This is a genomic window from Candidatus Baltobacteraceae bacterium, from assembly GCA_036559195.1.
Classification (GTDB): Bacteria; Vulcanimicrobiota; Vulcanimicrobiia; order Vulcanimicrobiales; family Vulcanimicrobiaceae; genus JALYTZ01.
Map to the genome: position 1 here is coordinate 1 of DATBTN010000047.1, position 94,879 is coordinate 94,879.

90 protein-coding genes and 2 tRNA genes are annotated in these 94,879 nt (G+C 63.6%); 20 read left to right on the plus strand and 72 right to left on the minus strand.

The window, feature by feature from the left end; all coding sequences use genetic code 11:
* From VIG32_06415 to purM, 3 genes are all read right to left on the minus strand, one after another.
* Nucleotides 1–2,150 (minus strand): zinc-dependent metalloprotease (locus tag VIG32_06415; protein ID HEY8297640.1); only part of this gene is annotated, 2,150 nt, incomplete at its 3' end.
* A 133-nt stretch (nt 2,151–2,283) separates the two neighbouring features.
* Nucleotides 2,284–3,417: a formyltransferase family protein gene (locus VIG32_06420; GenBank protein HEY8297641.1), complete on the minus strand. Its 1,134-nt coding sequence runs from the start codon at nt 3,415–3,417 to the stop codon at nt 2,284–2,286.
* Between the two features lie 5 nt (nt 3,418–3,422).
* The gene (gene purM / locus VIG32_06425; GenBank protein ID HEY8297642.1) at nt 3,423–4,454 is read right to left on the minus strand and encodes a phosphoribosylformylglycinamidine cyclo-ligase; all 1,032 of its coding nucleotides are present in this window, start codon (nt 4,452–4,454) and stop codon (nt 3,423–3,425) included.
* Between the two features lie 96 nt (nt 4,455–4,550).
* Here purM and VIG32_06430 point away from each other — a divergent pair, with 96 nt between their 5' ends.
* From VIG32_06430 to panB, 3 genes are all read left to right on the plus strand, one after another.
* Complete coding sequence (locus VIG32_06430; protein HEY8297643.1) at nt 4,551–6,077, plus strand: leucyl aminopeptidase; 1,527 nt, start codon at nt 4,551–4,553, stop codon at nt 6,075–6,077.
* A gap of 163 nt (nt 6,078–6,240) precedes the next feature.
* Complete coding sequence (locus VIG32_06435) at nt 6,241–7,074, plus strand: methylated-DNA--[protein]-cysteine S-methyltransferase (GenBank protein HEY8297644.1); 834 nt, start codon at nt 6,241–6,243, stop codon at nt 7,072–7,074.
* 44 nt (nt 7,075–7,118) lie between these two features.
* A complete protein-coding gene (gene panB / locus VIG32_06440) occupies nt 7,119–7,958 on the plus strand; it encodes a 3-methyl-2-oxobutanoate hydroxymethyltransferase (protein ID HEY8297645.1) in 840 nt (279 codons plus the stop codon).
* On the opposite strand, the gene purF is transcribed toward panB, so the two are convergent.
* The 35 genes from purF to VIG32_06615 form a co-directional block, all read right to left on the minus strand.
* Nucleotides 7,955–9,322, minus strand: coding sequence for an amidophosphoribosyltransferase (purF, locus tag VIG32_06445; protein HEY8297646.1), 1,368 nt, complete (start codon nt 9,320–9,322; stop codon nt 7,955–7,957). The genes panB and purF overlap by 4 nt on opposite strands.
* Nucleotides 9,323–9,392: 70 nt before the next feature.
* On the minus strand, nt 9,393–10,067 hold the full coding sequence (locus VIG32_06450; GenBank protein ID HEY8297647.1) for a Bax inhibitor-1 family protein: 675 nt from the start codon (nt 10,065–10,067) through the stop codon (nt 9,393–9,395).
* Nucleotides 10,068–10,155: 88 nt separating this feature from the next.
* A complete protein-coding gene (locus tag VIG32_06455; protein HEY8297648.1) occupies nt 10,156–11,643 on the minus strand; it encodes a catalase in 1,488 nt (495 codons plus the stop codon).
* 103 nt (nt 11,644–11,746) lie between these two features.
* A complete protein-coding gene (locus VIG32_06460; GenBank protein ID HEY8297649.1) occupies nt 11,747–14,488 on the minus strand; it encodes a BTAD domain-containing putative transcriptional regulator in 2,742 nt (913 codons plus the stop codon).
* 91 nt (nt 14,489–14,579) lie between these two features.
* The gene (locus VIG32_06465) at nt 14,580–15,041 is read right to left on the minus strand and encodes an energy transducer TonB (protein HEY8297650.1); all 462 of its coding nucleotides are present in this window, start codon (nt 15,039–15,041) and stop codon (nt 14,580–14,582) included.
* A 232-nt stretch (nt 15,042–15,273) separates the two neighbouring features.
* Nucleotides 15,274–16,551, minus strand: coding sequence for a phosphoribosylamine--glycine ligase (gene purD, locus VIG32_06470; protein ID HEY8297651.1), 1,278 nt, complete (start codon nt 16,549–16,551; stop codon nt 15,274–15,276).
* Entirely contained in the window at nt 16,548–18,128 is a 1,581-nt protein-coding gene (gene guaA / locus VIG32_06475; protein ID HEY8297652.1) for a glutamine-hydrolyzing GMP synthase, read from the minus strand. Before guaA ends, purD begins: the two co-directional genes overlap by 4 nt.
* A 36-nt stretch (nt 18,129–18,164) precedes the next feature.
* Nucleotides 18,165–19,298 (minus strand): DUF1297 domain-containing protein, encoded by a 1,134-nt coding sequence (locus VIG32_06480; GenBank protein ID HEY8297653.1) that lies wholly within the window; start codon nt 19,296–19,298, stop codon nt 18,165–18,167.
* Nucleotides 19,299–19,334: 36 nt separating this feature from the next.
* Nucleotides 19,335–20,450, minus strand: coding sequence for a hypothetical protein (locus VIG32_06485; protein ID HEY8297654.1), 1,116 nt, complete (start codon nt 20,448–20,450; stop codon nt 19,335–19,337).
* Nucleotides 20,431–21,459 carry a formate--phosphoribosylaminoimidazolecarboxamide ligase gene (locus tag VIG32_06490; GenBank protein HEY8297655.1) on the minus strand — a complete coding sequence of 343 codons (1,029 nt, stop codon included), beginning with the start codon at nt 21,457–21,459 and terminating at the stop codon, nt 20,431–20,433. The genes VIG32_06485 and VIG32_06490 overlap by 20 nt, the downstream gene beginning before the upstream one ends.
* The gene (locus VIG32_06495) at nt 21,456–21,860 is read right to left on the minus strand and encodes a hypothetical protein (GenBank protein HEY8297656.1); all 405 of its coding nucleotides are present in this window, start codon (nt 21,858–21,860) and stop codon (nt 21,456–21,458) included. The genes VIG32_06490 and VIG32_06495 overlap by 4 nt, the downstream gene beginning before the upstream one ends.
* On the minus strand, nt 21,857–22,621 hold the full coding sequence (gene purQ, locus VIG32_06500; GenBank protein ID HEY8297657.1) for a phosphoribosylformylglycinamidine synthase I: 765 nt from the start codon (nt 22,619–22,621) through the stop codon (nt 21,857–21,859). Before purQ ends, VIG32_06495 begins: the two co-directional genes overlap by 4 nt.
* Entirely contained in the window at nt 22,618–24,924 is a 2,307-nt protein-coding gene (gene purL / locus VIG32_06505; protein ID HEY8297658.1) for a phosphoribosylformylglycinamidine synthase subunit PurL, read from the minus strand. The genes purQ and purL overlap by 4 nt, the downstream gene beginning before the upstream one ends.
* The gene (locus tag VIG32_06510) at nt 24,917–26,122 is read right to left on the minus strand and encodes a phosphoribosylaminoimidazolesuccinocarboxamide synthase (protein ID HEY8297659.1); all 1,206 of its coding nucleotides are present in this window, start codon (nt 26,120–26,122) and stop codon (nt 24,917–24,919) included. Before VIG32_06510 ends, purL begins: the two co-directional genes overlap by 8 nt.
* A 127-nt stretch (nt 26,123–26,249) precedes the next feature.
* Nucleotides 26,250–27,668 (minus strand): adenylosuccinate lyase, encoded by a 1,419-nt coding sequence (purB, locus tag VIG32_06515; GenBank protein ID HEY8297660.1) that lies wholly within the window; start codon nt 27,666–27,668, stop codon nt 26,250–26,252.
* Nucleotides 27,669–27,724: 56 nt separating this feature from the next.
* Complete coding sequence (locus tag VIG32_06520) at nt 27,725–28,711, minus strand: hypothetical protein (GenBank protein ID HEY8297661.1); 987 nt, start codon at nt 28,709–28,711, stop codon at nt 27,725–27,727.
* The gene (gene mtnA / locus VIG32_06525; GenBank protein ID HEY8297662.1) at nt 28,708–29,745 is read right to left on the minus strand and encodes an S-methyl-5-thioribose-1-phosphate isomerase; all 1,038 of its coding nucleotides are present in this window, start codon (nt 29,743–29,745) and stop codon (nt 28,708–28,710) included. Before mtnA ends, VIG32_06520 begins: the two co-directional genes overlap by 4 nt.
* Before the next feature lie 28 nt (nt 29,746–29,773).
* A complete protein-coding gene (locus tag VIG32_06530) occupies nt 29,774–30,055 on the minus strand; it encodes a zinc-ribbon domain containing protein (GenBank protein ID HEY8297663.1) in 282 nt (93 codons plus the stop codon).
* A 168-nt stretch (nt 30,056–30,223) separates the two neighbouring features.
* A complete protein-coding gene (ribH, locus tag VIG32_06535; protein ID HEY8297664.1) occupies nt 30,224–30,733 on the minus strand; it encodes a 6,7-dimethyl-8-ribityllumazine synthase in 510 nt (169 codons plus the stop codon).
* Nucleotides 30,730–32,169 (minus strand): bifunctional 3,4-dihydroxy-2-butanone-4-phosphate synthase/GTP cyclohydrolase II, encoded by a 1,440-nt coding sequence (locus tag VIG32_06540; GenBank protein ID HEY8297665.1) that lies wholly within the window; start codon nt 32,167–32,169, stop codon nt 30,730–30,732. The genes ribH and VIG32_06540 overlap by 4 nt, the downstream gene beginning before the upstream one ends.
* 161 nt (nt 32,170–32,330) lie before the next feature.
* Nucleotides 32,331–32,810, minus strand: coding sequence for a thioesterase family protein (locus tag VIG32_06545; protein HEY8297666.1), 480 nt, complete (start codon nt 32,808–32,810; stop codon nt 32,331–32,333).
* A complete protein-coding gene (locus tag VIG32_06550; GenBank protein HEY8297667.1) occupies nt 32,807–33,430 on the minus strand; it encodes a riboflavin synthase in 624 nt (207 codons plus the stop codon). Before VIG32_06550 ends, VIG32_06545 begins: the two co-directional genes overlap by 4 nt.
* Entirely contained in the window at nt 33,423–34,544 is a 1,122-nt protein-coding gene (ribD, locus tag VIG32_06555; protein ID HEY8297668.1) for a bifunctional diaminohydroxyphosphoribosylaminopyrimidine deaminase/5-amino-6-(5-phosphoribosylamino)uracil reductase RibD, read from the minus strand. Before ribD ends, VIG32_06550 begins: the two co-directional genes overlap by 8 nt.
* A complete protein-coding gene (locus VIG32_06560) occupies nt 34,520–34,798 on the minus strand; it encodes a DUF427 domain-containing protein (protein ID HEY8297669.1) in 279 nt (92 codons plus the stop codon). The genes ribD and VIG32_06560 overlap by 25 nt, the downstream gene beginning before the upstream one ends.
* 35 nt (nt 34,799–34,833) lie before the next feature.
* A complete protein-coding gene (locus VIG32_06565; GenBank protein ID HEY8297670.1) occupies nt 34,834–35,421 on the minus strand; it encodes a hypothetical protein in 588 nt (195 codons plus the stop codon).
* Nucleotides 35,422–35,445: 24 nt separating this feature from the next.
* Nucleotides 35,446–36,465 carry an NDP-sugar synthase gene (locus VIG32_06570; GenBank protein HEY8297671.1) on the minus strand — a complete coding sequence of 340 codons (1,020 nt, stop codon included), beginning with the start codon at nt 36,463–36,465 and terminating at the stop codon, nt 35,446–35,448.
* Between the two features lie 11 nt (nt 36,466–36,476).
* Nucleotides 36,477–37,220 carry a WecB/TagA/CpsF family glycosyltransferase gene (locus tag VIG32_06575; protein ID HEY8297672.1) on the minus strand — a complete coding sequence of 248 codons (744 nt, stop codon included), beginning with the start codon at nt 37,218–37,220 and terminating at the stop codon, nt 36,477–36,479.
* Complete coding sequence (gene dapA / locus VIG32_06580) at nt 37,220–38,098, minus strand: 4-hydroxy-tetrahydrodipicolinate synthase (GenBank protein ID HEY8297673.1); 879 nt, start codon at nt 38,096–38,098, stop codon at nt 37,220–37,222. Before dapA ends, VIG32_06575 begins: the two co-directional genes overlap by 1 nt.
* Nucleotides 38,091–39,311 carry an aspartate kinase gene (locus VIG32_06585; GenBank protein ID HEY8297674.1) on the minus strand — a complete coding sequence of 407 codons (1,221 nt, stop codon included), beginning with the start codon at nt 39,309–39,311 and terminating at the stop codon, nt 38,091–38,093. Before VIG32_06585 ends, dapA begins: the two co-directional genes overlap by 8 nt.
* On the minus strand, nt 39,308–40,273 hold the full coding sequence (locus VIG32_06590; protein HEY8297675.1) for an Asd/ArgC dimerization domain-containing protein: 966 nt from the start codon (nt 40,271–40,273) through the stop codon (nt 39,308–39,310). Before VIG32_06590 ends, VIG32_06585 begins: the two co-directional genes overlap by 4 nt.
* On the minus strand, nt 40,270–40,980 hold the full coding sequence (locus VIG32_06595; protein HEY8297676.1) for a dihydrodipicolinate reductase C-terminal domain-containing protein: 711 nt from the start codon (nt 40,978–40,980) through the stop codon (nt 40,270–40,272). The genes VIG32_06590 and VIG32_06595 overlap by 4 nt, the downstream gene beginning before the upstream one ends.
* Nucleotides 40,981–40,989: 9 nt before the next feature.
* A complete protein-coding gene (locus VIG32_06600) occupies nt 40,990–43,149 on the minus strand; it encodes a DUF3553 domain-containing protein (GenBank protein HEY8297677.1) in 2,160 nt (719 codons plus the stop codon).
* A 41-nt stretch (nt 43,150–43,190) separates the two neighbouring features.
* A complete protein-coding gene (locus VIG32_06605; GenBank protein HEY8297678.1) occupies nt 43,191–44,240 on the minus strand; it encodes a hypothetical protein in 1,050 nt (349 codons plus the stop codon).
* Nucleotides 44,241–44,259: 19 nt separating this feature from the next.
* The gene (locus tag VIG32_06610) at nt 44,260–45,462 is read right to left on the minus strand and encodes a glycosyltransferase family 4 protein (GenBank protein ID HEY8297679.1); all 1,203 of its coding nucleotides are present in this window, start codon (nt 45,460–45,462) and stop codon (nt 44,260–44,262) included.
* Between the two features lie 162 nt (nt 45,463–45,624).
* On the minus strand, nt 45,625–46,704 hold the full coding sequence (locus VIG32_06615; GenBank protein ID HEY8297680.1) for an NDP-sugar synthase: 1,080 nt from the start codon (nt 46,702–46,704) through the stop codon (nt 45,625–45,627).
* Nucleotides 46,705–47,196: 492 nt separating this feature from the next.
* Between VIG32_06615 and VIG32_06620 the strand changes: the two genes are divergently transcribed.
* The 4 genes from VIG32_06620 (at nt 47,197) to VIG32_06635 (ending at nt 48,939) form a co-directional block, all read left to right on the plus strand.
* Nucleotides 47,197–47,267: transfer RNA gene (locus VIG32_06620), tRNA-Gln, on the plus strand.
* Between the two features lie 3 nt (nt 47,268–47,270).
* A tRNA-Glu gene (locus VIG32_06625) sits at nt 47,271–47,346 on the plus strand.
* A 491-nt stretch (nt 47,347–47,837) separates the two neighbouring features.
* Entirely contained in the window at nt 47,838–48,242 is a 405-nt protein-coding gene (locus VIG32_06630; protein HEY8297681.1) for a hypothetical protein, read from the plus strand.
* A 127-nt stretch (nt 48,243–48,369) separates the two neighbouring features.
* A complete protein-coding gene (locus VIG32_06635; protein ID HEY8297682.1) occupies nt 48,370–48,939 on the plus strand; it encodes a carbonic anhydrase in 570 nt (189 codons plus the stop codon).
* Nucleotides 48,940–48,948: 9 nt separating this feature from the next.
* Here VIG32_06635 and VIG32_06640 read toward each other — a convergent pair whose 3' ends face one another.
* From VIG32_06640 to VIG32_06675, 8 genes are all read right to left on the minus strand, one after another.
* Nucleotides 48,949–49,479 (minus strand): hypothetical protein, encoded by a 531-nt coding sequence (locus tag VIG32_06640; protein HEY8297683.1) that lies wholly within the window; start codon nt 49,477–49,479, stop codon nt 48,949–48,951.
* An 8-nt stretch (nt 49,480–49,487) separates the two neighbouring features.
* A complete protein-coding gene (locus VIG32_06645) occupies nt 49,488–50,318 on the minus strand; it encodes an alpha/beta hydrolase (protein ID HEY8297684.1) in 831 nt (276 codons plus the stop codon).
* A gap of 56 nt (nt 50,319–50,374) precedes the next feature.
* The gene (locus tag VIG32_06650) at nt 50,375–51,664 is read right to left on the minus strand and encodes a winged helix-turn-helix domain-containing protein (GenBank protein HEY8297685.1); all 1,290 of its coding nucleotides are present in this window, start codon (nt 51,662–51,664) and stop codon (nt 50,375–50,377) included.
* Nucleotides 51,665–51,737: 73 nt separating this feature from the next.
* Nucleotides 51,738–52,076, minus strand: a complete 339-nt coding sequence (locus VIG32_06655) for a hypothetical protein (protein HEY8297686.1) — start codon at nt 52,074–52,076, stop codon at nt 51,738–51,740.
* Nucleotides 52,077–52,153: 77 nt separating this feature from the next.
* Nucleotides 52,154–53,347 (minus strand): hypothetical protein, encoded by a 1,194-nt coding sequence (locus VIG32_06660; protein HEY8297687.1) that lies wholly within the window; start codon nt 53,345–53,347, stop codon nt 52,154–52,156.
* A 673-nt stretch (nt 53,348–54,020) separates the two neighbouring features.
* A complete protein-coding gene (locus tag VIG32_06665; protein ID HEY8297688.1) occupies nt 54,021–54,299 on the minus strand; it encodes a YciI family protein in 279 nt (92 codons plus the stop codon).
* A 9-nt stretch (nt 54,300–54,308) separates the two neighbouring features.
* Nucleotides 54,309–55,907: a catalase gene (locus tag VIG32_06670; GenBank protein HEY8297689.1), complete on the minus strand. Its 1,599-nt coding sequence runs from the start codon at nt 55,905–55,907 to the stop codon at nt 54,309–54,311.
* A 110-nt stretch (nt 55,908–56,017) separates the two neighbouring features.
* Nucleotides 56,018–57,946, minus strand: a complete 1,929-nt coding sequence (locus VIG32_06675) for an alpha/beta hydrolase domain-containing protein (GenBank protein HEY8297690.1) — start codon at nt 57,944–57,946, stop codon at nt 56,018–56,020.
* A gap of 50 nt (nt 57,947–57,996) precedes the next feature.
* Here VIG32_06675 and VIG32_06680 point away from each other — a divergent pair, with 50 nt between their 5' ends.
* Nucleotides 57,997–58,440 (plus strand): Fur family transcriptional regulator, encoded by a 444-nt coding sequence (locus tag VIG32_06680; GenBank protein ID HEY8297691.1) that lies wholly within the window; start codon nt 57,997–57,999, stop codon nt 58,438–58,440.
* Here VIG32_06680 and VIG32_06685 read toward each other — a convergent pair.
* Complete coding sequence (locus VIG32_06685; GenBank protein HEY8297692.1) at nt 58,428–59,714, minus strand: cyclopropane-fatty-acyl-phospholipid synthase family protein; 1,287 nt, start codon at nt 59,712–59,714, stop codon at nt 58,428–58,430. The two genes, VIG32_06680 and VIG32_06685, sit on opposite strands and share 13 nt — an antisense overlap.
* A 109-nt stretch (nt 59,715–59,823) precedes the next feature.
* Here VIG32_06685 and VIG32_06690 point away from each other — a divergent pair, with 109 nt between their 5' ends.
* Nucleotides 59,824–60,417 carry a hypothetical protein gene (locus tag VIG32_06690; protein ID HEY8297693.1) on the plus strand — a complete coding sequence of 198 codons (594 nt, stop codon included), beginning with the start codon at nt 59,824–59,826 and terminating at the stop codon, nt 60,415–60,417.
* Here the strand turns inward: VIG32_06690 and VIG32_06695 are convergent.
* The 12 genes from VIG32_06695 to topA form a co-directional block, all read right to left on the minus strand.
* Entirely contained in the window at nt 60,407–60,874 is a 468-nt protein-coding gene (locus VIG32_06695; GenBank protein HEY8297694.1) for a cytochrome c, read from the minus strand. The genes VIG32_06690 and VIG32_06695 overlap by 11 nt on opposite strands.
* Nucleotides 60,875–60,989: 115 nt before the next feature.
* Complete coding sequence (locus VIG32_06700; GenBank protein ID HEY8297695.1) at nt 60,990–62,273, minus strand: FtsW/RodA/SpoVE family cell cycle protein; 1,284 nt, start codon at nt 62,271–62,273, stop codon at nt 60,990–60,992.
* A complete protein-coding gene (locus VIG32_06705) occupies nt 62,261–62,998 on the minus strand; it encodes a hypothetical protein (GenBank protein ID HEY8297696.1) in 738 nt (245 codons plus the stop codon). The genes VIG32_06700 and VIG32_06705 overlap by 13 nt, the downstream gene beginning before the upstream one ends.
* The gene (locus VIG32_06710; GenBank protein ID HEY8297697.1) at nt 62,989–63,414 is read right to left on the minus strand and encodes an FHA domain-containing protein; all 426 of its coding nucleotides are present in this window, start codon (nt 63,412–63,414) and stop codon (nt 62,989–62,991) included. The genes VIG32_06705 and VIG32_06710 overlap by 10 nt, the downstream gene beginning before the upstream one ends.
* A complete protein-coding gene (locus VIG32_06715; protein ID HEY8297698.1) occupies nt 63,411–64,109 on the minus strand; it encodes an FhaA domain-containing protein in 699 nt (232 codons plus the stop codon). Before VIG32_06715 ends, VIG32_06710 begins: the two co-directional genes overlap by 4 nt.
* Nucleotides 64,106–65,437, minus strand: coding sequence for a transcription antitermination factor NusB (locus VIG32_06720; GenBank protein ID HEY8297699.1), 1,332 nt, complete (start codon nt 65,435–65,437; stop codon nt 64,106–64,108). The genes VIG32_06715 and VIG32_06720 overlap by 4 nt, the downstream gene beginning before the upstream one ends.
* A 45-nt stretch (nt 65,438–65,482) precedes the next feature.
* Nucleotides 65,483–66,502, minus strand: a complete 1,020-nt coding sequence (gene fmt / locus VIG32_06725) for a methionyl-tRNA formyltransferase (protein HEY8297700.1) — start codon at nt 66,500–66,502, stop codon at nt 65,483–65,485.
* On the minus strand, nt 66,387–66,923 hold the full coding sequence (gene def, locus VIG32_06730; protein HEY8297701.1) for a peptide deformylase: 537 nt from the start codon (nt 66,921–66,923) through the stop codon (nt 66,387–66,389). The genes fmt and def overlap by 116 nt, the downstream gene beginning before the upstream one ends.
* A 20-nt stretch (nt 66,924–66,943) precedes the next feature.
* Nucleotides 66,944–68,383 (minus strand): ATP-dependent protease ATPase subunit HslU, encoded by a 1,440-nt coding sequence (hslU, locus tag VIG32_06735; protein HEY8297702.1) that lies wholly within the window; start codon nt 68,381–68,383, stop codon nt 66,944–66,946.
* On the minus strand, nt 68,380–68,907 hold the full coding sequence (gene hslV / locus VIG32_06740; GenBank protein HEY8297703.1) for an ATP-dependent protease subunit HslV: 528 nt from the start codon (nt 68,905–68,907) through the stop codon (nt 68,380–68,382). Before hslV ends, hslU begins: the two co-directional genes overlap by 4 nt.
* Nucleotides 68,904–70,265 (minus strand): methylenetetrahydrofolate--tRNA-(uracil(54)-C(5))-methyltransferase (FADH(2)-oxidizing) TrmFO, encoded by a 1,362-nt coding sequence (gene trmFO, locus VIG32_06745; GenBank protein HEY8297704.1) that lies wholly within the window; start codon nt 70,263–70,265, stop codon nt 68,904–68,906. Before trmFO ends, hslV begins: the two co-directional genes overlap by 4 nt.
* Nucleotides 70,262–72,424 carry a type I DNA topoisomerase gene (topA, locus tag VIG32_06750; GenBank protein ID HEY8297705.1) on the minus strand — a complete coding sequence of 721 codons (2,163 nt, stop codon included), beginning with the start codon at nt 72,422–72,424 and terminating at the stop codon, nt 70,262–70,264. The genes trmFO and topA overlap by 4 nt, the downstream gene beginning before the upstream one ends.
* A 302-nt stretch (nt 72,425–72,726) precedes the next feature.
* On the opposite strand from topA, the gene VIG32_06755 reads away from it, so the two are divergent.
* From VIG32_06755 to VIG32_06765, 3 genes are all read left to right on the plus strand, one after another.
* Nucleotides 72,727–73,212: a hypothetical protein gene (locus VIG32_06755; GenBank protein HEY8297706.1), complete on the plus strand. Its 486-nt coding sequence runs from the start codon at nt 72,727–72,729 to the stop codon at nt 73,210–73,212.
* A gap of 441 nt (nt 73,213–73,653) precedes the next feature.
* Nucleotides 73,654–74,241, plus strand: a complete 588-nt coding sequence (locus tag VIG32_06760) for a hypothetical protein (protein ID HEY8297707.1) — start codon at nt 73,654–73,656, stop codon at nt 74,239–74,241.
* A 28-nt stretch (nt 74,242–74,269) separates the two neighbouring features.
* Nucleotides 74,270–75,787 carry a sialidase family protein gene (locus tag VIG32_06765; GenBank protein ID HEY8297708.1) on the plus strand — a complete coding sequence of 506 codons (1,518 nt, stop codon included), beginning with the start codon at nt 74,270–74,272 and terminating at the stop codon, nt 75,785–75,787.
* Here the strand turns inward: VIG32_06765 and VIG32_06770 are convergent.
* From VIG32_06770 to dxs, 4 genes are read right to left on the minus strand one after another with little or no spacing between them, the layout of a single operon-like run.
* A complete protein-coding gene (locus tag VIG32_06770) occupies nt 75,773–76,834 on the minus strand; it encodes a dipeptide ABC transporter ATP-binding protein (protein HEY8297709.1) in 1,062 nt (353 codons plus the stop codon). The two genes, VIG32_06765 and VIG32_06770, sit on opposite strands and share 15 nt — an antisense overlap.
* Nucleotides 76,835–76,846: 12 nt before the next feature.
* Nucleotides 76,847–77,854 carry an ABC transporter ATP-binding protein gene (locus VIG32_06775; protein HEY8297710.1) on the minus strand — a complete coding sequence of 336 codons (1,008 nt, stop codon included), beginning with the start codon at nt 77,852–77,854 and terminating at the stop codon, nt 76,847–76,849.
* Between the two features lie 8 nt (nt 77,855–77,862).
* Nucleotides 77,863–78,234: a preprotein translocase subunit SecG gene (gene secG, locus VIG32_06780; GenBank protein ID HEY8297711.1), complete on the minus strand. Its 372-nt coding sequence runs from the start codon at nt 78,232–78,234 to the stop codon at nt 77,863–77,865.
* Nucleotides 78,235–78,265: 31 nt separating this feature from the next.
* Nucleotides 78,266–80,164 carry a 1-deoxy-D-xylulose-5-phosphate synthase gene (dxs, locus tag VIG32_06785; GenBank protein HEY8297712.1) on the minus strand — a complete coding sequence of 633 codons (1,899 nt, stop codon included), beginning with the start codon at nt 80,162–80,164 and terminating at the stop codon, nt 78,266–78,268.
* A gap of 226 nt (nt 80,165–80,390) precedes the next feature.
* On the opposite strand from dxs, the gene VIG32_06790 reads away from it, so the two are divergent.
* Both VIG32_06790 and VIG32_06795 read left to right on the plus strand, forming a co-directional pair.
* Nucleotides 80,391–81,914, plus strand: coding sequence for an AAA family ATPase (locus VIG32_06790; GenBank protein ID HEY8297713.1), 1,524 nt, complete (start codon nt 80,391–80,393; stop codon nt 81,912–81,914).
* A gap of 3 nt (nt 81,915–81,917) precedes the next feature.
* Nucleotides 81,918–83,330 (plus strand): glycosyltransferase 87 family protein, encoded by a 1,413-nt coding sequence (locus VIG32_06795; protein ID HEY8297714.1) that lies wholly within the window; start codon nt 81,918–81,920, stop codon nt 83,328–83,330.
* Here VIG32_06795 and VIG32_06800 read toward each other — a convergent pair.
* Genes VIG32_06800 through VIG32_06840 form a run of 9 tightly spaced genes read right to left on the minus strand, consistent with a single transcriptional unit; the run spans nt 83,318 to nt 90,338 of the window.
* Entirely contained in the window at nt 83,318–83,755 is a 438-nt protein-coding gene (locus tag VIG32_06800; protein HEY8297715.1) for a DUF192 domain-containing protein, read from the minus strand. The genes VIG32_06795 and VIG32_06800 overlap by 13 nt on opposite strands.
* Nucleotides 83,755–84,366, minus strand: coding sequence for a prepilin peptidase (locus VIG32_06805; protein ID HEY8297716.1), 612 nt, complete (start codon nt 84,364–84,366; stop codon nt 83,755–83,757). Before VIG32_06805 ends, VIG32_06800 begins: the two co-directional genes overlap by 1 nt.
* A gap of 2 nt (nt 84,367–84,368) precedes the next feature.
* Nucleotides 84,369–85,232 carry a type II secretion system F family protein gene (locus VIG32_06810; GenBank protein HEY8297717.1) on the minus strand — a complete coding sequence of 288 codons (864 nt, stop codon included), beginning with the start codon at nt 85,230–85,232 and terminating at the stop codon, nt 84,369–84,371.
* Entirely contained in the window at nt 85,229–86,095 is an 867-nt protein-coding gene (locus VIG32_06815; GenBank protein ID HEY8297718.1) for a type II secretion system F family protein, read from the minus strand. The genes VIG32_06810 and VIG32_06815 overlap by 4 nt, the downstream gene beginning before the upstream one ends.
* Nucleotides 86,089–88,179 carry an ATPase, T2SS/T4P/T4SS family gene (locus VIG32_06820; GenBank protein ID HEY8297719.1) on the minus strand — a complete coding sequence of 697 codons (2,091 nt, stop codon included), beginning with the start codon at nt 88,177–88,179 and terminating at the stop codon, nt 86,089–86,091. Before VIG32_06820 ends, VIG32_06815 begins: the two co-directional genes overlap by 7 nt.
* Nucleotides 88,176–89,042 (minus strand): Flp pilus assembly protein CpaB, encoded by an 867-nt coding sequence (cpaB, locus tag VIG32_06825; protein HEY8297720.1) that lies wholly within the window; start codon nt 89,040–89,042, stop codon nt 88,176–88,178. Before cpaB ends, VIG32_06820 begins: the two co-directional genes overlap by 4 nt.
* Before the next feature lie 9 nt (nt 89,043–89,051).
* A complete protein-coding gene (locus VIG32_06830; GenBank protein HEY8297721.1) occupies nt 89,052–89,579 on the minus strand; it encodes a prepilin peptidase in 528 nt (175 codons plus the stop codon).
* Between the two features lie 42 nt (nt 89,580–89,621).
* Complete coding sequence (locus VIG32_06835) at nt 89,622–89,783, minus strand: Flp family type IVb pilin (GenBank protein HEY8297722.1); 162 nt, start codon at nt 89,781–89,783, stop codon at nt 89,622–89,624.
* 12 nt (nt 89,784–89,795) lie between these two features.
* Nucleotides 89,796–90,338 (minus strand): hypothetical protein, encoded by a 543-nt coding sequence (locus VIG32_06840; GenBank protein HEY8297723.1) that lies wholly within the window; start codon nt 90,336–90,338, stop codon nt 89,796–89,798.
* Between the two features lie 67 nt (nt 90,339–90,405).
* Here VIG32_06840 and VIG32_06845 point away from each other — a divergent pair, with 67 nt between their 5' ends.
* The 6 genes from VIG32_06845 to VIG32_06870 form a co-directional block, all read left to right on the plus strand.
* Entirely contained in the window at nt 90,406–91,833 is a 1,428-nt protein-coding gene (locus VIG32_06845; protein HEY8297724.1) for a pilus assembly protein N-terminal domain-containing protein, read from the plus strand.
* 5 nt (nt 91,834–91,838) lie between these two features.
* Nucleotides 91,839–92,024 (plus strand): hypothetical protein, encoded by a 186-nt coding sequence (locus tag VIG32_06850; protein HEY8297725.1) that lies wholly within the window; start codon nt 91,839–91,841, stop codon nt 92,022–92,024.
* On the plus strand, nt 92,021–92,692 hold the full coding sequence (locus VIG32_06855; protein HEY8297726.1) for a hypothetical protein: 672 nt from the start codon (nt 92,021–92,023) through the stop codon (nt 92,690–92,692). The genes VIG32_06850 and VIG32_06855 overlap by 4 nt, the downstream gene beginning before the upstream one ends.
* Nucleotides 92,686–93,561 carry a pilus assembly protein TadG-related protein gene (locus VIG32_06860; GenBank protein HEY8297727.1) on the plus strand — a complete coding sequence of 292 codons (876 nt, stop codon included), beginning with the start codon at nt 92,686–92,688 and terminating at the stop codon, nt 93,559–93,561. Before VIG32_06855 ends, VIG32_06860 begins: the two co-directional genes overlap by 7 nt.
* Nucleotides 93,552–94,217, plus strand: a complete 666-nt coding sequence (locus tag VIG32_06865) for a hypothetical protein (protein ID HEY8297728.1) — start codon at nt 93,552–93,554, stop codon at nt 94,215–94,217. The genes VIG32_06860 and VIG32_06865 overlap by 10 nt, the downstream gene beginning before the upstream one ends.
* 11 nt (nt 94,218–94,228) lie before the next feature.
* The coding region (locus tag VIG32_06870) for a carboxypeptidase-like regulatory domain-containing protein (GenBank protein ID HEY8297729.1) at nt 94,229–94,879 on the plus strand (651 nt) is incomplete at its 3' end.

The window sequence follows — 94,879 nt, forward strand, 5'->3', positions numbered from 1 at the left end:
ACCATGTGCTGCAGAAGCGCGGGCGAGTAGTTCCATGCCTCCGGCCCATAAACGTATTGTTCGAGGAGCTTGTACGCGCGACGCTGCGTCGCGATGGGGATCGCCTGCAGCGGCGGAGCCGCGTGCGGGTCGCCTCGGCGCGCGCGCGAGACGTACTCGCCGCCGAGATAGCGCGAAACGATCACGCCGCAGAGCCCGTAGTGGCGGGCGAGCGTGCCGAACGCGACTTGCAGGTCTTGATACGACGTGCCGGCACGCGGGAAATGCCGGCCGACGTTGCCGATGAGATCGTGTGACATCTTCATTTGCGTCTGGCACCAGCCGATATTGTCCGACGTAAGATCCCACTGTTGGTTGCGCGGATCGATACCGCGCCCGCCGCCCCACGCGACGTCTTCGTCCGACGACCACGAATCGCGCGGATTGCTCCATGCGGAGGCCCAGCCCCGCAAGGTCGGCACCTCGGCCGCAGGCGTCTTCGCGCCGGGGATGCGCGCGTAGCCCCAATGGATGACGTAATAATCGTACGGTCCGAGGACCGTTTGGAAATAGGTGCCCGCCGGCGTGCCCTTCGGCCAAATATTGATCGGCGCGTACTCCATCACCGAAGTCGCGTTGCCGTACTTGGAGGTAAAGGCGAGACTTTGCAGTTGTTTGGCCGTATAGGCCTGCGAACCGATAAAATTATGCCGCAGCCCGAAATCGTGGCCCGATTCGTGCAGGACGATCGACTTCAGAAAATCGTTCGAGAACTTCGCCGGTACCGTGTAACCGTCGCCGGTCAGAATCGAGAGTGCCGTCGCACCGTACTGATATTGCTCGTGCTCCCCGGTGAGAAATTCGCGCATGTCGTTGCGTCGCGCGGCGTACCGCGCGGCCGCGGGATCGGCGGCGGCCGTCGCAACTTGGGGCTGCACGAGGACCGGGTAGTCGAACTTTCCGCCCCGCATAAGATCGGAGTCGACGACGACGCCGCTCTTGATCATCTCGCCCGTGTACGGGTTGTAGAGCAGCTGCGCCTCCGCGAATCCGCCCTGACGCTCCGCCAACCAGCGAATGACGTTATAGCGAATATCGTCCGGATCGAAATTCGGATCGTTCGGCTGGTCCTTGACCACGACCGCGTTCGAGATGCCGATCTTTTCAAAGGCTCGATTCCACGTCAACAGCGCGTCGCGAACCGGTTGGCGATACTGCATGGGAATCGTGTCGCTCAGATACCACACGATCGGATTCTTCGCGGGCGACAGCGCCTTCGCGGGATCCGACGGCTGCAGGTTCCAGCGAACGATGTAGTTGAGATCCTTGTTATACGAGTTGTCGCTGCTGAAATCAGCGTGCGCGTTGACGAAGTAGCCGACGCGATCGTCGTAGATGCGAGGCCTATACGAATCGTCGCGCGGCAGCTCGGCGATGTTGTATTGCATCGCGATCTGCAAGTTGCGCGCGTCAGGGGTTACGTCGATGTACTGGCCGTTCTGCGTTGAAAACGTTTGGTTCGCAACGAGCACGACGTTATCGGGGAACGCTTTGGTTTTTCCGAAGTACGTCGACTGCGAGTCGAGCCGATACGTTCCCGTGGGGTTAAGGGCGTGCCCGCCGTTGAGATCGGTCAAGGCGTCGGCGACGTCGGTGACGTCTTGTAGAAACGGTGCGGCATCGATGACGATATCGCCGGTCGCCTTATCCTCACTCAGAATTTTGGCCACGCCGACGACCGTTGGGGCCGTCCCGGCATCGACCGCGCGTTGTTCGGGCGTTCCGGGGTTGGCCAAAAAGCGCGTGCTGGGGAAGAGAATCGCAACCTTGTCGTCCTGACGCGTAAAGCGCATGATCCGGCAGTTCTGCAGATCGGTGATCCCCGAGAACAGCCCTTCACCGATCCCATTAATCGGGACGCCGAGTTCCACGAAATCGCGATCGAGCTGGGCCGGCTTTAACTCGATGCCTACCTCCCCGTCCTTGCGCCAAATCGTAAAGAGGCCGTGCTGAGCCGTTCGCCCCTCGATCCAGGTATCGAAGGCCGCCGGGGCTCCGGCCGCACTAGCCGCCGGTTTGGCCGGCGTCGCCGGCTTCGGCGCCGCCGAAGCGGCACCAGCCGCAGCCAGCGCCAAGATGCCGCAGAACGCAACGTGTCCGATCCTCAACAAAACAGCCCCCACAATGATGAATATCCGCCGGTGGCCTAAGGCGCCGACTGGAATGATACTTTTCCTACAGTATGCCAGTAGCGACGGGCGGTCGCCTTCAACGATTCATCAAAACTGTCGCGATAACGGCCGCTCAGCCCTCGGGACGCTCGTAGACCCAGCGCATGATGCCGCTCGTGAGGACGCGGTGCTCGATGGGATGCAGACGTTCGAGAATCGCGGCGGCATCCTCGCCGGGGACGATGGCCAGCGGCTTGCGTACGAGCACCGGGCCGCAATCGGCGTCGAGCGTGACCCGATGCGAGCTGGCGCCGACCCAGCGGCTTTCGTCGCGGAGCGCGTCGCGAATGGCGTGTGCGCCGCGGTAGGCGCGAATCTGCGAGCCGTCGGGCATGCCGACAACGTCGCGCGACTGGTCGAGCGGGAGAAACGCCGGATGAATGTTGATCATCTCGGGAAATGACGCGACGAACGATGCGTCGAGCAGATGCATCCAGCCGAGAAGCAGCACGAGTTCCGGAGCGCTCGCTTCAACCTCACGCCGTAACAGGTCATCGTAGTCCGCGCGCGTCGTGGTGGCGCGGTGCCACGGCAAAATCAGCAGACTGCGAACGTGCGCCGCGCGTGCGCGCTCGATCGCGTAGGCGCGTTCGTTATTGGTCACGAGCGTCGTGATCTCAAGCGGGAGGCGTCCGCCCCCGACCGCATCGAGAACGGTTTGAAAATTGCTGCCGTTTCCGCTGGCGAGAACGGTCGTGCGCCATTTGCGTTGTTGCCACCGGTCTTTTTCAAAGCGCTCGACGATTCGCGCGCCGGTGTGCCGCGCGTAGTATGCGATCAGCTTCTCCTCGCCGACAGCCGGAATCAACGCGTGCGCATACCCATTTTCCCGTAGGGATGCAAGCGCGGCAATTAGCAGATTCGGTCCCGCGGGCGAGCCGCGAAATGCGGGGTCGACGCCAAACGGCCCGAAGATGCCGACGTCCGGCCGCGCGCCATATCCGCGCAGCCACGAGAATTTCAAACCTTGAGCCGCGTACGCGGCAAAACCCACGTGCCGGTCGCGCGACGTTGCGACGACGTTGTTGGCGGCGAAGGCTTCGGAGCTCCACGTTCCGCCAAATGCGTCGTCGAGCCACGCGAGCAAACGATCGTCCGCGCGCCCGCGTTCGAATGAAAAGCCGCCGGACTCGATCGCCCCGCGCGCCCGCGCCAACGCGTCGGGTGCGAATCGCTCGTCGCTCAGGTCGACGAGCAGGTTGACCATCTCGTTCAAGCGCGAGCGGGATGAACGACGACTTGCGCTTCGGTCTCGCGACGCGCCTCGATCCAGCCGATCACGTTGGCACCCGGCACCGCTGCGACCGCCTTTGCGGCGTCGGCGAGCGGAACGATCAGTGTATATCCGATGCCCATGTTAAACGTGCGGTAGCGATCCTCGTGCGCGAGATTGCCGCGCCGGCACAACTCGCCAAAGAGCGGCGGAATCTGCCAGCGCGATTGCTCGAAGACGGCCTTCGCCGCCGGCGGAAGCGTCCGCGGAACGTTCTCGAGCAGGCCGCCGCCGGTAATGTGCGCCATCGTCTTCACGGTAGCGACGCGCTGAATCGCGCGCACTTCCGGCAGGTACGATGGGTGCTCGGCCAACAGCGCATCGCCGAAGGTTCGGCCGTCAAACGCGTCCGGCCACTCGGCCGCGGGAATCAGCTTGCGCGCGAGCGTGTAGCCGTTGGTGTGTAGCCCCACCGACGGCAACCCCACGATCGCATCGCCCGGCTCAACAGTCGCTGCGTTCGGAACGTCGGCGATATCGACGACGCCCACGATCGTTCCCGCGAGATCGAAGTGACCGGGAGCATAGAGACCGGGCATCTCGGCCGTTTCGCCGCCCAGCAACGCGCAATTGTTCCGGCGGCAAGCCTCGTAGCACCCTTTAACGACGTCGGCGGCAACCTGCGGATCGAGTTTGCCGACCGCAAAGTAGTCGAGAAAAAACAACGGCGTCGCGTTCACGACCAAGATATCGTTGACGCAATGATTCACGAGATCCGCGCCGACCGAGTCGTAACGGCCCATCTCGGCGGCGATCAGGATTTTGGTGCCGACGCCGTCGGCCGAGGCCACGAGCGCGCGTCCGTCGTCGCCCGGCATCTTGAACAGCCCGCCAAAGCCGCCGAGCGCGTCGAGCTGATCCGGGTGCCGCCATCCCGCCGTGACGCCCTTATAGCGGGCGACCGCCTCGTTTCCGGCGGCGATATCGACTCCGGCCTGCGCGTAGGCGTCGGTGGAGCGAGGGGTGGTCATAGGAAAGCCTCCAGCGCAGGGCCATTGGTCGAGTGGATACAAAACAGTAATTCCGCCATTGCGGCCTTAGACGTTCACCCAAGCGAAAGGTTCACCATGCAAGTTCGTATCGCAAATGATGCGCCGGGTTCGGTACGTGCCGGAGCACTCGTCGTTCCCGTCTTCTCCGACAACGCACTCGACGGCGCTGCCAAGGCCATCGACGCCGACCTCGGCGGCGCGATTGCCGAGATCCTCAAGTGCGGGGAGATCAAAGGCAAGCTTTGCGAACTGAGCCTGGTCCACGCCCGCGACAAAAGTTATAGCCGCGTGCTCGTGATCGGCCTTGGCGAGAGCGCGAAGTTCGAGCCGTGGATGCTCGCGCGCTATGCCGGCACCGCCGTTCGTTATCTCGGCCGCCGCAACGTGTCGGAGATCGCGTTTGCGCTTCCGTCCCAAGCGGCCGGCAGCGAAACCGCGGCCGCATCGTTCGTTGCCGAAGGCGCGATCGCGGGCAGCTTCGATACGACCTCCTATCAGAAGGAGCCGGACAAACGCAGCGACACCGTGCAGCGCGTTGCGATTCTCTCGAACGGACTCGACGCGACGGCGCTCCAGGCCGGGATCGATCGCGGCACGATCGTCGGCGAATCGGTCAACGTCGCGCGCCGCCTCGCACTGACGCCGGCGAACGACATGACGCCGACGCACCTGGCGGATGAAGCGACGAAGGTTGCCAAAGAGACCGGGCTCGAGCTGGATATTCTCGACGAAGCGCGCGCGCGTGCCGAAGGCATGGGCTCGTTTCTCTCCGTCGCGCAAGGCAGCGCGCAGCCGCCGAAGTTCATCGTACTGACCTACAAAGGCGACCCGTCGAGCAAAGAGATTCTGGCACTCGTCGGCAAGGGCATCACATTCGATACCGGCGGTATCTCGCTCAAACCGCCCGACCGCATGGAAGAGATGAAATACGACATGTCCGGCGGCGCCGGCGTGATCGCGGCGATGCGTGCGATCGGTAAACTCAAACCGAAGCTCAACGTGATCGGTATCGTTCCGGCGACCGAGAATATGCCCGGCGGCAAGGCGACGAAGCCCGGCGACGTCTTTACCGCCATGAACGGCAAGACGATCGAAGTGATCAACACCGACGCCGAGGGCCGGCTGGTTCTCTGCGACGCGCTCTGTTACGCCTCCAAACTCGGCGCGACGAAGATCGTCGACGTCGCCACGCTCACGGGCGCGTGCGTCATCGCTCTCGGTCACGCAGCGAGCGCCGCCGTCAGCAACAACGACGAGTTCGCGAACGCATTCCTCGCCGCGGCCAAGCCGACCGGCGAACGTTATTGGCAGATGCCGCTCTACGACGACTACACGACCGCAATGAAGAGCGACATCGCCGATCTCAAAAACACCGGCGGACGCCCTGCCGGCACGTTGACCGCCGCCGCATTTCTGCGCGCGTTCGTCGGCGAGACGCCGTGGGTGCACCTCGATATCGCCGGCACCGCATATCTCGACGGCGAGTCGGCCTGGCAAGCCAAGGGCCCAACTGGAACGCCGGTTCGCGCCTTCGTAGCCCTCGTCGAACAACTCGCAGGCACCCCCGTCCACAACAACGGCGCCACCAAAGTCCCCGCCTAACCCGCTCAAACGACAACAAGCCAATGCTTCGACAGGCTCAGCATGACAAAAGCAAACCTTTGTCATCCTGAGCTTGTCGAAGGACGGAGCTTGTCGAAGGACGGCAAAGCTCGCAACATCCGGGTGGCACGAGCGACGATGCGCGGGCTACACTGACGAGGTCATGAGTACCGAGTACGACCGGATCGCCGAAGCGATCGACTATCTTAGCCGGCACGTCGCCGAACAGCCGCAGCTCGACGATATCGCGACCACCGTCGGCGTGAGTCCGTTTCATCTGCAGCGAATGTTTCGCCGCTGGGCCGGCATCACGCCGAAGCAGTTTCTGCAATTCCTCACGCTCGAACGCGCGAAAGAACTCCTCGACGAACGCCGCAGCGTACTCGAGGTCGCGCTCGAGAGCGGACTCTCGAGCCCGGCGCGCGTGCACGATCACTTCGTTACGCTCGAGGCCGTAACGCCCGGAGAATACAAAGGGCGCGGCGCCGGCCTCGCGATTCGCTACGGCGTCGCTCCGACGATCTTCGGCACCGCGTTCGTCGCGCAGACCGAACGCGGCATCTGCGCCTTCGCGTTCGTCGATAACGATCTCGCGCAGCAGGTCGACGATTTACGCGAACGATGGAACGCGGCCGAACTCACGCGCGACGACGCGACGGCGGCCGACGCCGTGACGCGCATCTTCGACGGCAACCCCGATGCTTCCGAACCCCTGCGGCTCGTCGCCCGCGGTACCAACTTCCAGGTGCGCGTCTGGCGCGCGCTGCTCGATATTCCGTTTGGTGAAGTGCGGTCGTACGAACAGCTCGCGCGGGCGATCGGTTCGCCCAAGGCCGCGCGCGCCGTCGGGAACGCGCTCGCGCGCAACACCGTCGGATTTCTCATCCCGTGCCATCGCGTCATTCTCAGTACCGGCGCCGTCGGCAGCTATCGCTGGTCGCCGCATCGCAAACGCGCGCTGCTCGCGTGGGAGGCCGCGCGAAGCACTCCGGCGTGATGCTTCGGCGGGGCGGCGAGCCGGCGGTGCAGAAGGCCGCTAGAGTGACAACTCCGCCAAGCACCGTTCCCGAGCCGGCCGAGTCCCGGCCGTACGTCCCCGCAACCGGCGCCGCCGTAAGACGCCTGACCGCCGGCGCGATCGCGCGACGCAAAGGCAAAGCGATCTTTCCGGTCGTTACCGCGTACGACGCTCCGTTCGGCCACTTCGCGGAGGACGCGGGGATCGACGTCATTCTCGTTGGCGATAGCCTCGGCAACGTCGTGTTGGGATACGACGAGACGACGCCGGTCACGCTCGAGGATATGATCCATCATTCGCAAGCGGTCGTTCGTGGAACGGCCCGCGCTCACGTGATGGTCGATCTTCCCTTCGGCTCCTATCAGGTTAGCGACGAAGATGCCGTGCGTAGTTCGATTCGCCTAGTTAAAGAGGGCGGCGCCTGTTCGGTCAAAATGGAAGGCGGCGAGCACGTCGCCGAACGCATCGCCGCGATCGTCGGAGCGGGCATTCCGGTCGTCGGCCACATCGGCGTCACGCCGCAAACCGCCGGTTTGGGACCGGGATACAAACAGCGCAACAATCGCGAGCAGTTACTGGCCGACGCGCGCGCGGTCGAAGCCGCGGGCGCGTACGCGATCGTCCTCGAAGTCATCGATCACGAGATCGCGCGCGAGATCACGCAGACGACCAAAATTCCGACCATCGGCATCGGCGCGGGCCCGCACTGCGATTCCCAGGTGCTCGTTATCTACGATCTGCTCGGTTTGTACGAGCACGCGCCGAGTTTCGTCAAACGCTATGCGGATATCGGAACGGCCGCCACCGAGGCACTCCGTACGTACGCGCACGAAGTGCGCGCCGGAGCGTTTCCCGAAGGTTAAGCCAACACGCGCGGTAAGAACGCGGCCGGAAGATTCGGATAGGTACCGTTGAGACAGCCCAGGCACATCTCGTCGCGTTTGCGCTCGGTCGCGGCGATCAACCCGTCGATGCTTAAGTAGCCCAGCGAATCCGCGCCGATTTTTTGGCGAATCTCTTCGACCGAGTAGTTCGCGCCGATCAGTTCGTCGTAGGTGGCCATGTCGACGCCGTGGTAGCACGGGTGCTTGATCGGCGGCGAGGTGATGCGAACGTGGACCTCGAGCGCCCCCGCTTCGCGCAAGAGCTGCACGATGCGCGGCGTGGTCGTTCCGCGAACGATCGAGTCGTCGACCACGATAACCCGGCGGCCCCTTAAATTCTCCACGATCGGATTGAACTTCATGTGCACGCCGCGGCTGCGGATCTTTTGATCGGGGTTGATGAACGTGCGCCCGATGTAGCGATTTTTGATCAAGCCCTCGACGTACGGCAGCCCGCTTTCGTCCGCGAAGCCGATGCCGCCGGGAATGGCGGAGTCCGGAACGGCCATCACGACGTCGGCCTCAACGGGATGCTCTTTGGCGAGTTGCCGCCCCATCCGATGACGCGCCATGTAGATCGACTGTCCGTTGAGCTGCGAATCCGGCCGCGCGAAATAAATGTATTCGAACATGCAGAGCGCGGGCGTTTCGTTGGTCTCGACGCGATGCGAATACAACGTGCCGTCTTTACTCACGCGCACGATCTCGCCGGCGCCGACTTCGCGCACGAACTCCGCACCGATGGTCGAGAGCGCGCACGTTTCGGATGCCACCGCATAACCGCCGTCGGGAAACTTGCCCAAGGAAAGCGGCCGAACGCCCCACGGATCGCGAAAAGCGTAGAGTTCGTCGTCGGTACAGAGCACGATCGAATACGCGCCGCGCGCCCGACGGATCACGGCATCGATCCGCTCGAGCATGGTGCCTGGCGTTTCGACCAGCAGTTTCGCCATGACTTCGGAATCGGAGGTGGCCCGCAGTACGATCGTGGGCGAAAGCGTCGCGCGCAATTCGTCGGTGTTCGTGAGATTGCCGTTATGCGCGAAGGCGAAGTCGCCGATATCGCTGCGCTCGAGCAGCGGCTGCGCGTTGACCACGACCGAGGAGCCGCTCGTCGAGTAGCGCGTGTGGCCGACCGCGATGTGCCCGGTGAGCGGCGCGAGCACGTCTTCATCGAAGATTTGGCCGATCAGGCCCATATCTTTGTGGGAGCGCAGCGTGGTTCCGTCGGCGGCGGCGATCCCGGCCGACTCCTGGCCGCGATGCTGTAGCGCGAAGAGCGCAAAGAACGCGAGCCGCGAGGCTTCACGACCGGGCGCGAAGACTCCGGCGATGCCGCACATTAGCTAGGGGATCCCACAACGACCACGATAGGTCAATTCTATCCGAAGGCTCGATCCTCCGGCACCTTCTTCAGTCGTTGCTGCGGCGTCCACCGCCGAAGATTTGGAGCAGGGCGAGAAAAATGTTGATCGCGTCCAGATAGATCGAGACTGCAAGCTGCACCGGAGTCAGCCCATCGCCGCCCGCGCGGATGCGAGCGAAATCGATGAGCACGAGGAACGAAAAGATCGCGAGCGTGAGCCAAGAGTAGACCGTCGGGTGGATCCAGTGCGTGAAAACGCTCACCACGCCGACGAGCACTAAGGCAATCAGGGCGCCGAATGCTATGCCTGAGAAACGCCGCAGGTCCAAACCGGTCGCATAAACGACCGCAGCGAACCCGAACATGCCAATGCCCGTAGTCGCCGCGGCTTGGGTTACCACCTCCGGGCCGATCGCGCGCAGATAATGCCCGATGACCGGCGCGATGCCGATTCCCTCGAGAAAGGTGAACGCGTAAAACAGCATCAGCGAGAGCGCGCCGTTCGCGCGCGTGCCGTTGATCGCGAAGAGCAGGCCGAAGCCGATCAGCATCGCGATCAGACCGAGACCGAAGTTGCCGTACCCTTGAAAAAGATAGGCCGCAACCGCGGTCACCACTAGCCCGAGTCCGGTGATCCCCAGCACTTGGCCGAGGAGCGTTTGGACCGGAATCGCCGGGGCGCCGAGCGCGTATTGCGGCTGGGGTTGAATTCGATAAGCCATTACGGTGGTTACTAGTCTCCTTGCGGCCCAAAGTTTCGCCGAGACCGTGGCGAACCTTGCGACCGGCCGGTCGGCGCCGTCTGGAGGACTAGGTCCGGGCAGGCTGGCCTAATCCCAACCCTTGCCCCACGCGTTCGCCGAGCGAGGCGTCGACTTTGCGCCAGTGCTCAACCTGACGCTGCTGCACTTCTTTACGCACCGGCTTCATGCCGGTAACCACTGCGTCGACTAGGCGATCCTGCGCACCGGCATCCATCAAGCGATAGAGATCTCCCGGTTGCGTGTAATTATCGTTGCGAACGGCGTGCTGCTCGAAGCGTCCCGTTTCGCCGGCGACGGCTTGGCTGGGTTCCATGAACTGCTTCGCCTCGACCGGCCCGTTGCGGCTGTTCGGCTCGTAATTGATCGCCTTGCCGCCGTTTTCGCCGGCGTTCATATTGCCGTCGCGGCCATAGTTGTGCACCGGCGCGTTCTTGGCTTGATTGACCGGCAGTTGGTGATAGTTGGGTCCGATGCGATAACGGTGCGCGTCGGCGTAGGCGAATATTCGGCCCTGCAGCATCTTGTCGGGCGAAAACCAAATACCCGGCACGACGTTCGAGGGCTCGAACGCCGCTTGTTCGATCTGCGCGAAGTAGTTATCGGGGTTTTTGTCGAGCACGATGCGTCCGACTTCGAGGAGCGGGTAGTCCTTGTGCGACCACACCTTCGTTACATCGAACGGATCGAAACGGTAGCTCGCGGCATCCTCCAGCGGCATGATCTGCACGTACATCTTCCAGCACGCGGGCTCGCCTTTCTCGATTTGGTCGAATAGCGTGCGCGTAGCGTAATCGGGATCTGCGGCCACGACCGCCGCGGCTTCCTGACGCGTAAAGTTACGGATGCCCTGCTCGGTCTTCATGTGGTACTTCACCCAGACCATCTTGCCGTCCGCGTTGATCCACGAATACGTGTGGCTGCCGTAACCGTTCATGAATTGATGCGACTGGGGAATGCCGCGATCGCCCATGAGATAGGTCACCTGGTGTAAGGACTCGGGAGAGAGCGACCAAAAATCCCATTGCATATCGTTGTCGCGCAGGTTCGTCTGCGGATGCCGTTTCTGCGAGTGGATGAAATCGGGAAACTTTAGCGGGTCGCGAATAAAGAAAATTGGCGTGTTGTTGCCGACGAGATCGTAGTTGCCTTCTTCGGTGTAAAACTTGAGAGCGAATCCGCGCGGATCCCGTTCGGTATCGGCCGCGCCCCGCTCGCCGGCAACGGTCGAAAACCGCGCGAGCATCTCGGTGCGCTTGCCTTTCGAAGCAAAAAGCGCGGCTTTCGTGTACGGCGTCACGTCATTCGTGACCTCGAAGTATCCGAAGGCGCCCGCACCCTTCGCGTGAACGACGCGCTCGGGTACGCGCTCGCGATTGAAGTGCGCGTTTTTCTCAAGCAGATGATAGTCCGCGATCAAGAGCGGGCCGGGGTTTCCGGCCGACATCGAATTCTGATTGTCGCTGACCGGAGCGCCGAAATTGGTCGTCAGAATCTCGGGTGTAGCGTTCCCGTTGGTCGAGGTTGGATCGCTCATCGGTTCTCCTTTTCAACGGCCTTCAAGCCCGCGGGCGAGGCTAAGAAACTGAATATCATTTTCATACGTTACGCTAGCACCATGGTCCACGCTTGTCAATCGGTCACTCCGGCGGTCCCCCTTCGAGCAATTCGAAAAGCTCGGGCGACGGCTCGGCACGCAACTCGCGCAGCGTCAGTTCCCGGTAGCGCCGGAACTCTCGGCGAGCGCCCGCCAGATCGCCCGCCGCCGCGTACGCGCGAATGGCAATCTCGCGTGCGGGCTCGTCTAACTCGTCTCGGTCGATGATGCTGTGGGCTAAAAAGAGCGCCCGGTCCGCGCGGCCGCCGGCCAAGGCGTCCTCGGCGAGCCGCTGTTTGGCCGCCCGCGACCACTCCTCGATGCGTCGCTCGATCGGCCCGAACCATTCCCAGTTGGCCATGAATGCCGGTCGCGAAGCGTCCAGTCGTGCGGCAATCGCCGCCAAACGCAGCGCGTCGAACGCGTCGAGCGGCCGATCGCCGCGCGTCGCGCGCACGAAGCGCTCGATCTCGCCGAGGTCGGTTTCGACATCGGCTCGCAGCGAGTATCCCCGCGCGGTACTTCGGATGGCTTTGGAATCTTGCAGCCGCTGGCGAAGGCGATGGACCGTGGTCTGCACGGCCCGAAGCGCGGCCGATTCATCGAGTTCGGGCCAAATAAGTTCCGCCAGTTCCGCAGCCGGCGTCGGCTGTTCGCTGCGGGCGAGCGCCACCGCGATGGCGAGTTCGCGCTCCGATAGCGCAACCGGGACTCGCCCGCGCCGCACCCTGCCCGCCGCAATTTCTACGGTGAGCGGAGCGCCCGTGCCCTCGCGCGGTCTGCGCAGACGGGATACAAACGCCGTCAGCATGCCGCACTCCTCGCTGCCGGCGATCGCGGCTCGCATGGCCTCGTAGAGTTCCGGGGAATCGACGGCGTCGGCGAGTTCGAAAGCGCGCCGCAAGTTTTCGTCGCCCTCGCCGCCGGTCGCAAACGCGTGACATGCGAGACACGCGAGCATTTGAAGGAACGGTTCGTGACTTCGCACCGCTTGACCGAGCGTCTTTTTGGCAAATGCCGAGGCGGTGTCCCAATCGTACGCGTCGCAACACTCAGCGAGATGCGCCCAGGCAAGGCAACGCGGAGATTCCGTTCCGGATGCGGGGTACGAGCGTCCGTCGAAGGCGGCGGAAAAATGTTCGAGCGTCTTGGCATCGTAGCGCTCGACGGCCCGTTTTAGCGATGCGAGATAACGCTGTCGATCGCCCGCATTTCCCGAGAGCCACGCACCGGCGACCGCTTCGCTCAAGGCCGTCAGGACAAAGCGCGACCCCTGCATCTCCAGCGAGTCGATGGCGAGATCCAGCTGCGCCCGTTCCTCGTCCCACCGGCCTCGCATTCGCTCGACGCCGAACGCGCGAACGAGCGCGCGCAGTGCGACGTTGGCCGCGGGCGTCGGAAACTCGCCGCGATCGACCGACTGCAGCATCCGTTCGCACTCGCCCACGCGGCCCAAGCGTCCCGCAATGGCGCATTCGAGCGTTTGCGCGCGCGCCAGCGTAAAAGCCGTGAGGTCGCTGCAGCCGGGCAAACTTTGCAAGAGCGTTCTCGACGTCTCCCAATCCCCGGCTTCCGAATGAAGAAAGGCGAACCACTGGGTCAAGAATGCCGGCAGCGCGGCGCCATCGGCGGACTGCGCGAGCAGATTCGCCTCGTCGAGCAACGCGCGCACGTCGTCGCGGAAAAGCCGCTGAACGCACGAGCGGATCCAGAGATGCGGGCGATGCACGAGTTCTTCGAACGTCAGCCGCGTTACCAATCCAGAGTTCGATTCGCCCATTCCAACCGTTGCGGAACTTTGGTCGGCGAGCGCCGCCTCCAACTGATCCATCGCCGCTTCGCGCATGTCGGCGAGCATGTAGAGTTCGGCGGCGCGATGATATCGGCCCGATTCGCCGGCGAGGCTCGCGCAGCGAAGGATCGTCGAGTGACGCAGGTCCGGAAAACGGCGAGCGACGACGTGTGCGAGCGACGGATGCACGAAGTACGTTTCGGAGCTTTCCATACGAATCAGAGGCGAGACGAGACCGAACTCGTCCAGGCGGGCCGCACACGACTCGTCGCCCGTAACGGCGACGATTTCGGCCGCACCCGCATCGGGCACGAGCGCGCACGCCACGATCGCCGTGCGAGTCTGTTCGGGAACCGATTCGAGAATCTGATCGACGAGATAGCCTTGCAGCCGATCGCGATTTTCCGCTGCGTCGGCGTGTTGGAGAAACTCCGAAAGCTTGCGCACGCTTTCCAAGCGGGCGGCGTGCGCGGCGTAGGCGCGCTCGGCCGGGGCAACGAGTCCCCGCAGTGCCGCCCGCTCGTCGAGATCGAGATCGGCGCCGGTTCGATGCGGACCGTAACAAACGATCGCGTAGAGTTCGTCGCGCAGCACTATCGGCCAAGCTACGCTCGCGCTCTCGGCCACCTCGCGGCGCGTAGCGCGCAAGCGCACGAGCAGCGGGTCCTCCGGGAGCAGCCGGCGCGCGGCGGGCGGCGACGGCCCGGCCGTCGCGACACATTCGAACGCCCCGCCGGCCGTCGAGCGGTACAGCACCGCGAACGTCAACTTCATTGCGAGCGCCGGTTCGACGGTTACGAGCGTTTCGAGTGCTTGCATGGATTGGGCACTCGCTAGCGCCGAAGCGATGCGCGCGAGGTGCGCTCCGGCTCGATCGCGCTCTCGCCGGACCTTGCGCGCGCGATACCACCAGAGAACGAACGAAACGAGTGCGAGCGCAACGAGGATAGCGAGGAATGCGGCGGCGCCGCTGCGCGGATACGATAAACCCATCGGGTACTCCGTTCCGCTAACAATAGCCCCGCTCGCCGCAAAGCACAATATTCGGGAGAGGGCACGGCGCCATCTCCCGAATAGTTAGTCCTTAATCGTCGGTGAACGCAACGTCGAGCGCGTATGCGCCCGCAATCGCCCGGCAGTCGCGGACCTCGGGTTTGAACTGCACCCGATGCGCGGCCGCGAGCGCTTCACGATCGAGCCATTGGTTGCTGCTGCTCTCCATCACCTCGGCATTTGACAGCACACCGTTAGCCGCGACGTCAACTCGCAGCATGGTCGTTCCTTCGATTCCCATTTGGGCAGCAATCGAGGGTGTATCGTAGAGCGGCGGTTCCTCAATGGCCGCGTCCGCGTTCCGAACCGCGCAGGCCGTCGAGCCGCCGATGACGGGAAACCCGTCGCCGCCAATGGTTTGCGCGCTCGCGAGCAGATTCGGACCCAGCGTGAGGGTCGTCGACGCACTCGCTTGCGCCGACATCGCGCCGACCAGCGCGACAGCAAACGCCGCGAATAGGCCGCGGCGAAGAACAAAAATCAAACGTGTCATCAGATAGAGTCTCCTAGCAAGAGTGGCGGAAGCCGCAAGGGCGTTCCACCAGTCCACGCTACGAGATGCGCCTCTCAGATCGCTGACGGACACCTGCGACGAGGGGTTCCATCGAATCGTTGGAGCCTCTCAAGCGGCTTACAAAAAATCGGCGCGCGACATCGGGACTAATTCACGAGTGCCGGTGCGGAAAAAAGTCCTAGCCGCGCCCGATCGCGAACGCCGCGTGCGACTATACTAGCGACGCCGCGATGTCGGTTCGGTACGTCAAGTCGGCCGATCCGAGCCGGACCGCGAGCGAGGTGACGGCCGAATAGGCGTTGGCGCGCGCCTGCGCGACGTCGTCGCCGAGCGCCGTGACGGTGAGCACGCGGCCGCCGCCCGAATGGACCGCACCGTTCCGCAGCGTCGAGCCGCCCCAAAACGCAGCTTGGCCCTCTCCGGCGAGAGAAATATCTTCGGTCAACCCCTCGAGCGGCGTGCTCGTGCGCGGGTAATCGCTCGTCGCCAGCACGACGCCGACGCACGTTTTATCGACGAACGAGGCGGCGCTGAGATCGAGTGCGCCGTCGGCCGCCGATTTCAACAACGCGGCGAAGTCGCCGGCGACGCGGGGCATCAGCACCTGCGTTTCGGGATCGCCGAACCGCACGTTGAACTCGATGACGTACGGACCGCGCTTGGTCCACATCAGACCGCAATACAACACACCGATATAGGTCTCGCCCTCGGCGAGCAAGCCGCGTAACACCGGTGACAAAATGCGCTCGCGGACGAGATCGTCGGTATTTTCCGGAAAACCGACTGGCGGCGAGTAGGCGCCCATGCCGCCGGTGTTCGGGCCCGTATCGCCGTCGCCGGCGCGTTTGTAGTCGCAGGCAGCTGCGATGGGGTACATCGCCCGGCCATCGCAGAGAGCGAACACGCTGATCTCGCGGCCCTCAAGCTTCTCCTCGAGCAGCACGTCGGTGCCGCCGCCGGGAATGCGGCCCGCGCCGTACCACTCGTCGAGTACGCCGCGCGCCTGGGCGACGCCGTCGGCGACCACGACGCCCTTACCCGATGCCAAACCGTCCGCTTTGATAACGACCGCGCCCCATTGCCAATCGTCGAGCGCCTTACGCGCGCCGTCGAGCGAATGAACGACCACCGCCCGGGCGGTCGGCACGCCGTGACGCTCCATGAAGCGTTTTGAAAACACCTTGCTCGATTCGAGGCGGCCGCCCGACCGGTTCGGTCCGAAGGTAGCGATGCCGGCCTCGCGCAAGCGGTCCGCAACGCCCGCCGCGATAGCAACCTCCGGGCCGATGACGACGAGATCGATGCCCTCAGCGCGAGCCTTCGCGACCAATTTCTTCCCTTGGGTCGGGGCGATCTCCCAATTTTCACCGCGCGATGCGGTGCCGGCGTTGCCGGGCGCCGCAAAGATCGCGTCGCAGGAGGCAGAAGCCGCCAAGCGCCACGAGAGCGCGTCTTCACGCGCTCCGCTGCCGACGACGAGAATTTTCATTCCCATTCCACCGTGGACGGCGGCTTCGACGTGATATCGTACGCGACCCGATTGACGCCCGGCACCTCGTTAACGATGCGCGTGCTGATGCGCGCGAGCAGCTCGTGCGGCAGACGCGCCCAATCGGCGGTCATTCCGTCCTCGCTCGTGATCGCGCGAACCGCCACCAGATTCGCATACGTGCGCCCGTCTCCCATGACGCCGACGCTCTTGACCGGCGTGAGCACGGCGAAATACTGCCAGGGCTTGGGATTCAAATGCGCGGCGTCGATTTCGTCGCAGACGATCGCATCGGCTTCGCGCACGAGCGCCAGACGTTCGTCGGTGATCTCGCCGATGATGCGCACCGCGAGGCCGGGCCCCGGAAAGGGCTGGCGCTGCACGATGTGGTCGGGGAGACCCAGCACGCGTCCGACCGTGCGAACCTCGTCCTTGAAGAGCGAGCGCAACGGCTCGATCAGCGAGAAGTTCATCTCTTCGGGCAGACCGCCGACGTTGTGATGCGACTTAATCTTGTGGCCCGCTTTGCTGCCGGGAGTCTTCGATTCGATCACGTCGGGATAGAGCGTGCCTTGCACGAGATACTTGACGCCCGGAATCTTAGCCGCTTCCTCTTCGAAGACTCGAATGAACTCGTGCCCGATGAGGATGCGCTTCTGTTCGGGATCCTCGATACCGTCGAGCTTGCGCAGAAAGCGTTCGCGAGCGTCGATCGCAATGACGTTGAGGTGCAGCACGTCGCGAAAGGCCGTTATGACGCGCGCCGCTTCGTCTTTACGCAGTAGTCCATGATCGACGAACACGCAGGTCAGCTGCTCGCCGATGGCGCGCGACACGAGCGTCGCGGCCACGGCCGAGTCGACGCCGCCGGAGAGCGCGCAGATGACCTTGTCGTTGCCGACCGCTGCGCGAATCTCGGCTACCGATCGATCGACGAACGAGTCCATCTGCCAGTCGGACTGGATCCCGGCGATGTGATGCAAAAAATTATCGAGAATCTGCCGGCCGTGTTCGGTGTGAACGACCTCGGGATGGAATTGAACGCCGTAGATCTTGCGCTCGGCGCAGCCCATCGCCGCGATGGCGCATCGCGGCGTCGACGCAAGTTCGGCAAACCCGTCGGGCAGGTTCGTTACCGAATCGCCGTGCGACATCCAAACGCGCGACTCGGCCGGCACGTCGTGCAGCAGCGGGGTGTCGCGCCGATCGACTCGCAGGGTCGCCGGTCCGTACTCCGCGTGATCGAGCTTCGTGAGTTCGGCGCCCACGTCGCGCGCGAGCAGTTGCATGCCGTAGCAGATACCGAGGATCGGCACGCCGCTGCGCGCGATCGCCGGATCCATCTGCGGCGCGCCGGGCACGAGCGTCGATTCGGGACCGCCGCTCAGGATGAGCGCGGCCGGTTTGCGTGCCGCAAGCGTGCTCCAAGGCGTGTCGTACGAAACGATCTCGCAATACACGTTCATTTCGCGCGTCCGGCGCGCGATCAACTGACTGTACTGCGCGCCGAAATCGAGAATAAAGACCGTCGCCGGCTCGCTACCGGCCGGCGTGTGTTCCTGAGCTGGGGAAAGCATCGCCCCTCCCATTCGGCTTGGGTGGGTCAGGCTCTTTTACGTGAGGACTTCCTCCAGGCGATTTTGGTCGCGCGCGAATACCACTTCCATGGCGACGCGCTCGCCGACCGAAACGTCGCGACCCCAGCGGTACGCCGAGTAGGGCGTGTAGCGGGTGCCCGGCGATCCCGGTATACGCAGCGACACGTCGTAGCAGATAAAATCCTTGGGCGGCCCGGCCACGATAATGCACTGCAGCGCGAACGGTCCGATGACGCCCGGCGGATTTGCTTCGCGCGCGGCCGCAACGAAGCGCTCGCCCATCTCGAAGGCTTTTTCCAGCGTCGATTCGGTCAACGTCGTCGCAATATGGCCGGCCTCTTCCATCCGCATCGGTACGTTCTCGACGTATTTGAGCGCGCCGGGCGGAACGTTGCGCAAGCCGTCGATGTTGGTTTGACGGCGCGTATCGGTGCCGGAGAGTTCGAGTTCGCCCAAGATCGGCGAATAAAAGAAGTTCAGGTTGACCGATGGGCCCAGCGCGTATTCCTCGATGACCGCGTTGGCGAGACCACCCTCATCGAGCATCCCCTCGGCGATCAAACGATCGGCCACCGCGCGATATTCGCGCGGCGACGAGCAGAGAAAGAACGCGCGCTCGAAGCTCACCTTGGCGTGCGGCGCCTTGACCATCACGAGGCGGTCGATATCCTCCGGCGATGCGAACTGCCGCGGGTAACGGATCCCGGCGCGCCGCAAGAGCGCGTACTGATTGTCGGCTTCGTCGCGCTCCTCGGCCCGCAGCAACCGGCGATTTCCGAACATCGGCACCTTCATCCCGCGTTCGATCTCGTCGTAGCTAAAGCGCTGATGGAGATACACTTCGAACGAACGATTCGCGAGAAAGATCGCATTGCGCGCGAGCAACTGCGCCTGGACATCCTCGCGCAGAATATCCGCAAACGAGTCGAGCTCGATCGTCGCGTCGACGCAGCCGCGCGGCGGGTCGCTCGCGACGGCGTAGTGTCGCGCGTACGTCTGCTCGCGGCCCTTCGCCGTCACGATGACATTTCGCAAGCCCTGCGCGCGCGCGCCGTAGGCCACGTCGAGCGCCGAGTGGCTACCGATCGAGCAGAGCGCGAGTTCCGAGCGATCGTAGCGCGCGAGCGCGCTTCGTACTAAGTCGTCCACGCGCGACCTGTTAGACGGGTTGCGACGCCGGACCCGCTAACCGCTTAACAGGGTCCGCGCCTGCGGCGAATCCTGATATTCGACGGTGAGGATCGAGCGAATATGCGTCGCGGCGCCGCGAGCGTCGGCGGTGTTCATTCGGCCGAGCGTCTTGTAACATTCCAGCAGCAGTTTTGGGAGGTCGCGGTCCCGCGGATAGACCTTGTGCATATCGTCGATCGAGACCGCAACCTGCAGGCCCTGACCGCTCTCGCGGTCGCCGTAACCGGCGTTCAGATACGTATTGATGCGCTTGAGTTCGTTCTGGATACCGAGCACCGACATTCCAAGCGGGCCGAAGTACTCGTCCGCCGGGGCGAGCGTCGTGAGATACACGTCGTGCGGTACGGCCCGCACGCTCCCGATGATCAGGAGCGGATCGACCTTGTTGATGCGCGCCAGCACGGCGGCCGCGTTGGTTTGGTCGCCCTGGGTGTAGCCGTCGGCTCCGGCGCCCGCGTTGCGCAGCGCGTTGACGAACTCCGGGCCCCACGTCGTCGGCAGGTGCGCGATCGGAAAGTTGGCGTCGTTGGCACGTTGGAACGCGAGGCTGCGCCACGACGTGTCCTTCGTAATGATGTAGCCGCGCCAATCCGCTTCCACTTGCTGCAGGCGCGCGTCGAGATCGCGCGGGTACGTCTGAACGTTCGCGCTCGCATCTCGATCCGCCAACTGCGCGAGCTTCGCGGGATCCTCGAATGCCGTCGCGCGAGCGAGCAGGTCGCGCGCTTTGGTCTGCTCGTTTACATCCGCGTTGTTTTTCTGCACGTAGACGGCGGCCTCGCGCACCCACCACAGCGATGCGTCGTGGTTGGTAAGCGGATCGTAGTGAAGGCCGGTAGCGATGTCCACGGTTAACTGCGCGAGTTCGCCATAGTTCGGATCGTCCGGACGCTGCAGCGAGTAGGCGCGGCCCGCGTTGAAGATCGTCGAGAGGTAGAACTCCTGATCGACGAATCCCCACCCGTGAGCGGTGCCTTTATCGTAGGCCGCCTTCATCTCCGTATAGAGTTTCTGCGGATCGGCCATCAGCGCGGCCTGGGAGGCCGCCGGCAGCAAGAAAGCGACCGCACAAACGGCCAGGGCTAGAAACTTACAATACGCTCGAGTCATCAAGTACCAAACGTAGATTGTTCGTTAAAAGTGCGTTTTTTAATTCGCGCGCGATCCGCCGGCCGGTCGACATCGGCTCCGAGTAGTTCAGATACGAGTACGGCGATCCGTCGATGAAGAGATTCGAGCCGGCGACGATGCGCGCCGATATCTCCATAATGTAGAACTGAATGTCGGGCGTGATGATCGTCTCGATGCAGAATGCGCCGAAGAGCCCCTTGGGTCCGCAGATTTCCTTACTCACGCGAATCACGTCTTCGCCCATGCGATAGGCCTCCGCAAGCATCGACTCGCGTAACGACACCGGCTGATTGCCGACGACGACGTACGAGGGGCTTACGTCCATGCCTTCTTGCGCGGCGGCCGGAATCCGGCCAAGCGAGTCCACGTTCGTTTCGTAGCGGCGATCCATCGACATGATTTCGAGTTTGTCTTCGAGCGGCGAATAGAAATAGTGGATGTAGAGCGGCACCCCGATGATGTATTCCTGGATCATGTATTCTTCTTTGAGGTGGCCGGCGCGCTCTTCAAAATCGTGCGCGTCCTGCAAGAACATGTACCCTTTGCCGCCCTTCGCGCCGTACAGTTTCACGATCACCGGGCGATCGATCTCGGCACCGCTCTTGAATTGGCGCGGTAATTTCAAGCCGGCGCTCGAAAGCCACTGGCGTTGGAGTTCGCGACTGGCTTCCCAATCGAGCACGGCTTTGTTGCCGAAGTACGGAATCGTCATCCTCTTGTGCTCCTCGAGCGAGAGGTATGCAACGAACGAACCGTGCGGCACGATGATGAGCTTGCGCTTCTTTAACTCGTCCAACAGGTCCGGGAAATCTTGGTATCGGTCGATCGTGATCACTTCGTCGACGAAGCGAAACGAACGGTACAGACGCTCGGTCTCGCGATTGGCGATCGCGAGTGTCGGAAACCCCTCGTCGTGCGCGCCCTTGAGGATCTGCAATGCCGAGTGCGAGCCGAGCGTCGCGATCGCGTATTGTCCGTTGAGAGTCATCCGAAGTGCGCCCTTTCGATGGCCGGGTTACAAAGAAGTTTGGTCGCCGCATCGGTCAGGATGGCGGCGTCGACCGGCTCGTTGCCCGCCGAGAACAGACGCCAGGCCACGTAGCGGCGCGGTCGCGAGGGATCGTTGGCGGCGAGTTCCTCGATCCACGTTTCGCCCGTAAGCGGAATCGCGTTCTCGCGAACCTCGAGTACGTGTTTGTTGGAGTTAAAGAGCGTCTCGTTGCGCGCGATGCGGTCGACGAAGTCGCCGTTCCCGGCGGCCGCTTGGGCGTAGATGACGGCGCGCTCCACGCGGGCGACGTCGACGCCGAGCCGGCGCAACGCGGTCAGCGCGGTATACGCCTCGTTGTCGGGGATTTTCAGACGAATCGCGACGGCTGGTCCGGTCATCGCAGCGCTCGCGCAAAGCTCGCGAAGAGTGCGACGCCGCCGGAGGGCGCGAGGATATCGCCCGGGCCGCGCGAGTCGGGGTGGTTGAAGTTCCAGGCGTCGCGTTCGGGATGCGGCATGATGGCGAGCACGTTGCCCGCTCCGTTGGTCAGCGCCGCGCACCCGATCGCCGATCCGTTGGGATTGGCGGCGGCGTCGACGCTGCCGTCCGCGTGTGCGTACACGAACGCCACGTGACCGCCGGCCTCGATCTCTTCCAAATGATCGTCGGTTGCCGCGAGCCGGCCCTGGCCGTGCGCGGCCCACGCCGGAATGACCGCGTCTTTGGCGAGCGACGCGGTGATCGCGCAGCGCGCCGGGTCGATCGCGAGCTTCACGTGCACGTGTTTGCAGACGAACTTCGGCACCGGAGCGTTGTGCGTGAAAGCGGCGGTCGGTTTGCGAATCGGGCCGGTTCCCGGAACGAGACCGGCTTCGAGCAGAATCTGCGCTCCGTTACAAATTCCCAGAACGAGCTTCCCGCGCTGCGCGCCCTCGATCACGGCATCCATCATCGGGTCGTGCGCGGGGACGGCGCCTGCGCGAATGCGGTCTTCGTATGCGAATCCGCCCGGCAGCACGTAGGCATCGAAATTCGCGAGCGCGGCAGAACGGCTCCAATGCACGAGCTGCGCGTCCATTCCAACGTCGCGAGCCAAGCGCAACGATTCTTCCTCGCTGTTGGTGCCTGGAAAGATCAATACCGCAACCTTGCCGCTCATGCGTAGACCTCGGTCAGCGGTTTCGCCCACGCATCGTGAAGCGTTCGAAGGGAGAACGCATCCTCATCGATGGCGAGGACCGGCTGATCGATCGTCACGCCGATCTCGTGCACGAAGGGCAGGTCGGCGCACATCGCCTCGAACGCCGCTTGATCGGCCGCCTCGACGACGAACCCGCCCGCCTCACCAAAGAGGGCTTCCGCATCGCCAACCTCGCCCTGCGTCCACGCGCACGGGTCGTCGAGTTGCGCGCCGATGGCGTTCGAATGGAGCGTGGCAAACGCCATCTCGGCAACGGCTGCAAGGAGGCCACCGCCGCAGACCGCGCGCGCGGCATTGACGGCGCCCGCCTCAATCGCTTTGGAGAGCACGTCGTTCTCTGCGCGCGCCCGAACGAGATCGACCGGCGGCAACGGTGCGTCCCGCACGTCCAAGAGTTCGGCGAGGACCGAGCCGCCGATCGCGTTGGACGCGTCGCCGATATAGTAGAGCACCGAACCCGCACGTTTGAACGGCGCGGTCACGACCTTTGCAACGTCCTGCAAACCGCCCACGCAAGCGACGATCGGCGATGCCGGAATGGCGTTGCCGTTCTTCGATTCGTTGTACAGGCTCACGTTGCCGGAGACGTAGGGCGTCCCGAGCGCGCGCGCCGCTTCGGCGAGCCCGTCGATCGCGACCACGAGCTCCGTATAGTGATCGGGATTTTGCGGATTGCCGAAGTTCAAACAATCGGTGAGTCCGAGCGGGCGCGCGCCGACTGCAACGACTTTGCGAACCGATTCTGCGACCGCGAGCACCGCCGCCGCCCGCGCATCGATTCGTCCGTAACGCGGGTTGCCGCCCACGCTCAAAGCGACGCCTAACGGCGACCCGTGAACCGGCGCGATAACGCCGGCATCGGCCGCGCCGCGCGCGATGACCGTCGTCCCGCGAACGACGGAGTCGTACTGCTTGTAGAGCGGCGCGCGCGAACACACGTCGCGGTGTCCCAACACGCGTTCGAGAAGCTCGCTCGCGGCGCGATCGCCCTCCACGTAGCGCTTCGCTGGATCGAGGTCGGGCGGCACCGCGCGTTCGTGCACGGCGAGTTCGTCGCGGATCGAACCCGTCAGAAAGTCGATCGGAACGTCCATCACGATCTCGTCGCCGTGCCGAAGGACGTAGTGCATCTGCTTTTGCACCGCGCCGATCACGACGGCCCGAGCGCCCCGTGCGATTTCCGGCAGCGAGAACTCCTGATTGTAAATGCTCAACACGGCCGCCGTAGCGTCGGGAGGAAGCACCCAACACAGCCGCTCTTGCGTCTCGCCGATGGCGATCACTTCGGGCGGCATGTTCTCGAGAGCCGTGTTAACGTCGTCGAGATCGATAATCGCGCCGAAGCCGCCGCTGCTGCAGATCTCGGCCGAACATCCCATGATTCCGCCCGCGCCGAGATCTTTGAATCCGGCGGTGATCTTGTGCTCGCGCAAATACGCAAAGACGCGATAGCTCGCGCGCATGATGACGTTTTTGAGAAATGGATCGGGGACTTGCACGGCGCCCCTGTTGGCGTCGGCATCCGCGTCGTCGAGCGTGACCGATGAAAACGCCGCGCCGCCGAATCCGCTCGTGTCGGTCGCCTTGCCGACTAAAACGATGTCCCAGCCTTCGGAGTGCGGCGGCGCCGCCGAATGGATGATCTCCGACTCTTTGATCAAACCGAGCGCCACCACGTTGACCAAGCAATTATCGTCGAAGCGATCGTCGAAATACACGTCGCCCGCGATGTTCGGCACACCGATCGCGTTGCCGTAGGCGCCGATGCCGTCGACCGCACCCTGCGCGACATAGCGCTGGTGCGAGTCGGGATTCTCGACGCGCCCGAAGCGCAGCGGGTCGGCGATCGCGATCACCTCGGCGCCCATACAGAGCACGTCGCGGACGATGCCGCCGACGCCGGTCGCCGCGCCTTCGAACGGCACGACCTGCGAGGGATGATTGTGCGATTCGTGCGCGATCACGACGCCGTAGCGCTCGCCGTTCCACTCGCCCAGATGCAAGATGCCCGCATCCTCCGCGGGCCCCTGCATAACCGTGGGGCCGTCGATCGGAAGCGCGCGCAGCAGATGACGGCTGCTCTTATACGAACAATGCTCGCTCCACTGCGCGTCGAACGCATGTACTTCAACGACGCTCGGATCGCGCCCGAGGCGTTCGGCGATTCGCCGCAGTTCGTCGACGCGTAACGCCAGACCGGCACGGGAGGCCGCGGCGTGCAATGCCTCGTCGGTGAGACCGTTGACGGCGAAGTTACGCAAGGCGGACGTTCGGCGGCATCGACGGTTGCGGCGGATTGAGCGCGGCGTCCGCCTGTAAGATCACCGAACGCGCGTTGGTTTGCACGAGTAAGGTTCGCCCGAAGAGCACGGTGTCGTCTTGAGCGAGCATTTTCGCGCACTGGAGTGCCGCCCCGGCCGGATCCCCCGAGCCTTCGAGTACCGGATTGGTCGTACCGTCCTCGATCATGGCGCGCAGCGCGCCGTCGGTCCCGCCCAGCGTGACGTAGATCAGCCGCGCGAACGTCGCATCGTGTTGCGAGAGAAGCTGTAAAACGAAGCCCGGCGTTCGCGTCGCGCTTGCGACGTGGCGAATCGCCGGCAGGCCGAACTGCGCGAGCGCCTGGCCGACCGCATCGATGGCCGGCGTTTGTTCGGGCGTCTCCGCGAAGATCGCGACCATTCCCGGCCGCATCGTCGGAAACGAGCCGACGAATTCGGCGACTTGCTCGTAGGCGGCCTTAACGCCGGCGAGCCCGCTTTCGTCGACCGTTTCGAGATTGCGATACATCTGCTTATCGAGCATCCGGTCTTCGCGGCCCTGCGGCCAAATGCGCCACGAATCGTTGTCGATCACGTCGGCGATGACCAGTTGGCCCTTGCCGTCGCCGCCGACCAAACGGCCGAATTCGATCTTCAAGTCCACGAGCAGCACGTCGCGTTTGCGCCAGGCGTGCGCGAGAATCTCGAAGGTCAGCCGCGCGAGTTCGGTCATGATTCCGATCTCTTGCGGATTGGCAATGCCCTGCGCGACGATCGCGTCCGGGGAGATCAGCGGATCGTGATTCGCGTCGTCCTTGACGAAGAATTCGACCATGCGCGGCACGAGCAGCGATCCGCGCTGCATTCCGGGATTTCGCCGCGCGAGCGATCCCGCGACGACGCCGCGTACCACCACTTCGAGAGGAATCATGTTCGCGCGGCGCACGAGCATCTCGTTGTCGTCGTCGTCCTCGCCGCCGTTGACGTAATGCGTCGGCAGACCGCACAGATTCAGCAACCGAAAAACACGCGCCGTCGTCTGCGCCGCCAGCCGCCCCTTGCCGGCAATCTCATTACGCCGCGCCCCGTCCCCCGCCGAAATCGAATCCGTCTGCTGCACCACCAACATATCCGGCTGCCCCGGATGCTCAAAGAGCACTTTGGTCTTGCCCCGAGTAATTTCGATGCCCTTATTCATTTGGAAAGGCGCTCCGGCCTGGCCTCCGCGCCCCCCAGCCGAGCTGGGGCCCCCATTTTTCGCATGGCGCCTTGATGTTGCTGCTGATCCGAGCGTTCCCCGAGGGCGCCGCCAAGGTGCGATCGTTTCATGGTGTAGTCACTTCTTTTTGGGTTGGGAAGGGGGCGAGGGATTCGAGTTTTTCGGCGAGTTGGCGGGCGCGTTGGGGGGCGGTGCCGACGTGGGTGGTTGGGTCGAGCATGCGGCGGATTTCGGCGGGGTCTACTCGCGCGGTGAGTTCGGGATCCTCGGCCAGCAGCTGGCCGAGCGGGTTGTCGGCGCCGGCGGCGATCGCGTTCCAGGACTCCATGGCTGCGCCGCGCAGCGATTCGTGCAGTTCCTGGCGGTTGCCGCCGGCGCGCACGGCCTCCATCATCACCGATTCGGTTCCCGCAAACGGACCGTACGTGCGCAGATTCTGCGCGATGCGGCGCGTATCGATGCGCAGTCCGTCGACGACGCGCTGTGCGAGCGAGACGATCTCGTCGACGCAGAGCAGCGCTTCGGGAAGAATCGTCCTACGATTCGCGCTGTCGTCGAGCGTGCGTTCCAAATAGTTGGTCGCGGCATTTTGCCAAGCGACGTCGGCGTATCCCGGGAGCAGGCGCGCGAGCGAATCGATCCGTTCGCACATGATGGGATTGCGCTTGAACGGCATCGCCGAACTGCCGACCTGCGTTTTGCCGAACGGTTCGAAGACCTCGCCGAATTCGGGCGAGCTGAGGATGCGCACGTCGGCCGCAAACTTCGAGAGCGAGGCGCCCACACCGGCCAGCGCCGTGAGCAGCAGGTAATCGAGTTTGCGCGGATAGGTTTGCGTGCTGATCTCGCGCGCTTCCAATCCGAAGTGTTCGAGCACTTCGCGTTCCATCGCCGCCGACGCGCCCGAGCCGTTAAAGAGCTGCTCGTACGACGCCGACGTTCCGACGGCGCCGCGCAGCCCCTTCGCGGTCAAATTCTCAAATGCAAAGCGCAGAGCCGCGTCGTCGATCAGCAGATCTTGCGCGTAGACCGCGAACCGATAGCCGAGGGTCGTTGGTTCGGCCGGCTGCAGATGCGTGAACGCCATGCATACGAGGTCGGCATTCTCGCGAATCTTCACGGCGAAACTCGCGAGCAAATCGTCGAGCGCGCGGCCCACGAGCGCGAGACCGCGCCGCAAGCGATAGGTCTCCACGGTGTCTTCGATATCCATCGAGGTCGAGCCGAAATGGATCTTGCCGCCGCCAAGGGTTGCCTGCGACGCGAAGACCCGAATCTCGGCCATCAGATCGTGATGAATCTCGCGTTCGATCGCGAGCGCCGCTTCGATATCGACCTCACCCGCGTGCGCGCGAATGTCGGCGAGCTCCTCGGCCGAGACCAGCCCCGACGCGGACTGGGCCTGCGCGAGCGCGACCCAAACCTGGCGCCAGAGCTTGCGGCGTTCCAGTTCTGAAAATAACGTGCGAAGTTCTGCGCGGCCGTATCTCCACGAGAACGGCGAAGCGTATGCTTGATAATCCATGGGATACGAGGCCGTTTCGTCGCACATCACGGCGTGCCTGTCGTCCTTCGACAAGCTCAGGATGACGTGGTGCGACTTAAGGCGGAGAGTTCGGCGGTGAGCATCTCCACGAGCAGCTTCGGGTCGTCGGTTTTGCCGGTGACGATGGCCTCGAAGCCGCGGACGGCGCGCTCGTAAGCGATGCGCGCCCGGCGTTCGCCCACGCGAGCGGCGACCGGCCGCAGAAAACGCTCGCGCCACTTCGCACGCGCGGGCAGCGTGCCGCCGGGGCGCGCCAGTTCCCAGAGCAGCCCGCACTCCGTGGCCAACGCGCTCACGAGCGGTATTCCCGCGCCGCGCGGATCGTTGGCGAACATCTCGAGCGCGATCCCCAGGGCGACGTCGACCCGCCCTTCAACGAGGGCGCTCGCGTATTGGTAGGCTTTCGGATCCTCGACCGCGAGGCTCTCGCGCTCGAGGTCGTGGTAGGTGATTTTCTTGCCGCCGAGGGCGAGTTTTTCCAGGTCGTTGCGCACCGCTGCGAGGTCGGCACTGCTGCGCGCCAACTCGTCGACGACGCGCGCATCGGCGCTCGATCCCAGTCGCGTTAGCGTCTCCTGGATAAATCGGGTGCGCGCGTCTTCGTTGGTCGTCGTATCGATGCGCAGCGCGCTGCGCCCCGCCATGGCGCCGAACGGCTCCGGACGCTGCGCGCGCGGCGAAAGCAGATCCAGCAGCACGAGCGTGTTGCCGGCCGGAACCGCTTGCGCGACTTCCCAGAGCTCGCGGCGCGGCGCGGCGCGCAGCGTCTGCGTATCGGTAACGACGACCAATCGCGATTCGGCGAGAAACGGCATCGCTTGCACGGCTTCGCGCACGCGGCCGGCATTATCGAGCTCGGCCGCTGCAAAACGCTCGAGATTGAGATCGCGCATGCCGGCATCGGGCAGGACGCGGTCCACCAGCATATCGAGCGCGCGGTCGGCCAGCACCCGCTCGGTCCCCTCGACGACAACCAGCTTGCCGATCGCGGGCGTCTTGTCGACGAAATCGTAGAACTTCATTGCGCGGGCGAGCGCCTCGCGGTTGCCATCTGAAAATAGCGCGGGCGATATTCCAGTTCGGGAATCGTTTCCGGATACGGCGAGCGCAGGATGCCGTACTCGGTGACGAACGCGCTCACGAGATGGCCCGGGGTCACGTCGAACGCCGGATTGAATGCGTGTGCGCCTTCCATGGCCGCTCGCACGCCGCCGAAACCCGCTACCTCGTCGTGCGACCGCTCTTCGATCGGAATCTGCGTTCCGGTCGCGAGTGTGAAATCGATCGTCGAGCGCGGCGCCGCAACGTAGAACGGAATGCCGTGGTGCGCGGCGAGAATCGCCAGGCCGTACGTGCCGATCTTATTCGCAGTATCGCCGTTTCGCGCGATGCGATCCGCGCCGACGATCACCAGGTCGATCGCTTTGCGCTGCATGGCGATGGCGGCCGCGCTATCCACCAGCAGCGTCGCCTCGACGCCCGCGCGCGTCAACTCCAGATACGTCAGCCGCGATCCCTGCATCAGTGGGCGCGTTTCGTCCACGTACACGCGAAGGCTCCGCCCGGCGCGATGCGCGGCAACGATCGCCCCAAGGGCCGTGCCTTCGCCGCCCGTAGCGAGCGGACCGGTGTTGCAGTGGGTCAGCACGCGGGCGGTCTTTGGAAAGAGTTCGAGCGCCGCCTCGCCTATCGCGCGATCCATCGCGAGCTGCTCGTCGTGAATCGCGCGCGCCTCGGCGAGCATGTCGCCGCTTGCGAGCACGCGATCGACGGCCCACATCAAGTTAACGGCCGTCGGCCGCGCGCCGCGCACGCGTTGGGCGGCGGCCGCGAACGCTCCGTCGTCGGCGAGCGTTTTGCGCAGCAGCGCGACGGCGTAGGCGCCGAAGATTCCGATCGCCGGCGCGCCCCGAACTGCGAGCGTTTTGATCGCCGCTTCGATCTCGTCGATGCCGCGGGCTGAAACCGTACGAAGCTCGTGCGGAAGCAGGCGCTGATCGATATACTCGATCGCATCTTCTTTCCACGTAACGGGCGTAAGCGCTGGTAGAGTCACGCTCCGGGCGTTCGGCCCGGAAGAAAATCTAGCCTACTGCAACCGGTACGCGCGAGGTAAAGCACGTCCGGCAATAGACCGGCCGATCGCCCCGCGGGCGGAACGGAACCGTGGTCGTCGTCCCGCACTCCGCGCAAATCGCCTCGAAGTTCGCTCGCGGCATTCCGGCGGCTCCGGCGGTCTGTCCCTTGCGAGCCAGGCGGCAATCGCGGCAACGCTGGGGTTCGTTCTGAAACCCTTTTTCGGCGTAAAATTGCTGGTCGCGAGCCGTAAATGCGAACTGTCCTCCGCACTCTTTGCAAAGGAGCATTTTATCTTCCAAGACTCCAGCCTCCAGAGGATTCGACGATGCCGAATCCGTCGCGCCCGGCCCCCGGCCGGAGCGCAAGTTACCTGGCCCTCCACAGGGCGAGCCGAAGATATGCGACTTACGTCGGACCCATTCCTGGCTTGCTTGGTCCGCCGTCTTTTTCGACCCTCAGGCGCGGAAACCGACCGGCGCCTTCTTCTCTTCGCGCGGGATCTGCAGAAGGGACGCCGCTGCGATGGCCGCCTCGTAGCCCTTGTCGCCGCGCTTGGGATCGGCGCGCTCCTGCGCTTGGGCGAGCGTCTCGGTCGTCAGCACGCCGAAGCCGACGGGGGCGCCGAGCCCGAGCTGCACGTTCATGATCCCGCGCGCGCACTCGCCGGCAACGAAGTCGAAGTGCGGCGTCTCGCCGCGAATCACCACGCCGAGCGCGACGACCGCATCCGCTTCGTCGGCGGCGATCAGCCGGCTCGCCGCCAGCGGCAACTCGAAGCAGCCTGGGACGTGATAGACCTGCACGTCTTCATCGCGCACGTTGCAGTCGCGCAGCGCCCGCTTCGCGCCGTCCTCAAGCCAATCGGCGAGGTCGCCGTAGAAGCGCGCCGAGACGATGGCAAATCGCTTTCCCGCACAATCCGGCGCGCTCGCCTTAGCGCCGCCCGCGTCGTCGCGTTTGGTCATGCGTGATCGCCGTGCGGCAGCGCGCCCTCGCGCGGAAGCTGTTTGTCGTTGAAAATGTGTCCGAGCTTCTTGCGTTTGGTTTGCATGTATCCGGTGTTAAACGGCGTCGGCGGCGTTTCCATCGGCACGCGGCCGACGATCTTGAGCCCGAACCCTTCGAGCCCGAAGATCTTGCGCGGGTTGTTCGTGAGAATGCGCATCTCTTTAACACCCAGATCGACGAGAATCTGCGACCCGATTCCGTAGTCGCGCTTGTCGACCGGGAGGCCGAGCGCCAAATTTGCTTCGACCGTGTCGGCCCCCTGATCTTGCAGTTGATAGGCGCGCAGCTTGTTGGCCAGACCGATGCCGCGGCCTTCCTGGCGCAGATAGAGCAGCACGCCGCGGCCCTCGGCGGCGATCATCGTCATCGCGGCATCGCGTTGCGCCGCGCAGTCGCAGCGGATCGAGTGCAGCGCGTCGCCCGTCAAGCACTCGGAATGAACGCGCACCATAATGCCGCGTCCGTCGCCGATCTCGCCCATAACGAGTGCGACGTGCGTATTCGCATCGAGCACGTTTTCGTAGGCGTAGCCTTTCCAGGCGCCGAGATCGGTCGGCAGATTGAACTCGGCGATCCGCTTGACCAGATGTTCGTTGCGCATGCGATACGCGATCAAATCTTTAACGGTGATCAGCTTGAGGTGATGCTCTTTGGCAAACTCGGTGAGTCCGTCGAGCCGCATCATGGTGCCGTCGTCGGCCATGATCTCGCAGATCACGCCGGCCGGGTAGAAGCCGGCGAGCCGCGCGAGATCGACCGATGCCTCCGTCTGGCCCGCGCGAACGAGCACGCCGCCGTCGCGCGCGCGCAGCGGAAACGTATGGCCGGGGCGCAAGAGATCGCTCGCGCGCGTGTGCGGATCGAGCAGCGCTTGAATCGTCGCGGCGCGATCCTGCGCGGAGATGCCGGTGGTCGTGCGACCGCGCGCTTCGATCGAAACGGTGAATGCCGTTTCGTGCAGCGCGCTGTTCTCCGAGACCATCTGCGGCAGCTGCAGCTCGTCGAGCCGCTTGCCGATCACCGGCACGCAGATCAAGCCGCCGGCAAATTTGCGCATAAAATTGATCGCGTCGGGCGTCGCCATCTGGGCGGCCATAACGAGATCGCCCTCGTTCTCACGATCCTCATCATCGAGCACGATCACCATCTTGCCGGCCCGAATGTCCTTGATCGCTTCTTCGATCGAGTCAAATGGCGAGGCGGTCTCGAGCGCGCCCGTCAGGTCGGGCAGCACACCCGTCAGCCGCTGAAGCGACTGGTACGACGGCTCCCGTTTCCCCGACCGCAAGTACGAGATCGCGGCCTCCGTGAGGCCGCTTCGATCGGCAAGCTCCGAGGCGGTCAGGCCCGCCGCATTCATCGCAGAGTTCAACTCATCGGCAAACGTGTTCATACCTCGAGCCTACCGCCGACGCTTAACATCTGTCAAGGACCGGTCCGACCCTCCGGCCGCCGACCTTGTCGCTCTTCCCTTTGTCATCCTGAGCTTGTCGAAGGACCGCGTCGCGCGCTCGTGCTTCGACGGGCTCAGCATGACATGTCGGCCAGCGTTTGTTAGTTGCCCGGGTGGCCGGGTTCGCAGCGCTCCGTTCGACCAGTCCCCGCCAGCAGCGCGTTGCGGATGACTGGGGGCAGCGGTCGGCTCTTGAAATGCACGCGGTCCATGCAGGCTATGGTAAGGTCAAACGCCGCTCCGACTTCCTCTGTGCGCTCGTTGTGGATCTGCGTTTGCCAGCGTACCGACGACGCGCCGACCTTCTGCACGTGGGTGCGCATCGTCAGCCAATCGTCCATCAGTGCGGGCTTAAAATACGTCGCTTCCACGTGGACGCGGGGCAGCCAGATGTCGTGGATGTCGAAGATGCGATCGTACGGGAAGCCGAGTTCGCGGAACATGTCCATCTCCGCGCGCTCGACGAAGCGCTGGTAGGCTGCGAAATACATGATGCCGGCGATATCGATGTCGCCCCATTGCACGCGCAGACGCGTCTCGAAAACGCGCGCGCCCGCGGGTGTCGTGTCCTTGAACTTCATTCTTTGGCCGCGGACTCCGGCCGCGAAAGTGCGCGCATCGCTTCGTGGGCGTATCGCGCGAGCGGATCGGCTTCGAGGTTCACGCGATCGCCGACGTGGCGCCGCCCCAGCGTCGTGCGGCGCAGCGTTTCGGGAATCAGCGCGAGTTCGAACCAGCCCGGGCCGGTCGATGCCACGGTCAAGCTCACACCGTCGACGCTCACGAACGCCTTCTCGCAGATCATCGGCGCGAGCGTCGCGGGTACTTGGATGCGAACGCGTTCGCCCTGGCCTTCGGCCCGGCGCGCGAGTACTTCGCCGGTGGCATCGACGTGACCGTAAACGAAATGGCCGCCCATGCGATCGCCGAGCCGCAGCGAGTACTCGAGATTCACGATCTCGCCGTTGCGCAGGCTCTCGAGATTCGAGCGCGCGAGCGTTTCGGGGATGACGTCGAAATCGATGACGTTATGATCCACGCGGGTCGCGGTCAGACAGACACCGTTGAGCGCGATGGAATCCTTCGGATCGACCTCTTCCTCCGAGGCATTCTCGCAACGAACGCGCAGCGTAACGCCGCCTCCGTTTAGCGCGGAGCGCTTTACAATGGTTCCCGTGTAGGCGATGAGTCCGCTAAACATCGTGATCGAATAGTCCTGACACCAGCAGATCGGCTCCCAAGCGTTCGACGCGATCGTAGCGCAGGCCCGGCCGCACCGCCGCGAGGTCGGCTCCCGCCAAGACCGGTATCGCGCGCTCCGTGCGCAGGAGTTTCGGCGCGATAAGCCAGTCAAATCGATCGACCAGACCCGCCGCGATGAGGCGCCCGGCGAGCGTTGGACCGCCTTCGCAAAGCACGCTTGCAATCCCGCGGCCGCGCAGCGCGCGCATGGCAGCAGCGAGCTCGAGCCGGTGCGCGTCGGCATCGCCGACGAAAAGGACATCGGCAATGCGGGTCAAGGGCGCGAACCGTTCGCGAGCGCCTGCGGGGGCGAGCACGATCGTCTTCGCGTAGCCCTCGACCGGTGCGAAGATGCGGCTGGCCGCATCGAGCGCGTCGGACTCGCAGACTACGACGCGCACGTAGTCGCGCAGGCGATGGTGCGGCGGACGGACGCTCAATTGCGGATCATCGATTCGCACCGTTCCGGCGCCGACCATGACCGCGTCGTGTTCGATGCGCCGTTCGCGCACGTATACGCGGGCTTCTTCACCGGTAAGCCAGTCTTGCGCGCCGGATCGCGCAGCGACGTAGCCGTCGAGCGAACTCGCCATCTTGAGGGTAAGGAACGGTCGATCGTTGCGGATTGCAACCGTAAATCGCTCGATCGCGGCGCGCGCCGCCGGATCGTTGGCGATCTCGACATCGATTCCGCGAGCGCGCAGAAACGCGATGCCGCCGCCGTCGGTCTTCGGGTTCGGATCGGCCGTCCCGATGACGACGCGCGCTATTCCGGCATTCGCGACCGCCTGCGAACAGGGTGGCGTACGACCGTGATGGTTACACGGTTCGAGCGAAACGTAGAGCGTCGCGCCGCGAGCGCGCGAGCCGGCTGCCGCAAGCGCGTGCACTTCGGCGTGGGGCTCGCCCGATTTGTGATGATAGCCTTCACCAACGGTCCGGCCGCCGGCAACGACGAGCGCGCCGACGATCGGATTGGGCGACGTATTGCCGAGCCCGCGCGCCGCAAGTTCGGCCGCGCGCCGCACGTAGAGCCGATCGAGCGGCTTCAGTTGACCGTGACGCCTTTCCAAAACGCAACGTGGTTCGTAATCTCTTTGGCGGCATCTTTCGGCTCCGGATAGTACCAGGCCGCGTCGGGATTCTGCTTTCCGTCGACGTTGAGCGAATAGTAGCTAGCCGTACCCTTCCAAGGGCAGACGGTGTGCGTCGCGCTGGGTTCGAAATAGTCGCGCTTTACGGAATCGGCTGGAAAGTAGTGATTGTTCTCGACGACGACGGTCTCGTCGCTCTCGGCGATGACCTTTCCGTTCCACACGGCTTTCATAAACGTCCTAATCCTTTCGGGATGGAGCGCCTCGTTTACGCCGCGCGGGCGACCACGATCGCTTGATACACGACTCCGCCCGCGGTCCGAACGGTTGCAGCGCAGTCCTCGAGCGTCGCGCCGGTCGTCACCACGTCGTCGACGAGCACCACGCGCCGCCCCTCGAGCGGGCGACCGCGCCATTCGAAGCGGCCGCGAGCCGCGAGCCGCTCGGGGCGGCGACGCCCGCGTTGCGCGTCGCCGGCCACTTGAACGAGACCCTCGAGCAGCGTCGCTCCGCTGATGCGCGCCGCCGTGCGCGCCAGCATTTCGCCGCCGTCGAAACCGCGCTGGGCGCGCCGGGCGCTCGTCGTCGGAACCGCAACCAGCGCGTACTGCGCGCAGGACAGGCTCGCCAATCGTTCGCCGAGCGCGCCGGCGACATCGCGCCGGCCGTCTTTTAGCGCGAGCACGGCACTGCGCCACGCGCCCTCGTACGGACCCAGCGCGTGCACGGTCAACGTCGGTAGCGCATGCGAGATCGGCGGCATCGCCGGCGCGCAACGAAGACAGAGACCGCTGCCGATCGTCGCGCAACTCGCGCACTGCGGCGGAAAGAGCAGATCGAGCATCGTCGCGAACATCGAGCATCGTTCACGACGAACGCCTCACACCTCTACCGGCTCGTTTGCAACCACCGCATCGCGCAGCGTTGCGCCGGCTGGGACGCGATAGCCCATTCCCACGATCGAGCCGCGGATATCGGCGCCGGCGCCGACCCGCGCATCTTGCCAGAGGATCGAGCGCTCGATCGTGGCGCCGGCTTCGATGCGGACGCCGCTGCCGATCACCGATGGGCCCGCGATCCGCACGGCCCGTTCGATACTCGCGCCTTCTCCCACCCAAACGTTCGCGTCGATGCGCGCGTCGGGCGCGACCGTGGCGCTCGCGTCGATTCCGCGCGCGCGCGCGCCGGCAAGCTCGAATTGCCCGTCGACCACGTCGAAACTTGCGCGCCGGTATTCGCCGGGCGTGCCGATATCGCACCAATACGCACCGCGCGCATCGTATCCGAAGAACGCCGCATTGGCCGCTTGCAGCGCCGGAAAAACGTTCTTGCCGAAATCGACGAACTCGCCGGCCGCAATGTGCTCGAAAATCTCGGGTGCGAACGCGTAGATGCCGGTGTTGACTAGCCGGCTCTGCTCCGTTCCTTTCGGCGGCTTCTCTTGAAAGCCGACGATTCGCCCGGACGGCTCGGTCACCACGACGCCGTAGTGCTCGACTTCATCGCGTTCGACCAGGCCGATCGTGGCGATCGCGCGCCGCTCGCTATGAAACGCGAACAAACGATCTAACGGCAAATCGGTTAAATCATCGCAGCCGACGACGACGAACGGTCCGCCTCGCAGAAACGACTCCAGCTGTTTGACCGCGCCGGCGCTGCCCAGCAACCGTGACTCGTGCAGATATTCGAGCCTTACTCCAAACGCCGAACCGTCGCCGAGCGCGCGGACGATCTCGTCGGCCAGATAGTGCACGTTGATGGCGATTTCGTCGAACCCGTACGTTTTGAGATAGCGGATCAAGTGCACCGCGTTCGGTTCGCCCGCCACGGGAACCAGCGGTTTGGGTACTTGTTTCGTCAGCGGATACAGCCGCGTGCTCAAGCCGCCGGCCAAAATCATCGCACGCACGGTTAGGTTTTTCCCTTCGCAAATCGCGATCGCAGGCTTTCGCCGGCGATCAGCAAGACAAACTGCGGCAACGCCAATTGGCGCCGCCAGCGGCGCGGCTCCTTGAGCAGACGATAGAGCCACTCAGCGCGCATCCGGCGCCATGCCGGCGGCGCGCGCTTAACGGTGCCGCTGATCACATCAAACGAGCCGCCCACGCCGATGCCGGCCCCGCACCCCGTCGCGTGGAGATGCTCGGCGAGCCAAAACTCTTGGCGCGGCGAACCCAAGCCGGCGAGCAGCACGCGCGCTCCCGACTCGCGAATCCGCGCGGCCAGCGCGTCCGATTCTTCCAGCGGGAAAAAGCCATCGTGCGTTCCTGCAATGATCAGCCCGGGATACCGCTGCTGCAGCGTCTGGGCCGCGCGCTGCGCGATGCCGGGCGCGCCGCCGAGAAGGTAGACCGGCATGGGATCGTGCGCCAGACGATCGCAAAGATGTTCGATCAGTTCGACGCCGGTGACGCGTTCGCGCAGCGGCGCGCCGCGCGCTTGCGCGACGGCGAGCAATCCGACCGTGTCGCAGAGCGAGAGCGCGCACGCGTTAATCGCGCGCCGAAAACGCTCGTCCTTCTGCGCGTAGACGACCATCTCGGTACCGAGCGTGACGATCTGCGCGCCGCGTCCGTCGCGCGCGAATCCGAGAATCGCTTCGGTCGCCGCGCCGGCATCGATCGGATCGAGCCGGCAGCCTAAGATTTCGAGCACTAGCGGTACGGCGCGATAAGCGGACGCAGCTGCGCCGCAAGCGGTTCCGGCATCGCGTCGAGCGGCAGACGACACTCGCCGGCGGCGAATCCGAGTTCGCGCATCGCCCATTTGATGGCGATCGGGTTCGTCGTTGAGAAGAGCGCGTCGATGAGCGGCAGCAGGCCGAGATGGATCCGAGCGGCTGCGTGCGATTCGCCCGCGCGGAAGGCGTCGAGCATCGTCCGGTACTCGCGCGAGCATAGATGCGTCGCAACGCCAACGACGCCGTCGGCTCCCATCGCCAGGGCCGGCAAGAAGAGATGATCGTCGCCGGCCCAGAGGCGAAACTCGGCGGCGCGCCCGTTGAGGATCAACCCGATCTGCTTGAGGTCGCCACTCGATTCTTTCACGCCGGCGACGTTGCCGTGGCGCCGCGCGAGTTCGAGCAGGGTGGGCGGCAGCATGTTCGCTCCGGTGCGTCCCGGAATGTTGTAGATTACGACGGGCAGCGTTGTGGCCTCGGCGATCGCTCCAAAGTGCGCGAGCATGCCCGACTGCGTCGGTTTATTGTAGTACGGAACGACCGCGAGAATGCCGTCGGCGCCGGCGTGCTCGGCGGCGCGCGCGGCGGCCACCGACGCACGCGTATCGTTCGTTCCGGCGTTAGCGATCACGGCGGCTCGCTCGCCAACGGCTTCTTTAACGGCGCTAAAAAGCGCGTTGCGCTCGGCGTCGTCGAGCGTTTGTCCTTCGCCGGTCGAGCCGGCAACGACGAGGCCATCGTTTCCGCGATCGACGAGCCACGTTGCGATGCGTTTCGCTTCGCGAAGATCGACGGCGCCGCGCGCATCGAACGGAGTGATCATCGCGGTGACGACGGTGCCGAGGTTACGCAACCGGATCTCCTTGCTCGAGGTGAAATTGATCGTGTACGGCCTGTTCGGCGCGCGCCGCGTCGGCGGCCGGGACTAGGATCGAAACGGTAATGTTGCTATCGGTGCAATGAATGATCTCGATATCGACGCTCGAGAGCGCGCGCACGATGCGGTGAATGACGCCGGGTTCGTAACGCATGCCCGCGCCGACGACCGAGAGCTTCGAGCAGCCCTCGCGTACGCGCACCGCCAAATTGAGATCTCCCAGGAGTTGGCGGATCTCGTTTCCGCGATCGCCCTCGACAACGAAACACACGCCGGCCTGATTGATCGTCACCTGGTCGACCGAGATCTCCGCCTGGGCGATGCGAGCGAACATCTGCAGCTCCACCTGCATGCGTCGTTCGCGATCTTCAATGTCGCCGCGAATCACGCGAATCCAGGTGACGCGCCCGGAAGCCGTGACGCCGGTCACCGGCCGCTCGCGTTCGAACGTGTCGTCGACGAGCGTGCCGAGGTCGGTGCTTAAGCCCTTGATCGAGTACGGCGTCTGCATGCGGCGCGCGTAGTCTGCCGCTTTGTGATGCATCACCTTCGCGCCGTGTTCCGCAAGTTCGGTCATCTCATCGAGGCTGGCGCGCGCGATGGTGTGCGCGCCGTCGATCCGCCGGGGATCGCCCGTCATCGCGCCGCTGACGTCGGTATAGATGTCCACCCGCGCCGCACCGAGCGCATGCCCGAGCGCGATCGCGGTAAGATCCGTACCGCCGCGGCCGAGGGTCGTGATTTCGCCGCGTTCGCTCACGCCCTGGAAGCCGGCGACGACCGGCACCACGCCGCTCTCGATCGCGGCCAGAATGCGATGCGGCTCGACGCGCAGGATGCGCGCATCGCCGAACGCTTCGTTCGTGATGATGCCGGCCTGTTCGCCCGAGAACGCCATCGCCGCGACGCCCGCCGCATCGAGCATGGCGGCAAAGACGGTCGCGGCGATCAATTCGCCGCAGGCCAGCAGCGCGTCGGTATTGCGCGTGCCGGGCGCGCCGCCGCCGAGCCCTAAAAGCGTGTCGGTGGCATACGGTTCGGGCGCGCGGCCCATCGCCGAAACGACCGCGACGGGAGCAAAGCCGCGCTCCGCAGCTTCTCTGACACGCAGGATCGCGATATCGCGCAGCGCCGCCGTGGCGACCGACGTGCCGCCGAACTTCAACACTGCGGCGTTACGCGAACTCACCTTCGCACCAGACCGCGCGCGAGCAATAGCTCGAAAATCTGCACTCCGTTGGTCGCTGCGCCCTTGCGTAGCTGATCGCCTACGACCCACATCGCGAAGTGCCGTCCGCGGCCGGCGGGCGCATCGGCGTCTTCGGCCCGAAGGCGGGCCACGTGGACCAGATCGGTGCCTTCGACCTCGCGCGGGGTCACGATCGCGTCGCGATGATAGACGATCCCCGGCGCGCGCTCGAATGCCGCCGCGAGTTCGTCGACCGAGGTAGGGCGCTCGGTCTCGAAGGAAACGGCCTCCGAGTGTGCCGTGCGAACGGGAACGCGAACGGCGGTAACGCTTATGGGGAGTGCGGGCAGCTCGAGCACCTTGCGCGTTTCCTCGCGAACCTTCGCTTCTTCACCGGAGGTTCCGCGATCGTCGAGCGTTCCGATCTGTGGAATGACGTTTCCCACGATCGGTCCGCGACCGGCATCGAATTCTTCGAGCGTCGCACGGCCCGCGCCGCTCACGGCCTGATAGGTCGCGACGCGAACGCGCGCGAGACCCGCGAGGTCGCGGATCGGCGCGAGCGCAACGCAGAGAATGATCGCGGTGCAATTGCCGACCGGGAAAAGCCGGTCGGAAGCGCCGATCGCTCCGGGATTGACCTCCGGCACGATCAACGGAACGCCCGGCGTGAGGCGAAACGTCGAACTATTATCGATCACGATTGCGCCGCGTTCGAGTTGCGGCGGCGCGTACCGGCCGCTGGATTCCTCCGAACTTGCAAAAAAAATGGCGTCGTACGGCACGAGCGCTTCGTCGCTGGTCGCGCGCACCTCGAGGGGCGCGCCGCGATAGCGCGCGCCTTCGCTGCGATCGCGCGATGCAAACGCGCCGAGATCGTGCGCCGGGAGATCGCGTTCTCCCAAAACGCGTAACAGCGTCTCGCCGACCATTCCGGTCGCGCCGACGACGGCGATTTTCACGCGCTCGCATCTCGCAGGATCGAATCCAATCCGATCGTCAGGCCGCGCAGAGCGCGAACGGAGCGCACGGCGTGGAGAATACCGGCGGCAAACGATTCGCGCGCGAGCGAATCGTGGCGAATCGTTAGAAGCTCGCCGGTGTTGCCGAAGAGCACTTCGTGGTGTGCGAGCACGCCGCGCAGACGAACGCTGTGGATCGGCACGTCTGCCGGACCCGCTCCATCGCGAATTTTCTGCGCCGTTTCGCGCGCCGTGCCGCTCGGTGTATCGAGCTTCCCCTCACGATGCAGTTCGACGATCTCGGCGGTCGGGAAATAGCGAGCGGCCTGCTGCGCGAACCGCATCATCAGGACCGCGCCGATCGCAAAGTTCGGAACGAGCATCGCGCCGATGCCGCGTTCTTGCGCGCGTCGCGACAAGTCGGCGCGCTCGAGATCGGTCCAGGCGCTCGCTCCGATGACGGGCGAGATGCCGGACTCGATCGCGAGTTTCGCGACGTCGAGCGTTTTCGGATGGGTCGTAAAATCGACGACGACGTCGGGCGCGCGCTCGCGCAACAGACGTTCGAGGTCGTCATCGATTCCGTCGGCGGGTACCGGCGTGCGCGCGAAGCCTCCGACGTAATCGAGATCGGGGGCTTGGCGTATGGCATCACACGCCAACCGCCCCATTCGGCCCAGCGCTCCCGCAACCGCGACGCGTGTCACGGACCGCCGCTAGGTGAGTTTTTCGAGGGGTGCGTACTTGAGCATCACCATCTTCTGCCCGACGTTGGGGAAGTTGATGGTGACCAGGCCGTCGCCGCCGCCGCCGACCACATCCATGATCGTGCCTTCGCCCCATTTGGGATGACGCACCTTATTGCCGGCCTGCAGATCCATGCCGACGCCCGCTCCGGCCGTCTCATGAATCGCCACTTCGCGCCAACGTCCGCCGGCCGGGCGCGGAAGCACCAAGCCGCCGAGCATCTCGATCTCGGGCATCTCTTCCAAGAAGCGCGATTTCGGATGCGCGAACGTGTTGCCGAAGAGCGTGCGACGCTCGGCGTACGAGAGGAAGAGCCGATCCATGGCGCGCGTCACACCGACGTACGCCAAGCGCCGTTCTTCTTCGAGTTCGGTCATGTCGACCAGCGCGCGGCTGTGCGGGAAGACGCCTTCTTCTAAGCCGGTCAGGAAGACGTTCGGAAATTCGAGCCCCTTCGCGCCGTGCAGGGTCATCAGCGTAACGTACGACGCGTCCTCGTCGAGCGCATCGAGATCGCTGATGAGCGCGATGTTCGCGAGGAACCCCGTGAGGGTCGCCTCTTCCTCGTTGGTTTCGTACTCGCGAGCGACGCCCACGAGTTCCTGGAGGTTTTCGAGACGCGCGCGCGCATCGGAGGTGTCTTCGTTGCGCAGTTCGCGCAGATAGCCGGACTCTTCCATAACGGCCACGAGCAAGTCGGCGATCGAGCAGTCCGCACGGCGGTCGCGCAGGGCGCCGATCAATTCGGCGAATCGCTCGAGTTCTTTCGTCTTCTTGGGGACCGCGCGTTTGAGCAGCTCTTTATCGAAGATCGCTTCGCCGACCGAGAGATGCTCCGCGGTGGCGGCGCCGATCAAGCTCGCGAGCGTCTGCTGGCCGATGCTGCGACGCGGCACGTTGACGATACGCTTGAATGCGAGCGCATCCGACGGGTTCTCGATGTAGCGCAGATAGGCGATGACGTCCTTGATCTCGGCACGCGCGTAGAAGCCGACGCCGCCGACGACCCGGTAAGGGATGCCTTCGGAGATCATGGCCTCTTCGAAAACGCGCGATTGCGCGTTCGTGCGATAGAGGATCAGAAAATCTTTGTAAGCCGACCCGTCGCGAACGAGTTCTTTAATCTTCTCAACGACGTAACGAGCCTCGGAGCGCTCGGTGTCGGCCCCGAAGGCCGTGATCTGATCGCCCACTGCGCGGCTGGTGAAGAGCTTCTTCGGCGCGCGCGTCTTGTTGTTGGCAACCAGCGCGTTAGCGGCACTGAGAATGGTTTGCGTGCTGCGATAGTTCTCTTCGAGCGTGAAGACCTTCGCGCCCGGAAAGTCGTCTTCGAAGCGCAGGATCATCTTGTAGTCGCTGCCGCGCCATGAATAGATCGACTGATCGTCGTCGCCGACGACCGTAATGTTTTTGTGCTTTTCAGCCAGAATGGCGACCAGCCGGTACTGCGCGAAGTTCACGTCTTGGTACTCGTCGACCAGCACGTATTGGAACTTCTTCTGCCACTTGGTGCGAGTCGGTTCGTCCTTGTCGAAGAGATCGATCGTGCGAACGATCAAATCGTCGAAATCCAAGCTGTTGGATTCGCTCAGGCGACGCTGATACTCGGCGTAGACGTTTGCGTAGCGCTCGCCCAGAAACGACGTGTTGCGCTCGTGGTATTGATCCGGCCAGATCAACGCGTTCTTGGCCTTGCTGATCTCGGAAAGGCAAGCGCCCGGCGTGAGCTGCCGCTCGTCGTAGTCGAGGTCGGCGATGATCTCTTTGACGATCGAACGCTGATCGGTATCGTCGATGATCGCGAAGTTCGAAGCGATGCCGTTGCGGGCGCCGTCCCGGCGCAAGATACGCACGCAGATCGAATGGAAGGTACCGACCCATAGGTCGCGGGTGACCGCGCCGACCATCCGAGAGAGCCGAGCCTTCATCTCGCCGGCCGCCTTGTTGGTAAACGTCACGGAGAGAATACGGTCGGGGGAAACCTCCAACTCGTTGAGCAAGTACGCGATACGGTGAGTGAGAACGCGCGTCTTGCCGCTTCCGGCTCCGGCGAAGATCAAGCATGGGCCATTCGCGTGGCGAACGGCGGCGGATTGTACGTCGTTTAGGGTCTCGGTCTCCAAGATCATCCGGCATCTATTCGACACCGGAGCAAAAACGGCCTCGGGGCCTATTTTACTGCGGAAAGCGTCTTTGCGGGCCGCGCCGCGAGCGAGTAAGCTGCGGACAGGTAGGCCAGCGTGGACTCCGCGCCCATGTTCGCGTTGACGCCGTGCTCGCCCAAACCATCGAGGCATCCGCCGCCGCGCGCCATGACGATGCCGCGGCTGTTGCGCCCGTAGAACCATTCGAGCCCGACCTCGGCGGCCGCCCGGTGCATCGGATCGCCGGTTGCGTCGTGCGCCGCGAGTGCGGCATCGACGAGCGCCACCGCTTCGAGCGGCTGCTGCGCGTAGCGCGCGCGGGGCCCGCCGCGCGGATACCAGCCGTTATTGCCGATCGGCACGTAGATGCCGTGCTCTACGGTCGTGCGCTCGTAAAATGCAAAGGTCTTGAGCCCGATGGCCACCAGTTCGTCGTCGCGCAGGGTCAAGCCGGCGCGCAAGAGCGCCTCCGGCAAGCGCGCGTTGTCGTAGGTCATCATCGGCTCGAACCACTCCCAATCGCCGGCGCGGTTCTCCAGGAACGAGCGCTTCAACGCATCGGCGAGTTGGCGCAAGCCGCGCTTGTAGCGCGCGACGTCGGCCTCGTTTACGCCCGGCGCGTCGATGGCGTGGGCCAATCCGAGCATCGCGTAGGCTTGCGAGCGATCGTACGAGAGCCATTCGAGCGCGCGCACTCCTCGATCCAAGAGTCGTTTGCTCACGTTGCGCCACGTATCGCGCGGCGCGAATCGCATGCCGTACCCGAGCGCCCACAGCGTTCGGCCGACCGAATCGTGCGTGCCGACCTCGTCGAGCCATTGACGATCGTGACTCATGAAATTATGGAAACGCCCGTCATCCACTTGCGCGTCGTGCATGAACGAGAGATAGGTCGAAGCCATGCGTTTGGCGGCGACGTTGTGCGGGTCGAGATCGAGCTTCTGCAGCACGACGATAAACGCTCGCGAGACGTCGTCGATGCAGTAGCCGGTCGACCGGTTCGGGATGTCCTCGACGGCGTGTTGGATGATGCCCGTGTCGTCGCTCAGTGCGATCAGATGTTCGAGCGTCGGCACCGCACGTACCGAATCAAAGCTAGGCAGAATGCACCAATCGAACTTCCTGCGGAGCCAGCTCCCGAAAGAGCCGGCCGTAATCCGCGGCAACGTGCGGCCAGGTCATTTGCCGGCCAAACCGATAGGCGCGCCGCTCGGTGGCGCGCCGCAGCGACGAATCGTCGAGCAGGGCGTTGATCGTGTTGGCGATCGATTTCGAATCGCGGAAGTTGCACAAGAACCCGCGATTGTGCGCGAGCACTTCTTCGGCATACAGGTACGGCGTGGAGACGATCGCCTTGCCGCAACCAACGGCGTAGGCGAGCGTACCGCTGACGATCTGCACGGGATTAAGATACGGCGTAAGGTAGATGTCGGTCGCCTCTAGATAGCTGACGAGTTCGTCGAAATCTAAGTATTTGTCGATCAGTTGAACGTTGTGCTGCAAGCCGTACTCGCTCACCAGGGCGTGCAGCGACTCGCGATACGATTCGCCTTCTTGGCGTCTGACGACGGGATGCGTTTCACCGAGAATCAGATAGAGCGTCTCGGGATGGCGGCGCACGATTTCGCGCATCGCTTCGATCGCGAACTCGAGCCCTTTCCCGCGATTGATCAATCCGAAGGTGGAGATGACCATCCGTTGGCCGATACCGAAGGACGCTTTGGCCGCGTCGGTACCGTGGAACGGCACGTCCGGCACGCCGTGATGGATGACGCGTATCTTATTCGCATCGATTCCATACACGCGCGCCAGGAGATCTTTGCCGGTTTCTGAGAGGACCACGACGGTCGTGGTGTGCTCGATGAGCGCGCGCGTCACGCGTAGCATCTGCTCGTCGGGTTCGGGTAAAACGGTGTGCATCGTCATCGCGACCGGTTTTTCGATGCGGCCGAGCAAATCGACCAGCCACTCGCCGCGTTCGCCGCCGAAGAGTCCGTATTCGTGCTGGATGTTCAGTACTTCGCCGGGATGCGCGTTCACGATCGCCGCAACATCGGCGTAGGAGTTACGGTCGTCCTGCTGCAGACGTGCGACCACCTCAGGACCGTACTTCCGGACGTCGCCGCCCGGTTCGTCGATCGCGATGATCTCGCTCTTCGTACCAAAAGCGCTGTCGAACGAATCGACCACGTCCTTCGTAAACGTCGCAATCCCACATTCCCGCGGCGGAAAGGACCCCATAAAGAGGGTACGCGGAACGGAGCCGACGACGAGCGCGTCTGCAGGTCTACCAGTCACCCAGTTACTCCCATGTTGTTGCCGGCTGCGAGTTCGGAGAACACAGAACACGCGCGAAGGCAAAGCCGACACGATTCCTTCGCCGATTGTACGGAAGATATACCCGCACGGCCGAGAGGATAAACCTTGCGGGCCGCTGCTCTGGTTCCTCTTCTTAGGCGCCTAGGCGCCCGTTGGGGTGGGTGAGCCAATCCGCGAGTTCGGGGCCGCGACCGTCCCCGGCTCGACCGCGACGTCGTGCCCGATGACGCTGCCGGCGCCGATCTGGGCGCCTTTGCCCAGCCGCGCGCCGCTGGCGACAATGCTCTCGACGATCGAGACGCCGTCCTCGAGCGTCACCCCGTCCCAGAGCACGGAATCGCGAATGACCGCTCCGGCGCCGATCGAACACCCGTCTCCGAGGACGACGTGCGGCCCGACCACGGCGCTCGGATGGATCCTAACCCCGGCGCCCACGTGGACCGGCTCGAGCAGATTCTCGTGGCTGACGCCCGCGGCACCGCGCCCGGAGATGCCGGGCTCCATATCGAGGGGCATCGCGCCCGTGAGAATGTCGTGGTGGGCGGCCAAATAGGCCTCGGGTTTCCCAAGGTCGATCCAATAGTCGTCGGTGGTGAAGGCGAAGAGACCGCGGTCCTCCGCCAGGATCTTCGGAAAGGTCTCGCGTTCGATCGAGACGTTGCGGCCGGGCGGAATCAGATCGAGGACCTCGCGCTCGAAGAGGTACGTGCCGGCATTGATCTCGTCGGTCGGCGCGGTGCCCTTCGGCGGCTTCTCGACGAAGGCCGAGATGCGTCCCTCGCCGTCGTGCACGACGCAGCCGAACGCCGAGGGGTCGTCTACCTTAATGAGATGAAGCGCGCCGAGGCCGCCCTTCGCTGCGTGATACGCCATCATGGCACGCAGGTCGAGACTGGTGAGCACGTCGCCGTTGAGCACGAAAAACGGACCGGTGATGTGCTCCTCGACGTTCTTGAGGGCGCCGGCGGTGCCGAGCGGGTCGGTCTCGATCACGTAGGTGATCTTCATATCGAGCTGGGAGCCGTCGCCGAAATACTCGGTGATCGCCTCGGGCAAGTAACCCGCTGGAAGGATGACGTCGCGAATCCCGACTTCGTGAAGCCGCTCGAGCGTACGTGCCAGGAACGGCACGTTCATGATCGGCACCATGGGCTTTGGGGTACCGTAGGTCAACGGCCGAAGACGCGTTCCCTCACCGCCGACCAAAACGATAGCCTGCACGAAGACCTCCCGGAACAAATGGCAGAAAGCAAAGAAAGCGGACTGATGCGCCCTGGGGTTTCGATATTCCCCGTAGACGGCGACGACAAACGACCGAACATGCCAGGGGGGTGGCACCTCGCTATGCGAGTCTGCGAGTATGCGAACGTACGATTGGAGCGAGATCCAACGCTATTATGACGCTGGCCACACCTACCGTGAGTGCCGCTCGCGCGTCAGCATCAAGCGGAGGCTGCTACAGGCGGGAATCCTCGAAAATCGATGCTCGGAATGCGGTCTCTCCGATTGGAATGGAAAGCCGCTCGCGGTTCAAATCGACCACGTAAACGGGATCAAGGACGATTGGCGATTAGATAACTTGCGAATGCTCTGCCCGAACTGCCATAGCCAGACTCCGACATTTGGGGGGCGCAACGCCGTGCGCCTCCGCAATCGAGCCTTGCATGACCGTGACGCTTTCGTGTAGTATAACCGGCGAGCCACATGACATATTCCCGGTTCGTCTAATGGTAGGACAGCAGCCTCTGAAGCTGTTTATTGGAGTTCGAGTCTCTGACCGGGAGCATGGCCCTATCGTCTAGAGGCCTAGGACGCCGCCCTCTCACGGCGGTAACACGGGTTCGAATCCCGTTGGGGCTACCATTTCCGCCCTTCATTGATAAGGGCTCCGCGACTCCGCGGCTTCGTGCAACAGCAATGCAACGGAGCCGCTTTTGTATCTCCGAAAGGCGCAAAGCCGGCCCTTCGACCCCTTTTGTTGTAGTGCAGGGGAGCATCCGATCGCCTAGAAAACTGCGAGTTAAGTCGCATGTTTGTGCAAGCATTAGCTTGTCTAAGGAGGCCTCTTCATGTGGTTCTCAATGCGCGTATTTGCGGTACTCGTTTTAGCGGGTGCCGTTGTTGCATGCCAAGGCGGCAATACGGCAGCGCCACCCACCGCCGCTCCGACGACCGCGCCCACGACGGGTCCGACAACGTCGCCCACGACGAACCCAACAACATCGCCCACGACGAATCCGACAACGTCGCCCACGACGAGCCCAACGACCTCTCCGGGCCTTTACACCTTCGGAGGATCGTCCACGACAACGACGTTCTCGGTTGGGCAGGCGCCGGCTCTTACGTCGCTGGCGGTGTATCACGGTATCTCCGCGACCATACAGTTCGGTGCGCCGACTTCGGGCAGCGGCCCGGTGCAGATCAGCGATGCGCTAAACAACGGCGACATCTCGCCGAACACGCTGCCGGCCGACAACGCAACGTCCGGCGCGACTCCGATCTTCTACATCTCAATCTACAATGCGAATTCGACGGAAATCGATATCAACTCCACGCCGGCGGTTACCGTAACCGATTCCAACGGATTCGGATCGGCGACCGCGTGCACGTTGGATTCGTACAATAACGGAGCTTGGAAGAACACCCAAGTCCCCAGCGCCGCGCCGTCGGGAACGAGCGTGACGTTCCCGGCTTCCACTCTGGGCAAACTACAAATAACTGCCAACGCGCAGCAGATAGTCGCGCTCTCCTGTAAGTAGGCAACTCTAATTGGGCGCGAAAGGCCGTCTCTGAAGGAGGCGGCCTTTCCGTTCCGATTGCCATCGCGCGCTTCGGAGCCGCCGTCCGATAGGCCCGCCCGCGCTCGGCGTCAAACCGAAGGCCCGGATGTCACCTAGCGACGCGATCAAAACCTTAGTCGACGGGAATGCCCGCTTCGTAGCCGGCACCCCGCGACCGCGACCGAGCATCGCCCGGATTCGCGAGCTTGCCGGCGGACAAGCGCCGTTTGCGACCGTCCTCGCGTGCGCAGACTCGCGCGTCCCGGTGGAAATGCTCTTCGACTGCGATCCCGGCGACATTTTCGTGGTGCGCCTGGCCGGAAATTACGTAAGCGACGACGCGCTTGCGTCGATCGAATACGCAGTCGCCATGCTCGAGACGCCGCTCGTAATGGTGCTCGGTCACACGTCGTGCGGCGCGGTCCACGCGGCGGTTGAATTCGTGAAGACCGGCGCGCACCTCCCGGGCCACATGCAAACGCTCGCCAACGCGATCGAACCGGCCGCAAAGAACACCGAGGGTCGTCCCGGTGATTGGTGGCGCAACGCCGTGGCCGAAAACGTGCGCCTCAATGTAGACGCGTTACGAGCCTCGTCGCCGGTCATGACGAACGCCGCGTGCGAGATCGCCGGCGCCGTGTACGATCTAGCGACCGGAGAAGTTACGCTGCTGTAAGGTCCGGATTCACGGCGACGCTACGCGGTGCTCCACGCCGATTGCCGTCGTAATCCAGTGCGCGTCGTCGAGCGAAAACTCTTCGCGAAAATCGATCGTGTCGGCGTTTCGAAACACGTTAACGACGCGGGCGTAGACGATTTTTCCTTTTTGACGATCCGTCCACGGAAACGTCCACGTATTTCCGGCGATTTTCAATTCGCCTGAAGATGCCGTACTGCCGCCCGGCGGAATCGCGCTCGTGTGGTACAGATCGCGCTTCGCGTCGTACGTGTACACGATCAGCGCGGCGGACGGACCGTTGACGAACTGGTCGCACGCATAGTAGCCCGCGCTTCGCCAACAGTCGTTTCGGACGCTCGCGGTTTCCACGCGCGCCGTGCTGTAGGCGGTCTTGTAGTGCACGGTTCGCGAGTGCCAGGTTCCGGCATAGGCGGCGATCTTCTCTATCCCCGCTCCGCTCGGTTGCGCGGCCGCCGTCGATGCGGCCCACGCCAGCGCCGTAAGGACGACGGCGGCGCGCGATGCGTTGCGTTTCATACGTACTCCTATCTGTGTGCGGCGACGAACGTCCGAAATTCCGCCCCCAGCGGATCGTGCGGATCAAGGAAGGCGCGCAGCACGCCCATGTGATCTGCGCCAATTTCGCGAAACGCCTGGGACTCGACGCCGGCCGCCCGCAGAGCGCGGACGAAAGAAATCGTGCGGGGACACGATCCGGCGTCGTCGGCCGTTCCGCAGACTGCCTCGACCGGAGGCGAGGCTGGATCGACGGTGAGTGCCGGCGAAATCCGCGCGCGATCGTCGGCGGTCTCGCCGTAAATGTGGCCGTCGACGCGTTTCCACGAGTCGGGCTCGTCGGACAAGTCGCGCACGTCGTACGCCCCGGCGAGGGCGAATACGCCGCGAATATCGCGCGGCGAGGCGCCCGCTTCTCGTAGATACTCCAGGTGCGTTCCGATCATCGCAACGATCTGCGCTCCGGCCGAGTGCCCCACGAGAAATGTTGACGTCGGATCGATGCCGTAATCGCGAGCGTGTGCGAGCATCCACGCAATAGCGAGCGCGACATCGCGCGTCGAGCCCTGCGCGTCGGTTTGCGGAAAGAGCCGGTACGATGGAATCGCCACCGCCATCCCCGCCCGCGAGAGCGCTCTCCCAACATCCACGTCGTCGCGACGATCGCCATACATGAACGCCCCGCCGTGCGCGAAGACGATCAGCGGCGCTCCGGCACGCTCCGCGGGAAGATACAGATCGAGACGATGAACGTCGCTACCGTCCGGCGCGTACGCGATGCCGGTGGTCTGCTCGGGCAAACGAGGGCTCGTGCCCGAACAAAGCAGGCAAAGCGCGACGAGCGCCAGCGATCGAAGCATGGCACCATGCTGGACCAATCGAGCGAGGTTTACTTCAAGGATGGCTCAAGAAACGCTCAATCCGCCATCCAAGACGCAAACCGCGCTCGGCGCTGCAGCGTTGCGAAGCGCGGATCTCGCGCGATCGCTCGGCGCTCCGCCGGACTGACTCGCGTCAACCAAACGAACGTGTCGCGCGCGTCGTCGAGCGCCAAATAGGCGGCGGCGATCGAAGCCGCATCCCAATCGCCGATCGTGCTGGGGTCGATCGAGGCTTCCAACGTTTGGAGGCGGCCCAACGCCGCATCGCGATGACCGGTGAGCGCGTCGACCCGGGCGGCCAGCGAGAGCGCTTGTACGCGCGTCGATCGGTTCTGCAGGAGTGCCGCGATGAATGGCCGCGCGCTGCGGTATTCCTTGCGCGCGATGTAGGCGTTTGCGAGCGTGATGCGGGCCAGCGGCACGAGTTGTCGTTCCGCCAGCATCTGCCTCGAAAACGCGACGGCGTCGCCGTAGTCGCGTAAAAGAAAGTCGCTCCAGGCGAGCGACGAGAGGGTGCCCGCCGCGTTCGGAGCGATCGCAACCGCGCGGGCGAACAGTGCGTGCGCCTTCTCAATGCGGCCTTGATTCAAAAGGATCGTCCCGCTCCAGGCAAGCGCGCCGACATCGTTTGGATTCAGCTGCAAAGCGCGAGCGAACGACGCGGCAGCGGCCACGTCGTCGCGCTCGATCGTCATCTGCACGGCCCCGAGCGCGGCATCGGCGTCGGCGGAATGCGCATCGTTCGTGACGGCTTGGTTCGCAGAGACGATCGCGCGGCCTTGGAGGCGGGCCGCCTCCGCCGGCGACGACGCATAATACGCGAGGCTTGCCGAGGTTTGCGCCGCGCCGGCAAAACCGAGAGCGCTGTGCGGGTAGTCGCGGGCGAGCGCCGCAAAGAGATCGTAACTGCGTCGCAGGTTTTGCGGCGAGCCTCGTTCTTGATACTGCTTGGCCAAAAGATATTGCCCCATCGCTCGCGCATCGAGCGGACGCGGCCCGTTGGCGAAGGCAATCAGTAGAACCGCCGATGCCACGGCGACGAACGCGCCGGCCCAGCGGAGCGTGCCGCCCGGCCAGCGACGCGGTCCACGGCTCGCCGGCGGATCGCCGAGCGTCAAACAATACCCGCGCTTGCGAACGTTCTCAACGCACGCATCGCTCGCGTGCTCTTTGAGAAACGCGCGCAGAACGTAAACGGTTTGCGTGAGATTTCCCTCATCGACGTAGCTCTCGGGCCACACGCTCTCCATCAGGTCGCGTTTGTCTACCACGCTGCCGGCGTTCGCGAGAAGCACGAGCAGCACGTCGACTGCTCTCGGAGCCAAGGGAACGGCAACGCCGGCGCGACGAATGACACGCTCTTCCGACGAGAGCGTCAGCGAACCGAGGTGGTAACGCTTATCCGGGGCAGCGACGGTGCGATCGGCCTGCATGTTGCCGCGCGATCTCGCGCAAGTCCGTTCCGCCGCAGAGGGCCGCGGCGTACTCCCAGCTGGTCGTCACTTCGTACCAATGAGCCCAGCACTCGCGGACCTTCGATTCGGTCACGGCAAATCGTATCGCGAGTGCGGTGCAAAAGGCGCCCTCCGGTTCGCAGGTCGCGGTTGGCCGCTTCCAGAGCCACTGCTTCCAATAGACATTAGCGTGCACTTGCACGTCGGCGAGGACGGCGACTTCGAGATCGATGTCGTGAATCGCGAGAGCGGGAAGGCGCGATCGTGGTTCCGGCCGTTGCATCAACATGGCGAGCCCTTCTTCCGGGGGCACGTTTCATTTGACGCGCCAAGGAGCTCTCCCCTTGACAGCTTTGGCCCTCAGGCGGCGTTAGCGAGCCAGGAGTTCGGCCAAGGGGCCGCTCGATGGCGAGCCTCGGCCAAGTCGCTCTCGGAGTGTGTGATTCTTGCGATGGTGCGCGCCGTTTTCGCGGCCCGCCATGCAAACCCGAGCGTCTGCCACAGATCGCGCGCCTCGTTGAGCATCGTCAGCCCTCGCATCGTTTGCCCGGTCAGCGCGGCGACCGCGCCCAGCGCATCCAGTTCGTGACCGCGGAATCGGCGGTCGTTCGAGTAGGCGAAACGCGGGTCGAGCGGCTTGCGAATCGCCTTATACTGGTTCACCACGAACGCGGCATGCGCCATGTTGTGGGACGCCATATTCTCTGCCAGCCAGAGTAAAGCCAAACGTTCTTCGCCGTCCGTCGATGCCCAGTCTACGGTCTGCGACAGGCGGTGTGCCTCGTCCAACCTATCGCGCGCCGCATTGGCCTCGCCGAGTTCGTGGAAAAGATACGCGCGATCGAGCAGGGCGTCGATTCGCCACGCGTTCGAGGTTGCGAACACATCGGCTTCACGCAGGTCGCGCATGCAGTTCGACACGTCGCCGGCGAGGGCCGAATGCCATCCGAGGGCGCGGTGGACGTTGTAGGCCCATCCGTGAGTCTCCGTGCTCCATGGCAAAGATTCGGCGCGTGAGCGCATGGTCGTTTCGATGTGCGGCACGTACAGTTCGCCCACCACGGACGCGAGGTTGTTCAGCAGCGACGCTTCGGCCCAGACATCGCGCCGGTCGAGCGTGTCCAATTCATAGAGAGCGGAGGATAGACAGGCGATTTGATCGTGAAATCTGCCGTGGTGCCCTTCGATGAACCCGAGCAGCTCGAAGAGATATGCGCGCGCTACTCCCAAGGGGCGCGAATGCGGTTCGTCGTGCGATCCGGGGACTTCGCTCAAGGCCTCTTGAGCAATCTTTTGCGCGGTCGGAAGATCGCGCCGGAGTACGGCAGCGTGGGCTTCATAGTAGCGCAACTCGGAATGAAGCGCGACTGACGGTATGCTGAACGCATAGGCGCGCGCGTCGAGACGTGCCTCATCGGCACCGTCGCGGTCGTTTTTTCGCTCGAGAATCGTCCCTAGCAGCATGTAACAGTGCGCCAGATCATCGAGGCGATCCGCTCGAGGATGGGTATGGCGAACGACTTGTTCGGCATCCCGCAAGCGACGCATCCGCATGAGCGTCCGCGCTCGCAGGATCGCAGCCTCGAACGTTCCATGATGGTGCAATGCAGCAATGCACTCGCTGTTACGTGCGAGTGCAAACGCTTCTAAAGCATCTTCGAATGGCTGCGGCCTCGAGCGTATCGAGACGATCCGTTGCATACACCCTCCCGTCCATGGGTAGGCGGGAAGCTCAAAAAGAACTCACCCGTCAACTCAATGAATCGGTCGGCCGCTTCGGAAACTTGAGTTCTGACGCGCTCTTAAGCGGGTTTTACCCGCCGAGTTCGCCACCGCCGGAAAGCGCAACAACGATGCTATGGAGGAAGTGGCCGACGAGAGCCGCGTGGGCGATCAAGGCGTGAATCATGGGTTTGTCCCTCCCGGTGGGCGGTGCATAGGTCATCCTGACTAGCCGGCACGAGAAAAACCCGCGAGCGGCCTCCTGATTGCCAAGAGTTCGTAAAGGATTGAGCGGGTGCCTGCGACTTTTAGGACCTCCGACCCACTGATTTTCGACCCAGCCCCGTTGGGGCATAGGCCCCAAGTAGGTAGCAAGGACCATTTGAAACCACGAATTTCGTGTCATAATGTCTCAGTCGCCCACACCCGGTATGCGGGTAACTGCATACGCGACACGGTCGAAGGCCCGCCCTCTGGGCGGGCCTTCCCGTTTTTGGCGTGGGCGTTAGGGTTCGAATCCGCCGGCGCGCTTCGTGGCCTTGAATTCGACGATTTCGCACTCCGAGATCCCCTCGCGGACGAACGGATCCTCGGCGAGTACGCGCTCGATGTCTTCGCGCGAAGCGTCGGCGGTCACGATGACCCCGCCCACTCGCGGCTCTTGCGGACCCGATACGAGAAAGAGTCCGCTCGCGTAGTACCGATCCAAATACGCTCGATGCTCGGCAAGAAAGCGTTCCACGGCATCGAGCGGTTGGACGTATCGCGATAACAAGAGATACATTCGCGCCAGCTAGTTCGTTCCGACCGGATGCTCCTGTTTTTTCGAGCCATTGCTCGTTGCGCCGTTGGTGCCGGTGATCGTTAGCTCGCGCCGCTTATTCGGACCGGGATGACCCTCTAGCGGTTCGAGTTTGAGCGCTTTCTTCAGATCGAGGCCGGCGCGCGTTGCCAGCTGCGTTCCGTAGTCGGCGTCGCAGTGATAGAAATGCCACACCATACGCAGCGCGATATTCTCCGGGCATCCCTTGAGATCGCCGCCGATGTTGGCCAGCAGGTCCTCGCGTTCCCAGCCTTCGAGCGTGCGATACCGCTCGCCGGCTTGTTTGTAGTCGTCCTGCGTGCGCGTGATGCCGTGACGCATCACGTGCCCCGTAACCGGCTGGTAGTAATCGCGCTTATGCTTCGGCGCTTCCGTTAGGCCGTCGCGCGAGGTGGGCTCGTAATTCACGTGCGGGTCGCCCGCGTCGTCGACCGAGTACGCCATCTGTCCGTCCCGCTGGTAGGTGCGCACCGGTACTTTGGGCCGATTGATCGGCAACTGCAGGTAGTTCGCGCCGACGCGATAGCGTTGCGTATCGGAGTATGAGAACGTACGGCCGAGCAGCATCTTGTCGTCGGAGAAATCCATTCCGTCAACGAGCACGCCGGTACCGAATGCCGCTTGTTCGACCTCCGCAAAATAGTTTTCGGGATTCTTGTTGAGGACCATCTTGCCGACCGGGTGCTTCGGGAAAAGCTCCTCGGGCCAAACTTTCGTATCGTCGAGCGGGTCGAAATCCAGCTCCGGATGCTCGCTATCGGCCATCATCTGGATCTGCATCTCCCACTCGGGATAGTCGCCACGATCGATTGCTTCGAAGAGATCGCGCGTCGCGTGATTGTGATCTTTGGCTTGGATCTCGGCGGCCGCAGCGGCCGTGAGATTGCGGTTGCCCTGCTTGGGCACCCAATGATATTTGATCAAGGTCGATTCGCCATCGGCGTTGATCCAACGATAGGCGTTCACGCCCGACCCGATCATCTCGCGATAATTCGCGGGAATGCCCCACGGACTCTTAACCCACGTGATCAAATGCAGCATCTCGGGCTGGTGCATGGCAAAATCGTAAAAGCGCCAGGGCTCGTAGACGTTGGTTTTCGGGTCGGGCTTCGCGGCGTGATTGAGATCCATAAATTTGGTCGCGTCCCGAATGAAAAATACCGGGAGATTGTTGCCGACCAAATCCCAGTTGCCGTCTTTGGTGTAGAATTTTACCGCGAAACCGCGCGGGTCGCGCATCGTCTCGGGCGACTCCTTGCCGCCGCCGACGGTTGAAAAGCGCACGAACACCGGCGTCTTATGGCCGGCCTCGGTGATGACTTTAGCGCGAGTGAAACGGTTCGCCGGTTCTTTGCCGACTTTGCCGTAGGATTCGAAGTAGCCGTGCGCTCCCGCCCCGCGCGCGTGGACCACCCGCTCCGGGACGCGCTCTCGATCGAAGTGCGACATCTTCTCGAGGAAATGATAGTTCTCAAGCGTGGCCGGACCGCGCTCGCCGACCGTTCGAAGGTTCTGGTTGTCCCGAACCGGGTGTCCCTGGCGCGTGGTGAGGATCTCTTTTTTGCTCATGGTCCCTCACAGATTATGAAAATGGTTTTCAGTTTTTTCATACTACCACCAGGCGATGGAAAAGAGCAAGAGCGTCGCTCGTTCGATCCAAGCCGCGGCGGCGGCGCGCGTTACGGTTGGTGAACGCGCATCCACAGCCGCCGCGCTCGGTCTAGCAGCGCCGGCCGATCCGCCGCAAGCACGAGGCGTTGGCGCACCAGTATTCGCGATGCAGCCGCATAGAGCGCCAAGTAGACGTCTTCGCTTGGATAGCGTTCCTCGATCGAGAGTCGCGGATCGCCGGTTGCCAGCCGCCGCGCGCGCGTTTGAGCGAACGGGAGAAACGAGCCGTAAAAATCCGACGTCTTCGCGGGAGCGCCGACCGATGGACTGCGCAAATTCCACCCCGTGTAGGTTGCCAGCGGCACGGCGATCTCCGGCAGGCGGATGCCGGCGAGGTCGGTGCCGTCCGCATCGACTTGCGGCAGCAGCACGGGATACGCGGCGCCCACGAGCGGCGGCTCGTTATCGACTATTCCGTCGCTTGCGAATCGCGAACCGTAGTCGACGCGATAGACCATGCGATAGTACTGCGGAAACGTCACGCCGGGGATCGTTGGGAAAGCGACGCGATCGAGCGGCACGAGCGTCTTGGCCGCAATTGTCGGGATTCGGCTCGCAGGCGGCTTCGTACCGCGACGTACCCACGCATCGAGGTCCACCAAGAGCGCGCGCATCATATACCGGTAGTCGAGAATATCCGGTTGATTTTGCAGGAACGGTTCTCGACCCGTATCGATCGGCAGCGAAAAATGCTGCCCGCCGGCGAGCAAGTATTCGCGCACGTTCGGTGACAAGGCGGCGTCGCGCGAGGCGTCGATCGTAGTATGCGTCAGCGATGCCGCACGGCCCCAGTATCCGTAGGACGAATTGGTGAGAACGATCTTAACCGCGGGATCGATCCCTCCGTCGAGGGTGAACGGCGGGAGATCGGTCGGATAGAAAAACGATGAAAAGCTCGGTCCGTCGCGCGACGGCTGCGCGAACCGGTGGTTGAAGCTCCCGCGACCGGCGCCCGCAACGTGAGCGAGGATCGCATCGAAGACTTCTCGGTCGCGTTCGTCGCGATTGAAGCCTTGGTAAAAAAAGTGGCGGAGAAAGCGGCCGCTCTGCGAGATACCGAATCCATACGCGCGCTTTGCCGGAACGATCGCATGCGGATCGTACTTGAGATACGAAACGGCGTCGCGAACGGCAGCCAAACCCAACCCGACCGGCACTGGATTGGTCGCACGATACACGAGTTCGTAGATTTTGCCGGGCGTAAATCCCGCGTCGTAACGGATCGCGGGCCGATCGGTTGCGAATCGCCACGCACTGCGGGGTATCACGATCCGCGGACCGTTCACCTCGTCGCGAACCGTCAGCACGTTCGCCGGGTCGTTCGGATCGACGACCGGGTAGGGAACATGTCCGCGATGCGCCAGGTCCATGTACGACGAGCGTTCCGACGGCACGTCGTCGTCGCGCACGAGTCCGGTAATCGGCTTCCCGTTTTCCGTTACGACGGGCACGTCGAGACGCAGATGTTTTGCATCGCGAGGAACGTCGAATTGCCAGCCGACCCACGCGAGCGTGTATCCGGCATCGAGTAAAAATCCATCGCCCGGATCGTCGGGACCGTGGCCGCTCGCGAGATCGAACCACGCGGGCAGCGAGCGGCCCCCGCGATTGCTCACTTCGAAGAGCACGGTCCCGTTGCGTTTTGCGGGATTTCTGGGCGTTAAGATCTCCAGATCGCCGGCGGATTCCACCAATCCATGCTTGTCGCGCGGCGCTCGATCGAGATCGACGATCGCTTTATTGCGCGCGGCGCGAGGATCGTCGGCAAAGTGCATCCGGCCGACGATGCGCTCGTAGGGGCCGGCCGAACCGAACGAGCGGCCCGCCAGGTACGGGCCGCGACTCGCCACATCGACGCCGTCCACGTGCGCGCTCGCAGCGGTTGCGGGCACGGTAAAAACCGCGATCGCGACCAATAGCCGGCCCCATCGGTTCATTCAGTTTTCCCCTTGAAAATGACGTTCAGTTCCTTGCCTGCGAGGAGGATATGGTACAATGGCGCCAGCTTATGACCGACAGCCTCACCTCCGCCCAGCCCCATTTGGCCAAAAACTACCGCTTCGTGTACGAGATCGTCCGCGAACAGGGCCGAGGTACGCACTTGGCTATGTCCGACGTCTACGCCCTCGCGAAGGACCGGCAGCCGGGCATCGGTTTCACGACCGTCTATCGAGCGCTCGCCCGTTTGCGCGACATGGGCCTGGTCGCCGAGATTCTGCTTCCGGGAGCGGATAGCGCGTACTACGAACCCTCGGGCGCGGCCCACGCGCATTTTCGCTGCGACCGCTGCGGCAGCGTGCAAGACGTCGACTACCAAATCCCCAAACGCGTCGTCGGCGATCTCGCTCGTACGCATGGCGTCGAAGTGAGCGAGGTTCTCGTGAGCCTGCACGGCCGCTGCGCGGCGTGTCGAAGCGCTCAACCGGCGTAGAGTTCGCGCCGCGTCGGCGGCAGATCCACGCGTCCCCCACCCTCGGGCTTGGCGAGCAATGACTGAAAGAGGCCGATCCGCCCGATTCTAAAGCCCTGTGCACTGCCGGCCATATAGAGCCGCCACGTTCGAAACGCTTGCTCTCCGGCGGTCGCTATCGCGGTCGACCCGTTACGCTCGAGATTCGCAACCCACGCGCGCAACGTTCGCATGTAGTGCTCGCGCAGATTCTCGACGTCCCGAACCTCGAAACCGGCTCGTTCCGCTACGAGCAGCGCGTCGGAAACCGCCACCAGCTCGCCATCGGGAAAGATGAACCGCTCCATAAACCCGCTCGACTTGCCGCCTTTACGCCCCGGCCCTTGTTCGGCGATGCCGTGATTTAGAAACAATCCGCCGGGTTTGAGCAACGAAAACGCCGTCTCGAAATACTCGGGGAGCTTGGAACGGCCGACGTGTTCGAACATGCCGATGCTCGCGATCTTGTCGAACGTCGTCTTTGGCAGTTCGCGGTAATCCCACAACTCGACGCGCGCGTGGCTCTCCACGCCGGCCGCCGCGATCCGTCGTTGCGCCTCTTCGTACTGCGCCCGGCTCAGCGTTACGCCGAGCACGTCGGCCCCGAACTGCTTGGCCGCGCGCACGACGAGCGCGCCCCATCCGCAGCCGATATCCAACAGCCGTTCGCCGCGCGCGAGCCGCAATTTACGCAGCGTGTGATCGATCTTCGCGATTTGCGCGTCGTCGAGATTGTCGACGCCATCGTCGTAGTAAGCGCACGAGTATACCAGTTCGCGATCCAAAAACGTCCGGTAAAAATCGACCGGCTGATCGTAGTGGAATCCGATGGCCGCGCGATCGCGCGCGCGCGAATGCATGCGGCCGTTCAAACGCGCCTCGTGCAGCGGCGGAAATTTGCCCTTCGGCAAGCGCATCAGCAAGAGCAAGAGCCGCGCCATCGTGGGGCGCGGCATGCGTTCGAGCGCCCGGTACAGTTCGTCGACCGCGGCTTCCATATCGCCGTCGCATTCGAGCAGGCCGGCGGCAAAGGCGCGCCCGGCGTTGAGATCGACCGGCGGCGCGAACGCCATTCGCAGCGTCGCCGGGGTGTTGATTCGCAGCGTGAAATCCGCGTGGATCTCGGCCGGGATCTCGGTGCCGTCCCAGAGGCACACGGCGAATCGGCGCGCATAGGATTCTCCGAAGATCAGCCGCAGAATCGCCGCCGCAATCCGGGCATGAGGATCGGTCGATGCAAACGTTTCGACGATCATCCTGCAGGCGTTTCGCGCGCGGGTGCGGGGCTCCCGCCGCAGTGAAATACGGCGAGCCGGCAAACCCCCGGCAACCTCAGCGTCACCTGCGTGCGGCAGAGTCGGTCGAATGGACCAATCGATTGCGAACCTCGCCCTCGATCTTATCGACACGCGCTCGACGCTCGGCGTCACCGGGGTTGCCGCGATCGCGCGAACGCTCGCACGATTCGGTGCGCCCGCTCTCACCTACGCGAGCCGTCACGGCGTTCGCGTCGTTCCGCTGCTTCGCAATCAGCGCTACGCGCAAGCTTCGGCGGCGCTGCAGCGGCTCGGCGTCGACGTCGATAGCTGGCCGGCGCCGCCGGCCGGCCTCTTCGTCGTCGAGGAGCGTTGCATGTATTTGCGATCGCGCAGCGCTATGACCGTGGCCCACGAATTCGGTCACGCCTTGGACTGCGCGCTCGGGGGCGGTGTCTACCGTTCGAGCGTCGATCCCGCACTGCGCCGGCTCTTCGCCGATGCCCGCGCGTTCGTTACGCCGTACGCCGCTACCGGCCTGGATGAATATTTTGCCGAAAGCCTGCGCGCGTACGTCGAGGCCAACGATCCGCAATCGTTTTGGCCGCGCGCCACGCGCGAGCGCTTGCGGCGCGTCGACGCGCCGATGTTCGGCTACGTCGAGCGCCTCTTCGCGTGCGACTTTCTCGCGGCTATTGCTTGACCGCGGTCACTTGCGCCGTGGTTACCGGCCCGGCCGAGTTGCCCCACGACGATCGCACGTAGGTAATCACCGATGCGATGTCCGCGTCGCTGAGTTGACCCTTCCACGGCGGCATCTGGCCGTTGTAGCTCTGGCCGTTCACTTGAATCTTGCCGGTCAAACCGTATTTCACGATGTGGATCACTTTGGCCGCGTCGCCCGTAACGACCGAATTCTTGGCCAGCGGCGGAAACGCGCCGGGCTGCCCTTGGCCCGCGGCCTGGTGGCAACTCGCGCAGTTGCTCGAAAAGACTTGCGCGCCGTGCGCATTCGCGGCGCCGCCCGCCGATTTCGGAGCGGTGGTCGCGCTGCTCGTCGTCGTGCTCGTGTCCGTCGAGGTGCTGTTCTTCGAACAGCCCGTCGCGAGCAGCGCCACGGCCAGTATGCCGCTAAGTGCGATGAGAGATGATGGTCGCATACAGCACGTCCTTTCGAAAACGCCCTTCGACAACTTGGTCCTTCGACGAGCTCTGTCCTTCGACGAGCTCTGTCCTTCGACAAGCTCAGGATGACAAAGAGGGGGGGCGCGTTTGTCATGGTGAGTTTGTCGAACCGTGGGTCCGTCCTTCGACGGGCTCAGGATGACAGAGGGGTTGGGCGCTCATTGCCCAGGCTAGGGCTACGAGTAGGAAGTTTGCGACGAGCGAACTGCCGCCGTAGGAGATGAACGGGAGCGTGATTCCGGTGAGCGGGAAGAGTCCGATGACGCCGCCCACGATGATCACGACTTGGAAACCGAGCGTAGCCGAAAGACCGACCGCCAGCAGCTTCGTGTAGAGATCGGGTTGCGAGAACGCCACGCCGAGAATGCGCCGCACCAGCAGAAAAAAGAGCCCGAGCAACACGACCGCGCCGAGCGCGCCGAATTCTTCGGAGAACGCGGCGTAGATATAATCGGTCCCGACATCGGGAATGAATCCCGGATGGCCCAAGCGGTAGCCGGTGCCGAAGAGACCGCCGGCGGCCAGCGAGTAGTACCCCTGCGCGGCCTGATAGCCGGCGCCGAGCGGGTCGGCGAACGGATTGCGCCAGACGGCGATGCGCGTTGCCACGTAGCTATAGTGGTGCATCGCCCAAAGCGCAACCACACCGAAGACGCCGAACCCGCCGATCACCAGATCGATTCGGCGCGTCGCCACGTAGAGCAAGGCGGCAAAGGTTGCGAGCAAGAGGGTCGCCATGCCGAGATCGCGCTGCAGGATCAGGATCGCCATCGAAGCGCCCCACCCCAAAAAGAGCGGTCCCAAATACTTCACGTTCGCGCGTATCGACCACGGCTTCGCCGTCGCGATGACGTCGGCCGTCTCCGCGAGATAGGCCGCCAAGAAAAACACGATGAACAGTTTTATCAGCTCGACGGGCTCGTATTGTACCGGACCGAGTTTGATCCACAATTTCGCGCCGTTGACTTCTTGACCGAAGATGACGAGCATGAGAAATAGGACGAGCGATCCCAGCACCCACAAATACTTAAACGATGCCAACCGCCGGAATTGCGTGAACGCCGGACCGGCCACGATCGCCAGCAGCAGGGAGATCAGCAGCCAGTATTGCTGCTTGTGGGCAAGTTGCGGCGAGATGCGGGCCACCAGCGTTAAGCCGAGCGCCGAGAGCACGATTGCGATGGCGGGCAGCACGTCGTCACGGCGCGCGTCTTTGGGCTGCCAGAGCACCCATGCGACGCTCGCGCAGGCGAGCACGACCAGTAACCAGGGCGTGACCGTTTTCGGCGGCACGAACGAAAGCATCAGCGCGGCGACGGCGATCGCGATCGCCGTTGGAGCGAGGCGCCGAAGCGTGATAGTTACTGGAGGCACAGAGCGGCGTAGAACGCGGCAGTCGCGGCAAGCGTCGTGAGAACCGTGCGCCAGAGCGGCGGCGCGCACGCCGCCGAGCTCGCCGGTTCCACTTCAGCGTCGTAGCGCACGATGAGCAGATCGTCTTTGCCAGCGTGGCCTGGACCCCACACGAGCTGCTCGGAGAGGCGCCGGCGGTCGTCACTCGTTCGCGTGCGCCGCCCGGAGAGCACGAGCGCATCGCCGCCGGTCAAAGCGAAACTGCAGACGGCGACTTCCAGATGCGGCTCGATTCCAACGGCTCGCGTTAAAACGGAAAGCCCATCGGCATCGAAGGCATCGTCTTTGGTGAGGCCGACCACGTAGCCGTCGCGCGAAAGATAGGCGGCCGTACTGCCGACGTGCGCGAGATAGACCCGCGCGTCGATCACGAGGGCGGCGGTGACCGAGCAGCCGCTGGTTACGTAATCGTCGTGCGAGGCCGAACGCGAATACAGATCGCCGTTCACGCGCGCGAGCGCGCCGATCAGCGCGCCGGTCACGGCCTTCGGCCGGAGTTGCACGCGCCGCAACCGATCGTTACGCGAGCGCCGTTCGAACTCACCTCGCAGGCGCCCGAGCGCGACGCGTGCCGGCGGCTCGCCGTCGATCGTGCCGAAACCGTGTGCGACCGCAAACAGATACGTCGCCGGAGCGAGACGCGCCGAAAGCACGCAGCCGCGATCGCCGCTGACCGCTACTTCCATTGGTCCCGATCCAAGATCGTCATTCGCGTAGACCCCACATCTAGTATATCCCCGGGCCGCACTTCGATGCTCTCGGTAACCCGTTCCCCGTTTAAGAACGTTCCATTGCTGCTCCGTAGATCGCTCAGGTAGACGACTCCGCCCTCGGCATCGAATTTTGCGTGCCGGCGGCTGACCTCGCCGTCCGCGAGCGGCACCTCCACGTCCGAGGCCCGGCCCACCACGCAGGGTAGCGGCGCGCCGGCCCGGCGTTTGCCGACGCCCGGCTCGCCGATTTCGAATTCGATGCGGAGCGGCGCGAACGCTGCGGGGTCCGCCGGCGGACGCGGACGGATCCGGTTGGTCACCACACCGAAAACGACGAGCGCGGTCAAGATTTCCAGCGAGCCCAGGCGCATGTGCGCGGCAAACGTCAAGGGTCGAGCGCCTCGAAGCGCAGCTGTGTGTTTCCAAAGGCAACCACATCGCCGTTTTCGAGGCGCTGGCTACTGATTCGTTCGCCGTTAACGAAGGTTCCATTGGTCGATCCGAGATCGTGCAGTACCGGCCAGCCGGCGTCGGTCTCGATGATGGCGTGCGCGCGCGAAACGCTCGGATCGACCAAAAAAAGATCCCGATCTTCGCTGCGTCCCACGCGCGTGGTGCGCTTGAGCGCGTAGACTGCGTCCGGCGGCACGCCTTTGACCATTCGCAGCACGAACCCGTTGTGCGACGGGCCGTTCGCGTTCGCCGGCTCCGGCGATTCCGGAGACCACGCCTCGATCTCGACCGAACCGGCAACGATGCCGATCTGTTCGTCGAGCTCCACGACCGGATCGACTCCGCCGAAGGTGATGCCGACGCGGCCGGCCACATCGGCCAGCAGGGCGGCCCATTCGCGTTCGAGATACTCGCGATGAGGTGCGAGGCGTTCGAAGTCCGACGTGTGGACCAACACGGTGAAATGTGAGGGCGAACTCATGCGCCCGTCGTCGTTCTGCGTGCGCGTCTCCATCGTCGCGACGAGCTTGCGGGCGATTTGAGCCGGCTCGAGGTCGCTCGGGAACGTCTTGGCGAACGCGCGCTCGATGAACGCCGCACACGCTTCCTCGATCCGTGCGAAGAGGCTCATGCTCGGCGCTCGAGCCTCGCGATGAAGAATCCGTCGCGACCGCCCAAGCCCGGCGGTACGAGCACGTCGCCGTCGACGGTTTGCAGCGGCTCGTAATTCGCGGGAATCAAACCGCGCTGCACGTTGTGGGTCTGCAGCAACCACTCGACGACCTCGGTCGTCTCCTTCGGGTCGGTCGAGCAGACCGCGTAGACCAGCGAGCCGCCATCGTACAATCGAGGCGTCAGCGCGTCGAGCAAGGCCCGCTGCGTCTGCGCCAGCCGTTCGCCATCGTCGGCGCGCTTGCGCCAGCGCGCCTCGGGATGACGGCCCATGACGCCGATGCCCGAACATGGCGCGTCGACGAGCAGGCGATCGAAGCGTCGATCGAGATCGAGCTCGGTAGCGTCGCCCGTGACGATGGTCGCGCTGAATCCGGCATCGGTCAAACGCCGCTCGAGCGTTGAGGAGCGGCGCACGTCGCGTTCGATACACGTCAACGATCCCTCGCCGCCGAGACGTCCCGCGCTCTGCAGCGCTTTGTTGCCGCGTCCGCTGCACACGTCCAGGATCGCCTCACCCGGCTGAGGATTGAGAATGTCGACCGGCATGGCCGAAGATTCGCTCTGCACCCACCAAGCCCCGGCAGCATCGCGTTCGCCCGAACGCGCGAGCGAGGCGTCACCCACGAGCAGCGAGTCGCGCGCGAACTCCGAGGCCACCGCGGTCGTTCCGCGTTCGACGAACCACGCCCCAACCGCGTCGAGCGTCGTCTTGGCGGGGTTGATTGCGACGGCGCTCTGCGCCGGAGCGTTGCTCGCGTCCAGAATCGCTTCGATGCGTTCGTCTCCGAAGCAGGCGCGCCATTGCCGCACGACCCACGTTGGAAACGAATATTTCACGCCGAGATACTCGTCCTCGTTCTCGAAATCTTCGCGCTGCGGCGGGCCCGGTTTGTCGCGCAAGAACGAACGCAAGACGGCGTTTACAACGCCCGCCGTGCCGCGGTGGCCGTACCGTTTTGCGAGGTTCACCAATTCGTTGGTGGTCGCGTGCTCGTGCGCGCTCGTGTACGCAAACTCGTAAACGCCAAGCCGCAAAATCTCCGCAATGGTCGGCGGCAGCGGTTTATCGCGCGCCCCCGTGTACGGCCGCAAATACCAATCCAGCGCGCGTCGCATCTTGATCGAACCGTAGGCGAGTTCGGTTGCGAATGCTCGATCCCGGTCGCTCAACGTCGACTTGCGAATCCGATAATCGAGCGATTCCTGCGCGGACCGATCGATCGCCGGCTGCTCCACCGGAAACACATCGCGCAAGACGGCCAGCGCAACTTCGCGAGCGTTAATTGGAACGGCTCTCCGGGAACTCGGCGGGCACTCTTACCATGGGTCCTATCCTTTGGGGTCGTTGAGGGCGATGTGTGACGCGAAGGCGGCGCCGGTCGCGGCGGGCTTGTTGGGGGCGATGACTTCGACGAGGTTGACGGCGCCGCGGCCGCATTGGACGGTTACCGACGGGGGCGTGACGCCCACGATTTCGCCGGGTTCGCAACCCGAGGAGCCGGTGCCGATCTCGGCGCGCAGCACTTTGAGCGGCGTCCGCGCGACGGTCGCGCGGGCGGCCGGCCGGGGTGAAAAGGCGCGCACGGTATTTATGATGCGAGCCGCGTCCCACCTCCAATCGATCTCGAGATCGCCCTTGACGATCGGTCGCGTAACGCTCGGTTCGCCGCGTTGCGGCTCGCGCGGAATGAATCCGCTCTGCGCGAGGTCGATCGCGTGGCGCAGTACCAGCGCTCCGAAATGCGCGAGCCGATCGTGCAGGTCGCCGTAGGTTTCGTCGGGGTCGATGGGCGTGCGCTCCTGGAGCACGATATCGCCCGTATCCATCCCGGCATCCATGAGCATGATCGTGACGCCCGTTTCGTTTGCGCCGTCGCGCAGGGCCGATTGCAGCGGCGTCGCTCCGCGATAGCGCGGCAAGAGACTCGGATGGACGTTGAGTGCGCCCAAGCGCGGTAGTTCGAGCAGCGCTTGCGGCAGGATCTTGCCGTACGATGCGAGCGCGAACACGTCGTAGCCGTCGCCGACGGTACTCGCAAACGTGGCGAGCGATGACGGTTCGTGAACCGGAATCCCAAGCTCGAGCGCGGCGAGCTTTACCGGCGTCGCGCGACGTTTGTGTCCGCGACCGGAGGGTCGATCCGGCTGCGTGACGACGCCGCGCAAATCCGTATGCTCGGCCATCATGCGAAGGCTCGGAACCGCGAACTCGCTGGTTCCAAAGAAGAGGGTTCTAATAGGCGTCGGCCGCGGCTTGCTCGGCGATCTCCAACTCTTCTTCGGTGCGGGCCGGGCGAATGTTTTGGGCTTTGTCGATATAGAGTACGCCGTTGAGGTGATCGATTTCATGCTGCAACGCCTGAGCGAAGAGGCCTTTCCCTTCGAGGCGGAGCTTGTTGCCGTGACGGTCCAAGCCGCTGACTGCGACGTGATTGAAGCGTGCGATCTCGCCGACCATGCCGCGCACCGAGAGGCACCCCTCGGTCATTTCGACTTCGTCTTCGGCTAGCTCGATCTTGGGGTTGATCACGACGAACTCGCCGCCCTCGGGATGCTCCTCGTCCTCGCCGGCGTCCATCACGAACAAACGCTTCGCGACGTTGACCTGCGGCGCCGCCAGCCCGACGCCGGGAGCGTCGTACATCGTTTCGAACATATCGTCGATCAATTGCTGAAAGAGCGGATCGGCGATCTCCTTCGGGTCCACGCGCTTGGCGATTTTGCGCAGGGCCGGGTGGCCGTCTTGGACGATCTCGCGCAGGTAGGGCATGGCCGCCTTTCTTCTCCGTCCTACAGGATATAGCTTGTGAGATCCGCGTTGGTAACCACGTCCTGCAGCTTTCCGCGAACGTAGGCGGCGTCGATTGCGACCGCTCCCCGTTCCTCGGGCGCGCCGTAGCTCACGTCTTCGAGCAGGCGTTCGAGAACCGTGTGCAGCCGGCGGGCGCCGATGTTCTCGCTCTGATCGTTGACCTGCATGGCAAACTCCGCAATCTGATCGATCGCATCCTGCCCGAACTCCAAGGTTACGTTCTCGGTTGCAAGCAGCGCCTTGTACTGCTCGATCAGTGCGTTCTTGGGTTGCGTTAAGATCGTGCGGAAATCATCGGCCGTCAGCGAGTCGAGCTCGACGCGGATCGGAAAGCGTCCCTGCAATTCGGGAATCAAATCCGAGGGTTTGCTGATATGGAAAGCGCCGGCCGCGATAAAGAGCACGTGATCGGTCTTGATGGCTCCGTGTTTGGTGTTGACCGTAGAACCCTCGACGATCGGCAGAATATCGCGCTGCACGCCCTCGCGCGAGACGTCGGGACCGCCGGCGCCTTGGCGCCCGGCGACCTTGTCGATCTCGTCGATGAAGATGATGCCGTGCTCGCTCGCGCGGCGAAGCGCTTCACGCTTGACCGCATCCATGTCGATGAGCTTCGCGGCTTCTTCCTGCGCGAAAATTCGGCGCGCTTCGGCAAGCGTCACGCGCTTCTTGACACGTTTTTTCGGCAGTATTCCGCCGAGCATCTCGCCGATATCGCCGCCGGTTTGATCGAATCCGCCGCCCATCACGCCGATGGGCATCGAAGGCTGCTCCTCGATTTCTATCTCAACGAGGCGCACGTCGTAGAAGCCGCGTTCCACGTCGGAGCGCGCTTGCTCGCGGACGGCGGCCGCGTCGCCGCTCGGCTGTGGCTGCGGCGGCGGCTGCGGTTGCGGCGGTGCCGTCGGCTGCTGTCCGCCGAAATTGTTGCCGAAGATCGATCCCAAGGTCGCGGCAAACGCATTCGGAGATTGTTGCGCCGAGGGCGGCCGCGTCTCCGGATGCAGCAGATCGATCACGCGTTCGACCGCCATTTTTTCGGCGGCGTCCACAACCTCTTCGCGGCGTTCGTCGGTGACCATGCGCACGGCGTGCTCGACCAAGTCGCGAACCATCGACTCCACGTCGCGCCCCACGTAGCCGACCTCGGTGTACTTCGTCGCTTCGACTTTGACGAACGGTGCGCCGGCAAGCAGCGCCAAGCGGCGCGCGATCTCCGTCTTGCCCACGCCGGTCGGGCCGATCATGAGGATGTTCTTGGGGATAATTTCGTCGCGCAGATCCTCGCGAACGCGCGAACGCCGATAGCGGTTGCGCATAGCGATCGCAACGGCGCGCTTCGCGGCAGCCTGCCCGACGATGTATTTGTCGAGTTCGGCCACGATTCCGCGCGGGGTGAGTTCGCCACCCTCGCTCATAGCGTCTCCACCACGATCTTGTCGTTGGTGTAGATGCAGATCTCGCCGGCTATTTCCAGGCCCTTCTTCGCGACCTCTTGCGCGTCGAGCGACGTGTTGCGCACGAGCGCCGACGCGGCGGCTTGCGCGTACGGTCCGCCGCTTCCGATCGCCGCGATCCCCTCGTCGGGTTCGATCACGTCGCCGGTGCCGCTGATGACGAGCAGCTGTTCGGTCGTTCCCACGATGAGCAACGCCTCGAGCCGGCGCAGCGCGCGATCTTGGCGCCAGTCTTTGGCCAGCTCCACGGCGGCTCGCTGCAGGTCTTTGTACTCGCCGTACTTCTTTTCGAATTTCTCGAGCAGCGTGATTCCGTCGGCCGCGGAGCCCGCGAAGCCGGCGAGCACTTTCCCGCCGGCAATCTTGCGAACTTTACGGGCGCCGTGTTTCATGACGGTCTTATCGAGCGTCACCTGTCCGTCGCCGGCGATCGCCAGCTTTCCGTCGCGGCGGACTGCGAGAATTGTCGTAGAGCGGATTCTCATATCAACATTTCAGTACCCGGCGCCGGCTGCGGTGGTTTCACATCCGCTTCGATCGCGAAGGTATCGATCGCGGCGAGAGCGCGCCGAGCGAGCGCGCCGCGGCGAGCCTTCTTCTCGCGAATCTCGCGGTCGAGCGGCGGAAAGGGTGCCCAGGTCACGTTGGCCGGTTGAAAATCCACGGTGGTGGTGTTCTGCAAATGCGCCACCACGGCGCCGAACGCCGTCTCGCGCGGGAACGCAATCGCCGGCAGACCGCGAATCGCTCGCGCCGCATGAATGCCCGTCATCGCCCCGCACGCCGCGGCTTCAACGTATCCTTCGGCTCCCGTGATCTGCCCCGCGAAATAGAGCGCATCGGTTCCGCGCAGTTTTAGCGATTCATCGAGCAGTCGCGGCGAATCGATGAACGTGTTGCGATGCATGACGCCTAGGCGCAGCCATTCGGCATGTGCCAAACCCGGCAGTTTTCCAAACGCTTCTTTTTGCGACGGCCACGTTAGGCGCGTTTGAAAGCCGACCAGATTGAACGCCGTGCCTTCCGCGTTCTCTTTGCGCAATTGCACCACGGCGTGCGGCGTAACGCCGGTTCGCGGATCGCGCAGGCCCACCGGTTTGAGCGGCCCGAATCGCAGCGTATCGTCGCCGCGGTCGGCCATCTCTTCGATCGGCAGGCAGCCCTCGAAGTATTTAACGCTCGCGTCGCTCTCGAACTCCTTGGATTGGTGGCGCGGCAACGTGCGCAGATCGTGCAGGAGCTGGGCGTACTGCTCGCGATCGAGCGGGATGTTGACGTAGTCGTCGCCATCGCCTTTCTCGTAGCGCGATTTGCGATACATCGGCGTCTCATCGATCGAATCGGCACTGACGATGGGCGACGCCGCATCGAAATAGTGCAGCCGCTGCGACCCGATAACGCGGTCGATCTCCGCCTGCAGGGCTTCGGAGGGAAGCGGCCCGCACGCGACGATCGTGGGGCGATCCAGAGAGATCTCGGCGACTTCGTCGCGATGCAGGACGATCCGAGGCTCGCCGGCGATACGCGCTTGGACGGCACGGGCGAACCGCTCGCGATCCACCGCGAGCGCGCCGCCGGCCGGAACCGCCGCCTCGCGCGCCGAGGTGACGACGATCGAGTGCAATTGCGCGAGTTCTTCTTTTAGTAAGCCGACGGCGTTTTCGAGAGCCGCGCCGCGCAGCGAATTGCTGCAGACCAACTCGGCGAGATTGCCGGTTTTGTGAGCCGGCCCGCTCTTGTGCGGGCGCATCTCGAAAAGATCGACGTCGATGCCTTGGCGGGCGGCTTGCCACGCGGCCTCGCAGCCCGCCAGGCCGCCGCCGATGACCGTAAGCCGCGTCATACTTCGACCGGTTCGCGCTCCTCCGGCTCGGACTGTTGCCCGAGCGAGCTGACGTCGTGTTCCTTGTCGGCCGCACATTCAAGGGTCAACTGGCCGCCGCGCCGCGACTTCGCTACCACGTAACTGCCGCAAACGGGACACGGTTCGGGGATCACGCGATCCCACGAGACGAAATCGCAGTTGGGGTAATTCGCACAGCCGTAGAACGTGCGGCCCTTGCGCGATTTACGTTCGACGATCATGCCGCCGTCTTTGGGGCATTTCGCGCCGGTGTCTTTAAGGATCGGGCGCGTGGTCTTACATTCGGGATAGCCCGTGCACGAGATGAACCGGCCGAATCGTCCCGTCTTGATAACCATCGGTTTGCCGCAATTGGGACAGATCTCGTCGGTGGGCTCGTCGCGAATCTCGAGCTTGGGAAGCTTCTTCTCCGCCTCTTCGAGTTCGAGGGCGAACGGACCGTAAAACTTTCTCAACACCTCAACCCAATCGCCGTTGCCGATAGCGACTTGGTCGAGATCGCCCTCCATCGTCGCGGTGAAGTTGGTATCCACGATATCGGGGAAGTGCTCGGCGAGCAGGTCGTTGACCGAGATGCCGATATCCGTCGGCGCGAAGCGGCGCTCGACTTGAACCACGTAGCCGCGCGCTTGAATCGTTTCGACGATCGTGCTGTAGGTCGACGGACGGCCGATGCGGTTTTCTTCGAGCGCTTTGACCAGCGTCGCTTCGGTAAAGCGCGGCGGCGGCTCGGTAAAATGTTGTTTGGGATCGAGTTTGTGGAAGTCGAGCGTCTCTTGTTCTTCAATGACCGGCAAACGCACGCGCCCCTTTGAAGGCGCCTTGCCGTTCTTCGTTCCCGCGTCGGTCTTTAGGGCGGCTTCGTCATCCTTACCCTCCTCGTAGACCTTCGTGAAGCCGGCGAATTTAACGACCGAGCCCGTGGCGCGGAACGTGTACGCGTTGGCGGCGATATCGACCGCCGTCTGATCGAGCACCGTCGCCGACATCTGCGAGGCGACGAATCGCTCCCAAATCAGCGCATAGAGACGGAGTTCGTCGCGCTTGAGCACGTGCGCCATTTTTTCGGGCGTATGATGCACCGACGTGGGGCGGATCGCTTCGTGTGCGTCCTGGGCGCCCTCGCGCAGCTTGTGGGTGCGGCCGCCCCCGTGATAGGCCTCGCCGTAGGTCTGCGTGATGAACTCACGCGCGGCGTCGCGCGCGCTATCCGAGATGCGCGTCGAATCGGTTCGCATGTAGGTGATGAGGCCGACGGTGCCTTCGCTGCCAAGATCGACGCCTTCGTACAGACCCTGGGCGATCTGCATCGTTCGGCGAACCCGCAAACGTAATTTGCGCGACGCTTCCTGTTGAAGCGTGGAGGTCGTAAACGGCGCGGGCGCGTTACGACGCACTTCCCGGTGTTTGATCGAGTCGACGCGATAGCTCGCACCCTGCAAACCGGCGACGACGGCGTCGGCCTCAGCTTGCTTGGTCACTTCGATCTTCTCGCCGTTATGCCCGATCAAGTCCGCCGGAAACACGAGTTCCGCATCGGCTTGCGAACTCAAGAGTGCGGTGATCGACCAATACTCGCGCGGTACGAAGGCGCCGATTTCGCGCTCGCGATCGACGATGAGCTTCACCGCCACCGACTGGACTCGGCCGGCGGAGAGACCGCCGCGAACCTTCGCCCACAGCAGCGGGGAGATTTTGTAGCCGACCAGGCGATCGAGGATGCGCCGCGCTTGCTGCGCGTTCACGCGGTCGATATCGATCTTGTGCGGGTTCTTGATGGCATCGAGAGCCGCGTCTTTGGTGATCTCGTGTAACTCGATACGCTTGGGATCCTCGAGTTTGAGCAACTCGGCCAGGTGCCACGCGATCGCTTCGCCTTCGCGATCGGGGTCGGTGGCGAGGTAGACGTCGCTCGCGCCCTTGACTGCGGCTTTAAGCTCCTTGATCACGTCGCCTTTGCCTTTGATCGTGAGATATTTCGGCGTAAAGGAGCCGTCGTCGACGTTGACGCCGAGCGTGCTCTTCGGCAGATCGCGGACGTGGCCGACCGAGGCCTTCACGACGTAACGCGCCGGAAGGAACTTCTTGATCGTCCTGGCTTTCGTGGGTGATTCGACGATGATCAGGGGCTTTTTCACAGGCCCAAGTATACCCCCGTCGTCAACCCTCGGGCAATCGCCGGAGCCCTTCCCTCTATATAATGAAGGCCGGCGCCGGCCTCCGCGACGTCGCCCGGCGTCGGAGCGAACGCATCCGAACGGCCCCGAAAATCGCTTCTCGGCGGAACGTTTCGCCGAGATTCGCGCGCGTTTTTGCATGGCGATTTGCGCCAATATTTGCATTAGATGCAACAATTGTTATATGATGCGCTCAAAGCGCCAAACTTATTGTGCGCTATCCAACATCATCGTCGGTCCCGCGGGGACCGAGGGAGGAATGAATGGATTCCGATATGATGACCAACGGCGGAACGATGGCGGAAGAAAAACCGTCACGCGGACGCCGTAAATCGAGCGGACGCAAAAAGGCCACCGGCCGTAAGAAGGCCGCTCGCAAGTCGACGACGGGACGCAAGACCGCGGCCCGCAAGACGACGGGTCGCAAGAAAACTGCCGGACGCAAAAAAGCTGCCGGCGGACGTAAGAAAGCCACCGGACGTAAGAAAACGGCCGGACGTAAGAAAGCCACCGGCGGACGCAAGAAAACCGCCGGACGTAAGAAAACTGCCGGACGTAAGAAAACGGCCGGACGCAAGAAAACGGCCGGACGTAAGAAAACGGCGGGACGCAAGAAAACCGCTGGACGTAAGAAAACTGCCGGACGTAAAAAAACGACCGGCGCGCGCAAGAAAACCGCCGGCCGTAAAAAGGCCACCGGCACGCGCAAGAAAGCCACCCGTAAGGGCGGTCGCAAAAAGAAAGCCTAGAGGATCCGCGCTAGGCGCACTACTCTAAATTAAAAGGTCGAGAGAACATCTCGGCCTTTTAGTTTGCACGCTCGCAGCGGCAGCCCGCCGGGGAAAAGAAAGAAGCCGCGCATTCGCAGCCCCTCCTTGAAGTTTGTAACGCCTTCCGTCACATGGTAGCAAGCGGGCGCGCGCCTTGCTAGTGAGTCCGCAGAAGCTTAACACAGGCCTCGCCGCACGCTTGGATAGCCGGTGGGTCGGAAGACCTACACGACCGCCCGAACCGCATGCGGCCTACGTTACCGGTACGACGATGACGCTACTACGACGGCTCGGAACGTTCGCCCTCAGGGCGAAGAAGCGTCCGGCGGTCGGCCGGCCGCTGCAGCGGGCCGGTTCGAATTGCCAATCGTTCGATTTTCCGCGCGCGGATTGTTATAATCGACTGCGGGGGTAGAAACGATGCGTATCTTCTTGTCGCTCGCCGTTCTCACCGGGTTTGCCCTAGGGTTCGGCGGAGTGGGCCTAGCCGCAACGGCACCGTGTCCGAACGAAGTCGTCGTCACGAGTATTCAGGTCGGCAGCGGCCGTTTTGAGACCGCCGACCGGTGCGTACCCACAAGTGCGCTCGGCTCGCAGGGAACGATCGTCTCATGCATGCGCGACTGTTATGCTGCGCTGTCGGCCGAATCTTCGAATGCGTACGATTGCGCGTTTGCAGCCAGACCCGAGCAAGTCGATCGCGTGACGCGATCGATTCCGCAAGTGCGCGGCGCCAATGGCCAATGTATGCCCGTCGCCGGCGATCTTTCCGATCGCGCGACGCGCGCGCCGATTGCCGCGCTGCCCGGCGTCGAACCGATCGTTCTGCGCTCCGTTGAACCGATTCGCGCGCAGCCGATCGGCGAAAGTCCCGCGTTCCAAAACTCGCCGCGGTTCGAACCGGCTGCCGCGCGCATGCCGGCGATGGAACCGCGCGCCGGTGCCGGTGTGCAGCACGCTTCCGGTGCGGGCGGCGGCTCGTCGCGGCCGATACCGCACCGCGCGTAACGCCGGCGACGCTCACGTTTGAGCGTCCGTGCGCGTTGTAACGCGCATGGGGCGCAAATGGTGGCCCGAACTCGCATTCGCAGGCGCGATTCTCGCCGGCTGCAGCGGCAGCGGAGGCGTGCCCGCACCTGGCCCCGGGCGCACGCCGCCGCCGAACCCCTCGGCACGCAGCGTGCGCATCGCAACGGACCCGTTCACGAATTCGGCGAGCCAACACGCGACGCAAGTCGAACCGTCCGCGTTCGCGAACGGATCGACGATCGTTGCGGCGTTCCAAGACGGGCGATTCGTCAGCTTCGGCGCTTCCGATATCGGGTTTGCCAGTTCGCTCGACGGCGGCGCGACGTGGAATTCGGGTGTGCTCCCAGGCACGACGACGCTCGTCGCGCCGCCCGGCTCGTTCGATAGCGTGAGCGATCCTTCCGTAACCTACGACGCGGCGCACGCGGTGTGGCTCGTTGCATCCTTGCCGATCCTCTTCAACCGCGCGCCGACGCCCGCCGCGCTCGTGAGCCGTTCCACCGATGCCGTTCACTGGTTCGATCCGGTCGCCGTTGCGCCGGGGCAGCCGTCGACCGATAAGGACTGGATCGCCTGCGATAACACGGCGAGCAGTCCGTATTACGGGCGTTGCTATCTCGAGACCGACGACGGAAACACCGGCATCATCCGGCTCGACGTTTCGAACGACGGCGGCCTTTCGTGGGGCCCCGTGCAAAACACGCTCGGGGCGGCAACCGGAATCGGCGGTCAACCCCTGGTGGCGCCCAACGGCACCGTCGTCGTGCCGATCGACGATTTCAACGAAGCGCGCGTTTTGGCGTTTGCATCGCACGACGGCGGAGCGACCTGGTCGGCTGCGACGCTGGTTTCGTCGATTGCCGACCATCTCGATGCCGGATCGATTCGCAGCAATCCGCTCGTCTCGGCCGGAATCGACGGCGCCGGAACGCTCTACGCAGTATGGCAGGACTGCCGCTTTCAAAGCGGCTGCACGGAGAACGATCTGGTGCTCAGCACGTCGAGTAACGGCACGGTTTGGAGCGCGCCGGCGCGCATTCCGATCGACCCGCCGGGCAGCGGCGTCGACCATTTCATCCCCGGGCTCGGAGTCGATCGCACGTCGTCGGGCGGCGGCGCCCGCTTGGCGCTAACGTACGATTACTACGCGAATGGAACGTGCACCATGGCGTCGTGCTTACTCTACGCCGGATTCGTCGAATCGCGCGATGGCGGAGCGACGTGGAGCGCGCCTGTGACGCTCGCCGGCCCGATGAATCTCGAATGGCTCGCGCAGACGACACAGGGCAGCATGGTCGGCGATTACTTAGCCGCCGTCTACGTTGCAGGCCGCCCGATCCCGGTCTATACGGTCGCCAACCCGCCGGTCATCGCGACACTCGACGAAGCGATCTACGTGCCACAGCCGCTCGTTATTCCCGCATCGTTCGGCGCGTTGCGCAGTTCTAAGGGCGAACGCGCCGCCCGCGGTGCGGTCTCCGATCACGGCCCGCGCCGCGTTCGTCCGTTCCTAGGCGGGATTTAGCGGCGGTAAGACGACCGGGCCATTCACTAAGTCGGGTGCTTGACCGCCGTGCTCTTCGACCCAGTGACATGCCGCCGAGTGGCCGGGCGCGTATTCGCGCAACGGCGGTTCCTCGATCGTGCAGCGATCGAACGCAACCGGGCAACGCGTGTGAAAGCGACAACCCGACGGCGGATTGACCGGCGACGGGATGTCGCCCGTTAATACGATACGTTTGCGGCGCCGTTCGACGCGCGGGTCGGGGATCGGAATCGCGGAGAGGAGCGCCTGCGTGTACGGATGCAGCGGGTTGTGGTAGAGCGGATCGCGATCGGCGACCTCCACGATCTTGCCGACGTACATGACGGCGACGCGCGTCGAAATATGACGAATGACCGAAAGGTCGTGCGCGATGAACAGATAGGTTAAGCCAAGCTGCTTCTGGAGATCCTCGAGCAGGTTGATGACCTGCGCTTGAATCGAAACGTCGAGCGCGGAGACCGGCTCGTCGCAGACGATAAACTTCGGGTCGACCGCGAGCGCGCGCGCGATTCCAACACGCTGGCGCTGACCGCCCGAGAATTCGTGCGGGTAGCGATTCGCGTGATAGGGCTGCAGTCCGACGAGATTCAGTAAATCCTGCACGCGCGTATCGGCGGCCTTGCCGTGCGCGATGTTGTGAATGCGGATCGGCTCGCCGACGATGTCGCCAACGGTCATGCGCGGATTCAAACTCGCGAACGGATCCTGAAAGATGATCTGGATGTCTTTTCGCAGCGAGCGCACGTCGGTGCGATTGAGCTTCAAGACGTCGCGGCCTTCGAAGAAGACCTCGCCGCTCGTGGCTGGGAGCAGTTTTAGTAAGAGCCGCCCGATCGTCGTCTTGCCGGAACCGGACTCGCCGACGAGCCCGAGCGTTTCACCCTTGCGGATATCGAAGCTTACGCCATCGACCGCCTTAACGTCGCCGACGTGCCGCGAGAGCAGCCCGGAATGAATCGGAAAGTATTTGACGAGGTCTTTGACATCGACGAGCGTTGAGGACGGCGCCGCCGTCTCGATTGGCATGGCAGCGGTCATTTAGTGTACCGTTTCTACATCGATGGGGCGCTGATCTTTGGAGCGTTCGTCGTAGAGCCAGCAACGCGCGACGTGATCCTCGCCGAAGTCGTAAACGGGAACGATTTCGTCGCAGATCGGCATGCGATACTTGCAGCGCGGCGCAAACGCACATCCGGGCGGCAGACGCAGCAAGTTGGGAGGCTGACCGGGAATCGGCTCGAGCCGGCGCTGCTCGCTCTCGTCCAAACGCGGCAGCGACGCGAGCAAGCCTTGCGTGTAGGGCATCTTCGGATCTTGAAAGATCTTGTCGGCGGCGCCGTACTCGACCATGTTGCCGCCGTACATCACGAGAACGTTCTTGCAGACCTCGGCCACCACGCCCAGATCGTGCGTGATCATGATGATCGCCGCACCGGTTTCGTGCTGCATCTCGTTCATCAGTTCGAGAATCTGCGCCTGGATCGTCACGTCGAGCGCGGTCGTCGGCTCGTCGGCGATGAGCAGCTGCGGATCGCAGGAGAGCGCCATCGCGATCATCACGCGCTGGCGCATGCCCCCGGAAAATTGATGCGGGTATTCGCGGATGCGCTTTTCCGGTGCGGGAATTCGCACCTTCTTGAACATCTCGATCGTCTTCTCGGTCGCGTCTTTTTTGTTGTAGCCCAGATGCAGCTGCACCGCTTCGCTAATCTGTTCGCCGACGGTGAGTACCGGATTGAGCGAGGTCATCGGATCTTGGAAGATCATCGCGATCTTGTGACCGCGGATCTTACGCATCTCGTGCTCCGAGAGTTTCAGCAAGTTCTGGCCGTTAAACCAGATCTCGCTCTCGGCGTCGATCTCGCCGGGGCGCTGGATCAAACGCATGATCGAAAGCGCGTTGACCGACTTGCCCGAACCGGACTCGCCGACGATTCCGAGGGTGGAACCGGCCTCGAGCGAGTACGAAAGCCCGTTGACCGCCGTTACCGGGCCGTCTTCGGTACGAAACGTGGTCCGAAGATTCTTGACTTCAAGAAGGGGCATGGGCGCCTTCAGATTCCGGTGAGAGACAAGATGGTGCCGAGCACCACGAATCCTACCGCAACCACGCCCGTGATGCGCTTGAGCTGTTCGTCGGCGCCCATCCGTCCGTAGCTGGACTCGACGCGGCCGCCGATAGTCCCCGAGAGACCCTCTTGTTTCGTGGTTTGAACCGCGAGTAAAACGATCATCGCGAGCGCGGCGATAACGAAGAGGCCGGCCAGACCGTGCGTGAGCCAACCCGCGTGCTGCGTGAACCACGTCTGCGGCGCGAGTTGCGGCTGCGTGGCCGCCTGCGCCTGCATCAGCTGCTGGATTTGTTGCGGCGTGAGGTGGATTTGCTTCGGCGCGGCCGTGGCGGCGGCGAGCAGCAGTGTGGTCAAGCTAGTACTTCTCCATAGACAAGGGATTCTATCACGGGTGGACTGGAGCGACAAGGACGCGCGCCGCGCGCGCGGCCACGTGCTCGGCGCTGAGGCCAAACTGGGCTCGTTGTTTCTCCGGCCGGTCGTGCTGGACCAGAACGCTGGGAACGCCGATACGCTCCACCGCCAGCCCCAAGCGACGATCCGAGACGAACTCTACGACCGCCGAGCCGAAGCCGCCTGCGAGCGAGCCTTCTTCTAAGGTGAGAACGTGCGTATGCCCCCCCGCTAGTTCCATCAGCAGAGCTTCATCGAGGGGTTTGGCAAACCGCGCATTCACGATCGTGGGCAGTTCGGCTTCCCCGCCGGATTGCGCGAGCATCGCGTATGCGTCCAGGGCGAGATCGACCGTATTGCCGTAGGCCAGAATCGCCAGCCCGCCGCCGCGGCGCAGGATCTCCGCCCGACCCTGCTCGATCGGTGCCACCGGATCGCGGTGGCGCCCGCTCGTGCAGCCGCGCGGATAGCGAATCGCCACCGGCCCGTCGAGCCGCAGCGCGTGCTCGAGCATCGGCAGCAGTTCGTCTTCACTGCGCGGCGCCATCAGCGTCATGTTCGGCAGCGTGCGCAAGTATGCGATGTCGTAGAGTCCCATGTGCGTCGGTCCGTCATCGCCCACGAGGCCCGCACGATCCAAACAAAAAATGACCGGCAGATTCTGGACGCACACGTCGTGCACGATCTGATCGTACGCGCGCTGCAAAAACGTCGAGTAGATCGCGCAGACCGGTTTGAGCCCCGCCGTCGACGCGCCGGCGGCAAAGCAGACTGCGTGCGCCTCGGCGATGCCCACGTCGAAATAGCGATCCGGAAATTGTTTGGCGAACTTCGATAGTTTGGTCCCGTCGGGCATCGCCGCAGTGATGCCCACGACGCGCCGGTCGCGCGATGCGACCGCACACATGGCGTCGCCGAAGACGTCGGAGAACGTCGGTCGCGCGTCGGTCTTCTTCTGAAGATTGCCGTTCTCGATCTCGAAAGGCGTGCTCACGCCGTGGAACGTGCGCGAATCGCTCTCGGCCGGATTGTAGCCCTTGCCTTTGATCGTGCGCACGTGCACGAGCACGGGGCCCTCGAAACGTTTCGCCGTTTCGATCGCATCGACGAGCGAATCGAAGTTGTGACCGTCGACCGGACCCATATACCGAAAACCCAGCTCTTCGAAGATGACGGCCGTCTTTTCGGCCGGCGCGACGAAATGCATCGTCGCGATCTCGGCCGCTTCGATTCCCTTTTTTACGGTCCCGCCGAACGGGATGTGATCGAGCACGCGCTTTCCGGTTTGACGCGCGAACTTCGCGAGCGGCTTGCTGCGAAGCACGGAGAGGTACGACGAAATCGCGCCGACGTTGGGGGCGATCGACATTTCGTTATCGTTGAGCACGACGATAAAGTTCGTCTTCATCTGCCCGGCGTTGTTGAGCGCTTCGTAGGCGAGGCCGCCGGTAAGCGCGCCGTCGCCGATCACCGCCACGATCGTTTCGGTGCGATGCGCCAAATCGCGCGCCTGCGCCATGCCGAGCGCCGCCGAGACGCTCGTACTCGCGTGCCCCGCCCCAAACGAATCGTACTCGGATTCGCCGCGCATCGCGAAACCCGACAGCCCGCCGCCTTGCCGAATCGTGTGGAAGCGATCCTTGCGGCCGGTTAAGATTTTATGGACGTAGACCTGATGGCTCACGTCCCAGACGATCTTGTCCTGCGGCAGATCGAGAATGCGTTCGAGCGCGAGCGTCAACTCAACCACGCCGAGATTGGGCGCGAGATGCCCGCCGTTACGCGAACACGTTCGCACCAGCAGATCGCGAATCTCCTGAGCGAGGGTATCGATCTCGGGACGGGTCAGCGATTTCAGATCGGCGGGTGAGTCGATGCGTTCGAGTACCATGTAGTGCGCTAACGATTCGGGCGAAGCCATAAGATGTCCTCAGCCGGACTTTTATCGCTCCGTTACTTTGCGTTACAAAGTTAATCCTGCTTTAAATCGGCGGAGGTCGCTTGAATTGTACTAAATCTTAACCCGTCAATGGTCGATTAGTCCTATTAAGGAAGTCACTTCGCGCGGGTGCGAGTTGTAGCTGAGCACGGAAGCTCGTCTCATTTGAGTAAGCCCATTGTTGCTGCCACGGCTCGCCCCTGGAACCATCCAGCGCCAACGGATCGCCACCTGGTTTTTACGCCATGCGGAGACTCCGTTGCGCCTGCTGATCGGTCCCTCGGGCTCTGGAAAGACGACGGCGATCGTGACGCACCTGCGGAGCGCCACGCGGCCCTACGCCTATGTGAATGCGACGCCGGAGCTCAGCCTCGCCGGCTTCCTCGAGGACGTCTGCGAGACACTGGATCTGCCGCACGTCCACACCATGGCCGCGCTCTTCGGTGAAATCGCCTCGGACGGACCCGTCGATATCGTCATCGATAACCTGGACCTGCTCTCCGGGGAGCTGGCTTCGACCCTCGCCCGCGTGGTGGAGGACGCTCCCGAGAACGTCACCTTCATTTACACATCGCGTTCGCGCGACTCGATCGACGTCAACCGCCTGCTGCCGCACGGTCTCGCGGTCCTCTGCGACGCGCGGTCGCTCGCTTTCGAAACCTCGGAGATCGGCCGCCTGGCCGACGGACTGGGCGTCGAGAACACCGCCACGGACCTGCACGCGCTCCACGAGGCGAGCGAAGGCTGGTCCATCGTTGTGGCCGGGGCAGTTCGCGAGGCGAGCGCCAACGGCCGGTCGTTGCGCAATGCCTACGAGCGCTGGGTCGAGGCCCAGGCCTTCTTCTTCCGACAGTTCATCGAGACGTCGGTTCGCAGCTTGCACGGCGTGAGTTCGGATATCTGGGAGACGCTGATGGCGACCGGCGTTCTCGAGGAAGAGGACGATCTCGCGCTGCTCGAGCGGCGCGGGGCGTTCGTGGCGCGCGATAGCGATTGTGGATACCGCCCCTACCGCGTAGTCGCGCAGTTGATGGGGAACGCACCCGCGACCGCGCACGCGCCGATCGCCGAAGTCGCGCCGATGCTCGTGCGAATGTTCGGATCCTTCGACGCCAAGATCGGTAACCGTTCGATCAAGTGGGTACGGCGCCGCGACGCGCAGATCGTTAAGTACTTGTTGTTGAAAGAAGACGGCACCGCATCGCGCGGCGAGCTCTGCGGCGCGTTCTGGCCCGAGGTCGAGCAGACGTTGGCGTTTGCCAATCTGCGCGTCGCCTGCAGCAACATTCGCAAAGCTATCGCCCTGACCGTCGGCCCCGGCCACGTGGACCGCTACTTTACCTCCGACGGCGACGTCGCGGTGAGTTTTTCGAATATCACGCTCGACGCGCGGCGCTTTCGCCTGCACGTCGGCGACGGCGACAAACAGTATCAACTCGGCAACGTCGACGAGTCCCTCGCACACTACCGCGCCGCCGATTCGCTCTATGTCGGCCGTCTCGGCTGGAGCGACGGCGCCGACACCTGGATCGAGACCAACGCCGCGCTTTACGAGTCGCTTTATCATATCGTGCTGCGGCGGATCGAACAGATCTATCGCGACAAAGGCGACACGATTCGCACCGTACAGTATGCGAGCAAGGCGACCGCCGTCTACGAAAGCCTCAACGCGCCCTCGCGCATCGCCGTTCAAGTAGGCTAACCCGTGCAGCCGTTTCTCTCGCTGCCGCGCAGTCTGCAATGGACCGTGGGCGTCCTGATTCTGCTTCTGGCGGCGGGATTATCGCGATTCTTGTTCGTTCCGTTCGTGGATAACGGCTTCGACTTTCAGGCCTTTTACTGCGGCGGCTCCGTGGTGGCCGAGCACGCTAATCCGTACCTGGACCAACCGCTGCACGGCTGCGAAACGCGGGCGGCCCCGGAGATCGCGCGCAAGTTCCGCAACGTCACCGTCCCCGCCCCGCTCCCGCCCTACGCCCTGGCGTTTTTCATTCCGCTCTCGCTGCTCCCATTTGCAGTCGCGAAGATCGTCTGGTGGCTCGTCCTCGTGGCGAGCATCGGCGTCTGCGGGTGGACGGTCGCGAAGCTCACGGGGTGGGCGATGCTCACCGCGTTCGCCGCCTCGGCGGCCGCGATCGGCGCGACCTCGTTACCGCAAGCCGGGCTGCCGCCCGCTCCAATCGCCCTGCTTTTTTTAAGCGCCTACTTCGTCTCGCGCCGGCGGTGGACGCCCGCCGCGCTCTGCTCCGCGCTTGCGATGATCGAGCCGCACGTGGCGCTGCCGGCCGCGATCGCGCTCTTTCTTTTCGTCCCGGAACTTCGCGGGCGGTTGCTGCTTGCCGGCGCCGCGCTCGCCGCGCTCGCCCTCGCGGTCAGCGGGCCGCAAACCACCCTCTACTATTTCACGACGCTGCTGCCGCTGCACGCCGCCTCCGAAGTGCGCAGTCAATCGCAGTTTAGCCTCACGACGATCCTCTACCACCTAGGAGCGAGCGCGCCGTTAGCGGTGAGAATCGGAACCGCTCAATACGCCGTAACGATCGCATTCGGCGTTTGGCTCGGTTGGCGGCTCGCGCGGCGTTTCGACGAACGCGCGTTTCTGGTGGCGGCACCGGCCGCGTGCGCCGTGGCGGGCGGCAGCTTCATCCATCTTTCGGAGATCGGCGTCGCGGTTCTGCTCGCCTGCATGCTCGCGGCGCGCATGAACGGGCATCGCGCCTGGCTCGCCGTCGTTCTGCTCGCGGTGCCGTGGGAACAGTTTTCCAACTGGGCGACCTTCTCGGCGCTCGCCCCGATATGCGTGATTTTGCTCGTGTGGCCGCGATGGAAACCGCTTCCGATACTTCTGATGCTCGGCTCGATCGTGTTGTTAATGTACTTCGTGGGGATGCATTTGTACGAAGTTGCGTCGCTCTCCACGACGCTGACGGCCTCGAGCCATATCGCGGCCGCCGCGCCCAACGCGCCCGTCGACGTGAGTTGGCAAGCCTACAACGACACCTCGACGACCTTTCCCGCGCTCTGGGTCGACAAGTCGATAACCTTCTTCGGAATCGGATTGCTGCTCTTCAGCGCGGCGCGCGCGACGAAACGCGCGACCGCCGTTCAGCTCGCGTAGCGCTCGAGCTTGATCTCGGGTTCGGACTCACCCTCGGCTCCGCCGGTGTGAAGGACGAACGGTTCCCGCACCAACGGTTGCGGTTCGAACGACAGTTTATCGCCCACGAGCAGGTCGCGCGTCGCGCCCGAGCCCAGTTCCAGCACCGAGTACGCGCGCGGACACGTCACCGCCATGCGCCACGGCCGTACGTTGATCGCGAGCTCGACCACGCGCAAGTCTTTGTCGAGCCAAACGATATCGAGCGGAACGCGAACGAACATCGTGTGCACCGCCCAGCATCGATCGAACCACAGGCCCTCGTCGGGCCGCACGGCGGCTCGCCCCATCAGCCCGAGGATGCGCGTCAGCGGTCCGCGCGCGTCGTTAACGCCGCGCGCGATCACGCTTCCCGTAGTCTTATTCCGAACCAGAACCGGCGTCATCAGTTACCAACTACTCCAAGAGAGACGCCGATCGCGGCCACCAAGTATGGCGCGAACGCGATCGGACCGGAACGAACGCGCGCGAAGCGCGCGACGACGACAGCGGCGACGCACGCCGCCATGAACGCGACGATCGAGAGCTGCATGCCGAGCAGCGCGCCGCCGAGCGCGACGAGTTTGACGTCGCCCCAGCCCATTCCATGGCCTTTCGAAAGCACGGCTGCGAGCGCGAAGGGCACGAACGGCACGAATGCCGAGAGAACGATCCACCACTGATGCATGAGAATCGCAACCAGCAAAATGGCGGCGAGCGGACCGAGCGTGAAGACGTCCGGCACGATGCCGTATTCGGTATCGGCGCACCAGACGCCGGCGAGTGCGAGCGTTACGATGCCCAGCAGAAAGACCTGCTGCGGGGGAGCGCCGTGCAGGGCGACTAGCGCCCCGAGAAGCGCCGCGCCGCCGACGATCCACGGCACCGGCGCCTTGCCGGCCGGCGGAGCGTTCTCCAGTCGCGGCAAGCGCGCGCAGATCTTTCCGGCAAGCGCCGTTCCGACGAATCCGAGCGTTCCGAAGAAGAGCGCCGTGAAAAACATATTGGCAACGAGCATCGTTAGTGCACCAGCTTCGAGCCGACCGAGCCGAAAATGATGGCGAAGAGCGCCGGCAGCAAGCAGAACGCCATCGGGAAGATCATCTTGACGGGAAGCTTCGCCGCCTGCTCTTCGACGAGCATCACGCGGTGGTTACGCACTTCTTCCGCCAGTTCGCCGAGGACCTTCGAGATGTTCGCGCCGAGTTTCTCCGCCTGCGTTATGGCCGATACCGTCGTCGAAAGCTGTTCCTGATTGACGCGATTGGCCATGGCACGCAAGGCGTCTATCCGGCTGCGCCCCAGCCGCATCTGCGAAAGCGTTTCTTTGATCTCTTCGCCCAGCGGGCCCGGCGCGGCTTGGATGGCGTACGCAAACGACGCATTCATCGAAAGACCGGCCTGAACGGTCGTCGCGACCATGTCGAGAAAGTCGGGCAATACGCGCTGCACCGAATTCTTGCGCGATTCAATCGCACGAGTCAGCAGCATCGTCGGCGTAAACATTCCGAAGATCGCGGGCACGATACTCATGACGACCACCAGAATGCTGACCTGATGGATCACCGCCAGCATCCCGGCGCCGAACGCCAGGCCGACGATCGCGCCGGCGGCCATACGCGCGCTCATCTGCGCGGGCGTGACCGTATACCAACCCGCTTCGATCAACTGCTTCTGCAGTTTGCTGCGGCCCTCGTCGCCGAAGATCTTCTCCAACATCGCGAAGCGGTTGAACTGCGGGCCGGTGAGATTGCGGCCTTTGACGTCCTCGATCTGTTGCGTAAGCAGGCTCTTCTGCGGTATGAGCGAGATCGCGAGCAAGAAGATCGAGATCGCGCCCAGCACGGTGATCGCAATGGCGACCGTTGCGACGCCGCCGATCACGCGTTCACCTTGAGCATTTGATTGAGCCAGAGAATCGCGACGAGTTCGAGCGCCGCCACCACGCCGAGCGTAAGGTGGCCGATCATCGTGGTGAGCAAGCCGACGGCCATCTCGTGCTGCGTGCCCATCAGAAAGATCCCGACGCCGATCGGCAGCGCTTCGAGCACGAGCGCTCCCATCCGCCCTTCGGCCGTTAGCGAGTTGATTTTGCGAACGACGCGGCGCCGCTCTTTAATCGTTCCGGCAAGCTGTTCCAAGATGACCGCGAGATTGCCGCCGGTCTGCGATTGGATGCGCACGACCCGCGCGAGCATCAGCGTCTCGCCGCCCGGCAGCCGCTCGGCGAGGTCGTCGAGGGCATCGTAGGGGCTGATGCCGATGTTCGTCTGCCCGATCATGCGTGCGAACTCGATGCGGGCGGGATCCTGCAGCTCTTCGGCTACCAAACCCATCGCTTGGCGCAAGCTCAAACCGATGCGCAAGCCGCTCGAAATCAACCGCAGCGCCACCTCGAGCTGCGTGAGAAACGCCTCCTTGCGTCGCGAGCTTTTGAACCCGACGAACGCATAGAAACCGCCGCAGGTCACGGCGAGCATGACCGGCAGCAGGATCGCGCCGATCAGAAACCCCGGGCGCAACAGGACCGCCAGCAGCGCCCACAATGCCACTCCACCGCCTACGGTCATCGCCAGAATCTCTTCGGGTTTGCGTTGGATGTCCGCGAGTTCGAGCTTCGTAGAAAAACGTTTAACGAAGCGAACGCCCCGCTCGCCCAAACTGCGCCCCGCTAAGAGCGCGACGGCGCCGATGAAAGCGATGACCCCCATGACGATCAGGACCGGAAAAAGACTGCCGGTTACCACAATACGCCCGCCGCGGGCATCGCCGAGAGCGACCGAACGTCGAACGTTACGCCGGCCTCGTCGAATCGACGCAGCGAGTGCGGCTGCACGCCGGTATACTCGAAGCTGCCGATGACGCTGCCGTCCTCGTTGAGGCCGTGCTGCGCGTATTTAACGACCTCTTGCATGGTGACGACGTCGCCCTCCATGCCGACGATCTCGCAGATGCTCACGATCTTGCGGCTGCCGTCGCGCAAGCGCGCCGACTGGACCACGAGATCGACCGCGCTCGCGATCTGTTCGCGAATCGCTCGCACGGGCAGATCGAACCCGGCCATCAGGACGAGCGTCTCCACGCGCGACATAGCGTCGCGTCCGGAGTTGGCGTGAATGGTGGTAAGCGAGCCGTCGTGACCGGTATTCATCGCCTGCAGCATGTCGAGAGCCTCGGCGCCGCGACACTCGCCGACGACGATCCGGTCGGGACGCATGCGCAGCGAGTTGCGAACGAGATCGCGAATTTTTACTTCGCCGCGGTTCTCGATGTTCGCCGGGCGCGATTCGAGCGAAACGACGTGCGGTTGATTGAGCAGGAGTTCGGCGGCGTCTTCGATCGTCACGATGCGCTCGTTCGACGGGATGAACCCCGAAAGAATATTGAGCAGCGTCGTCTTGCCCGAACCGGTCCCGCCGCTGACGACGATGTTCATTCGGCTTTGGATGCAGGCGCGCAGGAACTGCACCATGGGATCGTTGAGAGCGCCCAAACGCAGCAGATCCTCGACTTGCAATCGCTTCGTTCCGAAGCGCCGAATCGTGAGCGTCGGGCCCTTGAGCGCGAGCGGCTCGATGATCGCGTTGACGCGCGAACCATCGGCCAATCGAGCGTCGACCATCGGGACCGACTCGTCGATGCGCCGGCCGATCGGAGCGATGATGCGATCGATGACCATTCGCAACTGGCGATTGTCGGTAAACTGCTTGGTCGTGAGTTCCAGCTTGCCTTTGCGCTCGACGTAAATCTTGTGCGGCCCGTTAACCATGATTTCGCTGATCGAATCGTCGCGCAGCAGGTCCTCGAGCGGGCCAAAACCCAACGCTTCATCGATGATTTCGCGACGCAGGCGGGCGGCTTCTTCGGGCCCTCCGACGTCGCTGCGCTCGGCGATGATCTCCCGCGTCAGCTCGTCGATCTTCAGGCGCAGTTCGGCGAGTTTCTGCGCGTCGTTGTGCACGTGACTGGCCTGCACGAAATCGAGCCGCTTGCCGAGTTCCTCATGCACCTGCGTCTTCATGAGATTGCGAACGGCCTCGTGCGGGTCGGCCGCGACGATACGATTTTCGGGCATGGCGCTCGGCGGCAGGAGCGGGTCGGATAGTGAAAACGCTTGGAGATTTTCGCGCCGCCGCTCGCCGAGCGGAGCGCGCGCCGACGGTCGCAGCGACTCGATCGGCGGTTGCTCGGGCACTTGCAGGAGGTAGGCGTTGAGCGCCTCGACGGCGCGCCGGAATTGCCGATCGCTCTGCGGCGGAATCTCGCCGGCGACGCCGGCGCCGAGCACTTTTTCCACTTCGGCTCGCGAGATTTGCGGCTTGCCCGCATGCGTGTCGGTGACGACCGCTATGCGCCCCTTGGGGACGCCGAAACGTACCAACTCGTTGAGCATGGCGCGCGCCCCCGTGAGTCCTAAGAGATCGGGTTCGACGACGACGAGAAAGCGGGCCGCGCGACAGACGAAGCTGCGGATTGCGGCCGAAAACGGCTGCGGCGCGTCCACGTAGACCGCCGCGTACCCCTCGTTGAGTTCGTCGGCCATTCGATCGACCGCGTCGCAGTCGAGCGCCAAGGCCATATCGTAACTATCCGTGAGTTCGACCATCGTGAGACCGCCCGTACGATGAACCGCAATCTCGTGCTCGCCGCGCGAAGCGTCGAATTCGCGCGTCGCTTTGGAAAGCACGGCGATGCTTCGGCGTCCCGAGAAGTCGGCGTCAACGAGCGCGGCGCTCGCCTTGGGGGCCATCGTCTTGGCCAATTCGTAGGCGAGCGTGCTCGTGCCGACGCCGCCCTTGGCGCCGATGAGAACGAACACCGCGGATTTCATTGTTCGACTCCGGTGCCTTCGATCACGGTGATCCCGGAGACCGCGCGCCGAACGGGCGGCGGATCCGCGGGGCGTACGGGTGCGGGCGCGGGAGCGGCTGCCAAGACCGGCGGGGCGAGCGCGGGCGCCTGAAGTCGCGGCGCATTCATCGACGGCTCGCCGAGTCCGTTGAGGTTGAGCGCTTCGACCGGTTCCGATCGCAGCTTCTCGCGCGGCGATCGCAGCGCCAAACGCAGGTTCGTATTGTTATCGGCGACCGTTAGCAGGTCGGCCTGCGACGGCGTGACGCCGAGGGTCACCGTGGCGGCGTTCTGCTCGTCGGGCGAGGGCGTGGCTTGCGCGGTTTCGAGCGTTACGCCGACGGCGAGCACCGTCGCGCCGCGAATGATCGTGACCGCTCGCGGGCCCGCGCCGGGCTCTTTCGGCACGCTCGCGATCACGTCGACGCGATCGCCGGCTTCGAGCAGACCGCTCACGCCTTTAACGCGATCGACGGCGATCGAGACCGCGCGCATGCCCGGTTGGAGCCGCACGGAGAGACCGACGTCGATCGGGTGTCCCACTTTCGATTGCGTGAGCAGGGAGCCGGCGGGAATTCCAATGAGCGAGATGCTGCCGGCAACGCGGGCGGGATCGCCGATTGCATCGGGATCGGTCTGTTTCATGGGTCGCGTCGCGACGGTAAACATGGCCGGCGTGATCGGCGACCGCGCGGGAATATCTTGCGTTGCAACCAGCACGCGCCGAAGCTCGTTGGCCGGCGCGTTGGCCTGCTGAAACGAGCGCAGATAGGTCAGCGTGAGCCAACCGGTGCCGATGGCCAGCAAAACGGCGACAATGATCGTCGTGCGTCGCGTATTCATCGAGGGTCCTTAGAGCGGGAGGCGGAGAAAAGGTGCATAGCTGTGCGAGAGTACGACGAGCGCCGCGCCGACGAAGATTGCCAAACCGTAAGGCATCTTCGCGGTGGTCGCGGGCAGCCCGGCGGGCAATTGGCGATAGAGTAATGGGTGCGCTACCGCAAACGTATTTTGCATCGACGTTTTGAGCGTGCCGCGTCCCAACGCATAGGCTAGCGACAGCACGCCGCCGGCAAGCATCGTATAGAGCACGAACGGTATCGCATCGGGAAAGCCGAACGCGCCGGCGATCGCGGCGATGAGTTTTACGTCGCCGCCGCCGATCAGCTTGAAACTAAAAACGAAGAATCCGGCCGTCGCGACCAGCGACATAATCGCGAACGCCATAAAGAACGCTCGCAGGCCGAAAGATGCCTGAAGGGCGAGTGCGGTCAGCGCCGCACCGAACGTCAGGACGTTGGGGATCCGTTTGGAACGCAGGTCGGCTACCGCGCCGATACCGCACGCGGACAGAACGAAGAGCTCGAGAATCTGTTGCATGGTCATTCTGTCGCGTGCGGCCTCCTGCGCTTTCGCGTCGTCCTAGACGTCGCTCGAAACGGTGGTGAACGTCGTGTTGAGGTTTTTGCCGATGAGGATCACGGCGCCGATGCAGACGACGGCGATGAGGGCGACGATCAGACCGTATTCAACCATGGTGGCGCCTTCGTCGTCGCGAATGAAATTCTTGATCGTGTTGAGCATTGTAGAGTCTCCTTAGTGCGTGAAGATGGGGGGCAATTGTTCCACCGGAACCTTGACGTGCGGGTTGGGCGCGCCGACGATGAGCGAAGCTTGCGCCGGCGAGACCGTGTCGAGGGAGGTAACTCGGACGGTGAGAATGCTGCCGCGAACGAAATCCGACGCGATCGGAATCGTGGTTGCCAGCATTCCGTGTGAGTCGATCGTAAAATCGTGGCGGCTGACGACGACCGTCGGAATATCCGACGAGAGCGTCGCATAAAGCGTAACGGTGACCGGCGCGCCGGCCGGCCCGCTGCAAGCAATCGAGACGGCATCCGTACCGGTCGCCGGCTCGATATGCAACCCAAGCATGCCGACCGTCGCTTTGGGGGCGACGCTCACCGGTTGGGTTGGTTCGGCCATCGCCGCGGACGGAGTTGCTACAGCAGCGATTCCGGCCAGGGCGAAGAGCGCGATTTGCTTTAGGATTTGAACGGCCTCCAGTAAAAAACGGCCCGGTGGTGAGCCGATGGGACAATACTGCATGCCCTGCGCGGCCGGCGCAAGCGATTCCAAAAAAAGTTAACTTAACGTCAAGAAGCGTTAACGCATTAACGGTCGCGGCGTGTGTCATAATCCGCTCGTGAAATATCTCGGCCATTCCCTATGCTCGCTCGCGTTCGCGCTCGCGGTACTCTGCGGCGGATCCGCAGCGGCCTCGGCCGACCCCGGCGTCAAGACGCTCACGCTGCAGACCGGTCAGAATTCCGTCTTAACGTATCCCCATCTGCGGCGCGTCGCGATCGGCGATCGCGGCGTCGCATCGATCGTGCCGATCGGGACTTCGCAACTCCTCATCGACGCTAAAACGCCGGGTACGACCACCGTCCTCATTTGGACCGGCAGCGCCTCGCAGCAAACGCAGCACGCAATCGAATTGACGGTAACCTCGACGGGCGTAGACGCCGTCGCGCAGATGCTGCGCAGCACGATCGACTCGCACGACGTGCTCGTTCAAGATTTCGGGCACACGATCGTCGTTCGCGGAACCGTTTCCGACGGCGCGCATTTTCAAGCCGTCAGCGATATTCTCAGCCGTTTCGCCGAAGTCGCCAAAGCCGAGAAGTACACGATCGTCAACGCGGTTCTCATCGCCCATCCCTTAGGCGACCTCCAAGCGCAGGTCGCCGGACTGCCGGGCGCTTCGGGAATTCGCGTGGATCCCGACAACAAGGGTAACGTGATCGTCAGCGGCCGCGTACGCGACGAAGCGACGCGGCAGCAAGTGCTCGATCGAGTGCGCACGCTTTCCGGCCGCTATCTCTCTGCAACCGGGCAACTCATCGACCGTCTCGGAACGGAATTAGAGACGCAGATCGACGTTCGCGTCAGCGTGCTGGAGATCGACAAGACCGGGCTCTCGCAGCTGGGCGTCAAGCTTAACGCCGGGAATCTTTCGAACGGCCAGATCATTCTTGGAGCGCCGAGCTTTCCAATCATCGAGCAGAATAAAACGCCGCTCAATCCGTTTCGCCTCGGACCGTTTTTTCGAACGACCGTCGTCGCACCGCAAATCGACTTGCTCGTCCAAGAAGGCCACGCGCGCGTCCTTTCGGCCCCCAATCTCGTGACGATGCCGGGTAACCAAGCCACGTTTCTCGTCGGCGGCGAGATCCCGGTACCCATGTCGACGGGACTCGGCCAGGTTAGCATCTCCTATAAGGATTTTGGCGTCAAACTCGACATCACGCCGATCCTCCTCGGCAACGGCAGCGTTCAAACGAAGATCGCCCCGGAGGTTTCGGATCTCGACTTTCAAGACGGCGTGAGCATCAACGGCTTCGTCATCCCGGCACTCAAAGAAAGCAAACTTTCGACCGAGCTCGTGACGCAGGCGGGCGAGAGCATCATCATGGGCGGCCTGCTGCGCCATCAAGAGCAGCGCAACGTCGACGAGATTCCGCTCTTAGGCCAATTGCCGATCATCGGCCGCCTGTTCCGCGACGTGCGCTACCAGCGCAGCGAAACCGACGTCGTCTTCGTCATGACGCCGTACGTGATTACGAGGTAGCGCGCATGCGTTGGAACGATCTGCGGAGGTTTTTTATCAACGACGACGGCGGAGCCGTCGTCGAGTATGCCATCGTCGCCGCCGTAGCGGCCATCCCGATGATCTTCGCGCTCGCCGGCCTCATCTTGGCGCTCGAACGGGTCCTGCAAGCGACCGGCAGCGGCCTTTCCAACTTAAACGTGAACCCGTGAACGCCCGGCGCATACGCGGAAACACGCTCCCGGAGACCGCCATCATGCTCGCCGTCGCACTCTTGATGATGCTCGGAGCGCTGCAGATCGGTTTGTACGGCTTCGGACAAACCTCGGCCGACGGCGCGGCTTTCGTGGCCTCCAACGCCGCCGCCAACGGGGTTACGGCGCCGACGGCGCTCGCGGCATCGGTCTTTCCGGGAATCGCCGCCGGCGACATCTCGATCGCAACGCCGCGGCCGGGAGTCGTCATCGGACAGGCGAGCGTAAAGATGCCGGGTCTAGCGTTCGTGCCGGGAATGCCCGCATCGCTGACCATTGCCGGTGCGGATATCGAGCCCTACACGCCGACGGCGCAGGGTAACGCACCGCCCCAATACGCATTCGGCGTGAACGCCAATCTCAATAACTATTGCGATCCGACCACGTCGTGCATCTATCCGGCCGCGCATTGCGCCTATTTGGCCCAAGCGATCAACTATAGCGGCAACGGGAAGAACGGGCGCTTTCAAGAGTGGTACGATCACGCCGGGACCTACTCGTCGGTAAGCTTTCCGAGTTCGCGGCCCAACGGGTACGCCGCAATTCGCGGCACCGATCTCGACGCGTACGCCGCCGGAACGAATGAGAACACGATCTACTCGTGGGATGCGGGTGCCACGTGCTAGCGCGCCTCGAGCGCCAGCGCGGCCAAACGCTGCCGTTCTGGTCGTTCTCGATTTTGATGCTGCTGACGATGCTCTTCTTCTTGAGCAACTACGTGAATATCTTGGGATGGCACGTGCGCGCGCAGAACGCAGCGGATTCGGCCGCGACCGCCTCGCTCTCGGTTCAAGCCAACGTTTACAACGAGATTTCGACGATTCTTTATGCCACGGCCGTCGACGAAAACCGCGTCCGTTACTTGAACCAAGCGATACTCAACACCATCTACGGAGCGGGCGGCTGTGATAGCACACCCGGCGGCTCGTGCGACCAGAACTATCGAACGCTCGTGACCGAGTACGATCAAGCGGTGAGCGCCTATCAGGGCAACCTGCAGGTACTGCAAGAAGGCAACAACTTCACCGAGGGCGGCCAGCAAGCCGACGAGAAAAAGGCCATCCGAGCGATCGGATCGGACTGCTCGAACTTCGATTGCGCGTTCGCATTCAACGTCAACACGCAGACCTACGCGGGCCAGTGCCAGGGAAAGAAATGCAGCGGGAGCCCAACCGAGGCCGACGTCGTAACGTGTCACAACGTGCCGTATTTCGCCGCCTCGCTGCTTCATATGACCGGGCAGTTTCAAGCCATCGGCCGCGCCGCGGGCGTCGTCGCGCCGATTGCGACCGAGTCGTTCGACCCCGGCACGGCCGTAAACCCATCGACCAACCAAGTCTACCAGCCGGTCGAGGCGCAATGGGCGAACGCCTATCCCAGCGCCGCGTACACCGTCGACTACTCCGGCATGAAGGTTAACGTCAACTGGTACGGAGTCGGCCATCTTCGCCCGTGGGCGGGCGCGCTCCAGCCTTCGAGCATGCCGTGCAACTAGAACGTCAGCGCGGCCAGACGCTGCTCGAAACGCTGCTCATGATGCCGATCATGCTCTTCATCATCTTCGCGATGCTCTACATCGCGCACTTTGGTATCGTGAACGAACGCACGCAGTTGGGAATGCGCTACGCGGGTGTGGAGTCGTTCGTGCAAGGACAGACCCAGGCGTACACCGCGGCCGATATCTATGCGAATCTTTCGGGCGGTACGCAGCCCGTGCCGTGCCCGACGGCGCCTCCGGGGGTCTACACCAACAGCGCGCCATACCCGGGGCCATCGACCGCGCCGCTCTGGAGTCCGGATGCGGCCGTCGATAAGGCGGGCGACACGACCAGTTCGAGCTGCCAGGTTACCTTTACCGATCTCGGCGGCGCGTCGTTCTTGGCCTCGCGCTTTATTGCCGCCACCCAAATCACGTCGAATGCCGGCGTGAGCGTTCCACAGTATTTGCAGCCGCTGCTCGGCAAAATCTTCGCGCAGACGAACGCGATTACGGCCTTCGCGCACTCGGCTTATCCGGGCATCATCCTGTACTGCGTGAGCAAAGCGCACGACGCCACCCTCAATAGTATTACCGCCAACGGCACGGTCGGACTCCCGACGCCGATGCCCGGCTTACCAACGCCGCCGCCCGCCAACGGCGGCGGCTGCTAGAGATTGTATAGATGAACTTCAAAGCGACGATCTACGCATTGCTGGCGCTCGGAGCCCTCGCCGCCTGCAGCGGCGGAGGCGGAGGCGGAGGCGCCCTTCCTTCGGTCGCGACCGGCGGCGGCAGCGGCTCGGTCGGCCCCATTCTTCCGAGCACGGCACCGACGGGGCTGCCGGGCACGCAACCGTCGCCGCAAAACTCCCCGGTGCCGGGCAGTTCGCCGTCGCCGAATCCCGGAAGTTCGCCGACGCCCGCTCCGGTAGGCACGCCGCTGCCGGGTGCGACGCCGACGCCGGTGCCGACCGGATATTATGCGAGCGGCTCCGTGCGCGACGCCGACTCGGGCGCGGCGATCGCCGGCGCCGTCGTCGTGATCGAACCGCAGGTCGTGCCGGGTTCAACACCGCCGCCCAATCCAACGGCGAGCGCTACGACTGCGGCGGACGGTTCGTTCACGGTCACGTCGCTCTTGCCCGGCAGCAATTATCTCGAAATCTTTGAATCCGGCTACGCGACGATGCATGAAAAATTCAACATCACGAGCTTCAACACGCAGGTCGGAAACGTGTCGTTGACGCGTCTCACGGCCGAACAGGCGGCATGGCTGCAACAAGCGAATGCCGATCGCGCGACGTACGGTGCTTCGCCGTTGGTCTTCGACGAA

What these genes read in the sequence shown, in the direction of transcription:
- VIG32_06640 (HEY8297683.1), bottom strand. Translation starts at nt 49,479, where the DNA reads ATGAAACGCAACGCATCGCGCGCCGCCGTCGTCCTTACGGCGCTGGCG.
- VIG32_06450 (HEY8297647.1), bottom strand. Translation starts at nt 10,067, where the DNA reads ATGGCTTATCGAATTCAACCCCAGCCGCAATACGCGCTCGGCGCCCCG.
- trmFO (HEY8297704.1), bottom strand. Translation starts at nt 70,265, where the DNA reads ATGACGCGGCTTACGGTCATCGGCGGCGGCCTGGCGGGCTGCGAGGCC.
- VIG32_06430 (HEY8297643.1), top strand. Translation starts at nt 4,551, where the DNA reads ATGCAAGTTCGTATCGCAAATGATGCGCCGGGTTCGGTACGTGCCGGA.
- hslU (HEY8297702.1), bottom strand. Translation starts at nt 68,383, where the DNA reads ATGAGCGAGGGTGGCGAACTCACCCCGCGCGGAATCGTGGCCGAACTC.
- VIG32_06520 (HEY8297661.1), bottom strand. Translation starts at nt 28,711, where the DNA reads ATGAAGTTCTACGATTTCGTCGACAAGACGCCCGCGATCGGCAAGCTG.
- purQ (HEY8297657.1), bottom strand. Translation starts at nt 22,621, where the DNA reads ATGAGCGGCAAGGTTGCGGTATTGATCTTTCCAGGCACCAACAGCGAG.
- VIG32_06680 (HEY8297691.1), top strand. Translation starts at nt 57,997, where the DNA reads ATGGTACAATGGCGCCAGCTTATGACCGACAGCCTCACCTCCGCCCAG.
- VIG32_06820 (HEY8297719.1), bottom strand. Translation starts at nt 88,179, where the DNA reads ATGAAATCCGCGGTGTTCGTTCTCATCGGCGCCAAGGGCGGCGTCGGC.
- VIG32_06600 (HEY8297677.1), bottom strand. Translation starts at nt 43,149, where the DNA reads ATGATCTTGGAGACCGAGACCCTAAACGACGTACAATCCGCCGCCGTT.
- VIG32_06835 (HEY8297722.1), bottom strand. Translation starts at nt 89,783, where the DNA reads ATGCTCAACACGATCAAGAATTTCATTCGCGACGACGAAGGCGCCACC.
- VIG32_06670 (HEY8297689.1), bottom strand. Translation starts at nt 55,907, where the DNA reads ATGAGCAAAAAAGAGATCCTCACCACGCGCCAGGGACACCCGGTTCGG.
- guaA (HEY8297652.1), bottom strand. Translation starts at nt 18,128, where the DNA reads ATGCTTTCCCCAGCTCAGGAACACACGCCGGCCGGTAGCGAGCCGGCG.
- VIG32_06675 (HEY8297690.1), bottom strand. Translation starts at nt 57,946, where the DNA reads ATGAACCGATGGGGCCGGCTATTGGTCGCGATCGCGGTTTTTACCGTG.
- VIG32_06805 (HEY8297716.1), bottom strand. Translation starts at nt 84,366, where the DNA reads ATGCTCGTTGCCAATATGTTTTTCACGGCGCTCTTCTTCGGAACGCTC.
- VIG32_06565 (HEY8297670.1), bottom strand. Translation starts at nt 35,421, where the DNA reads ATGTTCGCGACGATGCTCGATCTGCTCTTTCCGCCGCAGTGCGCGAGT.
- def (HEY8297701.1), bottom strand. Translation starts at nt 66,923, where the DNA reads ATGCCCTACCTGCGCGAGATCGTCCAAGACGGCCACCCGGCCCTGCGC.
- VIG32_06705 (HEY8297696.1), bottom strand. Translation starts at nt 62,998, where the DNA reads ATGGAAGTAGCGGTCAGCGGCGATCGCGGCTGCGTGCTTTCGGCGCGT.
- VIG32_06850 (HEY8297725.1), top strand. Translation starts at nt 91,839, where the DNA reads ATGCGTTGGAACGATCTGCGGAGGTTTTTTATCAACGACGACGGCGGA.
- VIG32_06645 (HEY8297684.1), bottom strand. Translation starts at nt 50,318, where the DNA reads ATGCTTCGATCGCTGGCGCTCGTCGCGCTTTGCCTGCTTTGTTCGGGC.
- purF (HEY8297646.1), bottom strand. Translation starts at nt 9,322, where the DNA reads ATGTGCGGCATCGCCGGAGTCTTCGCGCCCGGTCGTGAAGCCTCGCGG.
- VIG32_06490 (HEY8297655.1), bottom strand. Translation starts at nt 21,459, where the DNA reads ATGACTCTCAACGGACAATACGCGATCGCGACGCTCGGCTCGCACTCG.
- VIG32_06655 (HEY8297686.1), bottom strand. Translation starts at nt 52,076, where the DNA reads ATGCAACGGCCGGAACCACGATCGCGCCTTCCCGCTCTCGCGATTCAC.
- VIG32_06755 (HEY8297706.1), top strand. Translation starts at nt 72,727, where the DNA reads ATGGATTCCGATATGATGACCAACGGCGGAACGATGGCGGAAGAAAAA.
- VIG32_06770 (HEY8297709.1), bottom strand. Translation starts at nt 76,834, where the DNA reads ATGCCAATCGAGACGGCGGCGCCGTCCTCAACGCTCGTCGATGTCAAA.
- VIG32_06665 (HEY8297688.1), bottom strand. Translation starts at nt 54,299, where the DNA reads ATGTATCTCTTGTTATCGCGATACGTCCAACCGCTCGATGCCGTGGAA.
- cpaB (HEY8297720.1), bottom strand. Translation starts at nt 89,042, where the DNA reads ATGAATACGCGACGCACGACGATCATTGTCGCCGTTTTGCTGGCCATC.
- VIG32_06530 (HEY8297663.1), bottom strand. Translation starts at nt 30,055, where the DNA reads ATGCTCCTTTGCAAAGAGTGCGGAGGACAGTTCGCATTTACGGCTCGC.
- VIG32_06560 (HEY8297669.1), bottom strand. Translation starts at nt 34,798, where the DNA reads ATGAAAGCCGTGTGGAACGGAAAGGTCATCGCCGAGAGCGACGAGACC.
- VIG32_06685 (HEY8297692.1), bottom strand. Translation starts at nt 59,714, where the DNA reads ATGATCGTCGAAACGTTTGCATCGACCGATCCTCATGCCCGGATTGCG.
- VIG32_06540 (HEY8297665.1), bottom strand. Translation starts at nt 32,169, where the DNA reads ATGAACACGTTTGCCGATGAGTTGAACTCTGCGATGAATGCGGCGGGC.
- ribH (HEY8297664.1), bottom strand. Translation starts at nt 30,733, where the DNA reads ATGACCAAACGCGACGACGCGGGCGGCGCTAAGGCGAGCGCGCCGGAT.
- VIG32_06775 (HEY8297710.1), bottom strand. Translation starts at nt 77,854, where the DNA reads ATGCCCCTTCTTGAAGTCAAGAATCTTCGGACCACGTTTCGTACCGAA.
- VIG32_06455 (HEY8297648.1), bottom strand. Translation starts at nt 11,643, where the DNA reads ATGAGCGATCCAACCTCGACCAACGGGAACGCTACACCCGAGATTCTG.
- dxs (HEY8297712.1), bottom strand. Translation starts at nt 80,164, where the DNA reads ATGGTACTCGAACGCATCGACTCACCCGCCGATCTGAAATCGCTGACC.
- fmt (HEY8297700.1), bottom strand. Translation starts at nt 66,502, where the DNA reads ATGAAATCGATCACCTCAACGGCGTACTCTATATCGACAAAGCCCAAA.
- VIG32_06570 (HEY8297671.1), bottom strand. Translation starts at nt 36,465, where the DNA reads ATGATTTTGGCCGGCGGCTTGAGCACGCGGCTGTATCCGCTGACGAAA.
- VIG32_06460 (HEY8297649.1), bottom strand. Translation starts at nt 14,488, where the DNA reads ATGGGTTTATCGTATCCGCGCAGCGGCGCCGCCGCATTCCTCGCTATC.
- VIG32_06465 (HEY8297650.1), bottom strand. Translation starts at nt 15,041, where the DNA reads ATGACACGTTTGATTTTTGTTCTTCGCCGCGGCCTATTCGCGGCGTTT.
- purB (HEY8297660.1), bottom strand. Translation starts at nt 27,668, where the DNA reads ATGGATTATCAAGCATACGCTTCGCCGTTCTCGTGGAGATACGGCCGC.
- VIG32_06830 (HEY8297721.1), bottom strand. Translation starts at nt 89,579, where the DNA reads ATGCAACAGATTCTCGAGCTCTTCGTTCTGTCCGCGTGCGGTATCGGC.
- VIG32_06420 (HEY8297641.1), bottom strand. Translation starts at nt 3,417, where the DNA reads ATGGTCAACCTGCTCGTCGACCTGAGCGACGAGCGATTCGCACCCGAC.
- VIG32_06695 (HEY8297694.1), bottom strand. Translation starts at nt 60,874, where the DNA reads ATGCGACCATCATCTCTCATCGCACTTAGCGGCATACTGGCCGTGGCG.
- VIG32_06635 (HEY8297682.1), top strand. Translation starts at nt 48,370, where the DNA reads ATGTCACCTAGCGACGCGATCAAAACCTTAGTCGACGGGAATGCCCGC.
- VIG32_06545 (HEY8297666.1), bottom strand. Translation starts at nt 32,810, where the DNA reads ATGAAGTTCAAGGACACGACACCCGCGGGCGCGCGCGTTTTCGAGACG.
- VIG32_06435 (HEY8297644.1), top strand. Translation starts at nt 6,241, where the DNA reads ATGAGTACCGAGTACGACCGGATCGCCGAAGCGATCGACTATCTTAGC.
- VIG32_06495 (HEY8297656.1), bottom strand. Translation starts at nt 21,860, where the DNA reads ATGACCGGACCAGCCGTCGCGATTCGTCTGAAAATCCCCGACAACGAG.
- VIG32_06660 (HEY8297687.1), bottom strand. Translation starts at nt 53,347, where the DNA reads ATGCGGATGCGTCGCTTGCGGGATGCCGAACAAGTCGTTCGCCATACC.
- purD (HEY8297651.1), bottom strand. Translation starts at nt 16,551, where the DNA reads ATGAAAATTCTCGTCGTCGGCAGCGGAGCGCGTGAAGACGCGCTCTCG.
- VIG32_06485 (HEY8297654.1), bottom strand. Translation starts at nt 20,450, where the DNA reads ATGACTCGAGCGTATTGTAAGTTTCTAGCCCTGGCCGTTTGTGCGGTC.
- VIG32_06690 (HEY8297693.1), top strand. Translation starts at nt 59,824, where the DNA reads ATGGACCAATCGATTGCGAACCTCGCCCTCGATCTTATCGACACGCGC.
- hslV (HEY8297703.1), bottom strand. Translation starts at nt 68,907, where the DNA reads ATGAGAATCCGCTCTACGACAATTCTCGCAGTCCGCCGCGACGGAAAG.
- VIG32_06550 (HEY8297667.1), bottom strand. Translation starts at nt 33,430, where the DNA reads ATGTTTAGCGGACTCATCGCCTACACGGGAACCATTGTAAAGCGCTCC.
- VIG32_06715 (HEY8297698.1), bottom strand. Translation starts at nt 64,109, where the DNA reads ATGAGCCTCTTCGCACGGATCGAGGAAGCGTGTGCGGCGTTCATCGAG.
- VIG32_06760 (HEY8297707.1), top strand. Translation starts at nt 73,654, where the DNA reads ATGCGTATCTTCTTGTCGCTCGCCGTTCTCACCGGGTTTGCCCTAGGG.
- VIG32_06510 (HEY8297659.1), bottom strand. Translation starts at nt 26,122, where the DNA reads ATGAATAAGGGCATCGAAATTACTCGGGGCAAGACCAAAGTGCTCTTT.
- purM (HEY8297642.1), bottom strand. Translation starts at nt 4,454, where the DNA reads ATGACCACCCCTCGCTCCACCGACGCCTACGCGCAGGCCGGAGTCGAT.
- VIG32_06800 (HEY8297715.1), bottom strand. Translation starts at nt 83,755, where the DNA reads ATGACGCCGGTTCTGGTTCGGAATAAGACTACGGGAAGCGTGATCGCG.